The following is a 110,961-nucleotide window of genomic DNA, read 5'->3' as shown; positions in this document are numbered from 1 at the left end:
GCCTCGTGGTACAGCCGCTCGTCGATGGCCCGGCTGACCGCCGAGGGCAGCCAGGTCGGCAGCCTGCCGCTGACCATGCGGGTGAAGCTCTGCGGATTCGCGGCGAGCCACGCCTCCGCCTGCTCGACCAGCGTGTCGACGAGCCGGCGGTGGTGCCCGGCCTCGACGATCCCGCCGACGAGCTTCCCCAGCGGAGGCCCCCACTGCGGATCGAGCAGGTGGCGGCGGGCGAGCGCCTCGATCACGCCCTGCACATGGGAGTCGTCGAGCAGGGCGATCGCCGCGCGGACCGCGGCGGCGCTCTCGTCGCCCACGCGGTGCGCGTTGGCCGGCTCGGCGAGCCAGACGCCCGCACGCCGGGCGATGCCGAACGAGTCGAGCTTCTCGCGCACGATCGCGCCGCGGAGGAAGTTCTCCTCGACGAACTGCGCGAGGCTCGTGCCGATCTCGTCCTTCTTGGTCGCGATGATCGCCGTGTGCGGGATGGGCAGCCCGAGTGGCCGGCGGAACAGCGCGGTCACCGCGAACCAGTCGGCGAGGGCGCCGACCATGCCGCCCTCGCTCGCCGCCCGGACCCACTGGAGCCACGGGTAGCGGTCCTGCAGCGCGAACGAGACCGCGAAGACGATCGCCATCACGACCAGGAGGCCGGTGGCGATGCGCTTCATCCGGACGAGCGCGGCGCGCTTCGCGGCGTCGTCGCGCCCGGTCGAGGTGGTCACCGTCATGAGGCGGAGGGGAACCCCTCGTGCCGGATGCCCCAGGCCACGGTCCACTCCTCGCCCGGCTCCAGCCAGCGCAGGCCCTGACCCGAGTTGAGCGCCTCGGCGGGAGCGGTCATCGGCTCGACGGCGATCGCGGTCTTGACGTCGTCGCCCTCGGGGAAGATGCGGGTGATGAAGACCTGGATGTAGTTGTGCGAGGCGTCGGCCCAGAGCAGCACGCGGCGCCCGTCGGAGGCGCTGAGGCCGTGGACGCTCTCGCCGTCGACGACGGTGACGTCGGCCCATGCGTCGTCGAGCTCGAGATCGCCGATCCGGCGGCCCCGGCGCAGGTCCCACTCCGTGCCCTCGACCGGGCTCTGACCGGTGGGGTTCAGCCGCTCGTCGACCTCGATGTGCACGGCCGCGTCGACGGTGATCTCGAGCTCGTCGGTCGGGACGTCGCCGATGGCGAGGAAGGGGTGCGTGCCGATCGCGACCGGCGCCTCCTCGGCTCCGACGTTGACCACGCGGTGCACGACCTTCAGCCCGTCGGCCTGCAGCTCGTACCGCACGGTCGTCTCGAGGTGGAACGGCCAGCCGCGCTGGGGGACGACCGGAGCGGCGAGCTCGACGAACGAGGGCCCCTGGTCGACGAGGCGGTAGGAGGTGCTGGTCAGCAGCCCGTGGAGCGCGTTGTGGTACTTCGGCTCGGTGATGTCGAGCTGGAGGGTCCGCCCGGCGTGGTGCCACTTGCCGTCCCGCACGCGGTTCGGCCAGGGGACCAGCACGATGCCCGACCCGAAGGGCGGCACGGTGGTCTCGGGGTATCCGGCGGTGATCTCGACGCCGTCGACGGAGAGGTGGCGCAGCCCTGCTGCCACCTCCGTCACGACGGCGTGGAGCGTGCGGCCCTCGGCGGTGAGGTCGAGGGCGTACTGGCGCCCGGTCGCGGGGGCGGGAGTGAAGTCGGCCATGCGTGAATCCTACGGACCGATGCCGGTGACGGGTGCCGCCGCGAGATCAGCAGCGCGTGACGGCCAGGCCCGACTCCTCCAGCTCGGCGACGACGACCGCCTCGGCCGCGCCGCCGGTGAGCAGGAGGTCGAACTCGTCGGCGCCGGCCACGCGGCCGAGGTCGACGACCCCGAGCTTGCGGGAGTCGGCGACGACGACGCGACGGGCGGCGGCCTGCAGCATGCGGCGCTTGAGGGTCGCCTCCGGGAGGTTGACGTTGGTCACCCCGGCCCGCGGATGCACGCCCGTGCAGCCCACGAAGACGACGTCGGCGCGGATCCGCTCGAGCATCTCGGAGGCCAGCGGCTCGACGAGCGAGTGCTGGAGCGGGCGCAGCGTGCCTCCGGTGACGACGACGGTGAACCGCGGGATCGCCGGCTCGAGGGCGAGGGCGGTGGAGAGCCCGTTCGTGATGACGGTGATGTCGCGCAGCTCCTCGCGGGCGACGAGGGCGTGCGCGATCGCGAGCGGAGTCGTGCCGACGTCGAGGATCACGCTCTCGCCGGAGGAGACGGACGCGGCGGCCTCGCGCCCGATCGCCGCCTTCTCCTCCGCGGCGGCGGCCAGACCCTCCTCGAGCGAGCGCTCGCCCGGCTTGGCGGCCGACGGGATCGCTCCGCCGCGCACGCGCTGCACCGAGCCCTCCCCCGCCAGCTGATCGAGGTCGGAGCGGACGGTGACCACCGAGACTCCGAGGCGCTCGGCCAGGTCGGCGACCGAGACGAAGCCCGAGCGCTCGGCCAGCAGGCGCATCCGGAGGCGGCGCTCGACGGCGGAGCGTCCGTCGTGCTCGCCGTCTGCTCTCATGCGCCCATGGTGGTCCGGCGGGGGTGGCTTGTCAAAGCGAAACCGCGCTTTCCTTTTCGAAGAGCGGCCCCTAGTCTGAGTCCCGCCATGAACGAAGCGATCCCCCTCTCCGCCGGCGTCGTCAAGCGCCCGCACACCCTCGCCGACGGGCGAGAGCTCCTCTACTTCGACGACGCCGACACGACGCTGCCGCCCGAGCGCAGCGCCGACGCCCGCGACCTCGATCCGCGACCCGCGACCGCGCGCATGCGCCAGGACGTCCTCACCGGGGAGTGGGTGTCGATCGCCGCCTCGCGGCAGAACCGCGTCTTCCTCCCGCCGGCCGAGCTCGACCCGCTCGCACCGGCCTCGCCGACCAACCCGTCCGAGGTGCCGAGCCGCTACGACGTCGCGGTGTTCGAGAACCGCTCGCCGTCGTTCGGCCCGCTGCTCGAGGACGAGGACGCGCCAGCCTCCCTCGAGGATCTGCGCACCCTCGGCCTCGGCCGCACGCTGACCAGCGTCGGCCGCTGCGAGGTCGTCTGCTTCAGCCCGGAGCACGAGGGCTCGTTCTCGACGCTCTCGCCGTCGCGCGCCCGCACGGTCGTCGAGGCCTGGGCCGACCGCGTCGCCGCCCTCTCGGCCCTGCCCGGCGTGCAGCAGGTCTTCCCGTTCGAGAACCGCGGCGAGGCGATCGGAGTGACGCTCCACCACCCGCACGGCCAGATCTACTCCTACCCCTACGTCACGCCCCGAACGACGCGCCTCCTCGCGTCGCTCGACTCCTACGGACCGACGCTGTTCGCCGACGTCCTCGCGTTCGAGCAGGCCGGCGACCGCGTGCTGATCCGCGGCGAGCACTTCACCGCCTTCGTGCCGTTCGCCGCGCGCTGGCCCGTCGAGGTGCACCTCCTTCCGCACCGCCACGTCGCCGACATCAGCGAGACGACCCCGGAGGAGCGCGACGAGCTCGCGAAGGTCTACCAGCGCCTGCTCCGCGGCATCGACGCGCTCTACGACACCCCGACGCCGTACATCGCCGCCTGGCACCAGGCGCCCGTGCACGAGCGCCGCGACGAGGTGCGCCTGATGCTGCAGATCACCTCGCCGCGCCGCGCCGAGACGAAGCTGAAGTACCTCGCCGGCAGCGAGGCCGCGATGGGCGCCTGGATCGGCGACATCGCTCCCGAGACCAGCGCCGCCGCCCTGCGCGCCGCGATCGAGCGCGCCGACGCGGCGACGCTCGAGGCCGAGGTCGCGCAGCGCCCCGACGCCTCCCTCCCCGACACCCCCTCCGACACCGAGGAGACCCGATGACCTCCGCCTCCCCCTCGCTCGACGCCGTCGCCGAGCGCGCCGCTCGCGACTTCGAGCGCGAGTACGACCACGCCCCCGCGGGCGTGTGGGCAGGGCCCGGCCGCGTGAACCTGATCGGCGAGCACACCGACTACAACGACGGGTTCGTGTTCCCGTTCGCGATCGACCGCGCGACCGCGATGGCCGTCGCGCCGCGCGAGGACCGCGTCATCCGCATCGCCAGCGCCTTCTCTCCCGAGCACGTCGAGATCTCGCTCGACGATCTCGCTCCCGGTGCGATCGCGGGCTGGTCGGCCTACCCGCTCGGCGTCGTCTGGGCTCTCACCGAGTACGGCGTCGACCTCGGTGCCCGCACCGGGTTCGACGCGTTCGTCGACTCCGACGTCCCGGTCGGTGCGGGGCTGTCGAGCTCCGCTGCGCTGATGTGCGCCATGGCCGTCGCGCTGAACGAGCTCTGGGAGCTCGACCTCGACAAGGCGACGCTCGCGCGGGTCGGACGCCGAGCCGAGAACGTCGCCGTCGGCGCCCCGACCGGGATCATGGACGAGTCCGCCTCCCTCTTCGGGCAGCGCGACGCGGCCGTGTTCCTGGACTGCCGGAGCCTGGACACCGAGGTGATCCCGCTCGGTTTCGAGGAGGCCGGCCTCGTCCTCCTCGTCATCGACACGAAGGTCGAGCACGCGCACGCCACGGGCGGCTACGCCGAGCGGCGCGCCTCCTGCGAGCTGGGCGCCTCGACGCTCGGCGTGGAGTCGCTGCGCGAGCTGTCCGTCGATGACCTCCCGCGCGCCGAGGAGCTCCTCGACGACGTCACCTACCGCCGCGTGAAGCACGTGGTGACCGAGGACGCGCGTGTCCTCGCGACCGTGCGGACCCTTCGCGAGCAGGGTCCCCGCGCCATCGGCGAGCTCCTCGATGCGGGCCACGTCTCCCTCCGCGACGACTTCGAGATCTCGGTTCCCGAACTCGACACGGCCGTCGAGGCCTCGCGGGGTGCGGGAGCCATCGGCGCCCGCATGACGGGGGGCGGCTTCGGCGGCTCCGCGATCGCCCTCACGCCGGTCGAGAAGGAGGAGGAGGTCCGCGCCGCGGTCCTCGCCGCCTTCGCCGCGAAGGGCTTCCGGGCGCCGGAGCTGTTCCTGGTCACCGCCGCCGACGGCGCGGGCCGGGTGCGCTGAGCGCTGCACGACGAGGGAGCCGGCACCGGCCTCCGGACCACTGCGGTGGATCGGACGGCGCGGGTGCCGGCTCCCTCTGCGTCCGGTGGCCCTCAGGCGGGCGGGACGACCGCGCGCAGCACTCCCCCGGTGACCCTCACGAGCTCCGAGGCGCTGGTCGGGTACACCGTGTGCGCGTGTCCCGCCGCCGCCCACACCGTGCCGTACTCCGCGAGCGCCTCGTCGACCACGGTGCGCAGCGCGCGGGGATGACCGACCGGCGCAACGCCTCCGATGGTCTGGCCCGTGGCCGCTTTGACGACCGACGCGCTCGCCCGGCCGATCGTGCCGCCCAGCTCGCCGCCGAGCCACTCCTCCTCGACGCGGTGGCCGCCGCTCGTCAGCACGAGCAGCGGCTCCCCGTCGAGGAGGAACACCAGCGAGTTCGCGATCTGCCCCGGCTCGATGCCGAGCGCCGCTGCCGCGAGGGCCGCGGTCGACGCGGCCTCGTCGAGCCAGCGCACGGGCGGATGAACTCCGTGCACGGCGAGATCTGCCAGGACGCTGTCGACCGCGGGGTGACTCCGTTCGCTCATGCCGCGAGGCTAGCGACTACTCCGTCATCGTCGCGATGTCGATGACGAAGCGGTACCGCACGTCGGACGAGAGCACGCGCTCGTAGGCGGCGTTGATCTCGGAGGCCGGGATGACCTCGACCTCGCTCGCGATGCCCTTCTCGGCGCAGAAGTCGAGCATCTCCTGGGTCTCGCGGATGCCTCCGATGCCCGAGCCCGCGAAGGAGCGGCGGGCGCCGAAGAGCGTGAAGACGTGCAGCGGCAGGGCCTCGGCCGGGGCGCCGACGTTCACCATGGTGCCGTTCAGGCGCAGCATGCCGAGGTACGCGTCGAGGTCGAGCGGGGCGCTGACGGTGTTCAGGATGATGTCGAAGGTGTTCGCGAGGGTCGCGAACGTCTCCTCGTCCTTCGTCGCGTAGTAGTGGTCGGCGCCCAGGCGCAGGCCGTCGTCCTTCTTGCCGAGCGTCTGCGAGAGCACCGTGACCTCGGCGCCCATGGCGTGAGCGAACTGCACGGCCATGTGGCCCAGGCCGCCGAGTCCGACGACGGCGACCTTCTTGCCGGGGCCGGCGTTCCAGTGCGACAGGGGCGAGTAGGTGGTGATGCCGGCGCACAGCAGCGGCGCGGCGGCCTCGTAGGGGATCGACTCCGGCACGCGGAGCACGAAGTCCTCGACGACCACGACGTGGGTGGAGTAGCCGCCCTGGGTGATGGTGCCGTCGCGGTCGACGGCGGCGTAGGTGCCGACGTTGCCCTTCAGGCAGTACTGCTCCTCGCCCGCGAGGCAGTTCTCGCACTCGCGGCAGGAGTTGACCATGCAGCCCACGCCGACGCGGTCTCCGACGGAGTGCTTCGAGACCTCGGAGCCGACCTCGGCGACGACGCCGACGATCTCGTGGCCGACGGTCAGCGGGTAGGCGACCGGTCCCCACTCCCCGCGCACGGTGTGGATGTCGGAGTGGCAGATGCCGGAATAGGCGATCTCGATGAGCACGTCGTGCGGGCCGATGTCGCGGCGCTCGACGGTGGTCGGGATCAGCGGCTCGGTGGCGGACGGGGCGGCGTAGGCGGATACGGTGCGCATGGGTTCTCCTCGTGGGGCGGGCGCACTCGAAGACGGGTCCGACGGGGGTGGGGGACGCGAGTGCGCCCGGCAACGCTACCGGCGTCGTCTGGACGGGAACCGTAGGCTCGGGGCATGCGCGCTGCGATCGACCTCAACGCCGACCTCGGCGAGGGCTTCGGCGTGTGGGAGCTCGGAGACGACGACGCGATCCTGCGGGTGGTGTCGAGCGCGAGCATCGCGTGCGGATTCCACGCCGGCGATCCCTCGATCATGCTCGACCGCTGCCGGCTCGCGGCGGAACGGGGAGTCGCGGTCGGTGCGCATGTCTCGTACCGCGATCTGGCGGGCTTCGGACGGCGCGACCTGCCCGTCGGCCCGGACGAGCTCCACGCCGACGTCGTCTACCAGATCGGAGCACTGCAGGCCGTCGCGCGGGCGACCGGCACGCACGTCCGCTACGTCAAGCCGCACGGCGCCCTCTACAACCGCATCGTGCACGACGAGGTGCGGGCCGGAGCCGTCGCGGCCGCTGTGCACGACGCGGCACCGGGCCTGCCCGTCCTCGGGCTCGCCTCCTCCGCGATCGAGCGCGCTGCCGGGGACGCGGGCCTGCCCTTCGTCCGCGAGGCGTTCGTCGACCGCGGCTACCGCTCCGACGGCACCCTCGTGCCGCGCGGCGAGGAGGGGGCCGTCCTCATCGACGTGCCGCTCGTCGCCGCTCGTGCGGTGCGGATGGCGACAGAGGGGGCGGTCGTGGACCGCGACGGCGGGATCCTCCGCGTCGACGTCGACTCGCTGTGCGTGCACGGCGACTCCCCCGGCGCCCTCGCGATGGCGGTGGCCGTGCGGGACGCTCTCGCCCGGGCCGGGGTCGCCCTCGCGGCCGCGGTGCCGTGATCCCCGTGCGCCTGCTGCCCTCCGGGGATCGAGCGGTGCTCGTGGAGACGGGCGGTCTCGACGAGGCACTCGCGCTGGCGCTCGCCCTCGAGGCGGAGCGGCCGCAGGGCGTCGTCGATCTCGTTCCCGCGGCCCGGACCGTGCTGGTCGTCCTCGATCCCGACGTCCTCCCGGTGCCGGAGGCGGCCCTGTGGATCCGGGTCGTCTGCGCCTCGGCGGACACGGACGCCGCGGGCACGACGGGACGGCTGATCGTCGTGGACGTCGAGTACGACGGCGCGGACCTCGCAGACACCGCGACCGCACTCGGCTGGACGGTCGGCGAACTGGTGCGCCGCCACACGGAGACAGGGTGGCGGGCGGCCTTCGGCGGATTCGCCCCCGGTTTCGCGTACCTCGTCGCGCTCGGCGACTGGCCGGAGGTGCCGCGCCGGGCGGAGCCGCGGACCCGCGTGCCCGCGGGATCGGTGGCGCTGGCGGGCCCCTACTCCGGCATCTACCCCCGTTCCTCCCCCGGCGGCTGGCAGCTGATCGGGACGACCGCGGCGATGCTCTGGGACGTCGAGCGGACACCGCCGGCGCTCCTCGCGCCGGGCGACGAGGTGCGGTTCCGGGAGGTGCGGTGAGCCTCCGCGTCCTCGACCCCGGCCCCCTCGCGCTCGTGCAGGACGCGGGCCGCCCGGGATTCGCCGCGCTCGGCGTGGGCCGCTCGGGCGCGATGGACGCCGGAGCCCTCCGCCTCGGGAACCGACTGCTGGGCGGGGGCGCCGACGACGCGGGCCTGGAGCTGCTCGGCGCGGGCTTCGCCGTGAGCGCCGACGCGGACGCCTGGATCAGCCTGACCGGAGCCGACGGGGACGCGCGGATCGACGGGCGGAGCGTCGACCGGGTCCTCCCCGTGCTGCTGCCGGCCGGCGCCGTGCTGAGGCTGGGCCCGCTGCGCGCGGGGATCCGCCGCACGCTCGCCGTCCGGGGTGGGATCGACGTGCCACCCGTGCTCGGGTCGCGCTCCCGCGACACCCTCGCGGCCCTCGGGCCCGAGCCGCTGCGGGCGGGGGACGTGCTGGCGATCGGACGCGCCTCCGGCGGCGTCGCCGCCCTCGACTGGTGGCCCTTCCCGGCGCCGGGCCACGGAGCGACGCTCGCCGTGCACCCGGGACCGCGCCTGGAGCGGCTCCCGCCGGGCACCTGGAGGGCGCTCCTCGACACTCCCTGGCACCTCGGCGACGCCGACCGCGTCGGACTCCGGCTGACCGGAGCACCGCTGCCGACGGGGCGCGGCGGCGAACTGCCGAGCGAGGGGATGCTGCACGGCTCGGTGCAGCTGCCGCCGTCCGGGCTCCCGGTCGTCTTCGGACCGGACCACCCGGTGACCGGCGGCTACCCCGTGGTCGCCGTCGTCGATTCCGCGTCGCTCGACGCCCTCGCCCAGCTCGCCCCGGGGGATCCGGTGCGCTTCCGCGCGGTCAGCGGGCGGCGCGCTCCGCAGCCGTGACTACGTTGTGGATGAGCATGGCGCGGGTCATCGGGCCGACGCCGCCGGGAACTGGCGAGAGCCAGCCCGCGACCTCCGCCACTCCGGGAGCGACGTCACCGGTGAGCTTCGCGCGGCCGGTCTCCGGGTTCTCGACGCGGGTGATGCCCACGTCCAGCACGGCGGCGCCGGGCTTCACCCAGTCGGCGGCGATGAGCCCGGGGACGCCGACGGCGGCGACCACGATGTCGGCGCGGCGCACCTCCGCGGCGAGGTCGGTCGTGCGCGAGTGGGTCAGGGTGACGGTCGCGTCGAGGCCCTTGCGCGTCAGGAGCAGCCCGAGCGGCCGACCGACGGTGAGACCGCGCCCGACCACCACGACGTGCTTGCCCGAGAGCGGGATGTCGTGCCGTCGCAGCATCTCGACGACGCCGTTGGGCGTACAGGGCAGGGGGCTGTCGAGCTCGCCCTCGACACCGAGAACCAGGCGGCCGAGATTCGTCGGGTGCAGCCCGTCGGCGTCCTTGTCGGGGTCCATCAGCTCGAGCATCGCGTTCTCGTCGATGCCCTTCGGCAGCGGCAGCTGGATGATGTAGCCGGTCACCGCCGCGGACTCGTTCAGCTGGCGGATCGCGCTGCGGATGTCCTCGGCCGAGGCCGTCGCGGGCAGGTCGACCCGGATCGACTCGATGCCGACCTCGGCGCAGTCGCGGTGCTTGCCGGCGACGTAGGAGCGGGAGGCCGGGTCGTCGCCGACCAGCAGCGTGCCGAGCCCCGGCACGATCCCCTTCTCGCGCAGCGCGGCGACCCGCACCGCGATCTCGGCCTTGACCGCCGTCGCCGTGGCGACTCCGTCGAGTACCTGTGCCGTCATCGGATGACTCCTCGTGTTCGAGCGGCGCGCACCGGGTCGCCGGGGACGTGTCGTCCGGCGACCGCGGCACGCGGAGGGCCAGGGGCCCGGAGGGGATCCGCGGAGCCGGGCGGCTCCGCGGATCGGGGCTCAGAGCCCGGGGTAGAGCGGGAAGTCGTCCGTGAGGCGACCCACGCGGGCGCGCAGGGCCTGCAGGTCGGCGGACGGCTTGAGTGCCTCGGCGATCACGTCGGCGACCTCGCTGAACTCGTTCTCGCCGAAGCCGCGCGTGGCGAGCGCCGGCGTGCCGATGCGGAGCCCCGAGGTGACCATCGGAGGACGCGGGTCGAAGGGCACGGCGTTGCGGTTGACGGTGATGCCGACCTCGTGCAGCCGGTCCTCCGCCTGCTGGCCGTCGAGCGGGGAGTTGCGGAGGTCGGCGAGCACCAGGTGCACGTCGGTGCCTCCGGTGAGCACGTCGATGCCCTCGGCCTTCGCGTCGGGCGCGGTGAGGCGCTCGGCGAGGATCTGCGCGCCGCGGATCGTGCGGGCCTGGCGCTCGGCGAACTCCGCCTCGCCGGCGAGCTTGAAGGCCGTCGCCTTCGCCGCGATGACGTGCATCAGCGGGCCGCCCTGCTGGCCCGGGAACACGGCCGAGTTGAGCTTCTTGGCGTACTCCTGCCTGGCCAGGATGAGGCCGGAGCGGGGACCCGCCAGCGTCTTGTGCACGGTCGTGGTGACCACATCGGCGTGCGGGACGGGCGAGGGGTGCAGGCCCGCTGCGACGAGGCCGGCGAAGTGCGCCATGTCGACCCAGAGCTTCGCGCCGACCTCGTCGGCGATGGCGCGGAACGCCTCGAAGTCGAGGTGGCGCGGGTAGGCCGACCAGCCGGCGATCAGCACCTGCGGGCGGACCTCGAGGGCCTTCTCGCGCACGACGTCCATGTCGATGCGGAACGACTGCGGGTCGACGCCGTACGCGGTCGCGTTGTAGAGCTTGCCCGAGAAGTTGAGCTTCATGCCGTGCGTCAGATGACCGCCGTGGGCGAGCTCGAGCCCGAGGATCGTGTCGCCGGGCTGGATCAGCGCGGAGAGCGCTGCGGCGTTCGCGGTGGCACCGGAGTGGGGCTGCACGTTCGCGAACTCGGCGCCGAAGAGGGCCTCGGCGCGGTCGATCGCGAGCTGCTCGGCCACGTCGACGAACTCGCAGCCGCCGTAGTAGCGGCGGCCCGGGTAGCCCTCGGCGTACTTGTTGGTCAGGACCGAGCCCTGCGACTCCAGGATCGCGCGCGGCACGAAGTTCTCGCTCGCGATCATCTCGAGGTAGCCGCGCTGGCGGTCGAGCTCCTGCTGCAGGACGGCGGCGATCTCGGGATCGACGACCGAGACGGGCTGGTCGAACGATCCGGACGCACCGGTGGTCGCGGGACTCTGGGCGGTGGAAGAGGACACGGACGCTCCTTGACTGGGAAACGGAGGGTGCCCGCGCCGGTGCATCGAGGCGACTCGGCGCGTACGGGCGACCCGGACTACGGTATCCGTTCCAGCCCAGGCGTGCGGCGGGAAAAGTGTCCGGAGCGCGCCCCGGAGGAGGTGCCGCTCCCTGATGGTCACCCATCCGAACGCCAGTCGCGGCGCGGCCAGCTTAGCAACGCGCAGGCCGCGCTCCACTGCGCGACAGAACCCGACGATCACTCGGCTCGCTGGCAGGATCGTCGGGTCGACGAGCGGAGGAGGGTGCTGTGGCGAACGCGCACAGGGCGACTCCGGGCCCGCGGCTCGGGCGGTCCGACCGCTCCCACGCCGGCTCGGCGGGCGATGCCGAGCTGATCGACCGGGTGCGGGAGGGCGACGCGGCGGCCTCGGCCGAGCTGTGGCGACGGCACGCGCCCGCGGCTCGGTCCGTCGCACGGGCGTGGTCCACCCTCGACGCCGACGACCTCGTGTCGGAGGCGTTCCTCCGCACCCTCGACGCGCTCGCCCGCGGCGGCGGACCCGACGGCGCCTTCCGCCCCTACCTCTTCACCTCCGTCCGCAACGTCGCGTCCAGCTGGGGGCGGCGCGGAGCGCGGGAGCGGCCGCTCGAGGACGACGTGGCGACCCCCGAGGACGGCCCGGAGGAGCGCGCCCTCGCGGCGCTGGACCGCGATCTCGGCGTGCGCGCCTTCCGCGCACTGCCCGCCCGCTGGCGCGAGGTGCTCTGGTACACGGTGGTCGAGGGGATGAGCCCGGCCGAGGCCGCTCCCCTGCTGGGCCTGCGACCGAACGGAGTGGCCGCCCTCGGGCACCGCGCCCGGGAGGGCCTGCGCGGGGCGTGGATCCAGGAGCACGTGGCCGCGAGCGCGGCCGACGGCGAGTGCCGGTGGGTCCTCGAGCGAGCGGGCGCGCACACTCGCGGGCGGCTGCCGATCCGGGACCGGCGGCGGACGGACGCTCATCTCGCGACGTGCGAGTCCTGCCGCGCGGCCCTCGCCGAGGCGGCGGGAGCGGGCGCCCGGCTGGCGATGCTGCTGCTGCCTCTCGCGGCGGGGGTCGGCGGGGCGGTGGCGTACGGCGCGGCGGGCGGTGCTGCAGGGGCGTCGGCGGGTGCGGCGGCCGGGGCGTCGGCGGGCGGAGCGGGTGCGTCGGCGAGCGGAGCGGGTGCGTCGGTGGTCGGAGTGTCGGCCGGCGCGGGAGCGAGCGCGTCCCTCATCGCCGCAGTGGCCGTGACGGGGGTCGTCACCGCGGGTCTCGCTCTCGCCGCGCTCCTGCCGCCGGCGGGACCGCCCGCTGAGCAGCAGGTCGCGGTGGCACCCGTCGCCCCCGTCACCATCGAGGCGTCGGCGCCGACCGACCTCGCGGCGACGCCGGACACCGTCGCCTCGCCGACCCCGACCGCCACGGCCGGCGCGTCGCCGTCCACCGCCGTCGCGCTCGGTCCGCAGCCGGTCGCGGCACCCGCACCCGCCCCGCGCCCCGCGCCGGAGCCGAGCGCCGTGGTGCCGGAGCCCGGTCCGACCGCACCCGTGACGGCCGTCCCGTCCCCCGTCCCGACGACGACGGACTCGCCGCGGCCGACACCGACGGCCTCGCTCCCGGCGACCCCCGCACCGACCCCGTCGCGAACGCCGACACCGACCCCGACACGAACACCGACACCGACACCAACACCGACGACGCCGACCCCCGCTCCGACGAGTCCGACGCCGACCGCCGTCCCGACGGCCGCACCTCCGACTCTCGCCCTGACAGCGGACCCCTCCGGGAGGCTCCTCCCCGACGCGCACGGCACCGCCGCTCCGGGCGCGGTGGTGACCGTCGAGGACGCGGCCGGCGGCGCGGTCCGCGCCTCGACCCGCGCCGACGCCGACGGCACCTGGTCGATCGAGCCGCTGCCCCTCCCTCCGGGCGCCACGACGGTCGTCGCCGTCTCCGACGGGCGCAGCGCCCCGGTGACCGTCCGGCTGCAGGCTCCGCGACCGCTCGCTCCGGCCACGGCGAGCGCCGGCGACGGGGTCCCGCTCGTCGTGCTGTCGGCGACCGGACAGGTGGACGTGCTCGTCAACGGCGTGCTCCGGCGCAGTGTCTCTGCACGAGCCCCGGGATTCACGGTCTCACTCGACCTCGCCGCCGGCGAGCACCGCGTCGGCGTGAGGTACGCCTCCCCGGAGGGACGCTACGGCGCCGAGGCGACGACGCGGGTGCGGGTCCTCCAGGACGCGCCCGCCAGCAGTGCCACGGCCACCACGAGTCCCGCCGCGTAGACCACGGCGGTGCTCTCGAGGCCGAACGCCCCGTAGACGACCGAGCCGACCAGCGCTCCCGCTCCGATCCCGGCGTTGAACGACGCCGTGTAGACCGCCGTCGCGGTGTCGCGGATCAGCGGATCCGCCACCTGCAGCAGTCGCGTCTGCAGCAGCGAGGGCAGCACCCCGAACGCGACTCCCCATATCGCGAAGGCGGGCAGCGCGAGGAGGGGCTGCGCCGGCGCCAGGTTCAGCACGACGGACGAGACGAGGACGACGCTCAGCGCGAGCAGGAGGGCGGCGACCGGTCGGCGGGTGACCGCGCGCGTGCCGGCGATGACGAGTCCGACCGCTCCGGCGGCTCCGTAGACGAAGAGCAGCGGCGACACCGCCCCGGCGGGCGCCTCCATCCGCTCGGTCGCGAAGGGGACGAGGTAGGTGGTGAAGGCGTAGTGGCCGGTCATCGCGACGGCGACCGCGACACAGAGCACGGCGACCGCGCCGACGCCGCGGCCGGGCCGCAGCGCCTGGATCGAGCCCGTGGTGGTGGTCGGGACGGGGGTCTCGACGCTCGGGAGCACACGGAGGACCAGCAGGACCCCCACCGCCATCAGCCCGGCCACGATCAGGAACGACACCCGCCAACCGACGAGCTGCCCGAGCGCCGTGCCCAGCGGCACGCCGAGGACGAAGGCGAGCGTGCCGCCCGCGAAGGTGACCGCCACCGCCCGGCCGAGATCGCGCGGGCGGACGAGGCGGGCGGAGTAGGCGCCGACGACGGCCCAGAAGAGCCCGTGCCCCGCGCCGCCGACGATCCGGGCCGCGAGGAGGAGGGGGTAGCTGGGCGCGAGCGCCGTCGCGACCGTGCCCAGCGTGAGCACGACGAGGACCGCGAGCAGGAGGGTGCGCCGGGGCACGCGGCGGGTGAGCAGCGCCAGCGGAGTGCTCGAGAGCACCACGGTGAACGCGAAGACGGTGACGAGCAGACCCGCCTGCGCCGGGGAGACGCCGAACGACGCACCGAGCTCCGGCAGCAGCCCGGTGGGCATCATCTCGGCGGTGACGGAGAGGAAGATCACGCTCGAGAGGACGAGGAGCGGCGGCCAGGGGAAGCGGTCGCGGGCGGTGGGCGGCGCGGTGCGGACGGGAAGAACGGGTGAGGACATCGGAGTGCTCCGAGAGGCGAGTCCTGCCGCGGCGGCGGCTCCGCTCGAGGCGGTGGCGGCCCGAGGGCGGAGGATCGGCTGCGCGCCGTCGTGCGCGCCCGGGGCCGCGGGGAGTGCCGACGACCGCTGCCAGCCTACCCGCGGGCGTGGGGAGGGGTCCAGGACGGACGGCTCCCGGCCGTTATCCTGGGCGGATGCAGTCCGACCCCGCAGCGCCCGCCTCCGACCGGCCCGTGCCCACCGGCACCGAGTTCACCGGGGTCGGCGACGGAGGTCCCGGCAACCACTGGACCCTCACGTTCGCGTGCCCGGACCTGCCCGGCATCGTCCACGCCGTCTCGGGCGCGGTCGTGCACGCGCGCGGCAACATCACCGAGAGCCAGCAGTTCTCGAGCGCCGACACCGGCCGCTTCTTCATGCGCCTGCAGGTCGAGTCGCCGGTGACCCGCGAGGAGTTCGAACGGGCGCTCCAGCCCATCACCGAGCACTACGGGATGACCTGGCGGCTGGACGTCGTCGGGCGGCCCCTCCGGACCCTGGTGCTGGCCTCGACGGCGGCGCACTGCGTCAACGACCTGCTGTTCCGCCAGCGCGCCGGTCAGCTGGCCGTGGACGTGCCGCTGATCCTGTCGAACCACGGAGTGCTGCGCGATCTCGCGGAGTTCTACGGAGTGCCGTTCGAGTCGCGCCCGGTCGTGTCGCCGGAGTCGAAGCGGGAGTTCGAGGAGCGGGTCGTCGAGGTCGTCGAGCAGCACGACATCGAGCTCGTCGTGCTCGCGCGCTACATGCAGATCCTCTCCCCCGAGCTCTGCGCGCGCCTGGCCGGCCGCGCCATCAACATCCATCATTCGTTCCTGCCCGGCTTCAAGGGCGCGAACCCCTACAAGCAGGCGCACGCGCGCGGCGTGAAGCTGATCGGCGCGACCGCCCACTTCGTCACGAGCGACCTCGACGAGGGTCCGATCATCGAGCAGAACGTCGTGCGCGTCGACCACTCGCACTCCCCCGCGCAGCTCGTCGCGATCGGTCAGGACGAGGAGAGCCGCACCCTCACCCAGGCGGTCAAGTGGTTCGCGGAGGACCGCGTGCTGCTCGACGGGGCGCGCACGATCATCTTCAAGTAGCGGCGCCCGCGGCCCTCGATCGTCGACTGAGCGGCCACCTCGCGGCGAGGGCCAGGAGCGGCGCGGCGACGGCGAACGCGGCGATCTCGAGGTCGACGGCGGGAAGCGGCACGTCGGAGGCGACGAGCTCGACGAGCAGGGCGGAGTAGCTCGCCGCGATCCCGGCGCCGATCAGCACGAGAACGAGCCCGATCGCCGCGGCCGCGTCCCGCGCGGCACCGCGGACGCCCTTCGGCGGCAGCGCGCCCGACAGAGCCGGCGGGGCGAGCAGGGCCAGGACGCCGACGCCCGGGCCCATCCAGCCCGAGCGCTCGGCGGCGACGACGAGCACGACGAGCCCCGCCACGGAGGCGACCGCGAGCAGGCGGGCGGCTCCGGTGCGACCGGCGAGGGCCAGACCGGCGGCGACGGCGAGCGCCGAGGCGACGAGGACGGTGGGGTTCGAGAACGGACCGAGGTAGCCGGCGTACGCCGTGCTCGGGCTCCAGGTGACGGTGACCGCGTAGAGGAGTGCCAGCACCGCCGCGACGATCAGCGCCGTCGCGGTGGTACGGCGGCGGTCGTTCCTCCGCCAGGTGTGCTGGGCGATTCCGCCGATCACGAGTCCGATCGCCTCGCCGGTGTCCGGGCCGTCGCGGCCCGCGGCATCCGCGTCGTCGAGGAGCATCCCGAGGACGACCTCTTCGTGCTCGCGCCGCCAGTCCTCCGGATACCAGCGCAGGAGGCGTCGGTAACGGCGCTCTGCGCTCACGCGACGACCCCCTCCGGACGCTCGCGCAGCGCTGCGCTCCCCTGCTCGACCATGACCTGCAGTCGGGCGAGCTCGGTGGCGAGAGCCTTCCCACCCGCCTCGGTCAGCCGGAAGAACCGCCGCAGCCGTCCGTCCGACACCTCCTCGCCGTCGACCGCCACGAGGCCGTCTGCCGCGAGGCGCTCGAGGGCGGAGTAGAGCGTCGGCACCTTCAGCACCGCGTCTCCCGACGAGAGCTCGCGGGCCTCAGCCAGGATCGCGTAGCCGTGCCTCCTCCCCCGCGACAGCACGGTGAGGATCCAGAACGCCGTCGGCGGGAGCGGAGGTGTCATGATCACGAGAATACTCTCCGGTCGAGAGTATGGGAAGCCCGGGCGACGGCGGAGGCGTCACTCCCCCAGGGTGATGGCTCGGAGGGCCCGGACGTGCGAGTCGAACGCGGCGGCTCCGGGTCGGGTCAGCGACACCCACGTCACGCGCCGCGAGTCGCTCCGGGCGGAGGACGAACTCTTGAGACTGCTCGTGAAGCCGGCGTCGGCGAGGACCTTCAGATGCTTCGAGAGCGTCGCGTCGCTCACTCCGAGAGTGTCGCGCAGGACGCCGAAGTCGACTCCGTCGCCGGCCCGCAGCAGGCCGCAGATGCGCAGCCGGAGCGGCGCGTGGATGACCTCGTCGAACCGCGCGTCAGCGGACACGGCGCATCCGCTCGCGGGCCGAGGCGGTGAAGGCGGAGGTGGCGCCGACTCCGACCGCGAACGCCACCGCCGTCGGCAGGGCCACCCAGCCGTGCAGATCGAACGAGGCGAACCCGAGGGCGACGCTGTAGAGCGCGAGCACCAGGACGAGTGCCGCGCCGGTGAGCAGCCACGGCATCGCGCCGAGGTGTCCGAGCGCGACGCCGGTCGCGCGACGGTAGGCCCAGAGCAGCACGGCGCCGAGGGCGAGCGCGGGCAGGATCCCGCCGGGCAGGTCCTCGCCGGCGGCGGGGCGCACCACGAAGAGTGCGGCGACCAGGCCGAAGCCGACTGCGAGCCACCAGGGGGTGCGGACGCGGTCGGCCAGACGGGCACGGTCGGCGGACAGCTCGCGGAGGATGTCGTCGTTTTCCATAGTGGAAAGTCTTGCAGAGACTTTCCGAGCGGGCAAGAGACTCTCGGGCTCCGCCGGGGCGGGCCGGTTAGCATGGTCGGCGTGAATCCAGCGAGAGCGACCGCAGCGGACCGCGACCCCCGGATCGGCCCGAACGCCGTCGTGCGCTTCGTGCTCGAGCTGTTCGCGCTGATCACGTTCGGCCTCTGGGGCTTCAGCAGCTTCGACGTGCCGCTGAACGTCGTCGTCGGCATCGGCGCCCCCGTTCTCGCCGCTCTCGTCTGGGCCCTCTTCCTCTCGCCGCGCGCCGTCCTCGCGATCGACGTCTACGGCCGCTCCCTGATCGAGCTCCTCGTCTTCGGAGCCGCGGCGCTCGCCTGGCTCGATCTCGGGCAGCCGGTCGTCGCGATCGCGTTCGGCGTCGTCGCGATCGTCTCGGGCGTCATCGCCGGGCGCCGCTCGATCTCGTAGCAGCGCTACCGACGACGGACGATCTCCGGGCAGCGCCACCGACGACGAACGGCCGCCCCGCCGCTCCCGGAGGAGCGAGCAGGACGGCCGTCGTGTCGAGCGGGCGACTACTCCGCCGCGGTCTCCTCACGCAGCGCCACGGCGCGGCGCCGGACTCCGGTGATGACCGCTCCGGCGCCGATCAGCGCCAGCGCGGCGGCTCCGAGGAGCCCTCCCTGGAAGCCCGTCGAGGGCAGGTGACCCGGTCCGCCGGTGCCGGGCAGGCCCGGTCCGGAGGTCGGCGACGACGTCGGCGCGGGGCCGGCGGTCGGTCCGGCGGTCGGAGACGCGGTCGGCTCCGGTGCACCGGTCGGCGCGGGCGTCGCGGTCGGCTCCGCGGTCGGGGTCGCGGTCGGCTCGGCCGTGGGCGTCGCGGTCGGCTGCGGTCCGGGCGAGACGTCCTCAGTCACGTCGACGCTCACGAGCGTCGCGAGTCCCGAGTCCGCATAGGCGATGCGCCCGAGGTACTGCGCGGGGCCCGCCAGGTCCGACCATGAGACCGAGTACGACGTGGGCTCGCCGAGCACGGCGTCCACGGTCTCGGGCTCGGTCGTGAGCGAGCCGAGGCCGCCCTCCTCGGTGACGACGAAGCTGCGCAGGTCGAAGGCGACGGTGTCGTCGGATCCGACCGCGTAGATGTCGGCGGTCACCCGGTAGGTGCCTGCGTCCGGCGAGTCGAGGTCGACCCGCTCGTCGGCCGAGGCGGTGGCCGAGACGGCCTCGCCCACAGGCTCCCCGTCGGCGTCCAGCAGCTCGACGTACAGGTCCAGGTCGGACGTGTCGTCGATCGCGTCGAGGTCGAAGCGCGCGAAGGTCGCACCCTCGGGCACCTCGACGCTCGTCACGAACGTCTCCCCCGCGGGCAGGACGCCCGAGTGGCCGTCCTCGGCCGACTCGTCCTCGGCCAGCACTCCCCGGGCGAGCCCGCTCGGTGAGAGCGGCAGCGCGCCGTCGATGCCGGGCGTGATCGTGGCGGTCGTGGATCCGGTCGAACCGGAGCCGGAGACCTCGAAGGGCGCGTCGAGCAGCACCGGGCGCACGGCCACGGGGCTGCGCACCTCGTGCTCGGCGCTCGTCCAGGTGAGGTAGCCCGTCGCGAACTCGGCGAGCCCGGCGTCCTCGGTCGTGAAGGTGACCGTGTACTCGGCGCTCTCGCCCGCCGCCCCGAAAGTCAGGGTCTGGGGCGAGACGACGGCATCGATCCCGGGCACGTCGATCGAGGCGGTGTACACGCCGGGACCGGTCGCGGTGACCGTGCGCGTGACCGTCTGCGTGCCCGCGAGCGAGCCGATGGCGATCGAAGGCTGGTTCAGGTCGGACGGGTCGATGGCGTCGACCGCGAAGTCGGGGTCGAACACGTAGCCCGCGCCCTTGAGGAACGCGATCCAGTCGGTCGGGCCGCTCTCGTAGAGCAGTCCCGGGTCCAGGAAGGCGGTCGGGTCGACGTGTCCGGCGCCCTGCGCGAAGACGTCGGTGGAGGGGTTCCCCGCCTGGTCGACGCTGTCGTACGCGGTCGTCATCATGGCCGACTTCACGGCCGACGGGGAGGCGGTCGGAGAGACGCCGAGGATCAGCGCCGCGAGGCCCGCCACGTGCGGCGAGGACATCGAGGTCCCCGACTCGAACGCGAAGGCCGGGTCGTCGCCCTCCTCGTTGAAGGAGTCGGCGAGGATCGCGACTCCGGGAGCCGTGAGGTCGGGCTTGAGCACGTCGGTTCCGTCGGCCTCGGCCGGGCCGCGCGACGAGAAGCCGGCGACCTGCGGGACGGGGATCTCGGCGCCCGTGAGGTTGCCCTCGCTGAGCTCGACGGTCGCGCCGTCGGTGGAGGCGTACTCGGTGATCGCCTCGTAGGCCTGGGAGTCGATCTGGATGGTCGGGACCGAGTGGTCGTCGACGTGCAGCGCGTTGGGGGTCGGGTTCAGCAGCAGCATGCCGACGCCGCCGGCCCGCTCGACCTCGGCCGACTTGGAGACGCGCGCGGTGGTGCCCGCGGTGCAGGCCACGACGGCGCCCTTCACCTTGTCCGGGTCCAGCGTGCCGGGCGCGCAGATCTCGGGCATCTCGGTGCCCGAGCGCGCGACGTCGGCGCTGTTCACCAGCGGAGCCTCCAGGTCCTCGTGGACCGAGATGGAGCCGCCGACGAACGCCTGGCCGTCACCCAGGGTGGCGGTCGCCGTGTACGACGGGATCGAGGACGCGGCGACCGTGGTGTACCACGGCGAGGCGTGGTCGAGGGTCGAGGCGTCGGGGCCCGAGTTGCCCGCGGAGGCCGCCACGAAGACGCCCGCCGCCGCGGCGTTCAGGAACGCCTCGTCGTAGAGGGTCAGCGTGGAGGTCGCGGAGCCGCCGCCGATCGAGAAGTTGATCACGTCGACGCCGTCCGTCACGGCCGCCTCGATCGCACCGAGGATGCCGGGGCCGGAGCAGAAGTCGTCGTCGTCCGTGCCCTCGACGTCGCCGTTCCAGCAGACCTTGTAGGCCGCGACCTTCGCCGCCGGGGCGACACCCGAGATGGTGCCGTAGTCGTAGCCGTCGACGCTCGCCTCGACGTCGGCATTGCCGGCGGCGGTGCTCGCGGTGTGCGAGCCGTGCCCGTCGGCGTCGCGGGGCGAGAGGAACTCGGGGTTGTCGTCCGAGCCGACCTTCTCGGAGTCGCCGAGGAACCAGCGCGCGCCGATCAGCTTCTGGCTGCACTCGTCGCCGTCCCACTGCTGGGAGGAGTCGGAGCCGGTCTCGCACGCTCCGACGAACTCGCCGCCGTCGGACTTGCGGTAGGTGATGGTCTCGCCGTCCGTGTACGGCGCGGCTCCCGGCGACGTGGCCAGGGGCGGACCGTCGAACGAGGGGTTCTCGGGCGCGATGCCGGAGTCGATGACACCGACGACGATGCCCGCTCCCGCGGCGTCGACGCCGCCGACCGCGTTCCAGACGCCGCCCTCGCCCTCGAGGCCGAGGAAGTCGGTCGAGCGCTGCTGCCCGGTGTCGGGCACGGGAGTGCCGGCGCCCGGCTCCGCCGTGACCAGCGGAGCGGTCTGAGCGGCACCGCGGGCCCGGTCGAGGGTGAGGTCCTCGATCTCGCGCACCTGCGCGACGTCCTTGCGGTTCGCGAGCACGCTCGCCTGCGCGCCGGTGAGGGTGGCCGAGAAGCCGTTGAGGGCCACCGTGTAGTGGTAGCCGATCCGCGCGTCGACCGCGGCGGCGACGGCGTCCTGGCGCTTCTCCAGGTGCTCGGCGTAGTCCTCCACCGGAGCGGAGCGCGCCTGCAGCTGCGCGCCGGCGTCCGGTGCGGTGCGGGCGAAGCGGGCGTCGGTGCCCTCGTAGGTCGCGGCGGACGGCTCGACGAGGGTGACGACGTAGTCGCCGTCGTCGAAGCTCTGCAGCGACGAGAGGCCGCCGACGAGGGAGGCGCTCCCGATCACGGGGGCGGCGCTGGCGCCCGTGGCGGCGAAGGCGGCGGAGGCGGCGACACCGAGGACGGCGAGACCCGCGAGGATCCGCCTCTCCGCGCGTCGGACTCTCGGTGGGTGGAAGGGCTGGATCGGCAAACGAAGTCCTCTACTCGCAGTCGCTGGGAACCGGATCGGTTCCCGCATAGAAACGACCCTACGAACTCGATTGCCGGGCTCTGTTACGAACAGGTAACGAAGTACCTGAAAGGGTGACGCCTCCCGTTGGCACTCTCCGGGGTCGAGTGCTATATTCGAGGCAGTTGAGTCGAGTCGGCTCAACTTGAGACTCATCCGTTGCCAGACCGAATGGAGTGATTCCCATGGCCGTCACCTACGACCCCGTCCGCGAGCTCGACCGCTTCGCCTCCGCCCTCTTCGGCTCGGGCCAGGGCCCCCGCCGCATGCCGATCGACCTGTACCGCGACGGTGACCACTACGTGCTCACCGCCGACCTGCCGGGCATCGACCCCGGCTCCGTCGATGTGGACGTCGACGGGCAGCTGCTCACGATCCGCGCCCAGCGCACCGTCGCGAGCGGGGACGGAGTCACCTGGATCACCCGGGAGCGCCAGTCGGCCACCTTCGTGCGCCAGCTGAGCCTGGGCCAGGGCGTCGACACCGAGCGCATCTCGGCGTCGTACGACAACGGCGTGCTGTCGGTCACGATCCCCGTGTCCGAGAAGGCGCGCTCCCGCAAGATCGAGGTCGTCTCGACCTCGCACCCCGAGCAGGTGCAGCTGAGCGAGGCGCACTCGGAGTAGCTCGGACCCTCCGGCGGGGCGGCGCGCGCGAGCGGCCGCCCCGCCGTCGCGTGCGGCCACACCGCCGTACGCTGGCAGCATGCGCGCCACGACTCCCGACGCCGCCGTCGGACTCCTGCTCCCCCGCGACCTCCCCGCCTCGCAGGTCCTCCCCTACGCCCGCCGCGCCGAGGCCGCGGGCTTCGACGAGCTCTGGGTCGTCGAGGACCTCGGCTTCCGCGGCGGCATCGCCCAGGCCGCGGCCGTCCTCGCCGCGACCGAGCGGATCGTCGTGGGCATCGGCATCCTGCCCGCCGCCGCCCGCGCCGCCGCGTTCACCGCCATGGAGCTGGGCACGCTTGCCGAGCTGTTCCCCGGCCGCGTGCACGCCGGCATCGGTCACGGCATGCCGCACTGGATGCGCGGCCTGCGCATCTGGCCGGCCAGCCCCCTCACGCTCCTCGAGGAGCAGTTCGACGCCGTCCGCTCCCTGCTCTCGGGCGAGGAGACGACGCGCGACGGCCGCTACGTCGCGGTCGACTCGCTCCGCCTCGAGACCCCGCCGACGGTGCTCCCGCCGCTGCTCGCCGGCGTCCGCGGACCCCGCTCGCTCGAGCTGGCCGGCCGCATCGCCGACGGCGTCGTGCTCGCCGAGCCGGTGACTCCGGAGTACCTCGCCACCGCGCGCGGGCACCTCGGCACGGCCGGCCGCGTGGTCGCCTACAACGTGGCCGCGGTCGACGACGACGCCTCGGCGGCGCGCGACCTCGTCCGCCCCGGCCTCGAGTGGATCGGCGAGCCGGACTGGGCGCCGCACATCGACCCGCTGCCCTTCGCGGCCGAGTTCCGCGCCCTGCGCGAGCGGAGCGCCGATCGCGCCGCCTTCGTCCGCGACCTGCCCGACGAGTGGGTCGACCAGCTGGCGGTCGTCGGCACCCCCTCGGCTGCCCGTGCACGGATCGCGCAGCTCCACGACGCCGGCGCCGCGAGCGTCGTGCTCATGCCCTCGGGGCCGGACGCGATGGCGGCTCTGGATCGGCTCGCCCGCGTGCTCTGAGCACCTCCGGACCCCGGGAACGCGGTCGGCCCGCGGGATCCGAGGATCCTGCGGGCCGAAGCGTGCTCTGCGAGCCGGAGGCGGGCTACGCCGACATGCGCGCCTTGAGGTTCTCGTCGAGCGTCGCGAGGAACTCCTCCGTCGTCTGCCAGCCCTGGTCGGGGCCGACGAGCAGCGCGAGGTCCTTCGTCATCTTGCCGGACTCGACCGTCTTGATGACGACGTCCTCGAGCGCGAGCGAGAAGTCGATGAGCTCCTGGTTGCCGTCGAGCTTGCCGCGGTGCGCGAGGCCGCGCGTCCAGGCGTAGATCGAGGCGATCGGGTTCGTCGAGGTGGGCTTGCCCGCCTGGTGCTGGCGGTAGTGGCGCGTGACCGTGCCGTGCGCCGCCTCGGCCTCGACGACGGAGCCGTCGGGCGTCGAGAGGACCGAGGTCATGAGGCCGAGCGAGCCGAAGCCCTGCGCCACGGTGTCGGACTGCACGTCGCCGTCGTAGTTCTTGCAGGCCCAGACGTAGCCGCCTTCCCACTTCATGGCCGAGGCGACCATATCGTCGATGAGGCGGTGCTCGTAGGTCAGACCGGCGGCGTCGAAGCGCTCCTTGAACTCGGTCTGGAAGATCTCCTCGAAGATGTCCTTGAAGCGGCCGTCGTAGGCCTTCAGGATCGTGTTCTTCGTCGAGAGGTAGACCGGGTAGTTGCGGGTCAGCCCGTAGTTGAGCGACGAGCGCGCGAAGTCGCGGATCGACGCGTCCTGGTTGTACTGGACCTGCGCGATGCCGTCGTCGGGCGCCTTGTAGACCTCGAACTTCATCGGCTCGGAGCCGTCCTCGGGGGTGAACTCGACGGTGAGCGTGCCCTTCCCCTTGAAGACGAAGTCCGTGGCGCGGTACTGGTCGCCGAAGGCGTGGCGGCCGATGATGATCGGCTTGTTCCAGCCCGGCACGAGGCGCGGGATGTTCGAGATGATGATCGGCTCGCGGAAGATCACGCCGCCGAGGATGTTGCGGATCGTGCCGTTGGGCGACTTCCACATCTTCTTCAGGCCGAACTCCTCGACCCGCGCCTCGTCGGGCGTGATGGTCGCGCACTTGACGCCCACGCCGTGCTTCTGGATGGCGTGCGCCGCGTCGATCGTGACCTGGTCGTCGGTCGCGTCGCGGTGCTCCATGCCGAGGTCGTAGTACTCGAGGTTCACGTCGAGGTACGGGTGGATGAGGGTGTCCTTGATCTTCTGCCAGATGATCCGCGTCATCTCGTCGCCGTCGAGCTCGACGACGGTTCCCTCAACCTTGATCTTGGACATTGCTCTCCCATGGTCTCGTGAAGCGCCCCGCCTCTGCGCGGGACGGGCGGCTCTCGGCCGCGTCACACGGCCTCAGCCAGCTTACCCGAGGGGCCAACTGTCTCGACGTCGAGAGAGTTCCGGGGAGCGGCCGGGTCGCCGGACGACACCTCGTCCGCCCGGAGGATGCCGCCCGCCGACCGGCCCGCTAGATTGACCGCATGAGTGCACTGCGTCTGGAAGAGCTGTCGGCCTCGAACATCTCCGCCGTCAACGGCCTGAGCCTCAAACCCGGCCAGGAGCAGTTCGTTGCGCCCGTCTCCTACTCCGCCGCCGCGGCCGTGATCGATCCCGGAGCCGCCTGGCAGCGCGCGATCCTCGACGGCGACGAGCTCGTCGGATTCCTCCACGCGCACTTCGACGAGAACGCCGCGGAGGAGTTCCGCAGCTGCATCTGGCGCATCAACATCGACGCGGCGAAGCAGGGCCGCGGAGTCGGCACCTTCGCCGTCCGCGCCGCCGCCGACGAGGCGCGCAGCCGGGGCTTCGACACCCTCACCGTGATCTGGGAGTCCGGCGAGGACGGTCCCGACCAGTTCTTCCGCTGGGTCGGCTTCGAGGTCGTCGGCGAGACCCCGTACGGCGAGAACATCGGGGCTCTGAAGCTCTGACCCCTCGGGATCCTCGCGACGGATCGTCCGACCGGATCGACCCAGGAGCCGGAGGCGCACCCGACTTCGTCACGGCCGTGCTGGCCGTCGTCGACTCGATCCCTCGCGGGCACGTGATGGCCTACGGAGACGTCGCCGCGGTCCTCGGGACCCGTGCCGCCCGTGCGGTCGGCACCGTGATGGCCCGCTACGGCTCCGACACCGCGTGGTGGCGCGTCGTCCGCTCCGGCGGCGCCCCTCCGATCGGCTACGAGGACCGCGCCCGGGCGGAGTACGAGCGGGAGGGCACCCCGCTGGTCGAGACGCCGAGCGGCTACCGCGTCGACGTGCGGATCGCTCGCTGGAGCGGTCCGCCCGCCGACGCCTGGACCCATGAGCCCGCCGGCGCCTAGACCAGCGAGTCCCGCCAGGCGGCGTGCAGCACGGCGAACCGGCCCTCCCCGGCGATCAGGTCGGCCGGAGTCCCGTCCTCGACGATGCGCCCGTGCTCCATCACCAGCACCCGGTCGGCGATCGCGACCGTCGACAGCCGGTGCGCGATGATCACCGCGGTCCGATCGGCGAGCAGGGTCTGCAGACCCTGCTGCACGAGCCGCTCGCTCGGGATGTCGAGCGAGGACGTCGCCTCGTCGAGGATGAGCACCGCCGGGTCCGCGAGGAACGCGCGCGCGAACGAGATCAGCTGGCGCTGCCCGGCCGAGACGCGCCCGCCGCGCTTGTTGACGTCGGTGTCGTAGCCGTCCGGCAGCGACACGATGAACTCGTGCGCCCCGACCGCCTTCGCAGCGCCCACGATCTCGTCGTAGGTGGCCGAGGGCCGGCCGATCGCGATGTTGTCGGAGACGGACCCCGAGAAGAGGTACGCCTCCTGTGTCACCATCACGATCGCGCGGCGGAGGTCCTTCGGATGCAGCTGCCGCAGATCGACGCCGTCGAGGGTCACCACTCCGTCGGTCGGGTCGTAGAAGCGCGAGAGCAGCTTCGCCAGGGTCGACTTGCCCGCGCCGGTCGATCCGACCAGGGCGATCGTCTGCCCGGCGGGGATGTCGAGGTCGAAGCGCGGCAGGATCTCGCGATCGGCCGTGTACGCGAAGCGGACGCCCTCGAACCCGATGCGCCCCCGCGCCTCGTAGAGGTCGACCGGGCGCGCGGGATCCGGCACGCTCGGCTCCTCCGCCAGCACGCCCGAGATCTTCTCGAGGGCCGCGGCGGCCGACTGGTAGGAGTTGTAGAACATCGCCATCTCCTCCATCGGATCGAAGAACCGGCGCGTGTAGAGCAGGACCGCGAGCAGGGCCCCGATCTCGAGTCCGCCGTCGAGCACGCGGATGCCGCCCAGCAGCAGGACGACCGCGACCGTGACGTTGCCGATCAGCACGAGGCCGGGATCGAAGGTCCCGAAGAGGGCGAACACGCGCTTGTAGGTGACGCGGTAGCGCTCGACGAGCTCGCCGAACACCGACTCGTTGCGCGGCTCGGTGCGGAAGGCCTGCACGGCGCGGATGCCGGTCATCGTCTCGACGAACTGCACGATCAGCCGCGACGACGCGACGCGGGTGCCGCGGAACAGCGCCTGCGACCGCTTCTGGAACCAGCGGGTCAGGATCGCCAGCGGGACGAGTGCGCAGGCGAGCACGAGACCGCTCGGCGGGTCGAGCGAGACGAGCGCGATCGCCACGAAGCCCATGTAGAGCGCGCCCTGGACGAGCTGGTTGATGCCCGAGTCGAGCAGCTCGCGGATCGAGTCGAGGTCGCTCGTCTGCCGCGAGATGATGCGGCCCGAGGTGTAGTTCTCGTGGAACTCGAGGCTGAGCCTCTGCGTGTGCAGGAACACGCGCTTGCGGAGGTCCAGGAGGATCGCCTGGCTCACCCGCGCCGACAGCACCGTGTACCAGGCGACCAGGAGGGCGCCGGTGAGGCCGGTGAGGATGTACGCGCCGACGGCGAGCAGCAGCGGAGTCGCATCGCCGTCGAGCACCGCGGGCAGTCCGTTGTCGATGCCGGCTGCGATCAGCGCCGGTCCGGCGACCTGCGCCGCGGCGGAGACCACGACCACCACCGCCGTCAGGATCAGTCGCACCCGCAGCGGCCGCAGCAGCGACCCGAGGAGTCGCAGGGAGCGGCGGCGCATCGCCGCGGACTCCGCGCGCGTGAGGTCGTCGCGCTCCTCGAGGGAGCCGAGCGTGCTCATGAGGTGCTCTCCTGATCGATCGGGGCGGGCCGGGAGCCGACGCGCTCGGCGCCGGGGGCCCTGGACTGCTCGTCCTCCTCGAGGCTCGAGACGACGAAGCGGTAGTGGGGGCTCGTCGCCAGCAGCTCGCTGTGGGTGCCGACGGCGGTGACGCGCCCCTCCTCGAGGAGCGCGACGCGGTCGGCGAGCGCGACCGTGGACGGACGGTGGGCGACGATCAGGGCGGTCGTGTCGCCGAGGACGCGGCGCAGGCCCGCCTCGACCCGGGCCTCGGTGTCGACGTCGAGCGCCGACAGCGGGTCGTCGAGCACCAGCACCGACGGCCGCGCGGCGATCGCCCGGGCGAGGGCCAGCCTCTGCCGCTGCCCGCCCGAGAGGCTCATCCCCTCCTCGCCGACCGTGGTGTCGAGGCCGTCGGGGAGGGAGTGCACGAAGTCGGCCTGGGCGATCTCGAGCGCCTCGAGCAGCTCCTCCTCGCTCGCCTCGGGACGCCCGAGGAGCACGTTCTCGCGGACGGACGTCGAGAAGAGCGTGGCGTCCTCGAAGGCCATGCCCACCTGCGAGCGGAGCTCCTCGCGGCGCAAGCGGCGCACGTCCACTCCGTCGATCTCGATCGAGCCGGCGGTCACGTCGTAGAGGCGGGGAAGGAGCGCGGTCAGCGTCGTCTTGCCCGACCCCGTCACTCCGACCAGGGCCATCGTCTCGCCCGGCTCGACCTCGAGGTCGACGCCGTCGAGCAGGTCGGCGGTGCTGGCGGGTGCGTCCTGGTAGCGGAAGTGGACGTCGCGGAACACGACCCGGCCGCGCGGCCGGGCGATCGTCTCGGGCGCCTCCGGGTCGGTGATCGTGTTGCGGCTGTCCATCACCTCGAAGTAGCGGTCGACGGCGGTGCGCGTGTCGAAGGTCATCGACAGGAGGAACCCGATCGACTCCACCGGCCAGCGCAGCACCGTGGCGGTGGCGAAGAAGGCGAACAGCTCGCCGACGCTCAGCTGACCGTCGGCGGCGAGGAACACTCCGCCGAGCAGGCACAGCGCGAACGCCACATCGGGCACGAGCAGGAGGATCAGCCAGATCCCCGCGATGGCCTTGGCCTTGGCGATCTCGGTGCCGCGCAGCAGCTCCGCCTGATCGGCGAAGCCCTCGAGGGCGTGCTTGCCGCGGCCGAACGCCTTCAGCACGCGGATGCCGTGCACCGACTGCTCGACGGTGGTCGCCAGATCGCCGGCCTGGTCCTGGCTGCGACGGGCGATGCTCGAGTAGCGCTTCTCGAAGAGGAAGCCGTAGATCCAGACGGGGATCGAGCAGACGATGAAGAGGACGCCGAGGATCGGGTTCCAGTACACGAGCACGCCGAAGCCGACGAGGATCGTCAGGGCGTTCACGACCAGCAGCACGAAGCCGAAGGCGATCCAGCGGCGGATGAGGCTGAGGTCGCTCACGGCACGGGACAGCAGCTGCCCGCTCTGCCAGCGGTCGTGGAACGAGACGGGCAGGTCCTGCAGGCGCTGGTAGAGCGCGGTGCGCATCCGGGCCTCGACCCGCGTGCTCGGGGTCAGCACCATCCGGCGGCGCAGGGCGATCGCGACCGCCTCGAGCACGCCGAGTCCGAGGACCAGCAGCACGGGTCCGATCAGCGGACCGAGATCACCGGAACTCGCTCCCTCGGTGAGCGGCCCGTCGACGAGTCGCTGGAGGACGATCGGGATCGCCAGCGAGACGAGGCTGGCCACCAGGGCGACCACGATGCCGAGGCTCAGGCGCGGCAGGGTGTCGCCGACGAACGGCAGCAGGCGCAGCAGCACTGTCAGCGTGCGGGGGCGCTGGACTGTCGGGGACGACGGTACGGACGGGGACGACGGTGCGGACGGGGAGGAGGGTGCGGACACAGGAGTGCTTTCGCGGCGAGGAGCGGAGGGCGCTGTCGGGCGCCGGAGAGGACGAGTGCCGCGGAGTCCGGCTCCGGGCAGCCTTGCAGGCTATACCCGGTCTCGCGGAGGTGTCCACCCGGGCCGGGGGACGCTGTCGCGGGATGGCGTCCTCGGCGGGTCGGCCCGCTTCCCGCACCGGGCCACCGCTCCCCGCCGTGTCAGCGCACGCGCACCGACAGGCAGGTCACGCAGCCCTCCAGCTTCTCGAACTCCGAGATGTCGACCGCGACGACGGTGTAGCCGAGCCCGCGGAGGAGCTCGGCGCTGCGGGGCGCCGAGGCCGCCATCAGCAGGGTGTCGTCGTCGAGCACGACGACGTGCGCGCCGGGCTCCTCCGGCATCGGCAGGAAGGAGGGGAAGAGCCGCGGCTCGTCGACGACGGGCTCCCAGCCGATGACCGTGCCGTCCGGCAGAGCCGTGACCGCGCTCTTGAGGTGCAGCGCTTTCGTGAGCGGCACCGCGACCACCGTCCATCCCAGCGGGCGGAGGATCGAGCGCAGCGCCGCGACTCCCTCGGCGTTCGTCCGCCCGCCGCGGCCCACGTACACGGTCCGGCCGATCTTCAGCACGTCCCCGCCGTCGAGGGTGGCGGGGGCCTCCAGGCGGTGCACGGTGAGGTCGAGGGCCCGCGCCGCCTCCTCGGCACCGGCGCTCTCGCCCCGGCGCGACTCGGCACCCGAGCGGGCGAGGACGGCGTGCGAGCCGAACACGACCACCGCGTCCTCGACGAAGACGGAGTCGGGGTGCTCCGGCGCGAACGCGGCCTGGACGATCTCCCACCCCGCGTCCTCGAGGGCGTCGACGTACTCCTCGTACTGCGCCTCGGCGGCCACCTGGTCGACCGGGACGCGCTCGAGGTGGGTGAGCTCTCCGTCGCCGAGGTTCGGGGTCGGCAGGCGGATGATCGCGATGCGGCGCGCGGGCGCCTCCCGCTCCTCGCGGGCGGGCGCCAGCGACAGGGCGATCCGGCGGCCGAGCGTGGCGGCCGCGACGGTGAACGCCACCAGGAAGAGGAGGTTCAGACCGCCCAGCGTCGCCAGGATCGACATCCAGACGGTCCCGTCGATCGGAGTCCCGCTCGCGGACGCCTGCACGAGCGTGCCGGAGAGAGCGCCGACCACTCCCGCGAGCAGTCCCGCGATCGCCGCGGTCCACCGCCGCGCGAGCAGTCCGGCGACCGCCAGGACCGCCAGCACCACGAAGGCCAGGACGGTCGAGAGCAGGAAGTAGGCGTTCACCTGCGGCAGCGACGAGGGCTGCAGCTGGTTGCCGACGAAGAACGCGAGCAGGTTCGCGCTGTGCGCCGCGATCGCCGTTGCCGCCGCCGCGGCGATCGCCGGCAGCACCCTCCGTCCGAGCGTGGGGGCGGTCACGGAGTCGGGCGTCGAGTCGGTAGGCACCCGCCGACCCTACGCGCTCTCCTCCGCCCCTCCCCGTCCGCCCCCTCGACACCTCTCAGGCGCGCCGCCGCGACTGCCGCACGAAGCACCGTCCTGCCCGAGCCTCACGACTGGGCGCGCGCCGGGCCCCCGCCCCCGCCCGAGCACCGCTTCACGACCAGTCACCCCCGCGTCCGCCGCCGACTGGACGCGAAACGCTCTCCACCCACCGACCTGCGCCCGGATCGCGACCACTCACTGCTCGACAGCGCCGTCCGCCGACGCAGCACTCGACACCCTCGAAGCCGAGGCGTTCAGGAACCCGGCGCCCTCGTGTCGAGGCACACGTCAGCTCGACGCCCGCAGGGCGAGAACACGACAACTCGACGCCCGCAGGGCGAGAACACGGAAACTCGACGCCCGCAGGGCGAGGCACACCCCGACTCCCGGCAGGCTCCGAGTCCTAGATGGGTCGATGCCCGAAGGGCGAGCCCGCTCAGCGGGAATCGCGTGCCAAGCGATTCCCACGGCGGGCGACGCTCCCCGCTCCCTGGAACGCACCCCGTCGCGAAGCCGACCGCGCCACGCCGCGCGAGGAGCGGCGTGGAGAAAAGCACCCACTGAGCGCGAAGCGCTCAGTGAAAGAAGTGCCGCTCCCCCGTCGTGTACATCGTGATCCCCGCGCGCTTCGCAGCGTCGATGACCTCGGCGTCGCGGACCGATCCGCCGGGCTGGACGACGGCCTTCACTCCGGCGGCGAGGAGGACCTCGAGGCCGTCGGCGAAGGGGAAGAAGGCGTCGGAGGCGGCGACGGAGCCGGGGGCGCGGTCGCCGGCGCGGGTGACGGCGAGGTGGCAGGAGTCGACGCGGTTGACCTGGCCCATGCCGACGCCGACGGAGGCGCCGCCCTTGGCGAGGAGGATCGCGTTGGACTTCACGGCGCGGCAGGCCTTCCAGGCGAACTCGAGGTCGAGGAGCGTGTCGGCGTCGGCGGGCTCGCCGGCGACGAGCTCCCAGCCGGAGCTGACCTCGCCGGGTCCGCCGGTGAAGCGGTCGGGCTCCTGGATGAGGACGCCGCCCGAGATCTGCTTGAACTCGGTCTCGACGGGGGCGTAGAAGGAGGGGAGCTGCAGCAGCCGCAGGTTCTTCTTGGTCTTGAGCACCTCGAGCGCTTCGGGCTCGAAGGCGGGGGCGACCAGCACCTCGGTGAAGATCTCCTTGACCGTCTCGGCCATCGCGAGGGTGACGGGGCGGTTTGCGGCGATGACGCCTCCGAAGGCCGACACCGGGTCGCACTCGTGGGCCCGGCGGTGCGCGGAGGCGATGGGGTCGATGGCCTTCGTGCTCGCGATCGCGATGCCGCAGGGGTTCGCGTGCTTGATGATCGCGACGGCGGGGAGCACGAAGTCGTAGGCCGCGCGGACGGCCGCGTCGGCGTCGACGAAGTTGTTGTACGACATCTCCTTGCCGTGCAGCTGCTCGGCCTGGGCGATGCCGGTGCCGTCGGGCGACACGTAGAGCGCGGCCTTCTGGTGCGAGTTCTCGCCGTAGCGGAGGACCTGCTTCAGGGTGCCGCGGATCTCGACGGCGCCGCCGAACTCCGATCCGTCGCCCTCCCGCCCGGCGAACCAGGCGGCGACGGCGGAGTCGTACGAGGCGGTGTGAGCGAAGGCGCGGGCCGCGAGGGTGCGGCGGGCGGCGAGGGTGGTGCCGCCGTCGGCCAGGGCGGCGACGACTCCGGAGTAGTCGGCCGGGTCGACGACGATCGCCACGTTCGCGTGGTTCTTCGCTGACGCGCGGACGAGCGCCGGCCCGCCGATGTCGATGTTCTCGACGACGGTCGCGGGGTCCGCTCCGCCGGCGACCGTCTCGCGGAACGGGTACAGGTTGACGACGACGAGCTCGAACGCGGCGATGTCGAGCTGCTCGAGCTGCTCGCGGTGCGAGGCGAGACGGAGGTCGGCGAGGATGCCGGCGTGCACGGCGGGGTGCAGCGTCTTCACGCGGCCGTCGAGCGACTCCGGGAAGCCGGTGACGGAGGAGACGTCGGTCACCTCGTGGCCCGCGTCGCGGATCGTCGCGGCCGTCGATCCGGTCGAGACGAGCTCGACACCGGAGGCGGCGAGCGCCGCCGCGAGCTCGAGGAGCCCGGTCTTGTCGCTGACCGAGATCAGCGCTCGGCGGACGGGGACGACGTCGCGGTCGTCGTAGCTGCTGGGGTCGTGGGCGGTGATGCTCATGCTCGGGCGAGCTCCTCGAGATCGACGGTTCCGTGGGCGATGTCGAGCACCGTCTGCACCAGCAGGCGACGCTCGATGGTCTTGATGCGCTCGTGCAGAGCGTGCTCGCTCTCGCCGGGGAGCACGGCGAGGCTCTCCTGGGCGATCACGGGGCCGGTGTCGACTCCGGTGTCGATCACGTGCACGGTGACCCCGGTCTCGGTCGCGCCGGCCGCGAGCGCGTCGCGCACGGCGTGGGCACCGGGGAACAGCGGGAGCAGGGCGGGGTGGGTGTTGATCATCCGCGGGCTGAGGGCGTCGACGACGACGGGAGGCAGGATCCGCATGAATCCCGCGCAGACCACGAGGTCGGGCTCCCACTCGCGGATGCTCGCGAGCAGCTCCTCGCCCCACGCGTCGCGGGAGGCGAAGGCGTGCGGGGTGACGGTGAAGGAGGGGACGTCGAACGCCTCCGCGTGCCGCAGCCCCTCGGCGTCGGTGTCGCTGCCGACGGCGACCACGCGCGCCGGGAAGCGGTCGTCCCGGGTCGCCTCCAGGAGGGCGCGGAGGTTGGAACCGCCGCCGGAGATCAGTACGACGAGCTTCAGCACTGCGCAAGTCTAGGGGGAGGCCTCCGCCCGGGACCACCGCGCTCAGTCGCGCGCGGGCCTGCCCGCGGCGAGGCCGAGCCCGGCGGCGAGGGCCAGTTCCAGTGCGGCGATCGCGCCGACGACGAGCGGATCCGGCCCCACGACCGCGAGCCGCCCCGGTCCGGCGGAGCCCGCCGCCGCCCAGGCGAGCAGCCCGAGGACGACGCCCCCGACCACCCCGGTGCCGGCCGCCGCGACCGCGCCCCAGCGCAGCAGGGAGCGGCCGTCGAGCGCCTCGATCAGCGGGCGGCGGACGCGCCATCCCGCGAGGAACCCGGCGAGGATCGGGACGAGGAGTCCGAGGAACCCGAACGGCAGGTCGCCCTGCGGCAGGGCTCCGAGGAACGGGATCGACGGTACGGGCCCGAGCAGGGTCCCGGCCGGTCCGACCGACGAGCCCGCGCCGAGTGCGAAGCCCGGCCCGATCAGCCAGCTCGCCGCCCAGATCACGAGGTCGGGCACGAAGGCCAGCTGCCCGAGCGTCAGCACGAGCCCGCCGAGCGCCTCCGAGCCCAGACCCTCGTAGAGCGCGACGACCGAGGTGTATCCGACGACGAGGAGCACGGCGACGAGCACCGCGGCAGCGCCGACGACGCCGGCCGCCGCCAGCGCTCCGGCTCGCAGCGATGTGAGCACGAGCGGCAGCGCGGGCTCCGGCAGCCGGGCCGCCGCGTCCGAGACCAGCTCGCCGAGGCGGTCCCTCTCGCCGCTGCGGGCGGAGTGGAGGACCGCTCCGATCGCGACGCCGAGACCGAACACGAGCGGCGGCAGGACGGCACCCTGCACGGGGGCGATCGTCGCCGACTCCGTGGCGGACCCGAGTGTCACCAGGAACGCGATGGCGAAGTAGGTCGCGATCGCCGCGGTGAACCCGATGAAGCGGAACGGCGACTCCTGCGCCCGTCGACCGGTGCGGGCGCCGAGGAGGATCGCGAGCAGCGCGAAGGCGAGGGGCGCGATCGTGACGGTGAAGGCGTCCGTGCCGCCGGGCAGCCCCAGAGCGAGCGCCGAGTCGGGGGCGAGGCTCGCCCGCAGGTCGGCACCGTGGCCCATCAGCCAGGCGTCGGCCGCGAGGCGCCAGAACACGGCCCAGTCGACGGCCGTGTCGTACTGCACCGCCCAGAGGACGGTGAGCGGGACGAGCGTGATCGCGATGCCCAGGAGAGCCGAGAGCGCGGCGTCGAAGGCGGCGAGGAGGGCGACGGTGATCCGGTTCATAGGCGCGACGAGCCTACCGGCGGGTCCGCGTCCGGTCGCGGCGCGGCGCGCGGCCTCCCGCCCTCCTGCCGCGCGCGCCGCCACGCCCTACTGTCGACTCGTGACGAGGACACCGGCGGAGCGGACCGAGCGCGGCCTGGACAGGCTCGTGAACTTCAGCGACGCCGTCACGGCGATCGCGATCACGTTCCTGGTGCTGCCGCTCGTCGACGTCGTCGAGGAGGGCGGGTACGACGACCTCGGCCCCCTGCTGGCGGACCACTCCGGCACGCTGGCGGCGTTCGTCGTGACCTTCGCGGTCATCGGACGCCTGTGGCTGGTGCAGCACGCCGTCTTCGAGGAGGTGCGCGCCTACTCCCCCGCGCTCGTCGCGGTGAACTTCGTCTGGCTCGCGGCGATCGTCCTCCTTCCGTTCGCGGCGAACCTGCTCTCGACCGTGTTCACCGACGATCCGTCCGTCTTCGCCCTCTACATCGGAGTGGTCATCGCGGCGAGCGCCGCCACCCTCGGCATGCGGCTGCTTCTGCGCCGGGACCCCGCGCTCGGTGCCGGAGCCCCGCAGCCGCTGTCCCGCCCGCTGATCGTCCTCGGGCTGCTCGGCGTCGCGCTCGTCCTCGCGGTGGCAGTGCCCGCGGTGAACATGCTCTGGCTGCTGCTGCTCCTGCTCCTGGAGCCGCTGGACCGATGGGCGAGGCGCAGGCGTCCTCGGGCCTCTGCCCGTCCCGTCCGCACCCCTCGGGGACTGGACCGCCTCGTCAACTTCTCGGACGCGACCGTCGCCATCGCCATCACCCTCCTGGTGCTGCCGCTCGTGCAGCTCGCTCCGGAGATCGCCGAGAGCGGAGGGGGCGTGGCGGCGCTCCTCGACGACCACCTCGACCAGGTGCTCGCGTTCGCCCTGTCGTTCGTCCTGATCGCCGTGTTCTGGATCCCCCACCACCGCGTCTTCGAGCGTGCCGACGACTACGACGGCCCGCTGGCCTGGCTCGATCTGCTCTGGCTCGCCGCCGTGGCGTTCTTCCCCTTCGCCACGGGCGTGATCGCGCTGCTCCCCGACTCCCGCGGGACGATCGGCCTCTACGTCGGGACCATGGTCGTGATGAGCGGCGCGCTCGTGCTGATCGAGAGGCACCTGGAGCGACGCCCGGAGCTGCTGCGGGAGGGCGTCGCCGGAGCGCCCCTGCGCCGGGCGCTCGTGCCGTTCGGTCTGCTGGTGCTCGCGTTCGCGCTCGCGATGGCGGCGCCCTCGCTCTGGTGGCTGCTGGTCCTGCTGCTGCAGCGGCCGGTGCAGGTCCTGCTCGAGCGGAGGCGTCCCGCCGGCTAGCGCTCGGGTGCCCAGCCCAGCTCGGGTGCGATCCGCTCGGCCACCGTCCGCAGGATCCGGCGGTGCGACTCCACCCCTCCCACCGCGGGGAGCGTCAGCGTCAGCGAGTCCGCCTCCGCGAGGGCCGGATCGGCGGCGAGCGACGCGACGATCTCCTCCGGCGAGCCGAGGTGCAGCGGGCTGAAGCGCATGGGAGCCGCGATGATCGAGCGGTCGGCCGTGCGCGGCGTGCCGTCGTCGTTCATCCGCGCGAGGTAGCCGTCGATGAAGGCGCGGTGGGCCCGCTCGTCGGCGGCGTCCAGGAGGGGCAGCACGATGCGGCCGGCGGTGACGCGCGAGGTCCGCTCGGGATGCGCGGCGCGGAACGCCTCGCGGTAGGCGCGGATCTGCACCGCCTGCTGCTCGGCGAACGGCAGACCGGTCTCCTCCGTGTTGAGGGTGGAGACCTGCAGGTGCATGCCCTGCTCGCCGGCGCGCACCGCGGAGGAGACGGTGCCGGCGCCGTACCAGATCCGGTCCGCGAGTCCCGGGGCGTGCGGATGCTGAATGAGCGGATCGCCGACCGGCACCGACATCAGCGCCGACTCCGCGATCCCGAGAACCTCGCCCGAGAGGGCCTCGCGCAGCCGGCGGATCCGCTCCTGAGCCTCGGCACGGAACTCGCCCTCGCCCTGCCCGAAGACCCCGTCGAAAACCGACGCGAGGTGCGCGAATCCGCTGCTCACCCCCAGATCGAGGCGGCCGCCCGACAGCAGGTCGACGGTCGCCGCGTCCTCGGCGAGGCGGATCGGCGCCTCGTAGCGCGCGCCGATGACGGCGGTGCCCAGGCGGAGGCGCCGCGTGCGCTGCGAGGCGGCCGCGAAGAAGGTCATCGGCGAGGCCAGGAAGCGCTCGAAGTGGCGCACCCGCACCCAGCCGGTGCCGTAGCCGAGCTCCTCGGCGAGCTCGAAGAGGGCGAGCCCGTCCTCCAGGCTGCGCGCGGCGTCGCCCGGCTGCTCGGGCCCCTCCGGATACGGGACGAAGGTGAGGAAGTCGAGGCCGAGTCTGCGGGTCACACCGCGACGGTACCCCGGAACGCGCGAACGGGCGGGATCGCTGCCGGAGCAGCGGATCCCGCCCGTTCGGACGCGCCAGTGGCTACAGCGACGCGTAGACCTCGCGCAGCAGCGCGGCGGTCTCGGACGGCGTCTTGCCGACCTTCACGCCCGCGGCCTCGAGGGCCTCCTTCTTGGCCTGCGCGGTGCCCGCGGAGCCCGAGACGATGGCGCCGGCGTGGCCCATCGTCTTGCCCTCGGGAGCCGTGAAGCCCGCCACGTAGCCGACGACCGGCTTGGTGACGTTCGCCTTGATGAAGTCGGCCGCGCGCTCCTCGGCGTCGCCGCCGATCTCGCCGATCATGACGATCGCCTTGGTCTCGGGGTCGGCCTCGAACGCGGCGAGCGCATCGATGTGCGTCGTGCCGATGATCGGGTCGCCGCCGATGCCGATGGCGGTCGAGAAGCCGAGGTCGCGCAGCTCGTACATCATCTGGTAGGTCAGGGTGCCCGACTTCGAGACGAGGCCGATGGGGCCCTTGCCCGTGATCGTCGCGGGGGTGATGCCCACGAGCGACTCGCCCGGCGTGATGATGCCGGGGCAGTTCGGGCCGATGATGCGGGTCTTGTTCCCCTTCTCCTGCGCGTACGCCCAGAACTCGGCCGAGTCCTGCACCGGGATGCCCTCGGTGATGACGACGAGGAGGCCGATCTCGGCGTCGATCGCCTCGATGACGGCGTCCTTCGAGAAGGCGGGCGGGACGAACGCGATGGAGACGTCGGCACCGGTGGCCTCGATGGCCTCCTTGACGGTGCCGAAGACGGGCAGCTCGACGTCGCCGTGGGTGACGGTCGTGCCGGCCTTGCGCGCGTTCACGCCGCCGACGATGTTGGTCCCGGCCTTGAGCATCAGCGCGGTGTGCTTGGTGCCCTCGCCGCCGGTGATGCCCTGGACGATGACCTTGGAGTCCTTGGTGAGGAAGATCGACATGCTTGTTCTCTGATTCCTTGAGTCGTCGGGTCCGTTACGCGGCGGCGAGTTCGGCGGCCTTGTCGGCGCCCTCGTCCATGGTCGCGGCGAGCGTGATGAGCGGGTTGGCGGCGGCCTGCAGGATCGCGCGGCCCTCCTCCACCTTGTTGCCGTCCAGGCGGACGACGAGCGGCTTGGTCGCGGTATCGCCGAGAATCTCGAGCGCCTGCAGGATGCCGTTGGCGACGGCGTCGCACGCGGTGATGCCGCCGAAGACGTTGACGAAGACGCTCTTGACCTGCTCGTCGCCGAGGATCACGTCGAGGCCGTTCGCCATGACCTGGGCGGACGCTCCGCCTCCGATGTCGAGGAAGTTGGCGGGCTTCACGCCGCCGTGGCGCTCGCCCGCGTAGGCGACCACGTCGAGGGTCGACATGACCAGGCCCGCGCCGTTGCCGATGATGCCGACCTCGCCGTCGAGCTTCACGTAGTTGAGGTCGTTCTCCTTGGCCTTCGCCTCGAGCGGGTCGGCGGCGTCCTTGTCCTCGAGCGCAGCGTGCTCGGGGTGGCGGAAGCCGGCGTTCTCGTCGAGCGAGACCTTGCCGTCGAGTGCGACGATGTCGCCCTCCTCGGTGAGGACGAGCGGGTTCACCTCGACGAGGGTCGCGTCCTCGCCGGTGTAGACGTCGTAGAGCTTCACGAGGACCGGGGCGACCTTGCCGATCAGCTCCTCGGGGAACTTCGCCGCGCGGGCGATCTCCTCGGCCTTGGCGAGGTCGATGCCCTGGCCGGCGACGACCTCGACGCGCGCGAGCGCCTCGGGACGCTCGACGGCGAGCTGCTCGATCTCCATGCCGCCCTCGTACGAGGTGAGCGAGAGGTAGGAGCGGTTGGCGCGGTCCAGCAGCACCGAGAAGTAGAACTCCTGGGCGATGCGGGCGCCACCGGCGACCATGACGCGCTTGACGACGTGGCCCTTGATGTCGAGGCCGAGGATCGACTTCGCGGCCTCCTCGGCGTCGTCGGCGGTCTTGGCGACCTTGACTCCGCCGGCCTTGCCGCGTCCGCCGATCTTCACCTGCGCCTTGACGACGGTCACGCCGCCGAGCTTCTCGGCCGCGGCGCGCACCTCCTCGGGCGTATCGGCGACGATGCCGGGGAGCACGGGGACGCCGTACTTCTCGAACAGATCACGGGCCTGGTATTCGAAGAGATCCACGCTGCATTCCCATTCCGCGCCGAGCGCGCTTGCGTTTCGAGTCCGATGCGGCCCGTCTGCGCCGGAGTCTCGGCACAGTCCTGGGCCGCGACAACTCTACTCCGCACGCCCTGAGCGCTTCCCGCGCCGCGTAGCGTGGTCGCATGCCCCTGCTCCGTCGCCGCTCCCGAGCGCAGCGCGACGTGTTCCGCGAGGGCGTCTTCCTGATCGCCGGCGCCCGCGCGATCCTGCTGCAGATCGCGCATCCCGCTGTCGGCGCGGGCGTGGCCCAGCACTCCGACTTCGTCCACCGGGCGCTGGGACGCCTGCACGGCACCCTCTCCTACCTCTACGCGCTGCACTACGGCTCCCCGGACGACGTCCGCGCGGTGCGCCGCCGGGTGAACCGCGCGCACGGCCCGGTCCGCGGCCCCGGGTACAGCGCCTTCGATCCGGAGCTGCAGCGCTGGGTCGCGGCGACCCTCACGCAGTCGATGCTGCAGCTGTACGAGGGCGCGTTCGGGCCGATGACCCGGGAGCAGGCGGACGATCTCGTCGACCGCTCGCGGGTGGTCGGCACCTCGCTGCAGATGGCGGACGCGGCCTGGCCGGCCGACCGGGCGGCGTTCGACGCCTACTGGGACGAGCAGGTGGAGCGCCTGCGCGTCACGCCGGATGCGCGCCGCGTCGCGCACGACCTCCTCGGTGGAGCGATCGCCGCGTGGTACCTCCGCCCGCTCGGCCCGTACCTGCGGCTGATCACCGCGGGGCTCCTCCCGCCGGCGCTGCGGGAAGCGTTCGGCTTCCGCTGGAGCGAGCGGCAGCAGCGGCGCTTCGACCGGGCGCTCGGCATGACCTTCGCCGTCTACCGTCGGCTCCCGGCGGTCGTGCGGACGTCGCCGAGTCGCTTCTACCTGGCGCAGGTGCGCCGCGAGTCCTCTCTCTAGAACCCTGCCGTGATGCTCCAGCCCGCATAGGCGGCGAGCTCGAGACCCAGTGCCTGCGCGGCGGCCCGCGCCTCCTCGACGCCCCGCTCGTCGCGCACGTCGACGGCGATCGGCACGCTGTCGCCGAAGCCCGCGACCGAGACCCGGGCGCTCGTCGGCCCGCTGTAGAGGGGGACGTGCGCATCCGCGGTGCGCGCTCCGATCACCCGCGACCCGGTCGCCTCCGCGATGACCGCGAGGGCGAACGGAGCCGTCGCGATCGCATCCGTGTACAGGGTCGCCTCGCCTCGCATGCCACGACCCTACGGCGCCCCTCGGATCCGGCTCCAGCACTCCCGCCGAGGCCTGCGGTGGAGGAGAATGCGGCTCGGAGCAGCACTCGATGAGGAGGCGCAGCATGGACGCGGTCGTGGTCGGAGTCAGCGGATCGGATCGGAGCACGGACGCCCTGCGCTGGGCGCTCGACTACGCGCGGGGCCATCGGCTGCCCGCGGAGCTCGTGGGCGTCGTCGAGCCGGCGCGCGGCCGGATCGCCGAGGCGGCCGCCGAGCAGCGCCGCGCGGCGGGTGCGGTGCTGGAGGAGGCGCGGGCCCTCGCCGAGCGGGAGTACGCCGGGGTCCCCGTACGGGTGAGGCTGCTCGACGGCGATCCCGTGCACGTGCTCGCCGACGCCGCGCCCGCCGGCGCCCTGCTGGTGCTGGGCGCGCATCCGCTCTCCCGGCGCGGACTCTCGGTGGCCGCGCCGGTCGCCGTCCGGGTCGCCGCCGCATCGCGGTCGGCGGTGGCGCTCATCCCCGGACCCGCCTCGACGGGGCGCAGCGGAGTCGCGGTCGGCGTCGACGGATCCGAGGTCTCGCTTGAGGCGATCAGGCTCGCGGCGAAGGAGGCCGACCGGCTCGGCGAGCCCCTGCTCGCCCTCCACGCCTGGCAGCTGCCCGGAGCGTGGGCCGACTCGGTGCCGGTCGAGCGCCGCGTCATCGACGCGATCGAGGAGGACGAGGACCTCGTGCTCGCGGAGTCCCTCGTCGGCCTCGGCGAGAGCTGCCCCGACCTCGAGATCCGGCACCTGCTCGTGCGCGGCAACCCCGTCGAGAAGCTGAGCGAGGTCGCCGCGGAGGCGCGGCTGCTGGTCGTCGGCAGCCACGGACGCGGCGCGTTCCTGCGGCTGCTGCTCGGCTCCGTCAGTCACAGCCTCGCGCTGACCGTGCCGGGTCCCCTCGTGATCCTCCGCCACCGCGCACTGACGCGCTGAGCATCCGGTGGGATCCCTTGAACGGGGCACGCGCCGGTCCTACGGTGAACCACCCGGCATCCGCCGCGGCTGTCGACGACGACGGGAGCACCCATGAGCATCGCCGAACCACGACCTGCGGAGGCTCCCGCGGCCCCGCCCGCCCCGACCGGCTTCGGCACCCTCTCGGTCGCCGCGATCCTCGCGGAGGCGGCGCGACGGACGCCGACCACGATCGCGATCCGCGTGGGTCCGCTCGCCGTCGACTACGCCACGCTCTGGGACCAGACCCGGGCCTACGCCGGAGCCCTGCGCGCCCACGGGATCGGTCCCGGCGATCGCGTCGCGCTGCTCGTGCCGAACGTGCCCGATTTTCCGCGAGGCTACTTCGCCGTCCTCGCGCTCGGGGCGGTGGTCGTGCCGGTGCACGCCCTCCTCAAGCACGACGAGATCGCGTACGTGCTCCGCGACTCCGGCGCCTCCGCGCTGATCTGCGCTGCACCGCTCCTGCCCGAGGGGGCGGCCGGGGCCGCTCTCGTCGACGTCCCCGTGCTCAGCGTGATGGTGCCGGACGGCACCGGGTGGCCGTTCCCTCGTCTCGAGGACCTCGCCGCCGAGGCCGCTCCGATCGACGGATACGTCCCGCGCGAGCCCTCCGACACCGCGACGATCCTCTACACGAGCGGCACGACGGGCCGTCCGAAGGGAGCGGAGGGGACGCACTTCGCGATCGTGTCGCAGTCGGACGTGCTGCTGATGAACACCTTCGACCTGCACCGCGGGGACGTCGTCCTCGGCGCGCTGCCCCTGTTCCACACCTTCGGGCAGGTCTGCGCGATGAACACGGCCTTCCGCACGGCGGCGACGGTGGTGCTGGTGCCGAAGTTCGACGGCGACGCCGCTCTCGAGGCGATGATCGCGCACGAGTGCACGGTGTTCGAGGGCGTTCCGACCATGTACGTGGCGCTGCTCGACGCCGCGACCAGACGGCCGGATCGCCCGCCGCTGCGCTACGCGGTCTCCGGAGGAGCATCGCTGCCGCTCGCGATCATCGAGCGGTTCCGCGAGGTGTTCGGGGTCGAGATCTACGAGGGCTACGGGCTCACCGAGACCTCCCCCGTCGCCACCTTCAACCACGTGGGGGTCCCGCCGCGCGCCGGCACCGTCGGCACTCCGATCTGGGGCGTCGAGGTCGAGGTCGCCCGACCCGAGGTGACCGATCGGATCGAGCTGCTCCCCCGCGGCGAGCTCGGCGAGATCGTCGTGCGCGGCCACAACCTGATGAAGGGCTACCTCGGCAACGCGGCGGCGAGCGCCGAGGCCGTCGTCGACGGCTGGTTCCGCACCGGCGATCTCGGCACGAAGGACGACGAGGACTACGTGCGGATCCTGGACCGCACGAAGGACATGATCATCCGCAACGGCTACAACGTGTACCCGCGCGAGGTGGAGGAGGTGCTGATCGGCCACCCCTCCGTCGCCAATGCGGCGGTCTTCGGAGTCGCGGACGAGATGCACGGGCAGGAGATCGTCGCCGCCGTGGTCCTCGCCCCGTCGGCCGAGGTCGGCGCCGACGAGCTGATCGCCTTCGCGAACGAGCACCTCGCCGCCTTCAAGTTCCCCCGCCGCATCGAGTTCGTCGACGCCCTGCCGCTGGGCCCGAGCGGGAAGGTGCTCAAGCGCGAACTGGTCGCCCGCTACTCCTGACCGTCCCTCCGAGATACCACTCCGGTACGCGCCTCGCGGCGTGTCTCGTACCGGAGTGGCATCTCGTGGCGGCGAGCCGTCAGCCGAGCAGCGACCAGACCACGGAGGCGAGCACCGCGCCGGTCGCCGCGCCCGCCGCGACCTGCGCCGGAGTGTGCGCGCCGAGCCGCACGCGCGACCAGCCGGTCCAGAGCAGGACGGGCACCGATACGAGCAGCGACCACGGTCCGTAGGCGATCAGCACCACGACGGCGCAGGTCGCGACGACCGCGGCGTGGCCGGACAGCTTCCACGCGAGGTTGACCACTCCGACCGCCACGACGACCGCGACGGTGACGAGGCCGAAGGTCGTCACCGCGGCGGGAGCCCCGAGTGCCGCGAGCAGCACGAGGCCGACCACGATCGACACGAGCGCCAGGGCGATCGGCAGAGCGCGCTCGCGTCGCTCCGGGACGTGGTGGTCGCCCGTGATCCGCCCGGCGCGCAGCAGCAGCCGGATCGCGAGGTACGGCAGGACGCCGACGAACAGCGCCGCGAGTGCGCCCCATCCCACTCCCACGAGGGGCGGATCCGCGACCCGCGCCCCGACCGCGATCGGCACGACGACCGCGAGCACCGCCGGCGAGAACGCCTCGGTCGCGAACCGCGCCGCGGCGTCGCTCCGAGACCGGCGTCCGACCCGCGGCCTCACGACGCCGCGCGCCTCACAGCTTCTCGATCGGAGCGACCTTGATCAGCAGCTTCTTCGCGCCGACCTGGTCGAACAGCACGTGCGCGACGCGCTTGGTGCCCTCGCCGGTGACCGCGTTCACGCGGCCCTCGCCGAAGTCGGTGTGCCGGATGCGGTCGCCCGCGATCAGCTCGAGGTCGCCGTTGTCGCGGACCATGCCCGTGATGCGGTTGGGGAACTCGGCCTTGGCCTTCGGCGCCGCGGCGAGCGCCTCGCGGAACTCGGAGTTCGAGCGGGAGCGGCCGAAGCCGGGGCGCTGCGCGTTCAGGGCCCGCGGCTGGGTGCCTCCGCGCGACGTCGCCGCGCCGGGCGACTGCCGCCACTCGATCAGCTCCCCGGGGATCTCCTGGAGGAAGCGGCTCGGCATCGCGACCGACGTCTCGCCGTACTGCGCGCGCGTCATCGCCAGCGAGAGGTAGAGCCGCTTGCGCGCGCGGGTGATGCCGACGTAGAACAGCCGCCGCTCCTCGGCCGGACCGCCGGGCTCGTTCGCCGAGATGCGGTGCGGGAGGAGGTCCTCCTCGATCCCGGTGAGGAACACGGCGTCGTACTCGAGGCCCTTCGCGGTGTGCAGCGTCATCAGCGAGACGGTGCCCGAGTCGTCCTCGAGGTCGTCCGCCGCGGCGACGAGCGACACCTCGGTGAGGAAGTCGACCAGGCCGCCGTCGGGGTTGTTGCGCGCGAACTCCTTGGTCACGGCGATGAGCTCGTCGACGTTCTCGGCGCGCGCCTCGTCCTGCGGATCGCGGCTCGCCCGCAGCATGTCGAGGTAGCCGCTGCGCGTCAGGAGCGCCGTGAGCACCTCGTGCACCTTCGCCTCGCCCTCGGGGCGGCCGGGGTCGAGCATCATGGCGCACTCGTCGAGCAGCGTCGCCAGATCGACGATCGCCTTCGTGACCTTCGGACCCATGCCGAGCGACCCGGCGTTGCGCATCGATTCGCGGAGGGTCACTCCGTTGGTGTCGGCGAACGACTGCAGCTGCGCCTCCGTCGCCGGGCCGATGCCGCGCTTGGGGGTGTTCATGATCCGCCGCAGCGCCAGCACGTCGGCGGGGTTGGCGACGGTGATGAGGTAGGCGAGCGCGTCCTTGATCTCGGCGCGCTCGTAGAACTTGGTGCCGCCCAGGATCCGGTAGGGCAGGGCCGAGCGGATGAAGATCTCCTCCAGCGCACGGGTCTGAGCGTTGGTGCGGTAGAACACGGCGATCTCGTCGTACCCCGTGCCGGCCGCGTGCAGCCGGGCGATCTCGTCGACGACGAACTGGGCCTCATCGTGTCCGGAGTAGCCCGTGTAGCCGATGATCTTCTCGCCGTCGCCGCTGGAGGACCAGAGGTTCTTCGCGCGGCGGTCGAAGTTGTTCGAGATCACGGCGTTGGCGGCCGAGAGGATGTTCTGGGTCGAGCGGTAGTTCTGCTCGAGCAGGATCACCCGGCAGCCGGGGAAGTCGCGCTCGAACTCGACGATGTTGCGGATGTCGGCGCCGCGGAACGCGTAGATCGACTGGTCGGAGTCGCCGACGACCGTGAGGGAGGCGCCGGGGATCGACCCGTCGGCCGTGACCGGGCCGCGGTACGGACGGTCGAACTGCGCCGCGTCGATCGTCGCCCGCGGCACCGGGCGGGTCAGCTCGTGGATCAGCGAGTACTGCGCGTGGTTGGTGTCCTGGTACTCGTCGACCAGCACGTGGCGGAAACGCCGCTGGTACTTGGCCGCGACGTGCGGGAAGGCCCGGAAGAGGTAGACCGTCTGCGCGATGAGGTCGTCGAAGTCGAACGCGTTCGCGCTCTCGAGCGCCCGCGAGTAGGCGCGGAAGACCTGGAGGAACATCTCCTCGTTGGGGTCGCTCATGTTCGCGGTGCGCGCGTAGGAGTCGACATCGGCGAGCTCGTTCTTGAGCTTCGAGATCTTCGACGAGGCGCTGGCGACCGTGATGCCGAGCGAGTCGGCCTCGAGGTCCTTCACGATCCGCTTGAGCAGTGCGCGCTGATCGCCGGAGTCGTAGATGGTGAACGACTTCGTCATGCCGAAGTTCTCGGCCTCGCGCCGCAGGATCCGCACGCACGCGGAGTGGAAGGTCGAGATCCACATCCCCTCGGCGCTCTGCCCGACGAGCTTCTCGACGCGCTCGCGCATCTCGGCCGCCGCCTTGTTGGTGAACGTGATCGCGAGGATCTGGCTCGGCCAGGCCTCGCCGTTGCCGAGGAGGCTCGCGATGCGACGGGTCAGCACGCTGGTCTTGCCGGAGCCCGCGCCCGCGACGATCAGCAGCGCGTCGCCGCGGTACTCGACAGCCTCGCGCTGCTGCGGATTGAGTCCCGCGACGAGCTGCTCGTGCGCCGGATCGCTGAAGGAGGCGCCGTCGCGGCCGGGTGCGGCGAGGACGACCGGGGTGGCTCGGGAATCGCTCGGATCGAAGAGGAAGCTCATGTCCCTCCGAGTGTAGATCGACCCTCCGACACCCGGGGCCGGGTCAGACCGCCCGGGGGCGGGCCGTCGACGCCGTCAGCGAACCACCCACGTCCAGCCCGCGCCAGGCGAGCGAGAAGCCCACGAGGGCGATCGTCGAGGTCGACACCGCGAGCAGCTGCTGCAGCGCGAACGCGGTGAGGTCCTTCGTGTCGTCGGGGTAGTACTGGATGCCCTGCACGGCGAGTCCGGCGAGGACCACCACCACGACCGCCGAGCAGACAAGCAGCAGCCGGTTCACCCCGCGGCGCGTGCTGCGGCGCGGAGCCCGGCCGAGCTGCGCCCGCGTCGAGAGCCAGGCGCAGGCGAGCGAGGCGGAGGCGAGCGCCACGAGGTCGGCACCCAGCACGTCGCTCGCGCGGTGCCAGGACGCCGCCATGGTGAGGTTGCCGACCAGGATCACGACCGCGCCTCCCAGCAGCAGCACGACCGTGCGCCCGCGCGCCGGCAGCACCATCGCCAACGCGAAGACGACCGAGACCGCGGCCGCCGTGTGCCCACTCGGGAAGCTCCCGCCGGTGTACCAGGCGTCCGTCTCGACGAGGAGCGGCCGCTCGAGGACGATGTTCTTCAGCAGCTGGGTGAGCCCGGCGGTCAGCACGATCGAGCCGACGGAGGCGATCGCCAGGGCGGGGCGCCGGCGGATCAGCGCGATCGACGCGGCCAGGAGTGCTCCGGCGATCATCGACACCGGAGTGACGTCGGCCAGCGCGCCGGCGGCCGCGCCGGTCGCCCGTCCGAAGACGAGGTCCGCCCCGCGGAGCCCGGAGTTCTCGGCCGCCTGGCCCTGCGGCGTGAGCACGGCGATCCAGTAGACGAGCGCGACCCCGAGGGCGGCGAGCACGGCGGAGGTGAGCCAGCGGCGGGTGATGCGGGCGCGGGTGGACACGGGGCTCCTCCTCTCGACACGGGGCGATCGGCGGGGGTCGACCACCGGGCTCCGATGATGGCAGTCGACGCTCCCCGTTCCCTCCATCCTCGCCGCGAGGCTCCGGATCAGGCTCCGGCGGCCACGATCTCGAGCGCCAGGTCGGGGTGGTCGGCGAAGACGCCGTCCAGGCCCGTCGCCAGGATCATCCGGAACTCGTCCTGCCATGCGCCGAACGCGGCCGGGTCCTTGCCGCGCCGGTGCGCCTTCTCGAGGAACCGGTTCTCCGGCCGGAGGGTCCAGCAGTAGACCTCGAGGCCGACGGCGTGCGCGTGGGCGACCAGGTCGTTCGGCCCGACCGCGCGCCCGGCCGAGTCGCGCGCGAAGAGCATCCGCTTGTCGACGCTCACCCCGTCGACGGTGCCGGAGAGACCCCGCAGGCCCGCCGGGGTGACGAAGTCGGCGTAGGGGGTCGCGTGCGCACCGTGCGCGGCCACGAGGTCGGGAGCGGTGCCGGCGGCCTCGATCAGGTACACCCGCTTCGCGCCGACGCCCCGGACGGCGAGACGCTCGAGCACCGTCTTCTCGAAGCTCTCGATAGTCAGGCGCGGATCCCGCGGCCCCCAGCCGGCGGCGGCGAGCTCCTGCTCCAGCAGCACGTCCAGCGGCAGGCCGATCGAGTCGAAGTAGTCGGCGTGCTTGATCTCGGCGACGAGGCCGGGAGGCGCGCCGGCCGCGTCCTCGCCCGCCCGGTCGAGCAGAGCGAGCAGGTCCGAGAAGCGCAGGAGCGGGAACTGGCCGTCGAAGGTGGCGCTGGACGGACGGACGGCGGGCACCCGCTCCCGCGCCCGCAGCTCGGAGAGCTCGGCCCAGGTGAAGTCCTCGGTGAACCAGCCGGTGACGTCCTTCCCCTCGAGGCGCTTCGTGGTGCGCCGGTCGGCGAACTCCGGACGGCGCTCGATGTCGGTGGTGCCCGAGATCTCGTTCTCGTGGCGCAGGACGAGCACTCCGTCCCGGGTGGCGACCAGGTCCGGCTCCACGGCGTCGGCTCCCAGGGCGATAGCGAGGTCGTAGGCGGAGCGGGTGTGCTCGGGGCGGTACCCGCTCGCCCCTCGGTGGCCGATGACGAGCGGTCGGAGTCGGTCGGACATGCCGCGATCCTACGGGCGAGGACTCGGTCTCCTCGTGGGGAATAGCCAGACTCTGAGAGCTGTTCTCAGATACTGTGGAACACATCGTCGGAGTCCTCTCGGAGGACCCGGCGGCACCACAGCATCCCGACCACACCGCGACTCAGCTCCGTTGATCCACCGGACACCAGCGCACCTGAGAGAAGAGGAACCATGGCAAGCAGCAATCCGGCCTTCGGGCGTCCGGAGTTCAGCAACCGCGGCTACGCCGGCCGCGTGCAGGACCTCCCCGACGTCTCGTCCGACACGCTCGACCAGATGTACAACCGTCCGGCCGCGAGCTCGCTCGAGACCGACCGGATGACCGTCGAGGACACCCTCGCGAAGACGGCGCTCGCGTTCGTCGTGCTCCTGGCGGGCGCGGCCGTGGGCTGGTTCGTGCCGGGGCTCATCCTCCCCGCCGTCCTCATCGCGCTGGTCCTGGGCATCGTCAACGCCTTCAAGAAGGTGCCGAGCCCCGCTCTGATCCTCGGCTACGCCCTCACCCAGGGTGTCGCGGTCGGCGGGATCTCACGCTTCTTCGAGACCGCCTACGAAGGAGCGGTCGTCCAGGCCCTCCTCGCGACCGTCATCGTGATCGGCGTCACCCTGGCGCTGTTCATGAACGGCAAGATCCGCACCTCGCCGAAGCTGAACAAGATCTTCTTCATCGGCATGATCAGCTACGCGGTCTTCTCGCTCGTGAACCTGGGCCTCGGCCTCTTCGGCGTCGGCGGCGGCTTCGGTCTGCGCACCGGCTTCATCGGCATCGTGATCGGCCTGATCGCCATCGCCCTGGCGACCTACTCGCTCGTGATGGACTTCGAGTTCATCCAGCAGGGCGTGCGCAACCGCGCCCCGCGCATCTACGGCTGGACGGGCGCCTACGGCGTCCTCGTCACCGTCGTCTGGATGTACCTCGAGATCCTGCGACTCGTCGCGATCTTCCGCGAGTAGTCACTGCACCACGTCCGCGCGGGCGCTCGACCTCCGGGTCGGGCGCCCGTCGTCGTTCCGGCGCCGTGCCAGGCGCGCCTGGCACCATGGAGTCGTGACCGCCTCCTCCCCCGCCCGGATCGTCGGCCTCGACGTCGCCCGGGGGCTCGCCGTCCTCGGCATGTTCGCGGCGCACCTCGCCCCCACCGGCCGCGAGATGCCCTGGGACGGGCGCAGCTCCGTCCTGTTCGCCGTCCTCGCGGGCGTCTCGATCGGACTCATGACGGGCGGCGCGGGGAGGTCGACGCGACCCTGGCTCGACACGGCGTCGATCCTGCTGCGCGGTCTCTACCTCCTCGCGATCGGCGTCGCCCTCACCTTCCTCGGGACGCCGATCGCGGTGATCCTGTCGCACTACGGGCTGATGTTCTTCGTCGCCGCGCTGCTGCTGTTCCTCCCGAGAGCGGTCCTGGCCGTGCTCGTCGCGGTCTTCGCGGTCGCCGGGCCGATCGTCGTCGACGAGCTCGTGCTCCGGAGCACACCGTGGCTGGCGCTCCTCCCGCCCGATGAGGCGCTGATCGCGCGGCAGCCCCTCACCTGGCTCACGCAGTACTACCCGGTGCCGTCCTGGCTCGCCTACGTGGTCCTCGGCCTCCTCGTCGCCCGCTGCGACGTCCGCTCGGCGACCACGCAGCGCTGGCTCGTGATCGGCGGTGCCGCGTCGGCCCTGATCGGCTACGGCGGAGGACTGATGCTCGGTGGACCCGAGACGGTGGAGGCCCACGCGAGCACCACGGCCGAGCTGCTCGGCGCCGGCGGAGTCGCCGCGATCGCGATCGGCTTCCTGACCGCGCTGGGGCAGCGCTCGGGCACCTTCCGCCGTCTCGCGGCTCCGCTCGAGGCCGTCGGAGCGATGCCCCTGACGATCTACTCGCTGCAGATCGTCCTCCTCGCCCTCTACCTCATCCCCTTCGAGCCGTTCGACTTCGACGCGTGGCGCGGCTGGGACATCCTGCTGTACTTCGCCCTCGGCTCGATCGCCTTCGCGATGCTCTGGCGCCAGTACATCGGCCAGGGTCCGCTCGAGTGGCTCCTGGCGCGGGCCTCGCTGCGCCCGACCAGCCGGTCCCGTGTCCGGGCGCTGGGCTAGGGTGGCCCGATGATCACCCGACGCGAGGCCGCCCAGCGTCTCGACATCCCCGTCGAGATGGCGGCCCGCCACGGCCTCGCCGCCCGCCTCTCGGAGGAGGAGTTCGCGGCCCTGGAGCAGGAGCCGCCGCCGTGGCTGGTCCAGTCCCGTGAGAACCGCACGGGCAAGCGCCCGGTCTGGGTGACCCTCGACTGCACCGTCTGCGGTCGCTCCGAGGCCGCCCGCCCCAAGAAGTGGTGGCCCGACTTCACCTTCCTCGTCTGCGAGGATCACTCCCCCGACGAGTGGCCGCACCACCCCGACGGTCACCGCCGCGACGAGTACGACGGCATCGGCACCCGCTTCGTCGGCGTCGTCGACAGCCCCGCCTGACCCCGCCCGGAAACGCCGAACGGGCCCCCTGAGGAGCCCGTCCGGTCACAGCGACGCGTGAGGCGTCACTCCCATTCGATGGTTCCCGGCGGCTTCGACGTGACGTCGAGCACGACGCGGTTGACTCCGGCGACCTCGTTGGTGATGCGGTTCGAGATGCGCGCCAGCAGGTCGTACGGCAGGCGCGTCCAGTCGGCGGTCATCGCATCCTCGGAGGAGACGGGGCGCAGGACGATCGGGTGGCCGTAGGTGCGGCCGTCGCCCTGGACGCCGACCGAGCGGACGTCGGCGAGCAGCACGACCGGGCACTGCCAGATCTCGGAGTCGAGGCCGGCGGCGGTCAGCTCGGCGCGGACGATGGCGTCGGCCTCCTGGAGCAGGTCGAGCCGCTCCTGGGTGACCTCGCCGACGATGCGGATGCCGAGGCCGGGGCCGGGGAACGGCTGACGGCCGACGATGACCTCGGGCAGGCCGAGCTCGCGGCCGATGGCGCGGACCTCGTCCTTGAAGAGGGTGCGCAGCGGCTCGACCAGCGTGAACTGGAGGTCCTCCGGCAGTCCGCCGACGTTGTGGTGCGACTTGATGTTCGCGGTGCCCGTACCGCCGCCCGACTCGACCACGTCGGGGTAGAGCGTGCCCTGCACGAGGAAGTCGATCGACGCACCCTCGCCCTGCGCCTCGAGGACGAGCGCCTCGGCGGCCGCCTCGAAGGTGCGGATGAACTCGCGCCCGATGATCTTGCGCTTCTGCTCCGGGTCGCTGACGCCGGCGAGCGCGTCGAGGAACTGCTCGCGCGCGTCGACCGTCACCAGGCGGACGCCCGTCGCGGCGACGTAGTCCTCCTCGACCTGGCGGCGCTCGTCCTTGCGCAGGAGTCCGTGGTCGACGAAGACGCAGGTCAGCTGATCGCCCACCGCGCGGTGCACGATCGCCGCGGCGACGGCCGAGTCCACGCCTCCGGAGAGGCCGCAGATGACGCGGCCCGAGCCGACCTGCTCGCGGATGAGGGCGACCTGGTCCTCGATGACGTTCGAGGAGTTCCAGTCGTTCGGGATCCCGGCCGCGCGGTGCAGGAAGTTCTCGATGACGGCCTGGCCGTGGGTCGAGTGCTTCACCTCGGGGTGCCACTGCACGCCGTAGAGGCGGCGCGCGTCGCTCCCGAAGGCGGCGACGGGGGTGGAGGTGGTCGAGGCGAGGACGTCGAAGCCCTCGGGCGCCTTCGCGACCGAGTCGCCGTGGCTCATCCAGACCGTCTGGTCGGCCGGCTGCTCGCCGAGGAGCACGCCGCCGTCGGTCGAGATCGCGGCGTCGGTCGCTCCGTACTCGCGGAGCCCGGTGTTCGCGACCTCTCCGCCGAGCGCCTTGGCCATCACCTGGAAGCCGTAGCAGATGCCCAGCACCGGCACTCCGAGATCGAAGATCGCGGGGTCGAGCTGCGGGGCGCCCTCCTCGTACACGCTGGACGGGCCGCCCGAGAGGATGATGCCGACCGGTGACTTCGCGGCGATCTCGGCCGCGGTGACGTTCGACGGCACGATCTCGGAGTAGACGTTCGCCTCGCGGACGCGGCGCGCGATCAGCTGCGCGTACTGCGCGCCGAAGTCGACGACGAGCACCGGCTGGGAGGCCAGCTGCGGGGTCGGAGGGGCGCTGGGCTGCTCGCTAATGGGGGGCCTCCACGGAGTCGGTCGGGGCTTTCGGATCGACGCCGGCGGTGCGGCGCGCGAGGTACTGCTCGACCTCGCGCGCGATGCGCCCCTCGACGAAGAAGGAGAGGGTGGGGATCACGCCGCCGAGCGCGATGAGCACGAAGCGGCTGAAGGGCCAGCGCATCAGGCTCCACAGGCGGAAGTCGGCGAAGAGGTAGACGACGTAGAACCAGCCGTGCGCGATCAGGATGCCGGTCGAGAGGTTCGCTCCCGTGCCGCTGGACTCGTACTCACCGCCCGGGACCTCGTACATCGGCGCGAGGTTGAGCACGCCCTGCTGCCCGAAGGCGAAGAGCTCGAGGTGGAACACGTACTTCAGCAGCATCTCGGCGCACAGCAGCAGGAGCATCACGCCCGTGATGATCGAGGTCACCTGGTAGAAGCGCAGAGCGCTCCGGATCGCAGGGAACTGCGCGGGCTTGGGCTCGAGGGGCATGGGGTCCAGTTTACGGTGCGGCGGAGGGGGCGGGGGCGCGGGCCGACTGCTCCGCGTCGAGCGCCTCCTCGACCTCGCGCTCCCAGGCGTCGCGGACGAGGCGGTACCAGAGGTAGAGCGCGAAGCCGGCGAAGACGACCCACTCGATCGCGTAGAACACGTTGAGCCAGTTCAGCGAGAGGTCCTGCTGGCGGGCGGGCGAGTCGATGGCCTCGAGGCCTTCGAGCGGCTCGTCCACGACGATGTAGCCCTGGTAGACGTCGGCCGGAGGGTCGGGCCAGCGGTTGATCAGCGCGGGGATCGAGAGCGCGGTGAGGGTCTGCGGATCCACATCCTCCTCCGGCGCCTCGGCCGCCTCGTTGGCGACCAGCCGGCCCGTGTAGGACGCCGGAGGCACGTCCTCGCCGGAGTTCAGGCGCTCGGCGACCGCGCGCGCCTCGCCCTCGTCGGCCGTCCAGCCGTAGGCGACGACGAGGTCGGCGGTGCTCGTGCGGGTCCGGGCGAAGACCCACCAGCCGGGCTCGCCGGCGTTCAGGCGCCCGCCGATCACCTCGGCGCCGCCGGGGACGAGCGCCGACGCGGCCTCGACCCGCTGGCCGTCGGCCGTCGCCGTGACGGGGGCGGAGGGAGCGGCTGCGGCGTCGAGCGGGACGATCGTCTCCGACGCGCCTCCGTCGGGCTCGGCGGCGTCGATCGCGCGACCGACCTGCCACTGGCCGAGGGCGGCGAAGAGACCGGCGATCACGAGGGCGAGCACCAGCGCGCCGATCCAGCGCGGGCGCCGGGCGAACTGCCAGACGGTGCTCTGCGTCATGCGCTCCTCGTTCGTGCGGGGTCACGGCAGCCCAGCGGGGCCGCCGGTGGACCCGACGAGCCTAACCGGTGAGCGTGGGAGCTCCCCGGGATCAGTAGTCGGGCTCGACGGGTCGGCGCGGGCGCCGGTCCTCCGCGCCGTCCGACTGCTGCATCGCCTGATCGATCAGCGCCTGGCGCATCGGGTCGGGGAACTCGTCGTCGAGCTCGTCGTGCTCGGGCTCCCGCCGGGGCGGGGCGTCGACGGACTCGGGGTCGGTCCGCGCGGGTTCCGTCCGCGTCGGCCCGGTCCGGGTCGCCTCCGGAGTATCGGCCATCGCCGCCTCGACCAGCGCGAACTCCTCCTCCTCGAGCGCACCGCGCTTCGCCGGCGCTCGGGACGGCCGGCGGCGCCGCTCCGACAGGAACTGCCCGATGCTCTCGGACCGCGACGCCAGGATCGGACCGACGATCGCCATGATCAGCACGTACAGACCCGCGAACGGCTGGATCCGGTCGTCGAGCCCGGCCGACAGCGAGAGGGTCGCGAGGATCAGCGCGAACTCGCCGCGGTTGTGCAGGATGAACGCCGCATTCAGTCCCGCCCGCGGCCCGAGCTTGTTGAGCCAGGCCACGAACTGGCCCGCTCCGAGGTTGAGGACGATGGTCATGACGGCCGCCGCGAGGACGGGGAGGACCACCTCCGGGAACGCGCTCGGGTCCAGGCCCAGGCCGAAGTTCACGAAGAAGAAGGCCCCGAACACGTCGCGGAGCGGGATGGCGATGTGCTCGACCCGGGCGCGGTAGCGGGTGGCGCCGATCACGAGGCCGATGAGGAACGCGCCGATCGCGTCCGTCACTCCGAGGACCTCGCCGATGCCGCCGAACAGCAGCGCCAGACCGAAGAACAGGATCGTGAAGAGCTCGTCGTCGCGGGTGCGGAACAGGCGGGACACCACGCGGCCGCCCCAGCGAGCGATCGAGAACATGACGACCAGGAACGCGAACGCGATGAGCAGCTTCAGGATCACGGGCCACGGCTCGGTCTCGCCCGAGAGCACCACCGAGACGATGGCCAGGTAGATCGCGATGAAGATGTCCTCGACCACGGTGACCCCGAGGATCATCGGAGTCTCGGGGTTGGCCAGGCGCTTCAGCTCGATCAGGAGCTTGGTCACGATCGCGCTCGAGCTCGTCGCCGTGATGCCGGCGACGATGAGCGCCTCCTGGCTCCCCCAGCCCAGCAGGAAGCCGAAGCCCAGGCCCACGGCCATGTTCACGCCGATGTAGCTGCCGCCCGACAGGATCAGGCGCCCGGCGTTGCCGAAGAACTCGTCCTGATCGAACTCCAGGCCCAGGTTGAACAGCAGCAGGATCAGGCCGAAGACGGCCGTCAGCTCGATGTAGGTGGACTCGAAATCGAGGGGGAACCAGTGGAAGTTCGGGCTCGCGAGGAGCCCCACGACCATGTAGATGGGGATCGCCGGGAGGCCGATCGTCCGGCCGAGACGGCCGAGCACGTAGGCGACGACGAACAGGATCCCGAGGACGATGAGGTCTTCACCGTGGTGCATCCTCAGGCTCCGGGCGCGTCGGCCGTCTTGTGGAACGCTCCCGTGCGGAAGAAGGCGAACGCCTTGGCGACCTTCTCGGGGCTGCCGGCGACCACCAGGGTGTCGCCCGGGAAGACGCGGAAGTCGGGTGCGGGCGCCGGGTTCGCGGCGTCCCCGCGCACGACGGCGACGACCGTCAGTCCGACGATGCCACGGTCGGCGGGCTTGCCGAGCTGCTGCCCGGCGATGTGGTCGTCGTAGTCGACGGTGAACCAGTCGATCGAGAGGCCGGGGATCTGATCCAGCGCGGTGAGCGACTCGGTGATCTGCGTGCCGCCGAGCAGCTCGGCGAGGGTGTGCGCCTCGTCGTCGCTCAGGCGGAGGGAGACCTTCGCGCCGTCCTGGTCGCCCTCGGCGAACGTGATGAGGTCGCTGTGGCCGGAGCGGTGCGCGATGACGCCGACCTTGCCGCCGTCGGCGGTGAGGAACGTGTGCAGCACTCCGACACCGGGCAGCTTGACCCTGCGGACCTCGACCATGCGTGCTCCATCCGCGCCCTGCGGCGCTCCTGACTCGGGATGCCTCCAGTTTAGGCGCGCCCGCTCCCCTCCCTCCCTCCGTTCGCCCCCGGGGAAACGCCGGACGCCGTCTGGCCGCTGAGGGAACCCCGGACCGTCGAGGGAGCCAGCTCTTCCGGGCCCCCTCGACGGTCCGGGGTTCCCTCACTGTCCACAGGGGCCGGCCGGGTTTCCACAGGGTGGTGCAGAAGGGGACCACGGGGTGATGCAGTGGGCCAGGGTGGGCGGATGAGTGCGGTGGAGCTACTCCGGGACGGAGCGTGCGGACGGTCGGACGAGTTCGTCCGGCTGCGCAGGGGCGTCTACGTGCGAGCGGAAGCCTGGACTCGGGCCTCGGTCGACGAGAGGCAGCGGGCGCGCATCGACGCGATCGCGGCGACGTGGTCGTCGCCCTTCTTCCTCCGCGAGTCGGCCGCCGCGATCTGGGGGCTCCCCCTGGTCGAGCCGCTCACCACGACCGTCCACGTCGAGGGAGCCACAGATGTCGGCAGCCGCACTCGGAACGGCGTGGCGGAGCACCGCAGCGCGCGCTTCCCGACGCTCGCGATGGTCGACGGCCTCGCCGTCTCGGACCTCGCCCAGACCGTGTTCGACCTCGCTCGGTTCTCGTCCTTCCGTCGCGCCGTCGTCGCCGCCGACCACGCCCTGCGTCTGGTCGACGACGACGGCCGTCCCCTTCTCCGGCGCGAGGAGCTGCTCGAGCGGCACGCCGACCTGCCGCCCGGCTCGCGCGGCCGGACGGCGAGCGCCGCCGTCATCGCGTTCGCGGACCCCGCCTCGGAGACACCGCTCGAGTCGATCAGCCGCGTGGCGATGCACGTGGGCGGGCTGCCGGCGCCGGTGCTGCAGCATCCGATCCACGACCTCGGAGGGCGGGCCGGAGTGGTGGACTTCTTCTTCGAGGACGCGGCTGTGGTCGGTGAAGCGGACGGCGATCACAAGTACGCCGACCCGGCGTTCCTCCTCGGCCGCACGCCCGAGGAGGTGCTCCTCGCCGAGAAGCGTCGGGAGGATCGCCTCCGGTCGTGCGTGCGCGGCTTCGCCCGCTGGTCCTGGCGCGACGCCTACGACACCCGGCCCCTGCTCGTCCGCCTGGCCCGTGCCGGTGTCAGGCGTATCGAGGGAACCCCGGACCGTCGAGGGAACCAGCCGGTGCGGGCTCCCTCGACCGTCCGGGGTTCCCTCGCGCGACGGGCCGAGGGTCAGCTGGGCTGGTAGGGGGCGACGACGACCTCGACGCGCTGGAACTCCTTGAGGTCCGAGTAGCCGGTGGTCGCCATGGAGCGGCGGAGCGCGCCGATGAGGTTCGCGGTGCCGTCGGCGCCGGTCGCGGGGCCGTAGAGGACCTGCTCGAGGGTGCCGACCGTGCCGACCTGCACGCGGCGGCCGCGCGGCAGCTGCGGGTGGTGCGCCTCCTGGCCCCAGTGCCAGCCGCCGCCCGGGGCGTCGGTCGCGCGGGCGAGCGCGGAGCCGAGCATGACGGCGTCGGCGCCGACCGCCGCGGCCTTCACGATGTCGCCGGAGGTGCCGAGTCCGCCGTCCGCGATCACGTGCACGTAGCGTCCGCCCGACTCGTCGAGGTAGTCGCGGCGAGCGCCGGCCACATCGGCCACGGCGGTCGCCATGGGCGCCTGGATGCCGAGGGTCGCGCGCGTCGTCGACGCCGCTCCCCCGCCGAAGCCGACGAGCACGCCCGCGGCCCCGGTGCGCATGAGGTGCAGCGCCGCGGTGTAGGTGGAGGCGCCTCCCACGATGACGGGGACGTCGAGCTCGTAGATGAACTTCTTGAGGTTCAGCGGCTCGGTGCCGCGCGAGACGTGCTCGGCCGAGACGGTGGTGCCGCGGATGACGAACAGGTCGACGCCCGCATCGACGACGGTCTGGTACAGCTCGGCGGTGCGCTGCGGCGAGAGCGCTCCGGCGACCGTGACGCCCGCGGCGCGGATCTCGGCCAGGCGCGCGGTCACCAGCTCGGGCTTGATCGGCTCGGAGTAGATCTCCTGCATGCGCTCGGTCGCCCGCTCGGCGGGCAGCTCGCGAATCTCGGCGAGGAGCGGCTCCGGGTCCTCGTAACGGGTCCACAGACCCTCGAGGTCGAGCACTCCGAGCGCGCCGAGACGTCCGAGCGTGATCGCCGTCGCCGGCGACACCACCGAGTCCATCGGAGCCGCGAGGATCGGCGTCCTGAACCGGTACGCGTCGATCGTCCAGTCGACCGAGACCACCTCGGGATCGCGGGTGCGGCGGCTGGGCACGACCGCGATGTCGTCGAAGGCGTACGCGCGGCGAGCGCGCTTGGCGCGGCCGATCTCGATCTCAGTCACCGTGCCACTTTAGCCGGGCGCGCTCCTCCCCGACGGCGCCGACGTCAGCGCCCGAGCGCGAGGCGGGTCGAGGTCTGAGCGGCGCCGGCCTCGCTCTTCAGGCGGCGGAGGAGCCGGTCGAGAGCGGCGGTGTCGGCGAAGCGGACCCGGAGCAGGTAGTCGAACGGACCCGTCACGTGGACGGCGTCGTGGACCGCCGCCACCGTCGCGGTCCAGGCGAGGAAGGCCTCCGAGTCCGCGTCGGCCGCGAGCCGGACGTCGATGAACGCCTCCAGCCCCGTCCCCAAGTCCGGCGCGTCGGCCGAGAGCAGGACGCGGTAGCCGAGGATCACCCCCGCCGCTTCGAGTCGGCGCACGCGAGCGGCGACGGCGTTCGTGCTCAGCCCCACCTCGCGGCCGATCGAGGCGAACGACGCCCGCGCATTCGTCTGCAGTGCACCGATGATCGTCTCGTCGAGGGCGTCCATGCCGCCCAGTGTGCCGTGCGACGGCACGATCGGCGACCGCGGTCGCGGCGGGCTCCGATGCTCTCCCCATGGACCTCCTCACCGCCGCCCTGACGGGCGCGCTCGTCGGGCTCGGCCTGGCCGTGCCTCTCGGCGCGATCGGCGTGCTCCTCGTGACGGAGGGAGCCGAGCGCGGCGTCCGCGCCGCGCTCCCCGCCGCCGCGGCCGTCGCCACCGTCGATCTCGCCTACTGCCTCGTGGCGCTCACCGTCGGCGCGGCGCTCGCCCCCGCCCTGACCGTCCTGAGCCCCTGGCCCTCGATCGCCGGCGGCCTCCTCCTGATCACCCTCGGCGCCCGCGGACTCCTCCTGCACCTGCACCGCTCTCCCCGAGTCGCCACCGCGCCCCTCGGCCCGCGCCGCTTCGCCCTCTTCGCCGCCCTGACCGCCGTCAACCCGGCGACCCTGCTCTACTTCCTCGCCACGATCACCGGCCACCCCGCACTCGTGACCACCTCAACCCCCACGACCGCCGCCTTCGCCCTCTCGGCCGCCACCGCCTCCTTCGCCTGGAACACGGCCCTCACCGCGATCGGCGCCCTCCTGCGCCGTACCGCCGGCCCTCTCCTCCGCACGGCCCTCCCCCTCGTCGGCCACTCCCTCATCGCCGCCTTCGGCACCGCCCTGATCCTGCAAGCCCCCCTCACCCCCTGAGTCCGCAGCCGCGGCGGGCCCCGCCCGCCCGCGCTGCCCCACCTCCCCCGGCGCAGCCGCGGCGGGCACAGCCCGCTCGCGCTGCCACTCCTCCCGGCGCAGCCGCGGCGGCGCCCCGCGCCGCTCGCGCTGCGCCGCGCGTTCCGCCTCACGCAGAACCGCCGCCGACTCCCGGGACGGGGTCGGCGGCGGATCGGGATGGCGGCCCCTCCGGTGTGGTGGGCGTATGGGCCGCAGGCCCATCGGGCAGAGGGGTCGCCATCGCGATCCGACGCCGACCCACCCCACCAGCAGCACTCAGCGCCGGTAGTTCGGCGCCTCCACCACCATCTGAACATCGTGCGGATGCGATTCCTTCAGCCCCGCCGCCGTGATCCGCACGAACTTCCCGCGTTCCTTGAGCTCGGTGATGGTGCGCGCGCCGACGTAGAACATCGACTGCCGGAGTCCGCCGGCGAGCTGGTAGGCCACGTTCGCGAGGGGGCCGCGGTAGGGCACCTGGCCCTCGATGCCCTCGGCGATGAGCTTGTCGTCGGTGGGGACGTCGGACTGGAAGTAGCGGTCCTTGGAGTAGGAGGTGCGCTCCCCGCGGGTCTGCAGCGCTCCGAGCGACCCCATGCCGCGGTAGGTCTTGAACTGCTTGCCGTTCTGGAAGACGAGGTCGCCGGGGCTCTCCTCGCAGCCGGCGAGCAGCGAGCCGAGCATGACGGTGTCGGCGCCGGCGACGAGGGCCTTGGCGATGTCGCCCGAGTACTGCAGGCCGCCGTCGGCGATCACGGGCACGCCGGATCCGCGGGCGGCGAGGGAGGCCTCGTAGACGGCGGTGACCTGGGGCACGCCGACGCCGGCGACGACGCGGGTGGTGCAGATGGAGCCGGGGCCGACTCCGACCTTGATGGCGTCGGCGCCCGCGTCGACGAGCGCCTGGGCGCCGGAGCGGGTGGCGACGTTGCCGCCGATGACGTCGACTCCGGCGAAGGCCGAGTCGGACTTGAGGCGGCGGATGATGTCGAGGACTCCGGCGGAGTCGCCGTTGGCGGTGTCGACGACGATGACGTCGACTCCGGCCTCGAGGAGCGCGGTCGCGCGCTGCCAGGCGTCGCCGAAGAAGCCGATCGCGGCGCCGACGCGCAGGCGCCCCTCGCCGTCCTTGGTGGCGTTGGGGTACTGCTCGGACTTGTCGAAGTCCTTGACGGTGATGAGCCCGGCGAGCTTGCCCTGCTCGTCGACCAGCGGCAGCTTCTCGATCTTGTGCTGGGCGAAGAGCGCGATGACCTCGCTGTCGGGGATGCCGACGCGGCCGGTGATGAGGCCGGAGCTGGTCATGACGTCGCGGACGAGGGTCGAGGCCTTCTCGAACGGCGAGACGAACCGCATGTCGCGGTTGGTGATGATGCCGACGAGGACCCCGGTGGAGTCGACGACGGGGAGGCCGCTGATCCGGTACTGCCCGCACAGCTCGTCGACCTGCGCGACGGTGGCGTCGGGGGTCGTGGTGACGGGGTTGGAGACCATGCCCGACTCGCTGCGCTTGACGCGGTCGACCTGGTCGGCCTGGTCGGCGATGGAGAGGTTGCGGTGCAGGACGCCCAGGCCGCCCTGGCGGGCCATGGCGATCGCCATCCGCGCCTCGGTCACCGTGTCCATGGCGGCCGAGAGGAGCGGCGTCGCGACGGTGATGCGCTTGGTGAGCCGGGAGGTCGTGTCGGCCTCGCTCGGGATGACGTCGGTGTGCCCCGGCAGGAGCATGACGTCGTCGTAGGTGAGTCCGAGGAATCCGAAGGGATCCGGCTGGTCCATCAATGCCCCTAACAGGTCGACAGCGGGTGCCCGGCGTGAGGTGGGGCATCCGGTCCGGGAGCCCCCGGATACTCGATCTTAAGCGTCGGAGGCGCTCCTCTATTCCTGCCCCTCGGGGCCCTGTCGCCCGTCCGGGAGGCGCCGCCGCCGACTCTGTCACCCGTTCGAGTCCGCTGGAGCGCTCTCCGCCCCGCATAATGTGGTCACGCGGATGTGCCGCCGGTGAAACACCGCCGACACATGCGGAACGTATGGTCAACCAACGTTGTTTGACGACGGCTGTTCGGGCGTGCCCGGAGTCAGTTTCCGTCTGTGCACCCTGACGAGAGGTAAACGTCTTGCTCACAGCTCCCCGGTCGACGCGCCACAAGCGCTCGACGACCCCGCACCCGACGGACAGGGAGGCGCCCCGTGGCGACAGCTAGCCCCTCCCGCGCACGGCCGTCGCGCACAGGCCCCCGGTTCGGCGCACTCCGCCGCCGACTCCTGGCCGTCGGCCTGCTCGCCGCGACCCTGACCGGTCTCGCGGCAGCGGCTCCCGCCGCGACGGCCGCGACCACCGCCGACCAGTCGATCATCGCCTGGGTCCGCGTCCAGGGCACCAACGAGAACCTCGCCGGCGTCTCGATCGCGATCGAGGGCGACTCCTCCGCGACGCTCACCACCGGCGCGGACGGCCGCGCGGTCTTCCCGCTCGACGAGCCCGGCACCTTCACCATCACCGTCGACGAGGCCACCCTCCCCGCCGACAAGGGCTACCCCGCCGCGGGTCAGAACCCGAAGGAGGTGACGATCGTCGGCTCGCAGAACCAGATCGTGAACTTCATCGTCTCGACGGCGAACCCGATCGGCACCGGAGCGACGGCCCCCGTCCCCACGGACTCCGCGGGTCCGACCTCCCCGGCGACCGAGGGCACGACCGGCAACACGGCGACGAACCCCGACGGCACCTCGAGCACGACGACCCCGCCGGTCTCGGCCGACACCTTCTGGATCACCTTCTGGCCCAAGGTCGTCACCGGTCTGATCTTCGGCCTCCTGATCGCCCTGGCGGCGATCGGAGCCTCACTGATCTACGGCGTCACCGGACTGAACAACTTCGCGCACGGCGAGCTCGTCACGTTCGGCGCGCTGACGGCGTACCTCTTCTCCGGGGTCTTCGGCCTCCCGGCGCTGGTGGCGATCCCGATCGCGGTGATCCTGGGCGGGGCGTTCGGCTACGTGCAGGACGGACTGCTCTGGAAGCCGCTGCGGAAGAAGGGCATTCAGCTCATCCCGCTGATGATCGTCACGATCGGCCTCTCGCTGGCCCTGCGCTACGTCTACGTCTTCTTCTTCGGAGCCGACCGCCTCTCCCTCCCCAACAGCACCGCGCCGTTCTTCACGGTCGAGGCGCTCGGGATCAGCCTGAAGTTCACCGACATCGTCGGCGCCGTCGTCGGCATCATCTGCATCGTCGGAGTCGCCCTCGTTCTGACGAAGACCAAGATCGGCAAGGCGATGCGCGCGGTGTCCGACAACCGGGCCCTCGCCTCCGCCTCCGGCATCAACGTCGAGCGCGTCATCCGCGTGGTCTGGGTGCTCTCGGGCGCGCTGGCGGCTCTCGCCGGCGTCTACATCGGCTACTACCAGTCGCTGCGCTGGGACACCGGAGCGTCGATCCTGCTGCTGATCTTCGCGGCGATCACGCTGGGAGGCCTCGGCTCCGCCTACGGCGCGCTGGTCGGCTCGCTCATCATCGGACTCATGATGAACATCTCGACCGTGTGGATCCCGGAGAACCTCAAGTACGTGGCTCCGCTCATCCTCATGATCATCATCCTCCTGGTCAGGCCGCAGGGAATCCTGGGCCGCAAGGAACGGATCGGCTAGGACACCATGAACCTCAACTTCATCTGGCTGGCGATCGGGCAGATCGTCGATCCCACCGTCGCGGCGTACGCCCTCGCGACGGTCGGCCTGGTCATCCACTTCGGATTCACCGGCCTCCTCAACTTCGGACAGGCCGGCTTCATGGCGGTGGGCGGGTACGCCTTCGCCATCACGTCGGTCAAGTTCGAGTGGCCCGTCTGGGGCTCGTTCCTCGCGACCATCGTCGCGGCGACCGTCTTCGCCCTGATCCTGGGCATCCCGACACTGCGACTGCGCGCCGACTACCTGTCGATCGTGACGATCGCCGCGGCCGAGATCATCCGGCTCTCGGTCAAGACGCCCGAGTTCTCGGCGATCACCGGAGGCTCGGAGGGCATCAACGGCGCCGCCCGCGCCTTCAACGACCTCAACCCGCTCCCGGAGGGGCGCTGGGGCATCGGGATCCTGACCTACAACCAGGACCAGTGGTGGGTGCGCATCGTGGGCTGGGGCCTCGTGGGCCTGGCCTGCCTCCTCGTCTTCCTCCTGATGCGCAGCCCCTGGGGCCGTGTCATCAAGGGCATCCGCGAGGACGAGGACGCCGTGCGCTCGCTCGGCAAGAACGTCTTCTCGTACAAGATCCAGGCGCTGGTCCTCGGCGGCGTGCTGGGCGGCCTGGCCGGAGCGCTGTTCATCCTGCCCCGCTCGCTGCAGCCCGACAACTACGGCACCCAGCTGACGTTCTTCCTCTACACGATCATGCTGCTGGGCGGCGCCGCAACGGTGTTCGGGCCCGTGGCCGGGTCGATCATCTTCTGGGTCGTCCTCGGTCTCACCGACGGACTGCTCACCCTGGGGATCGACACCGGTGTCCTCAGCAACGACATCATCCGCCTCACGACGGTGCAGACCGGACCCATCCGGTTCATCGTGGTGGGGGTCGCGCTCATGCTCCTGGTGATCTTCCGACCACAGGGGATCTTCGGCAAGAAGAAGGATCTGCACTTTGCCTAAAACGCCGGTCTCGGACATCACCGAGGACACCATCGTCCCCGGGGTCAAGAAGAAGGACCCCATCCTGGTCGCCGACAGCGTCAGCCGGCGCTTCGGCGGCCTGACCGCGGTCGACGTCGCGCACGTCGAGATCCCCCGCGGATCCATCACCGCCCTGATCGGCCCCAACGGAGCCGGCAAGACCACGTTCTTCAACCTGCTGACGGGCTTCGACAAGCCGAACACCGGGCGCTGGAACTTCAAGGGCAAGAACCTCGCGAACGTCCCCGCGTACCGGGTGTCGCGGATGGGCATGGTGCGCACCTTCCAGCTCACCAAGGCCCTCGGCGGCATGACGGTGCTCGAGAACATGCTCCTCGGGGCCAAGGGGCAGAAGGGCGAGAACATCTTCACGTCGCTCATCCGGCCGCTGTGGTCGAAGGAGGAGGACACGATCGAGGCGCGCGCGATCAGCCTGCTCGAGAAGTTCAAGCTGGACACCAAGAAGGACGACTACGCGTCGAGCCTCTCGGGCGGTCAGAAGAAGCTCCTCGAGATGGCGCGGGCGCTCATGTCCGAGCCCGAGCTGGTCATGCTCGACGAGCCGATGGCGGGCGTGAACCCGGCGCTGACCCAGTCGCTCCTGGGGCACATCGTGAACCTGAAGGACGAGGGCATGACCGTCCTCTTCGTCGAGCACGACATGCACATGGTCAACACGATCGCCGACTGGGTGATCGTGATGGCCGAGGGCAAGGTCGTCGCGGAGGGTCCGCCCTCCACCGTGATGAACGATCCGGCCGTCATCGACGCCTACCTCGGCGCCCACCACGACACCGACCTCGGCACCGTCGAGGGCCAGCTCGTGATCGCGGAGGAGATGGAGTCGGACCTCGTCCGCGAGGACGTCGAGAAGCAGGCGGAGGAGGCCGGTCTCGTACCGCCCACCCTTCCCGCCGCAGCCCCGGCCACCGGCTCCGCCACCACCGCGCACGCCGCGGACGTCGCGGACGTCGCTCCGACGAGCGTCGCGCCCACCACGGACGCGCCCGCCGTCGACTTCGGAAAGGACGACAAGTGACCGGCAACACCCTCGAGACGCACGACCTCCACGCGGGGTACGTGCCGGGAGTCAACATCCTCAACGGCTCGAACGTCTACGTGAAGAAGGGCGAGCTGGTCGGCATCATCGGCCCCAACGGCGCGGGCAAGTCGACGCTCCTGAAGGCGATGTTCGGGCTGGTGAACATCCGCCAGGGCACGGTGCTGCTCAACGGCGAGGACATCACCGGCATGAAGGCCGACAAGCTCGTCTCGAAGGGCGTCGGCTTCGTGCCGCAGAACAACAACGTCTTCCCGTCGCTCACCATCGAGGAGAACCTCGAGATGGGCATGTACCAGAAGCCGAAGATGTACCGACAGCGCCTCGAGTTCGTCACGGAGCTGTTCCCGGAGCTGTCCAAGCGCCTGAAGCAACGCTCGGGATCGCTCTCGGGCGGTGAGCGCCAGATGGTGGCGATGTCGCGGGCTCTGATGATGGACCCGTCGATGCTGCTCCTGGACGAGCCGAGCGCAGGGCTGTCGCCGATGCGCCAGGACGAGACGTTCGTGAACGTCCAGAGGATCAACCGCGCGGGCGTCTCGATCATGATCGTCGAGCAGAACGCGCGCCGGGCGCTGCAGATCTGCGACCGCGGCTACGTGCTCGATCAGGGCCGCGACGCCTACGAGGGCGCGGGACGCGAGCTCATGAACGACCCCAAGGTGATCGAGCTCTACCTGGGCACGCTCGCGACGACCAACGAGGTCACCACGAGCACGCCGACCGTCGGAGGCTGACGCCTCCGCCCAGCCGAGGGCCCGTCGTCCGCCGCGAGGTGGCGGCGGGCCCTCGTCGCCCCCCTGTGAGGAGGCACCGGATGAGACGCACCGCCGCGGCCGTGACGACCGCGCTGCTCGCGACGCTGCTCACGGGATGCGAACCCGCTCCCACCTCCGCACTGCCCGACGGCGTCTCGGTGAGCATCCGCCAGAACCGGGACGACTACGGCCCGAGACGGCTCGAGGTGCTCGTGGCCAACGACGGCGACGAGGCGCTGGAGGTCTGGGAGGCGCGACTGGACTCCCCCGCCTTCGTCGATCCCGCCTGGACGCCGCGGCCCACCCGCGTGCGGGCCGGCACGACCACGGCTCTGCGCCTCCAGCTGCCCGAGCCGGACTGCGCCGGCGACGACTCCGAGGGCCGCATCCGGCTCGCCTGGACGACCGCGGACGCCTCGGGGACCGCCGTCGTCGAGCCCGAGGACCCGTTCGGCACCCTCGCCCGGGTGCACGACGAGGACTGCCTCGCCCAGCGGCTCGCCGAGGTGGTGACGATCGAGGCCGCCGACGAGGTGACCGTCACGCAGGAACCCGGCGGGCCCGTCGCGCACCTCGCCCTGACGCTGACTCCGACGGGGGCCCCCGGCACGGTGCGGATCCCGGAGGTGCGCGGCACGATCCTGCTCCGTCCCGCTTCCGGTGACGTGTGGCCGGTGGACGCGCGACTCGACGCCGACTCGGACCCGCTCGTGCTGGATCTCGCGATCGTGCCCGTGAACTGCAGCACCCACACCGTCGCCGAGGACAAGCGCGGCACCTTCTTCCCGGTCGTCGTCGCTCTGGAGGGCGGCGCCGAGGGCGTCGTGCCGATCGGCGTGAGCGACGACGTGCGCGGCGAGCTGTACGAGTTCATCGCCTCGGACTTCTGTGACTGGAGCTGATCGTCGCCGCACCGTCGATCCGCGACAGACGAGGATCTCTCCGCCGCGGCACCCCTCATCGGAGGGCCAGATCGGCAGGGCCGGTGCCGTAATTTTGGGGACACGAGACGTCACCCCGGCGGGGCGCACCGAGCACGTTCCTCCTGATGGGAGGCACCTTCCGGTCGCAGCCCGACGGACGACACCGCCCGGGCGGTGGCCCCCGCCGCTCGACCCCGTTCGAAGGAGCCGCGCATGAAGAGCTACACCCCCGCCCCCGTCGCCCTCGGCGCCGTCTTCGGCACCGGAGCGATCGGCGACTACGAGCGCTGGTCGGTCGTCGGCGTGTACGCCCAGGTCGTCATCGCCGAGACCCGCGGCGGCAAGCGGAGCAGCTACAGCCGCTCGTTCGTGACGTACCGCCTCGCCCAGGAGGCCGAGCTGCTGCGCGCCTCCTAGAGCTTCCCGCACGGCCCTCGAGCGCGCGTCCCCGTCAGGCGGACGCGCGCTCGATCAGTTCGGTGGGCAGGATGATCGCGGCGGGCTTCTCCCCCGCGATGCTCTGCAGCAGCAGCCGGACCATCTCGGCGCTGATGCGGCCGAACGGCTGGCGCATCGTGGTCAGCGCGGGCTCGGTCGACACCGCGACGCTCGAGTCGTCGAAGCCGCCCACGGCGACGTCCTCCGGCACCCGCCTGCCGGAGCGCAGCAGCGCGTCGATCGCTCCGGCCGCCATCCGGTCGTTCGCCGCGAAGACGGCGTCGACGTCGGGGCGGTCGCGGAGGAGCTCCGTCATCGCGCGGTCGCCGCTCGCCCGGCTGTAGTCGCCGTAGCGGACGAGGCCCTCGTCGTACTCCTCGCCCAGCTCGCGGCGGTAGCCGGCCAGGCGCACGAGGCCGCCCGGCATGTCGGGCGGGCCGGCGATCGTGGCGACGCGCGTGCGCCCTCGGGAGCGGAGGTACGCGACCATCTCGCGCGCGCCCTCCTCGTCGTCCGCGGCGACGTAGCCCATCCGCTTCTCGTAGCCCAGCGGGATGCCGCACGCGATCGCCGGGACCGCGAGGTCCTGGATCTCGCGCAGCAGCCCCTGGCCGCCGTGCGCCGAGACGAGCAGCACGCCGTCGACGTGCCCCGCGCCGAGGTAGGCGAGAGCCCGCTTCTGCTCGGACACGTTGCCCGCCATGATCAGCACGAGCGAGACGTCGCGGTCGGCGAGCGCCGCGGCGGTGCCGGTCAGCAGCGTCGAGAAGTTCGGGTCCTCGAACAGCAGCTGGTGCTCCTCGGTCAGGAGGAACGCCACCGAGTTCGTGCGGTTCGTCGCGAGGCTGCGGGCGTGGGGGTTCACCCGGTAGCCGGTCTTCTTGATCGCCGTCTCGACGGCGGTCTTCGCATCCGGACTGACCCACTTGCCGCCGTTGAGGACGCGCGAGACGGTGCCGCGGGAGACTCCCGCCTCCAGCGCGACGTGCTCGATCGTCGGTCTCTGGCGGCCGGAGGCGGTGGTCACCCGGCCAGCTTAGGGCTCGGGCCGTCCGCCGCCCGCGGCTCGCCGGAGATCACGCCTTCACCGCGCCGGCGGCGAGATCGACCTTCCAGAACCGCTGCAGGACCAGGAAGATCGCGATCAGCGGGATGACCGAGAGCAGGGCTCCTGTGATCACCAGCGTGTACAGCGAGGGCGCCGACGCACCCTGGTTCAGCAGGCCGTTCAGACCCACGGTGAGGGGGAACAGCTCGTCGTTGCCGAGCATGATGTACGGCAGCATGAAGTTGTTCCAGATCGCGACGAACTGGAAGAGGAAGATCGTCACCAGTCCCGGGAGCAGCATCGGCGTCGCGATGCGGGTGAAGATGTACATCTCCCTCGCGCCCTCGGTCCGGGCCGCCTCGATCACGTCGGTCGGCACGGCCGCCGCGGCGTAGATCCGGGCCAGGTAGATGCCGTAGGGGCTGATGATCTGCGGGAGCAGCACTCCCCAGAAGGTGTTGGTCAGGCCCACGTTGGCGAGCAGGAAGTACTGCGGGATGGCGAGGATCACGCCCGGGACGAGCACGCCCATCAGCAGGACGTTGAAGACGACCTTCTTGCCCGGGAACTCGAACTTCGCGAGCACGTAGCCCGAGAGCGCCGAGATCCAGGTCGAGGCGATCGCGCCGAGCCCCGCGTAGAGCGCGGTGTTCAGCATCCAGCGCCAGAAGAGCCCGTCACGGTACGAGGTCAGCGCGACGATGTTGTCGACGAGGTGCGTGCTGGGGGCGAGGGTGAACGTCGAGAACAGCTCGCCGCCGTCCTTCGTGGACGCCATCAGCACCCAGAAGACGGGGAAGAGGCAGTAGACCGCGCCGACCAGGAGGATCCCGGTCGAGAGGATGCTCGGCCGCTCGCGACGGGCGAGGGGCGAGTGGGACGGGCGCCGCGAGGGAGCGGCGGTGCCGAGGCGGGGGGCGAGAGCGGTCATGGATCAGTCCTCCTGTCCGAAGGCTCGCTTCTGCACGACCCGGAGGAAGAGGAAGGAGACGATGAAGGTGGCCAGGGCGATCACGACGGAGGTCGCCGCAGCGGAGTAGATGTCGTCGCGGGTGAACGCGTCGCGGTAGACGAGCATGAGCGGGGACCAGCTCGTCGAGAGGCTGTTGGTCAACGGGCGCAGGGTGGTCGGCTCGGCGAACACCTGGAGCGTCGCGACCATCGAGAACAGCGCGGTCATCACCAGGGCCGGCGCGAGGATCGGGATCTTGATGCGCAGGGCGATCTGCACCTCGCTCGCGCCGTCGATCCTGGCCGCCTCGTAGATGTCCGACGGCACCGCCTTCAGGGAGGTGTAGATGACGATCATGTTGAAGCCGACGCCGCCCCAGAGCGCGATGTTCGCGATGCCGAAAATGACGGCGCCGGAGGAGAGCAGACTCGGGGCGTCCCACCCGAGCCGCTCGAACACGTAGTAGAAGGGGCTGACCGCGGGCAGGTAGAGGAAGCCCCAGAGCAGCGAGCTGATCACGGCGGGCACCGCGTAGGGCAGGAAGATCGAGATCCGCGAGAAGCCGACCGCGCGGGTGCGCTGCGAGTCGAGCAGCAGCGCGAACAGCAGCGCGAGGCCGAGCATGCACGGGATGAGGATGAGGCCGTAGAGCAGGACCCGGCCGACGCTCGCGCCGAACTCGGGGTCGGACAGGGCCGAGACGTAGTTCTCGACGCCGGCGAAGACCTGCGTCTGCGCTCCCGAGCCCAGGCCCAGGCCGGTCACCTGGCGCTTCTGGAAGCTGAGGAAGAGCGTGTAGACGATGGGCGCCGCCATGAAGGCGACGAAGAGCACGATGCCGGGGGCGAGCATCGCGTAGGGGATGCCGACCCGCGAGCGCCAGCCGGAGCGGCCGGAGCGGCGGGCGGCGGGGCGGCTCGAGCGGTTCGACGAGACGGAGCCGTCCGGTGCTCGGGTGATCGTGGGAGCGGTCATCGCTGGTCCTCGTCCTGCTTGCTGGGGGTCTGCGCGTGCAGGAGGGATGCCGCTGCACGGGAGGGGACAGTGCGGAGGCGGGGCCGGGGGACCCCGCCTCCGTCACCGTCAGTTCACGGAGAAGCCGCTGGAGACCAGGTCGTCCGTGGTGATCGACTGCATCTCGGCGACCGCGTCGACGAAGGCCTGGCGGGTCCTCGCGTCAGCGGCCTTGGCGAACTCGTCGTTGTAGGCGCTGAACGCGACGTTCACGTTCGGGCCGTAGGTGAAGCTGGACACCGAGCCCGCCGCCTCCGACGCGATGTCGTAGAAGTCGGCCTGCTGGCTGAAGAACTCGGGAGAGGTAGTCAGCGCGTCGGCGGCGGCCTCGGTCGCGGCCGGGTAGACGCCCGAGATGTCGGCCAGAGCGGCGACGGCCTCCGGGTCGCTGTTCAGCCAGGTGGCGAACTCGACGGCCGCCTCGACGTGGTCGGACTGGGTGGTGACGGCCGTGCTCGAGCCGCCCCAGTTGCCGTTCGAGGGTGCGGAGGCGTCCCACTGCGGGAGCGTCGCCGCGGTCCAGAGACCGGCGGTGTCGGGGGCGTTGCCGCCGAGGACGCCGGGCGCCCAGACCGAGCTGATCCAGCCGACCTGCGAGCCGTCGTTGAGTCCGGCGTTCCACTCGGGCGTGTACATCGGCTTGTTGTCGATGGCGCCCTCCTCGACCAGTCCGCCCCAGTACTCGGCGACCTGCTCGGTCGGACCGGCGTCGATGTCGACGCCCCAGCTCTGGTCGTCGATGGACCACCAGGAGGCTCCGGCCTGCTGCGCGAGGCCGGTGAACCAGCCCGCGTCGTTGGCCGAGAAGGTGCCGAGGTACTTCGTCGGGTCGGCCGCGTGGACGGCGCGCGCCACCTCGGCGTACTCGTCCCAGGTGGTCGGGACGGCGAGGCCGAGGCTGTCGAGGATGTCGGTGCGGTAGTAGGCCATCATCGGGCCCGAGTCCTGCGGGATCGCGTAGACCGCGTCGCCGCCGAGGGTGACCGAGTTCCAGACGCCCTCGGAGTACTCGCCGGCCAGGTCGTCCGAGACGGAGCCGGAGATGTCGGCGAGCGCGTCGGAGGAGACCAGGGTCGGGATCTTCTGGTACTCGGCCTGGATCAGATCGGGAGCGCCGCTGCCGGCCTTGATCGCCGTGAGCAGCTTGGTGATGGCGGGGTCGCCGCCGTCCTGCTTGTTCACGGTGACCTGGATGTCCGGGTTCTGCTCGTTCCAGATGTCGACGACCTGCTCGAGGTTCGGCGCCCAGGCCCAGTAGTTGAGGTTCACGGTGCCGGACTCGCCGGCGTCTCCGGATGCGGTGCAGCCGGTGAGAGTCAGGGCGGCGGCGGCCGCGGTCGCGATGGCGGCCCTGCGGAGTGATGTGCGCATTCGTCCTCCTTGTCGAAGTGCTGTGTGGTGGTGGTGCACGGGCGCTCCGACGAGGGGTGGACGACGGTGTACCTGTGAGCGGTTACAGTTACACACACGGGACCGAGGGCTGTCAACTCGACGGAATGCGCGGATCCAGGCGGCTCTCGGGCCGGCACTGCTTCCGGCCGCGCTGATTTCCCGTGCTAGAACTGGGAGCGCACACAGTTCGAAGGAGATCTCCGCATGACCACCGACCTCAGCTCCCCCGTCGCCGACGCGGTCGCGGAGACCCCGCGCACCGCCGCCCTCGGCCGCCCCGGCCGGGCGCTGCTCAGCGGCCGCTCCGAGATCCGCTACGGCGGCGACTACAACCCCGAGCAGTGGCCGCGCGAGGTGTGGGACGAGGACATCGCCCTCATGCGCAGCGCCGGGGTGAACCTCGTCAGCATCGGCATCTTCTCGTGGGCGCTGCTCGAGCCGCGCGAGGGCGAGTACGACTTCTCGTTCCTCGACGAGCTGATCGCCCTGCTGCACGACGCGGGCATCGACGTCGACCTCGCCACTCCGACCGCGGCTCCCCCCGCCTGGTTCTGGAAGAAGTACCCGGAGGCGCGCCCCGTCACCCGCGAGGGCGTCACCCTCGGCTGGGGATCGCGCGGCATGGTGAGCCCGAGCTCACCCGAGTACCGCGCCGCCTGCGTCGCCCTGACGGAACGGCTCGCCGAGCGCTACGGCTCCCACCCCGCCGTCGTCCTCTGGCACGTCCACAACGAGTACGGCGCTCCGATCAGCGACGACTACTCCGACCACAGCGTCCGCGCGTTCCGTGCCTGGCTGCAGCGCCGCTACTCCTCCCTCGACGCGCTCAACAGCGCCTGGGGCACGCTCTTCTGGGGCCAGGTCTACGGCGAGTGGGACGAGATCGACGCACCGCGCGTCTCGGCGAGCGTGGTGAACCAGACGCAGCGCCTCGACTTCGCGCGCTTCACCTCGGACGCCCTGCTCGAGTGCTTCCGCGCCGAGCGCGACGCGATCAAGCGCTTCGCCCCCGATACGCCGGTGACCACCAACTTCATGGCGACCAACTGCCCGTCGGTCGACCTGTGGAAGTGGCGGGACGAGGTCGACCTCGTCGCCAACGACCACTACCTCGTGGCCGAGCGCTCCGACAACCACGTCCTCCTCGCCCTCGACGCCGACCTCACCCGGTCCCTGGCCGGCGGTGCCCCGTGGATCCTGATGGAGCACTCCACCTCGGCCGTCAACTGGCAGCCGCGCAACATCGCCAAGCGCCCCGGCGAGCTGGCCCGCAACAGCATGAGCCACCTCGCCCGCGGCGCCGACGCGATCCTCTACTTCCAGTTCCGCGCCTCGCGCTACGGAGCCGAGAAGTTCCACTCGGCGATGCTGCCGCACGTCGGCGTCGGCAGCAGGATCTGGAAGGAGGTCGTGGCCCTGGGCGACGAGCTCGCCGGACTCGCCGAGGTGCTCGGCTCCCGGGTGCACGCCCGCGCCGCGATCCTCTGGGACTGGGAGTCGTTCTGGGCCCAGGACCTCGAGTGGCGCCCGTCCGTCGAGCTCGAGCACCGCGAGCGCGTCATCGCGTACTACACCGAGCTCTGGCGCCGCGGGGTGAGCGTCGACTTCGCGCATCCGCACGCCGACCTCTCCTCCTACGACATCGTGCTCGCCCCCGCGCTCTACCTGGTCGACGCGACGTCGAAGGCGAACGTCGAGGACTACGTGCGACGGGGCGGCACCTTCCTGGCCTCCTACTTCTCGGGCGTGGTCGACGAGAACGACGCGGTGCACGCCGGTGGCGCCCCCGGCGCCTTCCGCGAGGTCCTCGGAGTGGCGGTGCCCGAGTTCCTGCCGCTGCACGCCGACGAGACCGTCGCGCTGAGCACCGGCGCCTCGGCGTCCGGCTGGGCCGAGGAGCTCGTGCTCGAGGGCGCGGATGCGGTGGCGGAGTACGTCGGCGGACCGGCCGCGGGCGGACCGGCCCTCACGCGCCACGGCTACGGAGAGGGCCGCTCCTGGTACGTCTCCACGCGCCTCTCCGGCGACGACCTCGGCTCGGTCGTCGAGGACGCCCTGCGCGACGCCAGCATCGAGGCCGACCTCTCCCCCGAGGGCCTCGAGACCGTGACCCGCGAGGGCGACGAGGCCGACTTCGCGTTCTTCCTGAACCACTCCGCCGACGACGTGGCCGTCGACGCGACGGGTGTGGAGCTGCTGACGGGAGCGGAGACGTCGGGGACTTTGACGGTGCCGGCGGGTGCGGTGCGGGTCGTGCGCCGAGCCCGCTGAGGCGCGACGATCACGAGGGCGCCCCTCGGACCTCGGTCCGGAGGGCGCCCTCGTGTCGTCCGGGGTGCGATCCGCCGTCCCCGCACCGACCTGAGGCGCACGCACCACCCGCGGGCATCCGCACCGTCCGCACTGTCTGCAGGTATCCGCACGATCTGCAGGCATCCGCACCGTCCGCAGGCCTGCGGACCATCTGCAGGTATCCGCACCGTCTGCAGGTATCCGCACCATCTGCAGGCACTGCGGGCCGGAAACAGCTTTCCGCCGCATCGACGAGGCACGCACGACGAGGATCCCCTGCAGATCGCACAAGCACCCCTCCGACCGTCGGATCGGAGGCGGTCCCGCCGCCCCTCTCCGCGCACGCAGAAGGGGCCCGGTCCGAAGACCGAGCCCCTTCCGGTGTCACGACCGAGGTCGCGTCACGGGGTGGTCGTTACTCGAGCGAGCCGTCGACGGTCTCCTCGAACGAGGTGACGTTGCCTTCCGAGTACTTGTAGATCGACACGGAGGCCTCGCTCGGGTCGCCGTTCTCGTCGAATGAGATCGGGCCGGAGAGACCGTTGTAGTCGATGTCCTCGTCGTCGGCGAGCAGAGCCGCGCAGTCGGCGAACGTGGTGCACTCCGTGCCGTCCTTCGAGACCGACTCGAGGTTGTCGCGGAGGGTCGCGCCGTCCGTCGCTCCACCCTGCAGCGCCGCGAGGGCGAGCAGGACGGTGGCGTCGTAGGACTCGGGAGCGTAGCTGAACACCGTCAGCGGGTCGTTGCCCTGCTCCTCGACGAGGGCCTGGAGGTTCGACTGGAAGTCCTCCGACGCCTGCACGCCCGGGTTGGTGAACTGGGCGCCGGCGATGTCGACGTTGGTGTCCGACTCGCCGATGACGCCGTAGTTGCCGTCCGTGCCGTAGAGCTTCGAGAAGTCGAATCCCTTGGCCGCGAGCTGCTCCGCGATCGTCTTGATCTCATCGAACGAGATCACGACGAGCGCGTCGGGGTTCGGGGCCAGCACCGTGGTCAGCGCCGAGTTGAAGTCCGTCGAGGCGGGCTCGAAGATCTCCTCCGCGGCGACGGTCGCTCCGCCGGCCTCGAGGGTCTCCTTGATGTTCTTCTCGAGACCGGTGCCGTACGCGTCGTTCATGTACAGGATCGAGACGTTGGTCTTGCCGTCGCCCAGGATCTTGTTGCCGAGGATGCGTCCCTGGAGCACGTCCGAGGGAGCGGTGCGGAAGTAGTATCCGTCGTCCTCGTAGGTCGTGAAGTCGGGCGAGGTGTTGGCCGGCGAGATCTGCACGACGCCCGCCTGGGTCACCTGGTCGATGAAGGTCTTCGACACACCGGACGACGCGGCGCCGATGATGGCGGAGACGCCGTCGGCGATCAGCGAGGTGGCGGACTGCGTCGCGATGTCGGTCGACGTGTCGCCCGAGTCCTTCGGCTCCGCCTCGATCGTGATGCCCGCGGCGGCCTCGTTGATGTCGGCGACCGCGAGGTCGACACCGGCGAACTCGGGCGGGCCGAGGACGGCCAGCGTTCCCGTCTGCGGCAGGATCGCGCCGATCTTGAGGGAGAGGTCACCGGATGCGCCGCTGTCCGTGCCCGCGTCGGTCTCGCCGCCACCGGCGCAGCCGGCGAGGACGAGTGCGCTGGCGCCCAGGATGGCGACACCGCCGAGGGTTGCCCGGAGGGACCGTGCGCGAGCCGAACCGGCCTTCGCGTAAACGCCCATGTTGCTCCTTGAGAGTGATTGTCGTCAGAGCGGTGCCGGAGGCAACCGCTCGGCAAACGTAACCTTCGAGGGGGCCGTGAACAATACGGGGGTGTTACGAACGGATTTCGCGACCGGATCGTTACTTCCGGCAGCAGCAACCGCTCTCAGCGACGCGATCCGCACTTCACGCCAGGATACGGCGCCTTCTGCGCTCGGCCGCGACGAGGTCGACTGAGAAGATCACCAGCGCGGTCCACACCAGCGCGAAGCCGAGCCAGCGTTCGGGCGGCATCGCCTCGTGGAGCACGAACGCGCCGACGAGGAACTGCAGGAACGGCGTCAGGTACTGGATGAAGCCGACGATCGAGAGCGGCAGCCGACGGGCGGCTCCCGCGAACAGCAGCAGCGGGACGGCCGTGACGATGCCGGCGGACGCCAGGATCAGCGCGTGCCCCGTGCCCTCCGTCCCGAAGGTCAGACCGACCAGCGAGCCCACCACGGCGAGCTGCACGATCGCGAGCGGAGTGAGCCAGAGCGTCTCCAGCGTCAGTCCCGACACGGCGTCGATCCGTCCGCCCACCCGGCTCTTCACGAGTCCGTAGAACCCGAACGAGAAGGCCAGCGCGAGCGAGACCCACGGGAACGAGCCGTAGCCGACGGCGATGACGAGCACCGCGACCGCGCTGATCGCCATCGCGATCCACTGGGCCGGTCGGAGCCGCTCCCGCAGCACGAGCACGCCCAGCAGCACCGTGACGAGCGGGTTCATGAAGTAGCCCAGCGCAGCCTCGATGACGTGCCCGGTGGTCGTCGCGATGACGTAGACCTGCCAGTTCACGTAGATCAGGGCGCCGGCGAGAGCCATCGCCCCCAGCAGCCGCGGCTCGCGGAAGAGGCCGAGGAAGCCCGCCCAGCTGCGCGTCACGGTGAGCAGGATCAGGCAGAAGACGAGCGAGAACATCACCCGGAACGCGACGATCTCGAACGGCGAGGCCGGTGCCATCGCGATGAAGTAGAGCGGCATCGCGCCCCACAGGAGGTAGGCGCCGAAGCCGAACCACAGTCCGGTCGAGGACATCGCACCGCCGCGCGCCCGCGACTCGGCGAGGGCCTCGACGCCCTCGCCCTCTGCGGCCGCGGTACCGGTCAGGTCGGGCTCGGAAGGGGTGCGGGAGGCGGACACCCGTCCGATGCTACGCACGCGGGCAGCCGCTGATCGGCACGGAACGGTCATCGGACGGCCGGATCAGGCCACCCGTCGCCAGGAGGACCGGCCCGGGACGACGAAGGGCCCGGCGACCTGGGTCGCCGGGCCCTTCTCGGGACGCGTCCTAGCGGACGACGACCGCGAGGACGTCGCGAGCGGAGAGGACCAGCAGGTCCTCGCCCGAGAACTTGACCTCGGTTCCGCCGTACTTGGAGTAGATGACCTTGTCACCCACGGCCACGTCGAGGGGGACGCGGTTGCCGTTGTCGTCGATGCGGCCGGGGCCCACGGCGACGACTTCACCCTCCTGCGGCTTCTCCTTGGCGGTGTCGGGGATGACGAGACCGGAAGCGGTCACCTGCTCCGCCTCGACCTGCTTGATGACGATGCGATCTTCGAGCGGCTTGATGGACACCGACACGGTTGACCTCTTTCTTGACGACGATGTGGCGGAGCGCGGTTCTGGCACACACGCTCCGAGAGTGCTAGATCCACTGTAGAGGCTGTGCTGGCACTCGTGCAATCAGAGTGCCAAGCGGAGCGTCGCGGAACGACGTCGGAGCGGCGCGGACGCCGTGGCCTACCATGGCCGGATGCATCGCGACGAGCTGGTCGAGCTCCTCTCCCCGGAGGGGCTCCGGCTCCTCGACTCCCTCGACGGATACCGCTCGGACGACCTCGTGCGGGCCGTCGCCCGGCTCCGGTCCGCGGGTCACTCCCCCGCGCTGGTCGCCGCCGTGCTCACCCAGTCGCGACTGCGCGAAAAGGCGCAGGGCAAGTTCGGCGAGTTCGCCCGCTCGATGCTCTTCACCGACGCCGGCCTCGAGCAGGCCACGCGGCTCCGTGTCGCCGCACTGCACGCGGGCCGCTTCGCGGCAGCGGGCACCAGGAGGGTCGCGGACCTGGGCAGCGGGATCGGCGGCGACGCACTCGCTCTCGCCGCGATCGACCTCGAGGTGACCGCCGTCGACGCCGACGAGATCACCGCGACGCTCGCGAGCTTCAACCTCGCCCCGTTCCCCTCCGCTCGCGCCGTGCACGCCGATGCGGAGTCCTTCGACCTCGACGGCTACGACGCCGTCTACCTGGATCCGGCTCGGCGCACCGCCGGTCACCGCGAGACGCGGCGCCTAGACGATCCCGACGACTACTCCCCGTCGCTCGACTTCGCTTTCGGCCTGGCCGCGCGCCTGCCCGTGGGCGTCAAGGTCGGCCCGGGCTTCGACCGCGAGCGGATCCCGGCCGACGCCGAGGCGCAGTGGGTGTCCGTCGAGGGCGACCTGGTCGAGACCGGACTCTGGTTCGGGTCGCTCGCCCGGCCCGGTGTCCGCCGATCCGCTCTGCTGCTCGGTGCGCAAGGCGCCGCCGAGCTGACCGCCGACTCGGACGCCGACGACGAGGAGGTCGGCGAGCTCGGCGCCTACGTGCACGAGCCGGACGGGTCCGCCATCCGGGCGCGATTGCTCGGTGAGCTGGCGCGCTCGAGCGGTTCGCGGATGCTCTCGCCCGGCATCGCCTACCTCACGGGAGACGAACCGTCCGCCTCGCCGTTCCTGCGCAGCTTCCGCGTCCTCGCCGAACTCCCCCTCGACGAGCGGACGCTCGCGAAGGAGCTGCGCGGACGCGGCATCGGCGTGCTCGAGATCAAGAAGCGCGGGGTCGACGTCGACCCCGCGCGGTTCCGCAAGAAGCTGGGACTGTCCGGCCGGGGCAGCGCCGTGCTGATCCTGACGCGGGTGCAGGGGCGCCACCGCGCCCTGCTGGCCGAGCGGGTGGCGCAGGCGGGCGTTTAGTAGTCGGCCGACTGGATCGCCACCACGAAGATGACGACGGTGATCGCGAGGTAGATCAGCGAGATCACGATCCCCGCGAAGCCCGTGATGATCGCGGTCAGGGAGAACCCGCGCGCTCCGGGCTCGCGACGACGCCCGAGGAACCCGAGGACGACGGCCGGTGCGGACAGGAGGAATCCGAAGCCCCAGGCGAAGATCGTGATCACGAGGCCGGCGATGCCGAGGATCATGCCCGTCAGGCTGAGGGTCCTCGGCGGGGCCGGTGCGGGCGGTGCGGAGGCGTACGCCGGCGCGGTGCTCGGAGGCGTCGGCGTCCCGTAGGACGGGGCGTCCGTGCGCGGAGCTCCGTAGCCGGGCGCCGAGGGCGGAGCTTGGTACCCGGACGCGGGCGTCGCGGGCGGAGCAGGCGGCGCTGGAGGCACGGGCGGAGCCGGCGGCACGGGCGGGACGGGGGCGGGACCCGGACGCTCCTCGGAGCCGGGCGCGGTGCTGTCGCTCATGCGGCCGAGTCTAGCCAGCGGCCGGTCTCAGCTCGGGAGGTACCCGTCGGTCCGCAGGTCCCCCACGAAGGCGGTGTACGCCAGGAAGCCCAGGACCGCCAGGACGACGACGAGGTAGCCGAGCACGAAGCCGGCGATCGCGAAGCCTCCGCCGCGGCGGCCGGACCGGCGGGCCCGGAACAGCCCCACGTGACCGAGGACGATCGCGGCCGGCGCGAGCCCGAGGATCCCGCAGAGGAGGGCGGCGACCGCGAGACCCTCGAGAGGCGGGCGGAGCGCTGGAGCGTTGGGCGAGTACTCATCCGGGTGCGCGGGACCCGTCGGCGGCGGGTAGGCCGCCGACGGGTCGACCGCGTCGGGAGCGGGAGGCGGGGGCACCGGCGTCCCGGCGGACCGATCGATCGCCGATTCGTCGTTCACGCGCTCTCCCCTCGCACAGGCTGGCTCCAGCCTACGGTCCCCGGCGGGACCGGTCGGCTCAGTACCCCGTGGAGGGGACGGTGGCCAGGGCGGCGAAGAACAGGACGCCGACGATCGTGTAGACGATGATCGCGACGAACCCGATGACGATCGCGGCGATCGCGAGGCCGCGGCCCTTCTCCCCCGTGCGCTTGATCTGCGACAGGGCGATGAAGCCCAGCACGATGCCCACGACGGAGACGAAGAACGAGGCGATGAAGCCGATGATCGCCAGGATGTTGTAGCGGTCGGTGGTGGGCGTGTACGGAGTCGTCATGGGATCCCCCTTGATCGGAACAGGAGACGCCAGCGTGGCAGCCGACGCTGCACACTGTCAAAAGGCTGAGCGACGCTTGTGTCGCCCCGAGACGTCGGCTAGCGGACCTGGATCTCGGTCACCGGGAGCGTGGAGTCCGCGCTGAAGTCGAGGCTCGACGGCGGGTGCCCCGCCTCGATGAGCTGAGCGGCGAGCGCCGCGATCATCGCGCCGTTGTCGGTGCAGAGCGAGAGCGCCGGGATCCGCAGCGCGATCCCCGCGGCCGCGCACCGCTCCTCCGCGAGCGCCCGCACCCGTGCATTGGCGACCACTCCGCCGCCCAGCAGCAGTCTCGGCACCCCGCGGTCGCGGCACGCCGCCACCGCCTTCGTGAGCAGCACATCGGCCACGGCCTCGCGGAAGCTCGCGGCCACGTCCGCGACCGGCACCTCCTCGCCGGCGTCCTGGCGCTTCTCCACCCACCGCGCCACGGCGGTCTTCAGCCCCGAGAACGAGAAGTCGTAGCGGTGCCGCTCGAGGTCCTTCGGCAGGCTCAATCCGCGCGGGAACCGGATCGCGCGGGGATCGCCGTCGGCCGCCACCCTGTCGATCTGCGGACCGCCGGGATAGGGCAGCCCGAGGACGCGCGCGACCTTGTCGAACGCCTCCCCGGCCGCGTCGTCGATGGTCTCGCCGAGCATCTCGACGTCCGAGACCAGGTCGCGCACGTGCAGGAGCGACGTGTGCCCGCCCGAGACGAGCAGCGCGATCGTGGGCACCTCGACCGGGCTCCCCTCGCTCCCGTCGGCCCGGAGCACGTCGGCGCCCACGTGGCCGACGAGGTGGTTCACCGCGTAGAGGGGCTTCCCGAGCGAGACGGCGAGGGCCTTGGCCGCGCCGACGCCGACCATCAGGGCGCCCGAGAGCCCGGGGCCGCTCGTGACGGCGATCGCGTCGAGCTCCTCGAGCGCGACTCCGGCGTCGGCGAGCGCCGTGCGCAGCGCCGGCTCGAGCGCCTCGAGGTGCGCGCGGGCCGCGACCTCCGGCACCACGCCTCCGTAGCGCGCGTGCTCGTCCATCGACGAGGCGATGGTGTTGGCGAGGAGATTCGTGCCGCGGACGACGCCGATGCCGGTCTCGTCGCAGCTGGTCTCGATCCCGAGGACGAGCGGTCCGTCGCTCATGCGGTCTCCTCCGACGCCCGCGGAAGTGGCGCGCGCATGACGATCGCGTCCACCCCGTCGGGCTGGTAGTAGGCGGGACGGACTCCGATCTCCTCGAAGCCCTCCGAACGGTAGAGGGTCTGCGCGCCGGGGTTGTCGGCGCGCACTTCGAGGAACACCTCGCGGGCCCCGCGCCGGGCGGCCTCCTCGAGAAGTTCCCGCAGGAGGCGCCGGCCGGTGCCGCGGCGGCGCGCGGAGGCGAGCACGGCGATCGTCTGCACGTCGGCCTCGTGCGCGCCGCGAGGGCAGAGCAGCCCCGCGTAGCCGAGCACGACGCCGTCCTCCTCCGCCACGAGGTAGCGGGTGTGCACGCTCCGGATCTCCTCCGCCATCATCCGGCTCGACCAGGCGTCGCTCGTGAACTCCGACTCCTCGATCGCCATGATCGCGTCGAGATCGGCGGGGGTCGCCTCGCGGAGGACGCTCACGCGGTCACCCGCTTGGGGCCGGCCGAGAGCGTCACGTCGGGCGAACGGAGGTAGAGCGGCTCGTCGGCGGGCAGGGAGCGGCCGGCGGCGCGGGCGAGTGCGGCGACGACTCCCAGCGCTGCTGCCGAGACGATGGACGCCTCGAGCCTCGGAAGCTCGGGGAACGGCAGAGCGTCGGGCTTGTCGAGGCCGGGGCCGCTCCGACGGACGGGCAGACCCTGTCCGTCGAGTCCGTCGTAGGCGCTCCAGTAGAGCTCGCGCCGACGCGCGTCGGTGACCACCAGGAACCCGGCGTCGCGGCCGTCGAGCAGCGCGGCCAGTGCGACGGCGTCGTGGGACACGACGGGGAGCGTCGGGATCCCGCGGCCGAAGGCGAAGGCGCGGGCCGCGGCGATGCCGACGCGCAGCCCGGTGAAGGGCCCCGGGCCCATCCCCACGGCGACGGCGTCGATGCCGACGGGAGCGACCCCCGCCTCCTCCAGCGCCTCGGCGATCAGGCGGCCGACGACCTCGGCGTGCCGCATGGTGTCGGTCTCGACGCGGTCCGAGCGGACTCCGCCCGCGTCGTCGACGACGGCGACGGAGGTTCCGGAGGAGGTGTCGATCGCGAGCAGCACCCTGACAGGCTACCCGCGCGCGGCGGGCGCGCTCAGGCCCAGCGGGTGCCGCGGAAGCGGACCGTCCGCGGCTCGATCGGCTCCTCGCCCTCCGCCGCGTCGGATCCGGCGGTCGGCCGCTCGATCACGATGTCGAGCCAGGAGTCGGCGACTCCGTCGAGCAGCCCCGCGCCCCACTCCACCACCACGACCGAGCGCTCGAGGTCGAGATCGAGGTCGTCCAGCTCGACAGCCGAGCCGACCCGGTAGGCGTCGACGTGCACGAGCGGGGGGCCGTCGTGCAGCGGAGGATGGGTGCGCGCGATCACGAACGTCGGGCTGGTCACGGGGCCGCGCACGTCGAGCCCCTCCCCCAATCCCCGGGTGAACGTCGTCTTGCCCGCGCCGAGAGGGCCGGTGAGGACGAGCAGGTCCCCGGCCTGCAGGGTCCGGCCGAGCTCGCGACCGAGCTGCTCCATCGCCTCGGGATCGACGACCTCCACGGTCAGATCGGCGAACCGGGCGCGCTCAGCCACGATCGCCGCCCAGCACCCGCCGCTGCACCCGCGGTCCGATCCGCGTCACGAGCTCGTAGTTGATCGTGCCGCACCAGCGCGCCCACTCGTCGACCGACGGGACGCCCGTCGTCGGGTCGCCCCAGAGGGTCACGGCGTCGCCGACCTCGATCGGGGCGTCGCCCACCTCGACGACGAACTGGTCCATCGCGACGCGGCCCGCGATGCGATGGCGTCTCCCCCGGATCGCCACCTCGGCGACTCCGGAGGCGCTGCGCGGGATGCCGTCGGCGTAGCCGAACGGGACGAGCGCGAGGCCGGTCTCCCCGTCGGCCCGGTAGGTGTAGTCGTAGCTGACCCCCGTGCCCCGGTCGACGCGGCGCACCCCCGCGACCCGTCCGTGCAGCGTCATCGCGGGGACGAGGCCGAGCTCGAGCGACGTCTCGTCGTCGAACGGCGAGAGTCCGTAGACGCCGATGCCGGCGCGCACCATGTCGCGGCGCGCCTCCGGGATCCTCAGCGCACCGGCGGTTGCCGCCAGATGCACGATCGGGGCGGGGACGCCGCTCGCCCGCAGGAGCTCCTCCCCCCGGGACAGGAGCGCGAGCTGCGCGAGGTCCTCGGCGCGCGAGGTGTTCGAGAGGTGCGAGAGCACGCCCGTCAGGTGCACGGTGCCGCGCTCCACGTGGCGCACGAGCGTCTCGACGAGCAGCGGCCACTCCTGCTCGGGAGCGCCGTTGCGGCTGAGCCCCGTGTCGAGCTTGAGCTGCACGGCCGCCCGGCCGCCGCGGTCCTCGGCGGCCTGGGCCACGGCCTCCAGCTGGGTGAGCGACGACACCGCCACGTCGATCCCGTGCTCGATCGCCGCGTCGAAGTCCTCGCCGGGGTCGTGCAGCCAGCAGAGCAGCGGAGCGAGGACGCCGGCCTCGCGCAGCGCCACGGCCTCCTGGAGGTCGGCGGTGCCGAGGGCGTCGGCTCCACCCGCGAGCGCGGCCTGGGCCGCTGTCACGGCGCCGTGCCCGTAGCCGTTCGCCTTGACGACGGCCATGAGGCGGCGGGCGCCGGTCAGCTCGCGGAGCCGGGAGACGTTCCTCCGGATCGCGTCGGTGTCGATCAGCGCTTCGCGGAAGGACAGTGGAGCGGTCACGACTCGGCCACCACGAACGCCGTCGCGATGCCCGCGTCGTGGCTCATCGACAGGTGCACCCGCGTGATGCCGCGCGCATCGGCGGCGGCCCGGGCCGCTCCGTGCAGGGCGAAGGAGGGGTTCCCGTGCTCGTCGCGCTCCACGACCATGTCGTGCCAGCGCGCACCCGCCGAGTCGCCGAGGGCCTTGATGAACGCCTCCTTCGCCGCGAACCGCCCGGCGAGGGAGGCGATCGGCAGGTCGCGTTCGCTGGCGGCGAACAGGCGGTCGCGCAACCGCGGGGTGCGGTCGATCGCCCGGCCGAACCGGGCGAGGTCCACGACGTCCACGCCGATCCCCACGATCACGGCAGGGTCACTCGACCGTGACCGACTTGGCGAGATTGCGCGGCTGGTCGACGTCCAGGCCCTTCGCGGTCGCGAGCTCCATCGCGAACATCTGCAGCGGAGTGACGGCGAGCAGCGGCTCGAACAGCGGGTCGGCGAGCGGGATCGGCACGACCTCGTCGGCGATCTGGATCGCCGCGGTGTCGCCCTGCTCGGCGATCGCGATGACGCGGGCGCCGCGCGCCTTGATCTCCTGGATGTTCGAGATCACCTTGCGCTGCAGCTCGTACGACTCGCTCGGGCTCGGCACGATCACGAAGACGACCTGGCCCGGCTCGATGAGCGCGATCGGCCCGTGCTTGAGCTCCCCGGCCGCGAAGCCCTCGGCGTGGATGTAGGCCAGCTCCTTGAGCTTGAGCGCACCCTCGAGCGCGACCGGGTAGCCGACGTGGCGGCCCAGGAACAGCACCGCGCGGGTGTCGGCCATCCAGCCGGCGAGCTGGACGATGGCGTCCGAGGCGTCGAGCACCTTCGAGAGCTTCTCGGGGATCGCCGCCAGCTCGGCGGCCTGCGACGCGACGACCTCGGCGGAGGAGGCTCCGCGCAGCGTCGCGAGGTGCAGACCGAAGAGGTAGAGGGCCGCGATCTGCGCGACGAAGGCCTTGGTCGACGCGACCGCCACCTCCGGGCCGGCGTGCGTGTAGAGGACCGCGTCGGACTCGCGCGGGATCGTCGCGCCCTGGGTGTTGCAGACCGAGAGCGTCTTCGCGCCCTTCTCGCGGGCGTACTTGACCGCCATGAGCGTATCCATGGTCTCGCCCGACTGGCTGATCGAGACGACGAGCGTGCGGGGCGTGAGCACCGGGTCGCGGTAGCGGAACTCGTGGCTGAGCTCGACCTCGACGGGCACGCGGGCCCACTTCTCTATCGCGTACTTGGCGACCATGCCCGAGTACGCGGCGGTGCCGCAGCCGATGATCGTGATCCGGTCGATCTCCGTCAGGACAGGGTCCAGGCCCTCGAGCTCGGGGAGGGTGATCGTGCCGTCGGCGATCCGGCCGCGCAGGGTGTTCGCGACGGCCTCGGGTCCCTCGGTGATCTCCTTCGCCATGAAGCTCGACCAGCCGCCCTTCTCGGAGGCGGAGGCGTCCCAGGCGATCTCGAACGGCTCGGTCTCGACCGGCTGCCCGAAGAAGTCGGTGACCGTGACGAGGTCCGGGGTGATCGTGACGATCTGGTCCTGCCCGATCGCGACGGCGCGGCGGGTGAACTCGACGAACGCCGCGACGTCGGAGCCGAGGAAGTTCTCGCCGTCGCCCAGGCCGATCACCAGCGGGGAGTTGCGCCGCGCGCCGACGACGACGCCCGGCTGGTCCTGGTGCAGGGCGAGCAGCGTGAAGGCGCCCTCGAGCCGCGCCACGATCGCCTGGAACGCGAGCACGAGGTCGCCGGTCCGGCGGTACTCGCGGGCGATGAGGTGAGCGGCCACCTCGGTGTCGGTCTCGCTCTCGAAGACGACGCCCTCGGCGGCGAGCTCCTCCTTCAGCGGCTGGAAGTTCTCGATGATGCCGTTGTGGATGACGGCCAGCTTGCCGTCGTCGGCGAGGTGCGGGTGGGCGTTGCGGTCGGTCGGCCCACCGTGGGTCGCCCACCGGGTGTGCCCGATGCCGGTCGTGCCCTGCGCCAGCGGGTGCGCTTCGAGGTCGTCGACCAGGACGCTGAGCTTGCCCGAGCGCTTGCGGCTGTCGATCACGCCATCGGCGTCGATCACGGCCACGCCCGCGGAGTCGTACCCGCGGTACTCCAGTCGCTTCAGGCCCCCGAGCAGCACGGCCAGGCTGTCACGCGCGCCGACGTATCCCACGATTCCACACATGCGCTCGATCCTAACGGCGCGGGAGGGGCGGATCGCGGCGGCCGGGCCGCAGGGTCGCCGGCCGCTAGGATCGGTGATTGTGCCGTCGTCAGCTCGCGAACCCGGGCGAGAGGCGCAGCCCTCCCCGTTCGTCGAGATCGTCCGCTCCGACTGGGCCGAGCTCGCCCGGTCGACGGAGCTCCCGCTGACCGAGACCGAGGTCGTGCAGCTGCGCGGACTCGGCGACCGGTTAAGCCTCACCGAGGTCGCCGAGGTGTACCTCCCCCTCTCGCGGCTCCTCGCCCTCTACGCGGCGGGAGCCCGCCACCTGCACCGGGCGACCAGCACCTTCCTCGGCGAGCGCGCTCAGCCCACGCCCTTCGTCATCGGAGTCGCCGGCTCCGTCGCCGTCGGCAAGTCCACGATCGCGAGACTGCTGCGCGAGCTCCTCGCCCGCTGGGAGGACACTCCCCGGGTCGAGCTGGTGACCACCGACGGGTTCCTCCTGCCCAACAGCGAGCTCGAGCGGCGCGGGCTGATGAGCCGCAAGGGGTTCCCGGAGTCGTACGACCGCCGCGCGCTGCTCCGCTTCGTCTCGGAGGTGAAGGGCGGGGCCGCAGAGGTGCGCGCGCCCTTCTACTCGCACCTCTCGTACGACATCGTCCCCGATGCCGAGATCGTGGTGCGCCGACCCGACGTGCTGATCGTCGAGGGCCTGAACGTGCTGCAGCCTCCGGTCCCGGGCCACGGCCTCGCGGTCAGCGACCTGTTCGACTTCACCGTCTACGTCGACGCGCGCACGGGCGACATCGCCCGCTGGTACGAGGAGCGCTTCCTCGCTCTGCAGCAGGGCGCGTTCGCGAACCCGAACTCGTACTTCCACCGCTACGCGTCGCTCACGCCCGACGAGGCCCGTGAGCGGGCACGGAGCATCTGGACCGCGATCAACGAGCCGAACCTCGTGCAGAACGTGCGTCCGACCCGCAGCCGCGCGAGTCTGGTGCTGCGCAAGCAGTCCGACCACGCCGTGTCGTCGGTGCTGCTCCGCAAGATCTGACGCAGGGTGGACACGGTCTTCCTGGAGTCCGTGGGTCTCGATACGCCCCTCCGGGGCTACTCGACCAGCAGATGATGGCGGGCCTCCTCCGAGGAGGTCTTCCACTGCTTGCTGATCGAGTAGCCCGCGCAGCGGGCGTATCGAGATCCACCAGCGCCGGAGCGCCGACCCCTAGGTGCGCAGCTGCTCCAGCACGACGTCGGCCAGAGACTGCGCGAGACGATCCGCCGTCTCCTGCGTCTTCGCCTCGACCATCACGCGCACCATCGGCTCGGTGCCCGAGGGGCGGAGCAGGACGCGGCCGTCGGTGCCGAGCTCGGCCGAGGCGTCGGCGACGGCCGCCGCGATGACCTCGTCGGCGTGCACGCCCTCGCGGTCGACACCGCGGACGTTGACGAGGGTCTGCGGGAACACGCTCATGACCGCGGCCAGATCGGCGATGCTCCTGCCGGTCCGGGCCATCTCGGCGGCGAGCTGGAGCGCGGTGAGCACGCCGTCGCCGGTGGTGGCGAAGCGGCTCATGATGACGTGGCCGGACTGCTCGCCGCCGAGCGAGTAGCCGCCGTCGTTCATCGCCTCGAGGACGTAGCGGTCGCCGACGGCGGTCTCGATGACGCGGATGCCCGCGTCGGCCATCGCGAGCTTCAGACCGAGGTTGCTCATCACGGTCGCGACGAGCACGTTGTCGCGCAGCACGCCGCGGCGGGCCATCGATGTGGCGAGGATCGCCATGATCTGGTCGCCGTCGATCGTCCGGCCGGTGGCGTCCACCGCGAGGCAGCGGTCCGCGTCGCCGTCGTGGGCGATGCCGAGATCCGCTCCGGCCGCGACGACCGCCTCGGCGACGTGCTCGAGGTGGGTCGAGCCGACGCCGTCGTTGATGTTGAGGCCGTCGGGGTCGTTGCCGATGACGGTGACCGTGGCGCCCGCGTCCGTGAAGACCTCGGGCGAGATGCCGGCGGCCGCGCCGTGGGCGCAGTCGATGACCACGTGGAGCCCGTCGAGGCGGGTGCTGCCGAGCGAGCCGAGGAGGTGGACCACGTAGCGGTCCTCCGCGTCGGAGAAGCGGCGGATGCGGCCGACGTCGGCACCGGTCGGGGTCAGCGGCGGAACGCCGAGAGCCGCCTCGATGCGGTTCTCGAGCTCGTCGGGGAGCTTGCGCCCGCCCGCGGCGAAGAACTTGATGCCGTTGTCGGCGGCGGGGTTGTGCGAGGCCGAGATCATCACGCCGAAGTCCGCCTGCTCGTCCGCGATCAGGTACGCGGTGGCAGGGGTCGGGATGACGCCGGCGTCGAGGACGTCGACTCCCGCACTGGCGAGTCCGGCGGCGACAGCGGCGCCGATGAACTGACCGGAGATTCTGGGGTCGCGGGCGAGTACCGCGAGGGGGCGTCGACCCTCCGCACGGGCGGCCGCACCGAGTACACGGGCGGCCGCCTGGGCGAGGCCGAGAGCCAGGTCGGCCGTGACCTCGCGATTGGCGAGGCCACGGACGCCGTCGGTTCCGAACAGGCGCGTCATAGTGCGCAGTCCACTTCTCGAGCTACTGATCGAGCGGCCCGTCGGGCCGCACCGACTAGCGCTTCGAGAACTGCGACGCCTTGCGGGCCTTCTTGAGACCGGCCTTCTTGCGCTCGATGACGCGAGCGTCGCGGGTCAGGAAGCCCGCCTTCTTGAGGATCGCGCGGTTGTTCTCGCGGTCGATCTCGTTGAGCGCACGCGCGATGGCGAGGCGCAGCGCGCCGGCCTGGCCGGAGGGGCCGCCGCCGGTGATCTTCGCGACGACGTCGTACGAGCCGACGAGGTCGAGCACCTTGAAGGGGTCGGTGATCAGCTGCTGGTGCAGCTTGTTGGGGAAGTACTCCGCGAACTCGCGGGCGTTCACGGTCAGGCTGCCGGAGCCCGGGACCAGGCGCACGCGGGCGATGGCCTGCTTGCGTCGGCCCACGGCTGCGCCGGAGACGTTGAGGACGGCGCGGGGCGTCGAGGACGCCTCGGTGGCCGCGCTTTCGGTGGAGTAGCTCTCGGGAGCCACGTCGATCTGGTCTGCGATCTTCGCCACGGTGTAGGTGATCCTTTGTCTTCGAAGTCTGAGGTGTCGGGGAGGGCCGGAGCCTACTGGGCGACCTGGGTGAAGGCGTACGCCTTGGGCTGCTGCGCCGCGTGGGGGTGCTCGGTGCCCGTGTAGACCTTCAGCTTGCGCAGCTGCGCACGACCGAGGGAGTTCTTGGGGAGCATTCCGCGGATGGCCTTCTCGACGGCGCGGATCGGGTTCTTCTCGAGGAGCTCGGCGTACGTGGTGGCCGAGAGGCCGCCCGGGTAGCCGGAGTGGCGGTACGCCTTCTTCTGGAGGAGCTTCTGACCGGTGAGGGCGACCTTCTCGGCGTTGACGATGATGACGAAGTCGCCCATGTCCATGTGCGGCGCGAAGGTGGCCTTGTGCTTGCCGCGCAGGAGCGCCGCGGCGTGGGTGGCGAGACGGCCGAGCACGACGTCGGACGCGTCGATGACGATCCAGTCGTGCTGGACGTCAGCCGGCTTCGGAGAAAAAGTGCGAGTCACGTGAGTGCTGCTTTCTGGTCGGAGTGAGGTGTTCGTGAATCCCGCTCCGTGGCCGTTCGCCCCGCGAGGGGGCGAACCGATCCGGTGGAGGGCTCAACTTCGGGCGCTCGGCACACGGCCGAAAACACCAAAGGTCAACATTACAGCAAGGACGCCGTCAGCGGTAGCGCGGAGGCCGCAGCCACTCATCGCAGCCACGCGTCGGAGTCACTCCTCGGCGTCGAGCGCCGCGATCACGTCCTCCGCCAGCGTCTCGAGCGCCGCCTGATCCCCCACCGAGGATCGGAGCGACAGCAGCCGGTCCCCGGACAGCACCGTGAGCGTCGACGCCGGATCGAGCGCGGCGTCCGCCGGCCGGAAGAACGCGGCCTCTCCGAGATCGCTGGCGAGCGCACCGGGCGTCGCGGCCTGCCGCGTCGACACCTCTGCGAGCGTCGCTTCCGTCGCGGTCTGCAGCAGCAGGGCCGAGGGGTTCCCCGCCATGGTCCAGGCGCAGCCGGCGGGCTGCTCTCCGGGTGTCGCGAATCCGCTCGGCAGCTCGAGCACGGACTCGATCGTCTCGACCGGCAGGACCGCCTCGCAGTCGAGGGTCTCGATCGTCGGGGACGGCACGACGGGCTCGGCGGTCTGCTGCGGCGCGACGGAGGCGCCCGGCTCCTGCGTCGCGATCGTCGGCTGCGACGACTCCGGGATGTCGACCGCACCGCCGGAGCAGCCCGCCAGAGCGAGCACCAGTGCGGCAGCGGGCAGCGCGAGACGCGGGGAGCGGATCATGACGGGTCCTCCGGCACGGGCTCGACGACCGGCAGGGTCCGGCGCATGCGCGTCAGGACGGCGCGCTCGGCGAGCGAGGAGTCCTCAGGATAGTCGACCTCGCGCAGGACGAGCCCCCGCGCCGGCATCACGGCGAAGGCGTTGGTGCGGGCGACGGCGTCGCGCAGCGGCTCGACGTCGCCCTCGGCGAGGCGTCCGTTCCCCACCGCGACGCACGCGCCCACGAGCGCGCGCACCATGCTGTGGCAGAAGGCGTCGGCCCTCAGGTGCGCGTGCAGCACTCCGTCGCGATCGCGCTCCCAGTCGAAGTCGAGCAGCGTGCGGATCGTCGTGGCGCCGACCCGCGCTCGGCAGAACGACGCGTAGTCGTGCAGCCCCAGGAGGGACTGCGCCGCACGGTTCATCGCGGCCTCGTCCACCGACTCCGTGATCCAGGTCGTGTACGCGCGCTCGAGCGGGTGGCGGAGGGAGGAGGCGTCGGCCAGGCGGTACTCGTAGCGCCGCCAGCGCGCCGAGAAGCGCGCGTCGAAGCCGTCGGGCGCTCGCGAGACGCGGTGCACGCTGAGGTCGGAGTACTGACCCAGGATCCCCCGGAGCCGCCGTTCCAGCACCGCCTCCTGCGGCAGGACGCCCTCCCCCGCGCGCCGCCCGCCGCTCAAGCGGGTCCACTGCTCCTCGGTGAGGTCCGCGTGCGCGACTTGGGCGCTCGCGTGCACCCCGACGTCCGTCCGACCCGCGACGGTGACGGTGGTGCGCTCGGGAGTCCGGAGCACCTTCGACAGCGCGTCCTCGAGCACCCCCTGCACCGTGCGGAGTCCGGGCTGGAGGGCCCAGCCCGAGAAGTGGGAGCCGTCGTAGGCCAGGTCGAGGCGGACGCGGTGAAGCACCCGACGAGTCTAGGTGCCGTGCCCCGATGAGGTCGGACGGCCCTCAGACCACCAGGCGGACGTCCACCGAGGCGAACACGGTCTGGGCCCACTGCACCACGACGGCGGAGTCGCCGACGTAGGAGACGATGCGCAGCTCATACCCGCCGGCGAGGACAGCGAGCTCGGACGGCTCGGTCCCGCCCTCGGGCGCAGTGCGTCGGTACGCCGCCTCCCCCAGAGGTACGGACACGGCTCCGACCGCCTCCCCCGCTCCGCGGAACGTCTCGAGGAGCCGGGCCGGCGTGAGCGTGACGACGACCGCCTCGGGGTTGCCCGCGATGGCGTAGGAGCAGCTCGAGCCGTCGTCCGCGAGGCCCGCTGCGCCGCTCGGCAGGCCGAGGTCCTGCTCGAGCCTCGACCCGGGCAGCACGACCGCGCAGTCCAGAGCAGGGCCGGCGGACGACGGCGTCGAATCCCGGGTGGCGATCGGAGTCGGAGTGAGCGTCGCTCCCGCTCCCGCCGTCGCGGGGACGTCGACGACCGGCTGCGAGGAGCATCCGGCGAGTCCGAGGACGCAGGCCAGGACGACCGGTGGCCAGAGGCGCGAGCGCACGGATCTCCTTCCGGACCTCCACCGGAGCGGCGGCGGCCGCGCCCTGTGGCGCGGTAGCGCCGAACCGGCGCGATCACGCCATCGTATGCGACGTTCCGCGCCACCAGCGGAGACGACGAGAGCCCCCCGTCCCGGAGGACGGAGGGCTCTCGCGGATCGCGCGGGACTACTTGGTCTCGCTGGTCTCCTCGACCGGGGCGTCCTCGACGGGAGCGTCCTGGGCGGTCGCGGCCTCCTCGGCCGGAGCGTCCTGGACGTCGGTCTCCTCGACGGGCGCGTCCTCGACGGGAGCCGCCACGGGCGCCGTCGCGGTGCGGGTCTTCTTCGCCTTCGGGGTCACGGGCTCGAGGACGAGCTCGATGACCGCCATGGGGGCGTTGTCGCCCTTGCGCGGGCCGATCTTCGTGATGCGGGTGTAGCCGCCCTCGCGCTCGGCGACGAGCGGAGCGATCTCGGTGAAGAGCTCGTGGACGACGGACTTGTCGCCGATCGTCGCGAGGACGCGACGACGGGCGTGCAGGTCGCCGCGCTTGGCGAACGTCACGAGACGCTCGGCGAGCGGACGCAGGCGCTTGGCCTTGGTCTCCGTCGTCTTGATGCTCTTGTGCGTGAACAGGGCCGCGGCCAGGTTCGCGAGGAGCAGACGCTCGTGTGCGGGACCGCCTCCGAGGCGGGGGCCCTTGGTGGGCTTGGGCATGGGTTTACTCCAGTACTAAAGGGGTGTCAGCAGGTCGGTCGCGAAGAGCCGCAGGCTCCGGAAGCGGAGACCTAGATGCTCTCGTCGTCGTAGCTGTAGAAGTGGGCGCCGTCGAACCCGGGGACCGAGTCCTTGAGCGACAGGCCGAGCTCCGTCAGCTTCTCCTTGACCTCATCCACCGACTTCTGACCGAAGTTGCGGATGTTCATGAGCTGCGTCTCCGAGAGGGCGACGAGCTCATTGACGTTGTTGATGCCCTCGCGCTTCAGGCAGTTGTAGCTGCGCACCGAGAGGTCGAGGTCCTCGATGGGCATCGACAGCTCGGTCGAGAGGACGGCGTCGACCGGCGCGGGGCCGATCTCGATGCCCTCGGCCGCGTTGTTCAGCTCGCGGGCGAGTCCGAACAGCTCGGTCAGCGTGCGACCGGCGGAGGCGATCGCGTCGCGCGGCGTGATGGCCGGCTTGCTCTCGACGTCCACGACCAGGCGGTCGAAGTCGGTGCGCTCGCCGGCACGGGTGGCCTCGACGCGGTAGGTGACCTTGAGCACGGGCGAGTAGATCGAGTCGACCGGGATCTGGCCGGCCTCGGAGAACTCGCTGCGGTTCTGGGTCGCCGAGACGTAGCCGCGGCCGCGCTCGATCGTGAGCTCCAGCTCGAACTTCGCCTTGTCGTTCAGCGTGGCGATGACGAGCTCCGGGTTGTGGATCTCGACACCGGCCGGAGCCGAGATGTCGGCGGCGGTGACCTGGCCGGCGCCCTGCTTGCGCAGGTAGGCGGTGATCGGCTCGTCGTGCTCCGAGGAGACGACCAGGCCCTTGATGTTCAGGATGATCTCGGTGACGTCCTCGCGGACGCCCGGGACCGTCGTGAACTCGTGCAGGACTCCGTCGATCCGGATGCTGGTGACAGCGGCGCCCGGGATGGAGGACAGCAGGGTGCGACGCAGCGAGTTGCCGAGCGTGTAGCCGAAGCCGGGCTCGAGGGGCTCGATGACGAAGCGGGAACGGAACTCCGAGATGTTCTCCTCGGTGAGCGTCGGACGCTGTGCGATAAGCACTGTTGATTCCTTTCGATCACGTGTCCGCTATATGACACGTGCGTTTGCGAGGTATGAAGTTGTGAAAGAAATGCGCGATCCGCCGGTCGACCGGCCCCCGCCGCGGAGGACGGGGCCGGCCGACCGGCGGCTGCGAGTGCTGGTGCTAGACGCGACGGCGCTTGGGCGGGCGGCACCCGTTGTGCGCCTGGGGCGTGACGTCGTTGATCGAGCCGACCTCGAGGCCTGCGGCCTGGAGGGAGCGGATCGCCGTCTCGCGACCCGAGCCCGGGCCCTTCACGAAGACGTCGACCTTCTTCATGCCGTGCTCCTGAGCCTGGCGCGCGGCCGACTCGGCGGCGAGCTGAGCGGCGAACGGCGTCGACTTGCGCGAGCCCTTGAAGCCGACTCCACCGGACGAGGCCCAGCTGATGACGGCCCCGGAGGGGTCGGTGATCGAGACGATCGTGTTGTTGAACGTCGACTTGATGTGGGCCTGGCCCACGGCGATGTTCTTCTTCTCCTTGCGGCGCGGCTTACGAGCGGCCGACTTGGGGGTAGCCAATGTGTATCTCCTCTAGGTCCGTGTCGCCCGCGTTACTTGCGGCCGGCCTTCTTCTTGCCGGCGACGGTGCGCTTCGGGCCCTTGCGGGTGCGCGCGTTCGTCTTGGTGCGCTGTCCACGGACCGGGAGGCCGCGACGGTGGCGGAGGCCCTCGTACGAGCCGATCTCGACCTTGCGGCGGATGTCGGCGGCGACCTCGCGGCGGAGGTCTCCCTCCACCTTGTAGTTGCCCTCGATGTGGTCGCGGAGGGCGACGAGCTGGTCGTCGCTGAGGTCCTTGACGCGGATGTTGCCGTCGATCCCGGTGTCGCTGAGGGTCGCGAGCGCCCGAGTGCGGCCGACACCGTAGATGTAGGTCAGTGCGACCTCCACGCGCTTCTCGCGCGGGATGTCTACTCCTGCCAGACGTGCCATTGTGGCTTCTCCTGTTGAGTGAGTGGAGGTGTGATGCAACGTCGGTGCCCCGGCCTCCACCGGGGGTGTCCTCGCCGTTCATCCGCCGCCGGAGCGGGGATGCAGCGCGATTGGTGACGTTGCGGTTCTGTGGTTCTGTCGTGGGGCGGCGGACCGCCCCGGCGCTCCCTGCCGGGAGCAGCGGTCGGGACTAGCCCTGGCGCTGCTTGTGGCGGGGGTTGCTGCTGCAGATGACCATCACGTTGCCGTGGCGGCGGATGATCTTGCAGTGGTCGCAGATGCGCTTGACGCTGGGGTTGACCTTCATGGTTCTGTTCCTTGATTTCGCTGGCGTCGTGCTCCCGGCGGATGCCGGGGCCGTTCCTTACAGGACACGCACGTCGCGAACGGAGCGGGGCGAACGCCTACTTGTAGCGGTAGACGATCCGGCCGCGGGTCAGGTCGTAAGGGCTCAGCTCCACGATCACGCGGTCCTCGGGGAGGATCCGGATGTAGTGCTGACGCATCTTGCCCGAGATGTGGGCGAGAACTTTGTGTCCGTTGGTCAGCTCCACGCGGAACATCGCGTTGGGGAGCGCCTCGACAACCGCACCTTCGATTTCGATGACACCGTCTTTTTTGGCCATAGCCTCACTGTCGTTCGGAAGTAGTGTGTGTACTGGTCGTGCGAATGTTTCCGCGACGAACCTCCCCCGGGCGAGTGCCCGGGATGCGGTGTGCGGGCGTGCCGGAGCACGCGCAAAACACCAAGGGTCGATGCTACGCGATTCCGGCCTCCTCCGCCACCTCGGGCGTGTCGCGGCCTCCCTCCTCCGGACGCCCACCGGTACGCGCCTCAGCCGGACTCCGCCGGCCCGCCGCCTAGGCTGACTGCAGTCGAGCGGAGGGAGCGCGGATGGCGCGCAATCGGGAGTCGTCGGAGCACGAGCGGCGACGCTGGTACTCGCATCCCCTGGTGACGGTGCTGGGCGCGATCGTCGTCATCGCGCTGGTCCAGACCTTCTTCGTGAAGGTGTACACCGTGCCGACCGGCTCGATGGAGCGCACCCTGCAGGGCGGGGGCTTCTGGGGCGACCGGATCCTGGTGGACCGCACGGCGGCACTGCAGGGCGATCCGACGACCGGCCGCATCGTCGTCTTCTCGCGCGACGAGGAGTGGGGTGCCACCGACACCGTCGGGAGCCCGCTCTCCGAGGCGGTGAAGTACTTCGGCGACGTGACCAGCATCGGCCCGTCGCACGAGGAGTTCCTCGTGAAGCGCGTGATCGCCACCGGTGGGCAGACCGTGTCCTGCTGCGACGCCGAGGGGCGCGTGCTGGTCGACGGGGAACCGCTCGACGAGGACTACGTGTTCGAGGACTTCCCGTTCGGGGACGGCGCGACCTGCACGACCGAGATCCGGTCGACGCGGTGCTTCGACGAGTACACGGTGCCCGAGGGGACGCTCTTCGTCCTGGGCGACCACCGGTCGAACTCGAACGACTCCCTGGGGCTGTGCCGCGGCGCACTCGGGCCGATCGACTCGTGCGTGAAGACGGTGCCCGTGGAGCGGGTCGTCGGGCGCGTGTTCGCGGTCGCGTGGCCGCTCACCCGCTGGCGCCTCTTCTGACCCTCGGGCCCGAACGGACGAGATCCCCCGCCGTGGCAGGGGATCTCGTCGCGGGTGCGGCACTCGCGGAGTCCCGGCGGAAGCACGCTAGGCGCGCACGACCTCGACCAGCTGCGGGAACAGCGGGTGCTCGGGAGCGAGCCCGGTCACGTCGGCGACGAACTCCTCCGGCGACAGCGACGCGAGCTTCTCGCGCAGCTCGACGCTCTGCGGATCCTCCGGCACGTCGAAGCGCAGTGCGGCTCCGACGGCGGTGAGCAGTCCCGACGGGACGAGCCCGCGCTCGGCGAGCTCGGCGGCCGGGCCGATGAAGCGCTCGTGCCTCGAGAGCTTGCGCAGCGGCTGGCGGCCGACCCGGTCGACGGTGTCGGTCAGGTACGGGTTGCCGAAGCGCTTGAGCGTCTTCTCGAGGTAGGCCTGCTGCTCCTCGTCGCTGAAGCCGTGCTTCGCGACGATGAGCCTCTTCGTGTCCTCCAGCGCCGCCTTCACCGCGTCGTGCACCGCCGGGATCGCGAGCGCGTCCGAGAGCTTGTGCGCTCCGGCGGCGAAGCCGACGTAGGCCGCCGTCGCGTGCCCGGTGTTGACGGTGAAGAGCTTGCGCTCGATGAAGGGCTCGAGGTCGTCGACGTACGTCGCGCCCGGGAGCTCCGGCTCGCCGCCCTCGAAGGGCGTGCGGTCGATGACCCACTCGAAGAAGCTCTCGACGGTGACGTCCAGGCCCTGCCCCGGCTCCTGGTTCGGCACGATGCGGTCGACGGCCGTATCGGCGAAGACCGCGCGGGAGCGCAGCGTCTCCCACTCGTCCGCGCCGAGGTTCGCGGCGACCTCGGTCTGCAGCAGACGGGTCGCGTTGATCGCGTTCTCGCAGGCCATCACGCTCAGCCGCGGTGCCGACTCCGCTCGGGCGGCCAGGCCCTTGGCGATCACCGGAGCGACGAAGCGCAGGATGTTCGGGCCGACCGCCGTGGTGACGACATCGGCCGTCGCGATCTCGCGCACGAGCGCCTCCTCGTCGGAGGCCGAGTTGATCGCGCGGAAGCGGTCGACCACGTGCGTGACCGACTCCTCCCCCACCTCGTGCACCTCGTAGCTGTCCGCGGCGGCGAGCTGGTCGATCAGAGCGGCGTTGACGTCGGCGAAGACGATCTCGTAGCCGGCCCCGTGCAGGATCAGCCCGACGAAGCCGCGGCCGATGTTGCCGGCGCCGAAGTGGACGGCCTTGGGCATCAGGAGTTGACCTCCCCGAGGAGCCCGTAGAGCGCCTGCGCGTCGGGGGCGTCGAGGAGCTTCTGCACCTCGTCCTCCTCCGAGAAGATGATGGCGATCTTGGAGAGGATCTCGAGGTGCTCGTTGTTCACTCCGGCGATGCCGACGACGAAGCGCACCTCGTTGCCGTCCCAGTCGATCGGCTGGCCGTAGCGGACGAACGACAGCGCGGAGGAGCGGATCTCGTCCTTCGCGTCGTTGGTGCCGTGCGGGATCGCGAGCAGGTTGCCCATGTAGGTGGAGACGGTCGCCTCGCGGGCGAGCATGGCCTCGTGGTAGGCGGGCGTCACCGCGCCGACTCCCACGAGCATGTCGGCGGCCTCCTTGATGGCGGCCTCCTTCGTGGTGGCGGTGCCGGAGGCGTTGATCTGTCCGATGGTGAGCACTTCGCTCATGGCTTCAGTCCTTCCGATGGTGGGAACAGGCGAGGGAGCCCGCGGGGGCGAGCGGAGCGTGTCCGCCTCGTCGCACCCTACGGGCTCCCTCGTCGTGCTTACTGGATGGCCGCTCGGGCTACTGGCCGTGCTGCTCGCGGACCAGGGAGACGACCTCGTCGTACTTCGGGCTGTTCATGAAGTTGTCGACGGAGACGTGGATCGCGCCGGGCGTGCGCTGGCGGGCGCGCTCGGTCAGCTCGGCCTGGGTGATGACCAGGTCGACGTCGTCCTCGAGGGCCGCGATCGCCTTGTTGGTGACCGTGACGTCCTCGAAGCCCGCCTTCTTCATCTTGTTGCGCAGGACGGAGGCGCCCATGGCGGACGATCCCATCCCGGCATCGCAGGCGAACACGATGTTGCGGACCTGGGTCGCGGTGGCCGTGGCTCCCGCGACCGAGGCGCCGCTGGAGTCCTGCGGGGTGTTGGCTCCGCCGGCGTTGATGAGCGAGCCGACGGCGCTGTCCTTGCCCTTGTTGGCCTGGTTCGCGGCGACGGCGGCGGCGAGCTTGTCGTCGCCCTCCTGCGCTGCGGCGAGGTCGCTCTTGCGGCCGGCCCGGATGATCACCGAGGCGACGGCGAACGAGACGGCGGCCGCGAGGATGACCGACAGGATCACGCCGATGAAGCTGTCGTTCGCGGTCTGCAGGAGCACCGCGATGATCGAGCCGGGCGACGCCGGGGCGCGAAGGCCCGAGTTGAAGGCGACGTTGGTGGCGACACCGGTCGCGCCGCCGAGGATGACGGCGGCGAGGAGGGCCGGCTTCATCAGCACGTACGGGAAGTAGATCTCGTGGATGCCGCCGATGAAGTGGATGACCGCGGCGCCGGGAGCGGAGGCGCGGGCGGCGCCGACTCCGAAGATCGCGAAGGCGAGGAGCACGCCCAGGCCGGGGCCGGGGTTCGCCTCGAGGAGGAAGAGGAAGGACTTGCCGGTCTCCTCCGCCTGCTGCACGCCGAGCGGGGTGAGCACGCCGTGGTTGATCGCGTTGTTGAGGAACAGGATCTTGGCGGGCTCGATGAAGAGGCTCGTCAGCGGGAGCAGGCCCGCGCCGACCAGCCACTCGACTCCGGCGCCGAGGATCGCCGAGAGGCCCTCGACGAGCGGAGCGACACCGGCGAACGCGACGAGCGCCAGCAGGAGGCCGAGGATCCCGGCCGAGAAGTTGTTGACGAGCATCTCGAAGCCGGGCTTGATCTTGCCGTCCCAGATCGCGTCGACCTTCTTCATGAGCCATGCCGAGAGCGGGCCCATGATCATGGCGCCGATGAACATCGGGATGCCGGCGCCGACGATGACGCCCATGGTCGCGATCGTGCCGACCACGCCGCCGCGCGCGCCGTAGACCATGCGGCCACCGGTGTTCGCGATGAGCAGCGGGAGGAGGTACGTGATCATCGGGCCGACGAGGCCGGTGTTCACGACGTCGGGGTCGCTGCTCCAGCCGCCGAACTGCTGGACCCAGGTGGCGTCGACACCGAGCAGCGGCAGCCACCCGGTCTCGATGAAGAGCGCCGTGATGAAGCCCCAGGCGATGAAGGCCGCGATGTTCGGCATGACCATCCCCGAGAGGAAGGTGCCGAAACGCTGGACGTGGACGCGCGCTCCACCGCGCGTCGACGTCGCTGACGTCGTTGTCATGTGGTGTTCTCCGATTCTTGGTGCGGGGTCCCGGTCGTTCCTGAGGCGGCCGGGTCCCTGCGGGCGGGTCGTGATGAGGGGGTGGTGCGAGGGGAAGGTGGTGCGTGGCGGGCGGCCCGGAGGCCGGGGATCAGGAGGCGGCGATCGCCTCGGTGACGGCGGACCGCGCCGCGGCGGCGCTGTCCGTCGCGAGGGCGAGTTCCGCGAACCGCTTCGCGTCCTCGAGGGTGTGCTCGGCCAGCTCGGCCCGCACGTCGGCGAGGGCCGACGGCGACATCGAGAGGGTCGTCGCGCCGAGGCCCACGAGGACCACGGCGAGCAGGGGGTCGGCGGCGGCCTCGCCGCAGATGCCGACGGGCTTGCCCAGTGCGGCTCCCGCGCGCCCGACCTCGCCGACGAGGCGGAGGACGGCCGGGTGCCACGGATCCTGGTAGGCCGAGACGGTGCCCAGCATCCGGTCGGCGGCCAGCGTGTACTGGGTGAGGTCGTTCGTCCCGATGGAGGCGAAGTCCGCGACTCCGAGGATCCGATCGGCGAGCAGGGCGGAGGAGGGGACCTCCACCATCACGCCCGCGGTGCGGATGCCGAGCTCCCGCGCCATCGAGGTGAAGTAGCGCGTCTCGTCGACGGTCGCGACCATCGGCGCCATGACCCAGAGGTCGGCGTCCGTCGCGGCGTCGGCCTGCGCGAGGGCGGTGAGCTGGTCGCGGAGGATCTGCTCGCTGGCACGGAGCGCGCGCAGTCCGCGGAGTCCCAGGGCGGGGTTCTCCTCGTGGTCGTCGTTGAGGAAGCTCAGCGGCTTGTCGGCGCCGGCGTCCAGCGCGCGGACGACGACCTTCTTGCCGGGGAACGCGGCGAGGAGGCGGGTGTACTGCTCGGCCTGGTCGGCGACGGTCGGCGCCTCCTTCGCGTCGAGGAAGAGGAACTCGGTGCGGAACAGGCCCACGCCCTCCGCGCCGAGCTCGACCGCTCCCTGCGCGCCGTCGGCCGAGCCGAGGTTGGCGAGCAGCGGCACGGCGTGGCCGTCGGCCAGCGCGCCGGGGACGACGGGAGCGGCGAGACGCTCGGCGCGCTCCGTGATCGCGGCCTTCGCCTCGGTGATCTCAGCGTCCGAGGGGTTCACCGTGACGACGCCGGTCGTCGCGTCGAGGATCACGAGCTGTCCGTCGCGGAGATCGAGTGCGCCGGTGGTGCCCACGATGGCGGTGATCGACTTCTCGCGGGCGAGGATCGCGGTGTGCGACGTGGGGCCTCCGTCGCTCGTGACGAGTCCGAGGACCTTGTCGAGATCCAGCAGAGCGGTGTCGGCCGGCGCGAGGTCGCGGGCGACGAGCACGAAGGGCTCGTCCGACTCGGGCACGCCGGGGGCGGCCACTCCGCGCAGGTGCGCCACGACGCGCTGCGAGACGTCGTCGAGGTCGGTCGCGCGCTCGGCCATGTAGCCGCCCATCGCGACGAGCAGATCGCGGAAGCCCGCGAACGCCTCGTGCACTGCGCGCTCCGCGGTCTTGCCGTTGGCGATGCGCGCCTTCACGTCGTCGGCGAGCGACGGGTCCTCCGCCATCAGCGCCTGCGCGTCCAGCACGTCCTTGGCCGACCCGCCGGCGCGCTCACCGCGGTGGCGGATGGTCGCAGCGGTCGCGGACAGCGACGACACGGCGCGCTCCTCCTCCTGCACCGGCGTGCGAGTGCTCGCGACGTCCTCCGGCTCGGGCAGCGGCTCGGGCATGCGCAGGACCGGCCCGAGGGCGAGCCCGCGGCCGACTCCGGTGCCCTGGAGCTTCGCGGAGGCGTAGGCGGTGTGGGGAGTGGACAGCGTCATGAGTGCTCGGTTCCTGTCGTGCTCTCGTCGGTGAGAGAGCGGGGGTGATCGAGTGGGGTGCTGGCGGGGATCTAGGCGTCGTGGTCCGTGGTCAGGAACTCCGCCAGCTCGTCGAGGACGGCCTGCTCGTTGTCGCCCTCGACCGTGAGGGTCAGGTCGTCGCCGTGCTCGATGCCGAGGGAGATGATCCCGAGGATCGACGCGGCGTTGACCGCGGTCGCGTCGCCCTTCTTGACGAGGACCTTCTGCCCCGACTTCGCCGCGGCCTGGCTGAAGAGCGAGGCGGGGCGGGCGTGGAGGCCCTTCGACGATGCGACCTGAACAGTGCGCTCGACCATGAACGTTTCTCCTTGGGATCTGCAGCGGTGGCTGCGTCAGTGGTGGCCGGCGTCGGGCTCGGTGCCCGGTGCCGGTCGGACGGAGGGATCCCCGTCCGCCCCCGCCCCGACCGCGCGAGCGGCGAAGAGGATCGGGAGGGTGTCGAGCACGGTGTCGGCACCGTGCACTCCGAAGACGTCGTGCGGGAGGAGGGCGGCCGCGGCTCCGACTCGCTCCGCACGCCGGCGGAGTCCATCGAACTGCGACTCGAGGTGCGGACCCACCAGGAGGACGTCGGCCTCCGGGAGGGAGTCCGCGAGACCGGTGAGGGTCTCCGACCGGAACGAGGCGTCCATGCCGCGCTCCTTCGCGCCCGCTCGCAAGCGGTGCGCCAGGAACGTGCTCGACGCTCCCGCACCGCAGACGATCAGGATCTTCCGCACGTGATCCGCCTCCTCGCGCCCGTGTCGTACTTCAGTGAATCATCCCCGTCCGGGGGCGGAGGGCTCCAGCAGAGAATCTTCCGCGGGGCCGGAAGAGCGCTTCCATGGCGTCGGCGCGGGGATTTCCCGGGCCGCCCCGCAGATGGTTGACTGCGAGGACCGACGACTCGCCGACTTCGCGACGAGCGGGCCCGCGGCGGGGCGGGAGCGCTCTCCGAGATCCCCCTTCGCGCCTGGAGCCCCCTGGATGCCTGACAACCGCGAACGCCTGCTGGAGTACCTCTCCCGCGCGGACGGCTGGGTGACGGCGCACGAGCTCGCCGACCGGCTGGGAGTGACGACCCGCAGCGTCCGCAGCTACGTCACCGCCGTCAAGACGCAGGCCGCGCCGCTCGAGCCGGTCGAGTCCTCCGCGAACGGCTACCGCCTCGCCCGCGACGTCTACGCCGCGTTCCTGGAGGCGCAGCGCAGCCGGGACACGGAGCCCGACACCCCCCGCGACCGGCTCTACGCCGTGGTCCGGCGGCTCGTCGACTCCGACGACGGGCTCGACCTGTTCGCCCTCGCCGACGACCTCTCGGTCAGCGAGTCGACGGTCGAGGCGGACCTCCGCCGGGTGAAGACGCTGGCCGACGAGGCCGGGCTCGCCCTCGCCCGCAGCGGTTCCTCCGTCCGACTGGAGGGCAGCGAGGAGGCCCGGCGCCGCCTCATCTCGCGGATGTTCCGCGACGAGAGCGCCCAGGGCGTCTTCACCCTCGACGACGTCCAGCGCGAGTTCGCCTCCCCCGGCCTCGGCGCGTTCAAGACCGAGCTGCTCGCGGCGCTCGAGGAGCGCGGCTACTACATCAACGACTACGGCGTGAACAGCGTGCTGCTGCACATCGCGATCGCGGTCGACCGGGTCTCCCGCGGCATCGGGGACGCCTCCGGTTCCCGCCCCTCCCCCGGTCGGCACGGAGAGCTGGCGGCACTCCTCGCCGACCTCGTCGAGCGCCACTTCGCCACGCGGCTGACCGACGCGGAGCTCGCGCAGCTCGCGATCCTGATGACCACCCGCGTGGCGACGCCCGGCCAGAACGAGCCGGTGGCCGCCGTCGTCGAGAACTACGTCGACCCCGAGGACCTCGCGGTCGTCCGCGCGCTCGTCGCCGACGTCAACCGCGAGTACCTCGTCGACCTCGACGACGAGGGCTTCATCGTGCGCCTGGCCCTGCACGTGCGGAACCTGATCGCCCGCGCGTCCGAGGGCGGGTACTCCCGCAACCCGCTGACCCGCTCGATCAAGACCAGCTTCCCGATGACGTACGAGATCGCCGTCTTCCTCGCCTCGGGGCTGCAGCGCCGCCGCGGGATCCTCGTGAACGAGGACGAGATCGCCTACATCGCTCTGCACGTCGGCTCGTTCCTCGAGCGGGTGTCTCGGCGCGAGGAACGGCTGTCCTGCGTCATCGTCTGCCCCAATTACTACGACCTCGCGCACATGCTGCGGCTCCGGGTCGAGCGCTCCCTCGGCACCGAGGTGGAGGTGCGATCCCTGATCACCCGGAGCGACGTCGACTGGGACCGACTGACCGCCGATCTCGTGATCACGACGATCGACGAGCGCCCCTACGCCGACGACGTCGTCGTGGTGCAGCCGTTCCTCACCGATCACGATGTGGAGGCGGTGCGCCGCGCGATCGCGGGCGTCCGGCGTCATCGCCGTCGGGCGCAGATCAAGGACGAGCTGCTGCAGTTCTTCGACGAGTCGCTCTTCTTCCGCAATCTCCACGCGCGCGACGAGTCGGCGATGATCCGCCTCCTGGGCGAGCGGATGACCGAGCAGGGCATCATCGACGACGCCTACGTCGAGGGCGCGATCGAGCGCGAGCGGATGAGCTCCACGGCTTTCACCGACAACCTCGCCGTGCCGCACGCCATGGCGATGAGCGCGCGGCGCACCTCGATCGCCATCGTCGTCAACGACGTGCCCATGCAGTGGGGCGAGCAGCGGGTGAACGTCATCGCCATGATCGCGTTCGCGTCGGCCGGCCGCAGCACCTTCCAGTCGGTCTTCGACCAGTTCGTCGAGGTCTTCTCGGAGCGGGCGGAGGTGCAGCGGCTCATCCGCCGCTCCACCGACTTCGGCGCGTTCATCGAGGAACTGGTGAGGGTGTTCGACAGCTAGCTGTCGAACACCCTCACCAGGTCCTCCAAGGCGGCAGCCGGGCGGTCCAGTGGACCGCCCTCGCCGCGGAAGACCGCGCTCCGTGACAGCGACCCTCAATGGGTCGCACCGGCATCCTCAGAAAGCCGCGGGCGAGGCGAGGCCCTGTACGCCGTTGCGCGGCCACTCGGCCACCGGCTCGTGCCCTGCTCGCGCCGACCTCAGGCGATCGGCGTGGGCACGATCCCGTACGGAGCGAGCCCGGCGGCTCCCCCGTCGGCGAGGGTCGTCACCCAGATCCCGTCGCGGTGCACCGCCACCGAGTGCTCCCAGTGCGCCGCCATGCTGCCGTCGACGGTCGCCACGGTCCACTCGTCCTCGAGGACCGAGGTCTCGGCGCTGCCCGCCGTGACCATCGGCTCGATCGCGACGACGAGTCCGGGCTTCACCTCGGGCCCGCGCTGGCGCACCCGGTAGTTGAAGACGGGCGGAGCCTCGTGCATCGTGCGGCCGATCCCGTGGCCGATGTAGTCGGTGAGGATCCCGTAGACGCGTCCCGACTTCTCGGCCTCGTCCTCGATGTACTCCTCGATCGCTGCACCGACCTCGTTCAGGTGCCGTGCGGAGGAGAGGGCCGCGATGCCCCGCCAGAGGGAACCCTCGGTGACCCGGGAGAGCTCCTCCCGCGCCGCGACCTCGTCGGGACGCGACGCGTCGGGCAGTACCAGCGTCATCGCCGAGTCGCCGTTCCAGCCGTCGATCTCGGCGCCGCTGTCGATCGAGACGATGTCGCCGGGAGCCAGCACGCGGCCGCCGGGGATGCCGTGCACGACCTCCTCGTTCACCGAGGCGCAGACCGTGTGCCGGTAGCCCGGCACGAGCTTGAAGTTCGAGTGCCCGCCGAGCGCGACGATCGCCGCCTCGGCGACGGCGTCGAGCTCGAGAGTCGTGATCCCGGGACGGATCGCGGCCCGCACGGCGTCGAGGGAGGCGGCGGTCGCGAGCCCGGGAGCGATCATCGATCGCAGCTGGGCGGGCGTCTTGTACAGGGAGGAGCGGAATCCCACGGCGTCAGGCGGCCGACGGGTCGTCGACCAGACGACCCACGCGGTGGCCTTCGAGCGCGACGACGATGCGGTCGGTGACCTCCTCGACCGGCCCGAGGCCGTCGACGATCACGACGAGTCCGCGGCCGGCGTAGACATCGATCAGCGGCGCCGTCTGCTCCTCGTAGAGCGCGAGACGGCGACGGATGACGTCCTCCGTGTCGTCGCTGCGCCCCTGCTCGTGCGAGCGCTTGAGGAGACGCGAGACGACCTCGTCGGGGTCTGCCGTGAGCTGCACGACGGCGTCGAGGCTGTTGCCGTCGGCGGCGAGGATGCGGTCGAGCTCGTCGACCTGCTCCGTGGTGCGCGGGTAGCCGTCGAGCAGGAAACCGGTCGAGACGTCGGCCTCCTGGAGGCGGTCGTGGACGATCGCGTTCGTCAGCTCATCGGGGACGTAGCGCCCCGCGTCGAGGAACGCCTTCGCCTGGAGGCCCAGCTCGGTCTCGTTCGCCACGTTCATCCGGAAGATGTCGCCGGTCGAGATGGCCGGCACGCTCAGGATCTCGGAGAGCCGCGACGCCTGGGTCCCCTTGCCGGCGCCGGGAGGGCCGATCAGCAGGAGACGGAAGCCCACCACCGGGGTCGAGGTCATCGGAGGAGCCCTTCGTAGTGGCGCTGCTGCAGCTGCGAGTCGATCTGCTTCACGGTCTCCAGCCCGACTCCGACGATGATCAGGATCGACGTGCCGCCGAACGGGAAGTTCTGGTTCGCGCCGACGAGCGCCAGGGCGACGAGCGGCACGAGCGCGATCAGACCGAGGTAGATCGAGCCGGGCAGCGTCACGCGGGTGAGCACGTAGTTGAGGTACTCGGCCGTGGGGCGTCCGGCGCGGATGCCGGGGATGAACCCGCCGTAGCGCTTCATGTTGTCGGCGACCTCGTCCGGGTTGAACGTGATGGCGACGTAGAAGTAGGTGAAGCCGACGATCAGGAGGAAGTAGAGCGCCATGTAGAGCGGGTGATCGCCCTGCGTGAGGTAGTTGGTGATCCAGGTCACCCACGCGGGTGCCTCCTGGCCCGCTGCGGGCTGGTTGAACTGAGCGATCAGCGCGGGCAGGTACAGCAGCGACGACGCGAAGATGACGGGCACGACGCCGGCCATGTTCACCTTGATCGGGATGTAGGTGTTGTTGCCGCCGTAGGTGCGACGACCGACCATCCGCTTGGCGTACTGCACCGGGACGCGGCGCTGCGACTGCTCGACGAAGACGACGGCGACGACGAGGAGCAGGCCCACGCCGAGGACGAGGAGGAAGGTCTCGAAGCCGCGCGACTGCGCGATCGACCAGAGCGAGGTCGGGAACTGGGCGGCGATCGACGTGAAGATCAGCAGCGACATTCCGTTGCCGATGCCGCGCTCGGTGATGAGCTCGCCCATCCACATGATGATGCCGGTGCCGGCGGTCATGGTGATGACCATGAGGAGGATCGAGTACCAGGCGTCGGTCGTGATCAGCTGCGAGCACTCGGGGACGCCGGAGGATCCGAACAGCGCGCCGGAGCGGGCGACGGTGATCAGCGTGGTCGACTGCAGGACACCGAGCGCGATCGTCAGGTAGCGCGTGTACTGCGTCAGCCGGCCCTGGCCGGACTGGCCCTCCTTGTAGAGGGTCTCGAAGTGAGGGATGACCACGCGCAGCAGCTGCACGATGATCGACGCCGTGATGTACGGCATGATGCCGAGCGCGAAGATCGACAGCTGGAGCAGGGCTCCACCGCTGAAGAGGTTCACGAGCTCGTAGAGACCGGAGGTCCCCTGGTTGCCGGCGAGACAGGCCTGCACGGCGCTGAAGCTGACGAACGGAGCAGGGATGAAGGATCCCAGCCGGAAGATCGCCACGATCGCGAGAGTGAAGCCGATCTTGCGGCGGAGGTCGGGGGTGCGGAAGATCCGCGCGATTGCGCCAAACACTACCTAAGGTCTCCTGCTCAGTTCTTGGTGCGGGATACAGGTCGAGCTTGCCACGCGCTCCCCGGAGGGAGTCGGCGTGACAAGCTCGACCGACAAGCTGCTGGTGCTACTTGATGGATCCGCCCGCAGCGACGATCTTCTGCTCAGCGGAGCTGGAGACCTTGTCGACCGCGACGTTCAGCTTAACCGCAATGTCCCCGTCGCCGAGAACCTTGACCTTCTCGTTCTTGCGAACGGCACCCTTCGCGACGAGGTCGCTGATGGTGACGTCACCGCCCTGAGGGTAGAGGTCGGCGAGAGCCGACAGGTTCACGACCTGGTACTCGACGCGGAACGGGTTCTTGAACCCACGCAGCTTCGGGGTGCGCATGTGCAGCGGCATCTGCCCACCCTCGAAGCCGATGCGCACCGTGTAGCGGGCCTTGGTGCCCTTGGTGCCGCGACCGGCGGTCTTGCCCTTCGAGCCCTCACCGCGACCGACGCGGGTCTTGGCCTTCTTGGCTCCCGTGGCGGGACGCAGGTGGTGGACCTTGAGCACGTGCTCCTTGGTCGCCGGAGCGTCGGCCGCGGCCGCGCCCTTCGTGGAGGTCTTCGCGGGAGTCGTGGACTCCGTCGCGACGGCCTGGTTCTTGTCAGCCATTAGTCAATCTCCTCGACCTTCACCAGGTGGGCGACGGTCTTCACGTATCCGCGGTTCTGAGAGTTGTCCTCGCGGACGACGCTCTGACCGATCTTCCTGAGACCGAGCGAGCGCAGCGTGTCGCGCTGGTACTGCTTCTCGCTGATCTTCGACTTGATCTGGGTCACCTTGAGCTGGGCCATCACTTGCCTGCCTTCGCGCTGGACGCGGCGGCGAGGGCATCGGCCTCGGCACGGACGAGACGGGCCGGAGCGACCTGGTCGAAGTCGAGACCACGACGGGCGGCAACGGCGCGCGGCTCCTCGAGCTGCTGAAGAGCCTCGACGGTCGCGTGGACGATGTTGATGGTGTTCGACGAGCCGAGCGACTTGCTCAGGACGTCGTGGATGCCGGCGCACTCGAGCACGGCGCGGACGGGACCACCGGCGATGACACCGGTACCGGCGGCGGCGGGGCGCAGGAGCACCACACCGGCCGCGGCCTCACCCTGGACGGGGTGGGGGATGGTCGAGCCGACGCGCGGGACGCGGAAGAAGTTCTTCTTCGCCTCCTCGACGCCCTTGGAGATGGCGGTCGGGACCTCGCGGGCCTTGCCGTAGCCGACACCGACCAGTCCGTTGCCGTCGCCGACGACGACGAGAGCGGTGAAGCTGAAGCGACGACCGCCCTTGACGACCTTCGACACGCGGTTGATGGTCACGACGCGCTCGAGGAACTGGCTCTTCTCGGCGTCACGGCCACCGCGGTCGCGGCCACCCTGGTTGCGGTCACGGCCGCCGCGGCGGGGCTCGCGAGCCTCCTGCTGCGGCTGCGTGGACGCAGCGGTCTCGACGGGGGCCTCCGACACGGCGGCGACCTCGGGTTCCTTGTTCTCTGCGGCGCTCACAGGTTGAGCCCTGCCTCTCGTGCTCCATCGGCGATCGCGGCGACGCGACCGGCGTACTTGTTGCCTCCGCGGTCGAAGACGACCGCCTCGACACCGGCGTTCTTGGCGCGCTCGGCGACGAGCTCGCCGACCTTGCGGGCCTTGGCGGTCTTGTCACCGTCGAACACGCGCAGGTCGGCCTCGAGCGTGGACGCCGACGCGAGGGTACGACCCTGCGCGTCGTCGACGATCTGCACGAAGACGTGGCGGGCCGAGCGGTTGACGACGAGGCGGGGGCGCTCGGCGGATCCGACGACCTTCTTGCGCAGGCGGTCGTGACGACGACCGCGAGCGGCGGACTTGCTCTTTCCTCTGGTTCCGAGACCCATGATTACTTACCGCTCTTTCCGGCCTTGCGGCGAACGACCTCGCCGGCGTAGCGCACGCCCTTGCCCTTGTAGGGCTCGGGCTTGCGGATCTTACGAATGTTGGCGGCCACCTCACCGACGGCCTGCTTCGAGATGCCGTGCACGGTGAGCTTGTTGTTGCCCTCGACCGTGAACGAGATGCCCGCAGGCGGGGTGACGACGACCGGGTGCGAGAAGCCGAGCGCGAACTCGATGTCCGAGCCCTTGGCGACGACGCGGTATCCGGTTCCGACGACCTCGAGGCCCTTGGAGTAGCCCTGCGTGACACCGATGATGTCGTTCGCGATGAGCGTCCGGGTGAGGCCGTGGAGCGAGCGCGACTCGCGCTCGTCATCGGGACGCGAGACCAGCACCTGGCTGTTCTCGACGGAGACCTGAATGGGGCTGGCGACCGGGACGGTCAGCTCGCCCTTGGGGCCCTTGACGGTCACGACGGATCCGGCGACGGAGACGTCGACGCCCGCCGGGATCTCGATGGGGAGTCTTCCAATACGCGACATGAGGGGTTACCACACGTAGGCGAGGACTTCCCCACCCACGCCCTTCTTCTCGGCCTGGCGGTCGGTCAGCAGACCGCTCGAGGTGGACAGGATGGCGACGCCGAGGCCGCCGAGGACGGTCGGGATCTCGGTGGACTTCGCGTAGACGCGCAGTCCCGGCTTCGAGACGCGCTTGATGCCGGCGATCGAGCGCTCGCGGTTCGGGCCGTACTTGAGGGAGATGGAGAGCGTCGTGCCGACGCGCGCCTCCTCGACCTTCCAGTCGGCGATGTAGCCCTCGAGCTTGAGGATCTCGGCGATGTGCGCCTTGAGCTTCGAGCCCGGGAGGGTGATGGAGTCGTGGTGCGCGGAGTTCGCGTTACGGATTCTGGTCAGCAGATCTGCGACCGGATCAGTCATGGTCATGGCTGATGGTGCCTTTCTCGCCTGGTTTCGGCACCCTTTACAAGAGTGACGACCTGTGGTGTGGGACGGCGCCGACGACGTCGACGCCCATGCGGCCGCGCGAACGCAGGCCAACGAGCCATGCTACATGGCGCGGGGCCGGCGGTCGAGGGCTGATTCTCGCCGCGACTCGCTGCGGAGTGCGGCACCTCGCTGCACGCGGACGTGCAACGAGGTCGGAGGGCGGTTCTCACCACCCTCCGACCTCGGAGGTTCTGACTACGCGTTGTCCGCCGACTTGAACGGGAACCCGAGCTGCTTGAGCAGCGCGCGACCCTCGTCGTCGGTCTTCGCGGTGGTCACGACGGTCACGTCGAAGCCGCGGACGCGGTCGATGCGGTCCTGGTCGATCTCGTGGAAGATCGACTGCTCCGTGATGCCGAAGGTGTAGTTGCCGTTGCCGTCGAACTGGCGGTCCGACAGACCGCGGAAGTCGCGGATGCGCGGCAGCGCCACCGTGACCAGGCGGTCCAGGAACTCCCAGGCGCGGTCGCCGCGGAGCGTGACGTGAGCACCGATGGCCTGGCCCTCGCGCAGCTTGAACTGGGCGATGGACTTGCGGGCCTTCGTGACCTGGGGCTTCTGGCCGGTGATGG

General features: G+C 71.6%; 113 protein-coding genes and 1 riboswitch (2 of these 114 running past the window's edge). Of the genes, 32 read left to right on the top strand and 81 right to left on the bottom strand.

Annotation, left to right across the window (positions count from 1 at the left end):
- The 3 genes in view from C1I63_RS09960 to C1I63_RS09950 are tightly spaced (at most 46 nt apart) and all read right to left on the bottom strand, a layout consistent with a single transcriptional unit that may run on beyond the window.
- Positions 1-728, bottom strand: partial view of a DUF445 domain-containing protein gene (locus C1I63_RS09960; RefSeq protein ID WP_107574670.1) — the 5' portion only. It extends 541 nt beyond the left edge of the window; 728 of the gene's 1,269 nt are visible here — the first part of the coding sequence; it begins with the start codon at positions 726-728; the stop codon falls past the left edge of the window.
- Positions 725-1,678, bottom strand: coding sequence for an aldose 1-epimerase family protein (locus tag C1I63_RS09955; protein WP_055787595.1), 954 nt, complete (start codon positions 1,676-1,678; stop codon positions 725-727). Before C1I63_RS09955 ends, C1I63_RS09960 begins: the two co-directional genes overlap by 4 nt.
- Before the next feature lie 46 nt (positions 1,679-1,724).
- On the bottom strand, positions 1,725-2,525 hold the full coding sequence (locus tag C1I63_RS09950) for a DeoR/GlpR family DNA-binding transcription regulator (protein WP_107574669.1): 801 nt from the start codon (positions 2,523-2,525) through the stop codon (positions 1,725-1,727).
- Positions 2,526-2,612: 87 nt separating this feature from the next.
- On the opposite strand from C1I63_RS09950, the gene galT reads away from it, so the two are divergent.
- Both galT and galK read left to right on the top strand, forming a co-directional pair.
- Positions 2,613-3,821 (top strand): galactose-1-phosphate uridylyltransferase, encoded by a 1,209-nt coding sequence (gene galT, locus C1I63_RS09945; RefSeq protein WP_107574668.1) that lies wholly within the window; start codon positions 2,613-2,615, stop codon positions 3,819-3,821.
- Positions 3,818-4,999, top strand: a complete 1,182-nt coding sequence (gene galK, locus C1I63_RS09940) for a galactokinase (protein WP_055787587.1) — start codon at positions 3,818-3,820, stop codon at positions 4,997-4,999. Before galT ends, galK begins: the two co-directional genes overlap by 4 nt.
- A 92-nt stretch (positions 5,000-5,091) precedes the next feature.
- Here galK and C1I63_RS09935 read toward each other — a convergent pair whose 3' ends face one another.
- Positions 5,092-5,574: a YbaK/EbsC family protein gene (locus C1I63_RS09935; RefSeq protein ID WP_107574667.1), complete on the bottom strand. Its 483-nt coding sequence runs from the start codon at positions 5,572-5,574 to the stop codon at positions 5,092-5,094.
- 16 nt (positions 5,575-5,590) lie between these two features.
- Positions 5,591-6,637, bottom strand: coding sequence for an NAD(P)-dependent alcohol dehydrogenase (locus C1I63_RS09930; protein ID WP_107574666.1), 1,047 nt, complete (start codon positions 6,635-6,637; stop codon positions 5,591-5,593).
- Between the two features lie 114 nt (positions 6,638-6,751).
- On the opposite strand from C1I63_RS09930, the gene C1I63_RS09925 reads away from it, so the two are divergent.
- From C1I63_RS09925 to C1I63_RS20330, 3 genes are read left to right on the top strand one after another with little or no spacing between them, the layout of a single operon-like run.
- Entirely contained in the window at positions 6,752-7,516 is a 765-nt protein-coding gene (locus tag C1I63_RS09925) for a LamB/YcsF family protein (RefSeq protein WP_107574665.1), read from the top strand.
- Positions 7,513-8,142, top strand: a complete 630-nt coding sequence (locus C1I63_RS20335; protein WP_425326975.1) for a 5-oxoprolinase subunit B family protein — start codon at positions 7,513-7,515, stop codon at positions 8,140-8,142. Before C1I63_RS09925 ends, C1I63_RS20335 begins: the two co-directional genes overlap by 4 nt.
- Positions 8,139-9,011, top strand: a complete 873-nt coding sequence (locus C1I63_RS20330; RefSeq protein WP_107574664.1) for a 5-oxoprolinase subunit C family protein — start codon at positions 8,139-8,141, stop codon at positions 9,009-9,011. Before C1I63_RS20335 ends, C1I63_RS20330 begins: the two co-directional genes overlap by 4 nt.
- Here the strand turns inward: C1I63_RS20330 and C1I63_RS09910 are convergent.
- Both C1I63_RS09910 and glyA read right to left on the bottom strand, forming a co-directional pair.
- A complete protein-coding gene (locus C1I63_RS09910; RefSeq protein ID WP_055787573.1) occupies positions 8,983-9,864 on the bottom strand; it encodes a bifunctional methylenetetrahydrofolate dehydrogenase/methenyltetrahydrofolate cyclohydrolase in 882 nt (293 codons plus the stop codon). The two genes, C1I63_RS20330 and C1I63_RS09910, sit on opposite strands and share 29 nt — an antisense overlap.
- A 129-nt stretch (positions 9,865-9,993) precedes the next feature.
- Positions 9,994-11,295 (bottom strand): serine hydroxymethyltransferase, encoded by a 1,302-nt coding sequence (gene glyA, locus C1I63_RS09905; RefSeq protein WP_280523117.1) that lies wholly within the window; start codon positions 11,293-11,295, stop codon positions 9,994-9,996.
- An 87-nt stretch (positions 11,296-11,382) separates the two neighbouring features.
- Positions 11,383-11,486: riboswitch (ZMP/ZTP riboswitch) on the bottom strand.
- A gap of 99 nt (positions 11,487-11,585) precedes the next feature.
- Between glyA and C1I63_RS09900 the strand changes: the two genes are divergently transcribed.
- Positions 11,586-13,586: a sigma-70 family RNA polymerase sigma factor gene (locus tag C1I63_RS09900; protein ID WP_107574662.1), complete on the top strand. Its 2,001-nt coding sequence runs from the start codon at positions 11,586-11,588 to the stop codon at positions 13,584-13,586.
- Here the strand turns inward: C1I63_RS09900 and C1I63_RS09895 are convergent.
- Positions 13,499-14,734, bottom strand: a complete 1,236-nt coding sequence (locus C1I63_RS09895; RefSeq protein ID WP_107574661.1) for an MFS transporter — start codon at positions 14,732-14,734, stop codon at positions 13,499-13,501. The genes C1I63_RS09900 and C1I63_RS09895 overlap by 88 nt on opposite strands.
- 194 nt (positions 14,735-14,928) lie before the next feature.
- On the opposite strand from C1I63_RS09895, the gene purU reads away from it, so the two are divergent.
- The gene (gene purU, locus C1I63_RS09890) at positions 14,929-15,858 is read left to right on the top strand and encodes a formyltetrahydrofolate deformylase (RefSeq protein ID WP_082480998.1); all 930 of its coding nucleotides are present in this window, start codon (positions 14,929-14,931) and stop codon (positions 15,856-15,858) included.
- Here the strand turns inward: purU and C1I63_RS09885 are convergent.
- From C1I63_RS09885 to C1I63_RS20130, 4 genes are read right to left on the bottom strand one after another with little or no spacing between them, the layout of a single operon-like run.
- A complete protein-coding gene (locus C1I63_RS09885) occupies positions 15,851-16,609 on the bottom strand; it encodes a hypothetical protein (protein ID WP_107574660.1) in 759 nt (252 codons plus the stop codon). The two genes, purU and C1I63_RS09885, sit on opposite strands and share 8 nt — an antisense overlap.
- Positions 16,606-16,941 carry a PadR family transcriptional regulator gene (locus C1I63_RS09880; RefSeq protein ID WP_107575813.1) on the bottom strand — a complete coding sequence of 112 codons (336 nt, stop codon included), beginning with the start codon at positions 16,939-16,941 and terminating at the stop codon, positions 16,606-16,608. Before C1I63_RS09880 ends, C1I63_RS09885 begins: the two co-directional genes overlap by 4 nt.
- 57 nt (positions 16,942-16,998) lie before the next feature.
- The gene (locus tag C1I63_RS20135; RefSeq protein WP_055787560.1) at positions 16,999-17,304 is read right to left on the bottom strand and encodes a transcriptional regulator; all 306 of its coding nucleotides are present in this window, start codon (positions 17,302-17,304) and stop codon (positions 16,999-17,001) included.
- Positions 17,294-17,719, bottom strand: coding sequence for a hypothetical protein (locus C1I63_RS20130; protein ID WP_107574659.1), 426 nt, complete (start codon positions 17,717-17,719; stop codon positions 17,294-17,296). Before C1I63_RS20130 ends, C1I63_RS20135 begins: the two co-directional genes overlap by 11 nt.
- An 81-nt stretch (positions 17,720-17,800) precedes the next feature.
- Here C1I63_RS20130 and C1I63_RS09865 point away from each other — a divergent pair, with 81 nt between their 5' ends.
- Entirely contained in the window at positions 17,801-18,169 is a 369-nt protein-coding gene (locus C1I63_RS09865; protein WP_244907019.1) for a YrdB family protein, read from the top strand.
- Positions 18,170-18,276: 107 nt separating this feature from the next.
- Here C1I63_RS09865 and C1I63_RS09860 read toward each other — a convergent pair whose 3' ends face one another.
- Complete coding sequence (locus tag C1I63_RS09860; RefSeq protein WP_146168429.1) at positions 18,277-21,753, bottom strand: S8 family serine peptidase; 3,477 nt, start codon at positions 21,751-21,753, stop codon at positions 18,277-18,279.
- A gap of 224 nt (positions 21,754-21,977) precedes the next feature.
- Here C1I63_RS09860 and C1I63_RS09855 point away from each other — a divergent pair, with 224 nt between their 5' ends.
- Together C1I63_RS09855 and C1I63_RS09850 are read left to right on the top strand one after the other, a co-directional pair.
- Positions 21,978-22,418, top strand: coding sequence for an Hsp20/alpha crystallin family protein (locus C1I63_RS09855; RefSeq protein WP_056866559.1), 441 nt, complete (start codon positions 21,978-21,980; stop codon positions 22,416-22,418).
- Positions 22,419-22,497: 79 nt separating this feature from the next.
- Positions 22,498-23,454: an LLM class flavin-dependent oxidoreductase gene (locus C1I63_RS09850; protein WP_107574656.1), complete on the top strand. Its 957-nt coding sequence runs from the start codon at positions 22,498-22,500 to the stop codon at positions 23,452-23,454.
- An 85-nt stretch (positions 23,455-23,539) separates the two neighbouring features.
- Here the strand turns inward: C1I63_RS09850 and C1I63_RS09845 are convergent, their stop codons facing one another.
- A complete protein-coding gene (locus C1I63_RS09845; RefSeq protein WP_055787536.1) occupies positions 23,540-24,757 on the bottom strand; it encodes an NADP-dependent isocitrate dehydrogenase in 1,218 nt (405 codons plus the stop codon).
- A gap of 200 nt (positions 24,758-24,957) precedes the next feature.
- Between C1I63_RS09845 and C1I63_RS09840 the strand changes: the two genes are divergently transcribed.
- The gene (locus tag C1I63_RS09840) at positions 24,958-25,407 is read left to right on the top strand and encodes a GNAT family N-acetyltransferase (RefSeq protein ID WP_055787533.1); all 450 of its coding nucleotides are present in this window, start codon (positions 24,958-24,960) and stop codon (positions 25,405-25,407) included.
- 77 nt (positions 25,408-25,484) lie between these two features.
- Positions 25,485-25,799 carry an MGMT family protein gene (locus C1I63_RS09835; protein ID WP_244907018.1) on the top strand — a complete coding sequence of 105 codons (315 nt, stop codon included), beginning with the start codon at positions 25,485-25,487 and terminating at the stop codon, positions 25,797-25,799.
- Here C1I63_RS09835 and C1I63_RS09830 read toward each other — a convergent pair.
- The 6 genes from C1I63_RS09830 to C1I63_RS09805 all read right to left on the bottom strand — a co-directional run bounded on the left by C1I63_RS09830 (position 25,796) and on the right by C1I63_RS09805 (position 34,995).
- Positions 25,796-27,598 (bottom strand): ABC transporter ATP-binding protein, encoded by a 1,803-nt coding sequence (locus tag C1I63_RS09830; RefSeq protein WP_107574654.1) that lies wholly within the window; start codon positions 27,596-27,598, stop codon positions 25,796-25,798. The two genes, C1I63_RS09835 and C1I63_RS09830, sit on opposite strands and share 4 nt — an antisense overlap.
- Complete coding sequence (locus C1I63_RS09825; protein ID WP_244907189.1) at positions 27,595-29,409, bottom strand: ABC transporter ATP-binding protein; 1,815 nt, start codon at positions 29,407-29,409, stop codon at positions 27,595-27,597. The genes C1I63_RS09830 and C1I63_RS09825 overlap by 4 nt, the downstream gene beginning before the upstream one ends.
- Positions 29,410-29,687: 278 nt before the next feature.
- Positions 29,688-30,929, bottom strand: a complete 1,242-nt coding sequence (gene ddaH, locus C1I63_RS20285) for a dimethylargininase (protein WP_280523116.1) — start codon at positions 30,927-30,929, stop codon at positions 29,688-29,690.
- A gap of 614 nt (positions 30,930-31,543) precedes the next feature.
- On the bottom strand, positions 31,544-33,148 hold the full coding sequence (gene purH / locus C1I63_RS09815; protein WP_107574652.1) for a bifunctional phosphoribosylaminoimidazolecarboxamide formyltransferase/IMP cyclohydrolase: 1,605 nt from the start codon (positions 33,146-33,148) through the stop codon (positions 31,544-31,546).
- Positions 33,145-33,738 carry a phosphoribosylglycinamide formyltransferase gene (purN, locus tag C1I63_RS09810; RefSeq protein ID WP_055787518.1) on the bottom strand — a complete coding sequence of 198 codons (594 nt, stop codon included), beginning with the start codon at positions 33,736-33,738 and terminating at the stop codon, positions 33,145-33,147. Before purN ends, purH begins: the two co-directional genes overlap by 4 nt.
- Before the next feature lie 42 nt (positions 33,739-33,780).
- Positions 33,781-34,995 carry a cell division protein PerM gene (locus tag C1I63_RS09805; RefSeq protein WP_107574651.1) on the bottom strand — a complete coding sequence of 405 codons (1,215 nt, stop codon included), beginning with the start codon at positions 34,993-34,995 and terminating at the stop codon, positions 33,781-33,783.
- A 100-nt stretch (positions 34,996-35,095) separates the two neighbouring features.
- Between C1I63_RS09805 and C1I63_RS09800 the strand changes: the two genes are divergently transcribed.
- Positions 35,096-36,319, top strand: coding sequence for a TMEM175 family protein (locus tag C1I63_RS09800; RefSeq protein WP_211315606.1), 1,224 nt, complete (start codon positions 35,096-35,098; stop codon positions 36,317-36,319).
- On the opposite strand, the gene C1I63_RS09795 is transcribed toward C1I63_RS09800, so the two are convergent.
- The 3 genes from C1I63_RS09795 to sucC form a co-directional block, all read right to left on the bottom strand.
- On the bottom strand, positions 36,316-37,374 hold the full coding sequence (locus C1I63_RS09795) for an LLM class flavin-dependent oxidoreductase (protein WP_170116363.1): 1,059 nt from the start codon (positions 37,372-37,374) through the stop codon (positions 36,316-36,318). The genes C1I63_RS09800 and C1I63_RS09795 overlap by 4 nt on opposite strands.
- Positions 37,375-37,456: 82 nt before the next feature.
- Positions 37,457-38,344, bottom strand: a complete 888-nt coding sequence (gene sucD / locus C1I63_RS09790) for a succinate--CoA ligase subunit alpha (RefSeq protein WP_055787509.1) — start codon at positions 38,342-38,344, stop codon at positions 37,457-37,459.
- Between the two features lie 34 nt (positions 38,345-38,378).
- Positions 38,379-39,542, bottom strand: a complete 1,164-nt coding sequence (gene sucC / locus C1I63_RS09785; protein ID WP_055787504.1) for an ADP-forming succinate--CoA ligase subunit beta — start codon at positions 39,540-39,542, stop codon at positions 38,379-38,381.
- Positions 39,543-39,685: 143 nt separating this feature from the next.
- Here sucC and C1I63_RS09780 point away from each other — a divergent pair, with 143 nt between their 5' ends.
- Positions 39,686-40,468, top strand: coding sequence for an oxygenase MpaB family protein (locus C1I63_RS09780; RefSeq protein ID WP_107574648.1), 783 nt, complete (start codon positions 39,686-39,688; stop codon positions 40,466-40,468).
- Here the strand turns inward: C1I63_RS09780 and C1I63_RS19755 are convergent.
- Positions 40,465-40,761 carry a Rossmann-fold NAD(P)-binding domain-containing protein gene (locus C1I63_RS19755; protein ID WP_055787498.1) on the bottom strand — a complete coding sequence of 99 codons (297 nt, stop codon included), beginning with the start codon at positions 40,759-40,761 and terminating at the stop codon, positions 40,465-40,467. The genes C1I63_RS09780 and C1I63_RS19755 overlap by 4 nt on opposite strands.
- A gap of 104 nt (positions 40,762-40,865) precedes the next feature.
- Here C1I63_RS19755 and C1I63_RS09770 point away from each other — a divergent pair, with 104 nt between their 5' ends.
- Both C1I63_RS09770 and C1I63_RS09765 read left to right on the top strand, forming a co-directional pair.
- Complete coding sequence (locus tag C1I63_RS09770) at positions 40,866-41,720, top strand: universal stress protein (RefSeq protein ID WP_170116362.1); 855 nt, start codon at positions 40,866-40,868, stop codon at positions 41,718-41,720.
- Positions 41,721-41,813: 93 nt separating this feature from the next.
- Complete coding sequence (locus C1I63_RS09765) at positions 41,814-43,406, top strand: long-chain-fatty-acid--CoA ligase (protein ID WP_107574646.1); 1,593 nt, start codon at positions 41,814-41,816, stop codon at positions 43,404-43,406.
- Positions 43,407-43,485: 79 nt separating this feature from the next.
- Here C1I63_RS09765 and C1I63_RS19750 read toward each other — a convergent pair whose 3' ends face one another.
- The 4 genes from C1I63_RS19750 to C1I63_RS09745 form a co-directional block, all read right to left on the bottom strand.
- Entirely contained in the window at positions 43,486-44,097 is a 612-nt protein-coding gene (locus C1I63_RS19750; protein WP_107574645.1) for a phosphatase PAP2 family protein, read from the bottom strand.
- Positions 44,098-44,110: 13 nt separating this feature from the next.
- The gene (locus C1I63_RS09755; RefSeq protein ID WP_055787487.1) at positions 44,111-46,564 is read right to left on the bottom strand and encodes an ATP-dependent helicase; all 2,454 of its coding nucleotides are present in this window, start codon (positions 46,562-46,564) and stop codon (positions 44,111-44,113) included.
- A 43-nt stretch (positions 46,565-46,607) separates the two neighbouring features.
- The gene (locus C1I63_RS09750) at positions 46,608-47,492 is read right to left on the bottom strand and encodes a phosphatase PAP2 family protein (RefSeq protein WP_107574644.1); all 885 of its coding nucleotides are present in this window, start codon (positions 47,490-47,492) and stop codon (positions 46,608-46,610) included.
- A gap of 107 nt (positions 47,493-47,599) precedes the next feature.
- Positions 47,600-48,622 carry a glycerophosphodiester phosphodiesterase family protein gene (locus C1I63_RS09745; protein ID WP_055787481.1) on the bottom strand — a complete coding sequence of 341 codons (1,023 nt, stop codon included), beginning with the start codon at positions 48,620-48,622 and terminating at the stop codon, positions 47,600-47,602.
- A gap of 192 nt (positions 48,623-48,814) precedes the next feature.
- Here C1I63_RS09745 and C1I63_RS09740 point away from each other — a divergent pair, with 192 nt between their 5' ends.
- From C1I63_RS09740 to C1I63_RS09730, 3 genes are all read left to right on the top strand, one after another.
- On the top strand, positions 48,815-49,597 hold the full coding sequence (locus C1I63_RS09740; protein ID WP_107574643.1) for a Bax inhibitor-1/YccA family protein: 783 nt from the start codon (positions 48,815-48,817) through the stop codon (positions 49,595-49,597).
- Positions 49,598-49,691: 94 nt separating this feature from the next.
- Positions 49,692-50,726, top strand: coding sequence for a DUF418 domain-containing protein (locus C1I63_RS09735; RefSeq protein WP_107574642.1), 1,035 nt, complete (start codon positions 49,692-49,694; stop codon positions 50,724-50,726).
- Positions 50,727-50,735: 9 nt separating this feature from the next.
- Entirely contained in the window at positions 50,736-51,098 is a 363-nt protein-coding gene (locus C1I63_RS09730) for a hypothetical protein (RefSeq protein WP_107574641.1), read from the top strand.
- Between the two features lie 65 nt (positions 51,099-51,163).
- On the opposite strand, the gene guaA is transcribed toward C1I63_RS09730, so the two are convergent.
- The 5 genes from guaA to C1I63_RS09705 form a co-directional block, all read right to left on the bottom strand.
- Positions 51,164-52,765 (bottom strand): glutamine-hydrolyzing GMP synthase, encoded by a 1,602-nt coding sequence (guaA, locus tag C1I63_RS09725; protein ID WP_443721668.1) that lies wholly within the window; start codon positions 52,763-52,765, stop codon positions 51,164-51,166.
- On the bottom strand, positions 52,761-53,243 hold the full coding sequence (locus C1I63_RS09720; protein WP_107574639.1) for a DUF3817 domain-containing protein: 483 nt from the start codon (positions 53,241-53,243) through the stop codon (positions 52,761-52,763). The genes guaA and C1I63_RS09720 overlap by 5 nt, the downstream gene beginning before the upstream one ends.
- Positions 53,244-53,253: 10 nt before the next feature.
- Complete coding sequence (locus C1I63_RS09715; RefSeq protein WP_107574638.1) at positions 53,254-54,057, bottom strand: SURF1 family cytochrome oxidase biogenesis protein; 804 nt, start codon at positions 54,055-54,057, stop codon at positions 53,254-53,256.
- A 91-nt stretch (positions 54,058-54,148) separates the two neighbouring features.
- Entirely contained in the window at positions 54,149-55,609 is a 1,461-nt protein-coding gene (locus C1I63_RS09710) for a cation:proton antiporter (protein ID WP_107574637.1), read from the bottom strand.
- Between the two features lie 2 nt (positions 55,610-55,611).
- Entirely contained in the window at positions 55,612-56,127 is a 516-nt protein-coding gene (locus tag C1I63_RS09705; RefSeq protein ID WP_055787452.1) for a cation:proton antiporter regulatory subunit, read from the bottom strand.
- 345 nt (positions 56,128-56,472) lie between these two features.
- On the opposite strand from C1I63_RS09705, the gene C1I63_RS09700 reads away from it, so the two are divergent.
- The gene (locus C1I63_RS09700; protein ID WP_146168427.1) at positions 56,473-57,384 is read left to right on the top strand and encodes a hypothetical protein; all 912 of its coding nucleotides are present in this window, start codon (positions 56,473-56,475) and stop codon (positions 57,382-57,384) included.
- On the opposite strand, the gene C1I63_RS09695 is transcribed toward C1I63_RS09700, so the two are convergent.
- Both C1I63_RS09695 and C1I63_RS09690 read right to left on the bottom strand, forming a co-directional pair.
- A complete protein-coding gene (locus tag C1I63_RS09695) occupies positions 57,369-58,490 on the bottom strand; it encodes a GuaB3 family IMP dehydrogenase-related protein (RefSeq protein WP_107574635.1) in 1,122 nt (373 codons plus the stop codon). The two genes, C1I63_RS09700 and C1I63_RS09695, sit on opposite strands and share 16 nt — an antisense overlap.
- 44 nt (positions 58,491-58,534) lie before the next feature.
- Positions 58,535-58,957, bottom strand: coding sequence for an Lrp/AsnC family transcriptional regulator (locus C1I63_RS09690; protein ID WP_107574634.1), 423 nt, complete (start codon positions 58,955-58,957; stop codon positions 58,535-58,537).
- A gap of 68 nt (positions 58,958-59,025) precedes the next feature.
- On the opposite strand from C1I63_RS09690, the gene C1I63_RS09685 reads away from it, so the two are divergent.
- Entirely contained in the window at positions 59,026-59,649 is a 624-nt protein-coding gene (locus tag C1I63_RS09685) for a LysE family transporter (RefSeq protein WP_107574633.1), read from the top strand.
- A gap of 297 nt (positions 59,650-59,946) precedes the next feature.
- Here the strand turns inward: C1I63_RS09685 and guaB are convergent, their stop codons facing one another.
- Entirely contained in the window at positions 59,947-61,449 is a 1,503-nt protein-coding gene (gene guaB / locus C1I63_RS09680) for an IMP dehydrogenase (protein WP_107574632.1), read from the bottom strand.
- Positions 61,450-61,860: 411 nt separating this feature from the next.
- Here guaB and C1I63_RS09675 point away from each other — a divergent pair, with 411 nt between their 5' ends.
- The 6 genes from C1I63_RS09675 (at position 61,861) to C1I63_RS09650 (ending at position 67,493) form a co-directional block, all read left to right on the top strand.
- On the top strand, positions 61,861-63,321 hold the full coding sequence (locus C1I63_RS09675; RefSeq protein ID WP_244907017.1) for an ABC transporter permease subunit: 1,461 nt from the start codon (positions 61,861-61,863) through the stop codon (positions 63,319-63,321).
- A 6-nt stretch (positions 63,322-63,327) separates the two neighbouring features.
- Complete coding sequence (locus tag C1I63_RS09670) at positions 63,328-64,314, top strand: branched-chain amino acid ABC transporter permease (protein ID WP_055787440.1); 987 nt, start codon at positions 63,328-63,330, stop codon at positions 64,312-64,314.
- Positions 64,298-65,374 carry an ABC transporter ATP-binding protein gene (locus C1I63_RS09665; RefSeq protein WP_425326990.1) on the top strand — a complete coding sequence of 359 codons (1,077 nt, stop codon included), beginning with the start codon at positions 64,298-64,300 and terminating at the stop codon, positions 65,372-65,374. The genes C1I63_RS09670 and C1I63_RS09665 overlap by 17 nt, the downstream gene beginning before the upstream one ends.
- Positions 65,371-66,132, top strand: a complete 762-nt coding sequence (locus C1I63_RS09660; RefSeq protein ID WP_055787436.1) for an ABC transporter ATP-binding protein — start codon at positions 65,371-65,373, stop codon at positions 66,130-66,132. The genes C1I63_RS09665 and C1I63_RS09660 overlap by 4 nt, the downstream gene beginning before the upstream one ends.
- Before the next feature lie 80 nt (positions 66,133-66,212).
- Complete coding sequence (locus tag C1I63_RS09655; RefSeq protein ID WP_107574630.1) at positions 66,213-67,055, top strand: hypothetical protein; 843 nt, start codon at positions 66,213-66,215, stop codon at positions 67,053-67,055.
- A 234-nt stretch (positions 67,056-67,289) separates the two neighbouring features.
- Positions 67,290-67,493: a hypothetical protein gene (locus C1I63_RS09650; RefSeq protein ID WP_055787429.1), complete on the top strand. Its 204-nt coding sequence runs from the start codon at positions 67,290-67,292 to the stop codon at positions 67,491-67,493.
- A 34-nt stretch (positions 67,494-67,527) separates the two neighbouring features.
- On the opposite strand, the gene C1I63_RS09645 is transcribed toward C1I63_RS09650, so the two are convergent.
- The 4 genes from C1I63_RS09645 to C1I63_RS09630 all read right to left on the bottom strand — a co-directional run bounded on the left by C1I63_RS09645 (position 67,528) and on the right by C1I63_RS09630 (position 71,899).
- Positions 67,528-68,541 carry a LacI family DNA-binding transcriptional regulator gene (locus C1I63_RS09645; RefSeq protein ID WP_107574629.1) on the bottom strand — a complete coding sequence of 338 codons (1,014 nt, stop codon included), beginning with the start codon at positions 68,539-68,541 and terminating at the stop codon, positions 67,528-67,530.
- A gap of 49 nt (positions 68,542-68,590) precedes the next feature.
- A complete protein-coding gene (locus tag C1I63_RS09640) occupies positions 68,591-69,493 on the bottom strand; it encodes a carbohydrate ABC transporter permease (protein ID WP_107574628.1) in 903 nt (300 codons plus the stop codon).
- Positions 69,494-69,496: 3 nt separating this feature from the next.
- Positions 69,497-70,489 (bottom strand): carbohydrate ABC transporter permease, encoded by a 993-nt coding sequence (locus tag C1I63_RS09635; protein ID WP_056866526.1) that lies wholly within the window; start codon positions 70,487-70,489, stop codon positions 69,497-69,499.
- A gap of 108 nt (positions 70,490-70,597) precedes the next feature.
- On the bottom strand, positions 70,598-71,899 hold the full coding sequence (locus C1I63_RS09630; RefSeq protein WP_055787417.1) for an ABC transporter substrate-binding protein: 1,302 nt from the start codon (positions 71,897-71,899) through the stop codon (positions 70,598-70,600).
- A 225-nt stretch (positions 71,900-72,124) separates the two neighbouring features.
- Between C1I63_RS09630 and C1I63_RS09625 the strand changes: the two genes are divergently transcribed.
- A complete protein-coding gene (locus tag C1I63_RS09625; protein ID WP_107574627.1) occupies positions 72,125-74,191 on the top strand; it encodes a beta-galactosidase in 2,067 nt (688 codons plus the stop codon).
- Between the two features lie 436 nt (positions 74,192-74,627).
- Here the strand turns inward: C1I63_RS09625 and C1I63_RS09620 are convergent, their stop codons facing one another.
- From C1I63_RS09620 to groES, 3 genes are all read right to left on the bottom strand, one after another.
- Positions 74,628-75,917, bottom strand: a complete 1,290-nt coding sequence (locus C1I63_RS09620; RefSeq protein WP_107574626.1) for an ABC transporter substrate-binding protein — start codon at positions 75,915-75,917, stop codon at positions 74,628-74,630.
- A 166-nt stretch (positions 75,918-76,083) separates the two neighbouring features.
- On the bottom strand, positions 76,084-76,977 hold the full coding sequence (gene rarD / locus C1I63_RS09615; RefSeq protein WP_055788964.1) for an EamA family transporter RarD: 894 nt from the start codon (positions 76,975-76,977) through the stop codon (positions 76,084-76,086).
- Between the two features lie 253 nt (positions 76,978-77,230).
- Positions 77,231-77,527, bottom strand: coding sequence for a co-chaperone GroES (gene groES / locus C1I63_RS09610; RefSeq protein ID WP_055787236.1), 297 nt, complete (start codon positions 77,525-77,527; stop codon positions 77,231-77,233).
- A 172-nt stretch (positions 77,528-77,699) separates the two neighbouring features.
- Between groES and C1I63_RS09605 the strand changes: the two genes are divergently transcribed.
- Positions 77,700-78,899, top strand: coding sequence for a class I SAM-dependent methyltransferase (locus C1I63_RS09605; protein WP_107574625.1), 1,200 nt, complete (start codon positions 77,700-77,702; stop codon positions 78,897-78,899).
- Here C1I63_RS09605 and C1I63_RS19450 read toward each other — a convergent pair.
- The 10 genes from C1I63_RS19450 to glmS form a co-directional block, all read right to left on the bottom strand.
- A complete protein-coding gene (locus C1I63_RS19450) occupies positions 78,896-79,399 on the bottom strand; it encodes a DUF4190 domain-containing protein (RefSeq protein WP_146168426.1) in 504 nt (167 codons plus the stop codon). The genes C1I63_RS09605 and C1I63_RS19450 overlap by 4 nt on opposite strands.
- Positions 79,400-79,426: 27 nt before the next feature.
- Positions 79,427-79,819, bottom strand: coding sequence for a DUF4190 domain-containing protein (locus C1I63_RS09595; RefSeq protein WP_055787227.1), 393 nt, complete (start codon positions 79,817-79,819; stop codon positions 79,427-79,429).
- A 58-nt stretch (positions 79,820-79,877) separates the two neighbouring features.
- A complete protein-coding gene (locus tag C1I63_RS09590; protein ID WP_055787225.1) occupies positions 79,878-80,135 on the bottom strand; it encodes a DUF4190 domain-containing protein in 258 nt (85 codons plus the stop codon).
- A 98-nt stretch (positions 80,136-80,233) separates the two neighbouring features.
- The gene (tsaD, locus tag C1I63_RS09585) at positions 80,234-81,298 is read right to left on the bottom strand and encodes a tRNA (adenosine(37)-N6)-threonylcarbamoyltransferase complex transferase subunit TsaD (RefSeq protein ID WP_107574622.1); all 1,065 of its coding nucleotides are present in this window, start codon (positions 81,296-81,298) and stop codon (positions 80,234-80,236) included.
- A complete protein-coding gene (gene rimI / locus C1I63_RS09580; RefSeq protein ID WP_243591103.1) occupies positions 81,295-81,765 on the bottom strand; it encodes a ribosomal protein S18-alanine N-acetyltransferase in 471 nt (156 codons plus the stop codon). The genes tsaD and rimI overlap by 4 nt, the downstream gene beginning before the upstream one ends.
- Complete coding sequence (tsaB, locus tag C1I63_RS09575; protein ID WP_107574621.1) at positions 81,762-82,382, bottom strand: tRNA (adenosine(37)-N6)-threonylcarbamoyltransferase complex dimerization subunit type 1 TsaB; 621 nt, start codon at positions 82,380-82,382, stop codon at positions 81,762-81,764. The genes rimI and tsaB overlap by 4 nt, the downstream gene beginning before the upstream one ends.
- A gap of 32 nt (positions 82,383-82,414) precedes the next feature.
- Positions 82,415-82,840, bottom strand: a complete 426-nt coding sequence (tsaE, locus tag C1I63_RS09570) for a tRNA (adenosine(37)-N6)-threonylcarbamoyltransferase complex ATPase subunit type 1 TsaE (protein ID WP_107575809.1) — start codon at positions 82,838-82,840, stop codon at positions 82,415-82,417.
- Positions 82,841-82,889: 49 nt separating this feature from the next.
- On the bottom strand, positions 82,890-84,023 hold the full coding sequence (gene alr, locus C1I63_RS09565) for an alanine racemase (protein WP_107574620.1): 1,134 nt from the start codon (positions 84,021-84,023) through the stop codon (positions 82,890-82,892).
- Positions 84,020-84,370 (bottom strand): holo-ACP synthase, encoded by a 351-nt coding sequence (locus C1I63_RS09560; protein WP_107574619.1) that lies wholly within the window; start codon positions 84,368-84,370, stop codon positions 84,020-84,022. The genes alr and C1I63_RS09560 overlap by 4 nt, the downstream gene beginning before the upstream one ends.
- A 7-nt stretch (positions 84,371-84,377) precedes the next feature.
- Positions 84,378-86,225 carry a glutamine--fructose-6-phosphate transaminase (isomerizing) gene (gene glmS, locus C1I63_RS09555; protein WP_055787202.1) on the bottom strand — a complete coding sequence of 616 codons (1,848 nt, stop codon included), beginning with the start codon at positions 86,223-86,225 and terminating at the stop codon, positions 84,378-84,380.
- 79 nt (positions 86,226-86,304) lie between these two features.
- Here glmS and coaA point away from each other — a divergent pair, with 79 nt between their 5' ends.
- Complete coding sequence (gene coaA, locus C1I63_RS09550; protein ID WP_055787198.1) at positions 86,305-87,261, top strand: type I pantothenate kinase; 957 nt, start codon at positions 86,305-86,307, stop codon at positions 87,259-87,261.
- 171 nt (positions 87,262-87,432) lie between these two features.
- Here coaA and glmM read toward each other — a convergent pair whose 3' ends face one another.
- The 12 genes from glmM to infA all read right to left on the bottom strand — a co-directional run bounded on the left by glmM (position 87,433) and on the right by infA (position 95,417).
- On the bottom strand, positions 87,433-88,782 hold the full coding sequence (glmM, locus tag C1I63_RS09545) for a phosphoglucosamine mutase (protein ID WP_055787195.1): 1,350 nt from the start codon (positions 88,780-88,782) through the stop codon (positions 87,433-87,435).
- Positions 88,783-88,837: 55 nt separating this feature from the next.
- Positions 88,838-89,323 carry a 30S ribosomal protein S9 gene (rpsI, locus tag C1I63_RS09540; protein WP_055787192.1) on the bottom strand — a complete coding sequence of 162 codons (486 nt, stop codon included), beginning with the start codon at positions 89,321-89,323 and terminating at the stop codon, positions 88,838-88,840.
- Positions 89,324-89,376: 53 nt separating this feature from the next.
- Entirely contained in the window at positions 89,377-89,823 is a 447-nt protein-coding gene (gene rplM / locus C1I63_RS09535) for a 50S ribosomal protein L13 (protein ID WP_055787189.1), read from the bottom strand.
- Positions 89,824-90,030: 207 nt separating this feature from the next.
- Positions 90,031-90,597, bottom strand: a complete 567-nt coding sequence (locus tag C1I63_RS09530) for a hypothetical protein (RefSeq protein ID WP_107574617.1) — start codon at positions 90,595-90,597, stop codon at positions 90,031-90,033.
- Positions 90,594-91,484: a tRNA pseudouridine synthase A gene (locus tag C1I63_RS09525; protein ID WP_107574616.1), complete on the bottom strand. Its 891-nt coding sequence runs from the start codon at positions 91,482-91,484 to the stop codon at positions 90,594-90,596. Before C1I63_RS09525 ends, C1I63_RS09530 begins: the two co-directional genes overlap by 4 nt.
- 43 nt (positions 91,485-91,527) lie before the next feature.
- Positions 91,528-92,079 carry a hypothetical protein gene (locus C1I63_RS09520; RefSeq protein WP_107574615.1) on the bottom strand — a complete coding sequence of 184 codons (552 nt, stop codon included), beginning with the start codon at positions 92,077-92,079 and terminating at the stop codon, positions 91,528-91,530.
- Positions 92,080-92,245: 166 nt separating this feature from the next.
- Positions 92,246-92,776 carry a 50S ribosomal protein L17 gene (gene rplQ, locus C1I63_RS09515; protein ID WP_107574614.1) on the bottom strand — a complete coding sequence of 177 codons (531 nt, stop codon included), beginning with the start codon at positions 92,774-92,776 and terminating at the stop codon, positions 92,246-92,248.
- 71 nt (positions 92,777-92,847) lie between these two features.
- Positions 92,848-93,834, bottom strand: a complete 987-nt coding sequence (locus tag C1I63_RS09510; protein ID WP_055787173.1) for a DNA-directed RNA polymerase subunit alpha — start codon at positions 93,832-93,834, stop codon at positions 92,848-92,850.
- Positions 93,835-93,979: 145 nt separating this feature from the next.
- Positions 93,980-94,378, bottom strand: a complete 399-nt coding sequence (gene rpsK / locus C1I63_RS09505) for a 30S ribosomal protein S11 (protein ID WP_055787170.1) — start codon at positions 94,376-94,378, stop codon at positions 93,980-93,982.
- Positions 94,379-94,410: 32 nt separating this feature from the next.
- The gene (gene rpsM, locus C1I63_RS09500) at positions 94,411-94,791 is read right to left on the bottom strand and encodes a 30S ribosomal protein S13 (RefSeq protein ID WP_055787167.1); all 381 of its coding nucleotides are present in this window, start codon (positions 94,789-94,791) and stop codon (positions 94,411-94,413) included.
- A 190-nt stretch (positions 94,792-94,981) separates the two neighbouring features.
- Positions 94,982-95,098 carry a 50S ribosomal protein L36 gene (gene rpmJ / locus C1I63_RS09495; protein ID WP_055787164.1) on the bottom strand — a complete coding sequence of 39 codons (117 nt, stop codon included), beginning with the start codon at positions 95,096-95,098 and terminating at the stop codon, positions 94,982-94,984.
- A 97-nt stretch (positions 95,099-95,195) separates the two neighbouring features.
- Positions 95,196-95,417 carry a translation initiation factor IF-1 gene (gene infA, locus C1I63_RS09490; protein WP_022883252.1) on the bottom strand — a complete coding sequence of 74 codons (222 nt, stop codon included), beginning with the start codon at positions 95,415-95,417 and terminating at the stop codon, positions 95,196-95,198.
- Between the two features lie 269 nt (positions 95,418-95,686).
- On the opposite strand from infA, the gene lepB reads away from it, so the two are divergent.
- On the top strand, positions 95,687-96,400 hold the full coding sequence (lepB, locus tag C1I63_RS09485) for a signal peptidase I (protein ID WP_107574613.1): 714 nt from the start codon (positions 95,687-95,689) through the stop codon (positions 96,398-96,400).
- 87 nt (positions 96,401-96,487) lie between these two features.
- On the opposite strand, the gene C1I63_RS09480 is transcribed toward lepB, so the two are convergent.
- The 6 genes from C1I63_RS09480 to C1I63_RS09455 all read right to left on the bottom strand — a co-directional run bounded on the left by C1I63_RS09480 (position 96,488) and on the right by C1I63_RS09455 (position 102,325).
- On the bottom strand, positions 96,488-97,627 hold the full coding sequence (locus tag C1I63_RS09480) for a mannitol-1-phosphate 5-dehydrogenase (RefSeq protein WP_107574612.1): 1,140 nt from the start codon (positions 97,625-97,627) through the stop codon (positions 96,488-96,490).
- Positions 97,627-98,061: a PTS mannitol transporter subunit IIA gene (locus C1I63_RS09475; protein WP_055787145.1), complete on the bottom strand. Its 435-nt coding sequence runs from the start codon at positions 98,059-98,061 to the stop codon at positions 97,627-97,629. Before C1I63_RS09475 ends, C1I63_RS09480 begins: the two co-directional genes overlap by 1 nt.
- A 118-nt stretch (positions 98,062-98,179) precedes the next feature.
- Entirely contained in the window at positions 98,180-99,742 is a 1,563-nt protein-coding gene (locus C1I63_RS09470; protein WP_055787142.1) for a PTS mannitol transporter subunit IIBC, read from the bottom strand.
- A gap of 130 nt (positions 99,743-99,872) precedes the next feature.
- Positions 99,873-101,564, bottom strand: a complete 1,692-nt coding sequence (ptsP, locus tag C1I63_RS09465; protein WP_107574611.1) for a phosphoenolpyruvate--protein phosphotransferase — start codon at positions 101,562-101,564, stop codon at positions 99,873-99,875.
- A 71-nt stretch (positions 101,565-101,635) separates the two neighbouring features.
- Positions 101,636-101,902, bottom strand: coding sequence for an HPr family phosphocarrier protein (locus C1I63_RS09460; RefSeq protein WP_107574610.1), 267 nt, complete (start codon positions 101,900-101,902; stop codon positions 101,636-101,638).
- A 36-nt stretch (positions 101,903-101,938) separates the two neighbouring features.
- The gene (locus C1I63_RS09455; protein WP_107574609.1) at positions 101,939-102,325 is read right to left on the bottom strand and encodes a PTS sugar transporter subunit IIB; all 387 of its coding nucleotides are present in this window, start codon (positions 102,323-102,325) and stop codon (positions 101,939-101,941) included.
- A 247-nt stretch (positions 102,326-102,572) separates the two neighbouring features.
- Between C1I63_RS09455 and C1I63_RS09450 the strand changes: the two genes are divergently transcribed.
- Entirely contained in the window at positions 102,573-104,492 is a 1,920-nt protein-coding gene (locus tag C1I63_RS09450; RefSeq protein WP_055787131.1) for a BglG family transcription antiterminator, read from the top strand.
- A 200-nt stretch (positions 104,493-104,692) separates the two neighbouring features.
- On the opposite strand, the gene map is transcribed toward C1I63_RS09450, so the two are convergent.
- From map to rplE, 10 genes are all read right to left on the bottom strand, one after another.
- A complete protein-coding gene (map, locus tag C1I63_RS09445; RefSeq protein WP_082480981.1) occupies positions 104,693-105,538 on the bottom strand; it encodes a type I methionyl aminopeptidase in 846 nt (281 codons plus the stop codon).
- 4 nt (positions 105,539-105,542) lie between these two features.
- Entirely contained in the window at positions 105,543-106,169 is a 627-nt protein-coding gene (locus C1I63_RS09440) for an adenylate kinase (protein WP_055787128.1), read from the bottom strand.
- Positions 106,166-107,488: a preprotein translocase subunit SecY gene (gene secY / locus C1I63_RS09435; protein WP_055787123.1), complete on the bottom strand. Its 1,323-nt coding sequence runs from the start codon at positions 107,486-107,488 to the stop codon at positions 106,166-106,168. The genes C1I63_RS09440 and secY overlap by 4 nt, the downstream gene beginning before the upstream one ends.
- A 106-nt stretch (positions 107,489-107,594) precedes the next feature.
- The gene (gene rplO, locus C1I63_RS09430) at positions 107,595-108,128 is read right to left on the bottom strand and encodes a 50S ribosomal protein L15 (protein WP_082480980.1); all 534 of its coding nucleotides are present in this window, start codon (positions 108,126-108,128) and stop codon (positions 107,595-107,597) included.
- On the bottom strand, positions 108,128-108,310 hold the full coding sequence (gene rpmD / locus C1I63_RS09425) for a 50S ribosomal protein L30 (protein ID WP_077221985.1): 183 nt from the start codon (positions 108,308-108,310) through the stop codon (positions 108,128-108,130). Before rpmD ends, rplO begins: the two co-directional genes overlap by 1 nt.
- The gene (rpsE, locus tag C1I63_RS09420) at positions 108,310-109,014 is read right to left on the bottom strand and encodes a 30S ribosomal protein S5 (RefSeq protein ID WP_055787117.1); all 705 of its coding nucleotides are present in this window, start codon (positions 109,012-109,014) and stop codon (positions 108,310-108,312) included. Before rpsE ends, rpmD begins: the two co-directional genes overlap by 1 nt.
- Positions 109,011-109,382 (bottom strand): 50S ribosomal protein L18, encoded by a 372-nt coding sequence (rplR, locus tag C1I63_RS09415; RefSeq protein ID WP_055787114.1) that lies wholly within the window; start codon positions 109,380-109,382, stop codon positions 109,011-109,013. The genes rpsE and rplR overlap by 4 nt, the downstream gene beginning before the upstream one ends.
- Before the next feature lie 2 nt (positions 109,383-109,384).
- Positions 109,385-109,921: a 50S ribosomal protein L6 gene (gene rplF / locus C1I63_RS09410; RefSeq protein WP_055787111.1), complete on the bottom strand. Its 537-nt coding sequence runs from the start codon at positions 109,919-109,921 to the stop codon at positions 109,385-109,387.
- 6 nt (positions 109,922-109,927) lie between these two features.
- The gene (rpsH, locus tag C1I63_RS09405) at positions 109,928-110,326 is read right to left on the bottom strand and encodes a 30S ribosomal protein S8 (RefSeq protein ID WP_055787108.1); all 399 of its coding nucleotides are present in this window, start codon (positions 110,324-110,326) and stop codon (positions 109,928-109,930) included.
- Positions 110,327-110,584: 258 nt separating this feature from the next.
- Positions 110,585-110,961 carry the 3' portion of a 50S ribosomal protein L5 gene (gene rplE / locus C1I63_RS09400; protein ID WP_055787105.1) on the bottom strand. It continues 208 nt past the right edge of the window, so 377 of the gene's 585 nt are visible here — the last part of the coding sequence; its start codon lies off the right edge, out of view; the stop codon is at positions 110,585-110,587.

The organism is Rathayibacter caricis DSM 15933 (genome assembly GCF_003044275.1).
GTDB classification, from domain to species: Bacteria; Actinomycetota; Actinomycetes; order Actinomycetales; family Microbacteriaceae; genus Rathayibacter; species Rathayibacter caricis.
This window is presented reverse-complemented; position numbering and strand designations above follow the sequence as displayed.

Bases quoted from the DNA above. Each gene is read 5' to 3' on its own strand.
- C1I63_RS09955 (WP_055787595.1), bottom strand. From the start codon at position 1,678: ATGGCCGACTTCACTCCCGCCCCCGCGACCGGGCGCCAGTACGCCCTC.
- C1I63_RS09950 (WP_107574669.1), bottom strand. From the start codon at position 2,525: ATGAGAGCAGACGGCGAGCACGACGGACGCTCCGCCGTCGAGCGCCGC.
- galT (WP_107574668.1), top strand. From the start codon at position 2,613: ATGAACGAAGCGATCCCCCTCTCCGCCGGCGTCGTCAAGCGCCCGCAC.
- galK (WP_055787587.1), top strand. From the start codon at position 3,818: ATGACCTCCGCCTCCCCCTCGCTCGACGCCGTCGCCGAGCGCGCCGCT.
- C1I63_RS09935 (WP_107574667.1), bottom strand. From the start codon at position 5,574: ATGAGCGAACGGAGTCACCCCGCGGTCGACAGCGTCCTGGCAGATCTC.
- C1I63_RS09930 (WP_107574666.1), bottom strand. From the start codon at position 6,637: ATGCGCACCGTATCCGCCTACGCCGCCCCGTCCGCCACCGAGCCGCTG.
- C1I63_RS09925 (WP_107574665.1), top strand. From the start codon at position 6,752: ATGCGCGCTGCGATCGACCTCAACGCCGACCTCGGCGAGGGCTTCGGC.
- C1I63_RS09910 (WP_055787573.1), bottom strand. From the start codon at position 9,864: ATGACGGCACAGGTACTCGACGGAGTCGCCACGGCGACGGCGGTCAAG.
- C1I63_RS09895 (WP_107574661.1), bottom strand. From the start codon at position 14,734: ATGTCCTCACCCGTTCTTCCCGTCCGCACCGCGCCGCCCACCGCCCGC.
- purU (WP_082480998.1), top strand. From the start codon at position 14,929: ATGCAGTCCGACCCCGCAGCGCCCGCCTCCGACCGGCCCGTGCCCACC.
- C1I63_RS09880 (WP_107575813.1), bottom strand. From the start codon at position 16,941: ATGACACCTCCGCTCCCGCCGACGGCGTTCTGGATCCTCACCGTGCTG.
- C1I63_RS20130 (WP_107574659.1), bottom strand. From the start codon at position 17,719: ATGGAAAACGACGACATCCTCCGCGAGCTGTCCGCCGACCGTGCCCGT.
- C1I63_RS09855 (WP_056866559.1), top strand. From the start codon at position 21,978: ATGGCCGTCACCTACGACCCCGTCCGCGAGCTCGACCGCTTCGCCTCC.
- C1I63_RS09850 (WP_107574656.1), top strand. From the start codon at position 22,498: ATGCGCGCCACGACTCCCGACGCCGCCGTCGGACTCCTGCTCCCCCGC.
- C1I63_RS09845 (WP_055787536.1), bottom strand. From the start codon at position 24,757: ATGTCCAAGATCAAGGTTGAGGGAACCGTCGTCGAGCTCGACGGCGAC.
- C1I63_RS09840 (WP_055787533.1), top strand. From the start codon at position 24,958: ATGAGTGCACTGCGTCTGGAAGAGCTGTCGGCCTCGAACATCTCCGCC.
- C1I63_RS09830 (WP_107574654.1), bottom strand. From the start codon at position 27,598: ATGAGCACGCTCGGCTCCCTCGAGGAGCGCGACGACCTCACGCGCGCG.
- purH (WP_107574652.1), bottom strand. From the start codon at position 33,148: ATGAGCATCACCGCCCACGACCCCAGCAGCTACGACGACCGCGACGTC.
- C1I63_RS09805 (WP_107574651.1), bottom strand. From the start codon at position 34,995: ATGAACCGGATCACCGTCGCCCTCCTCGCCGCCTTCGACGCCGCGCTC.
- sucD (WP_055787509.1), bottom strand. From the start codon at position 38,344: ATGTCGATCTTCCTCACCAAGGACTCCAAGGTCATCGTCCAGGGCATC.
- C1I63_RS09780 (WP_107574648.1), top strand. From the start codon at position 39,686: ATGCCCCTGCTCCGTCGCCGCTCCCGAGCGCAGCGCGACGTGTTCCGC.
- C1I63_RS19755 (WP_055787498.1), bottom strand. From the start codon at position 40,761: ATGCGAGGCGAGGCGACCCTGTACACGGATGCGATCGCGACGGCTCCG.
- C1I63_RS09770 (WP_170116362.1), top strand. From the start codon at position 40,866: ATGGACGCGGTCGTGGTCGGAGTCAGCGGATCGGATCGGAGCACGGAC.
- C1I63_RS09765 (WP_107574646.1), top strand. From the start codon at position 41,814: ATGAGCATCGCCGAACCACGACCTGCGGAGGCTCCCGCGGCCCCGCCC.
- C1I63_RS09755 (WP_055787487.1), bottom strand. From the start codon at position 46,564: ATGAGCTTCCTCTTCGATCCGAGCGATTCCCGAGCCACCCCGGTCGTC.
- C1I63_RS09745 (WP_055787481.1), bottom strand. From the start codon at position 48,622: ATGTCCGACCGACTCCGACCGCTCGTCATCGGCCACCGAGGGGCGAGC.
- C1I63_RS09740 (WP_107574643.1), top strand. From the start codon at position 48,815: ATGGCAAGCAGCAATCCGGCCTTCGGGCGTCCGGAGTTCAGCAACCGC.
- C1I63_RS09730 (WP_107574641.1), top strand. From the start codon at position 50,736: ATGATCACCCGACGCGAGGCCGCCCAGCGTCTCGACATCCCCGTCGAG.
- C1I63_RS09720 (WP_107574639.1), bottom strand. From the start codon at position 53,243: ATGCCCCTCGAGCCCAAGCCCGCGCAGTTCCCTGCGATCCGGAGCGCT.
- C1I63_RS09715 (WP_107574638.1), bottom strand. From the start codon at position 54,057: ATGACGCAGAGCACCGTCTGGCAGTTCGCCCGGCGCCCGCGCTGGATC.
- C1I63_RS09710 (WP_107574637.1), bottom strand. From the start codon at position 55,609: ATGCACCACGGTGAAGACCTCATCGTCCTCGGGATCCTGTTCGTCGTC.
- C1I63_RS09705 (WP_055787452.1), bottom strand. From the start codon at position 56,127: ATGGTCGAGGTCCGCAGGGTCAAGCTGCCCGGTGTCGGAGTGCTGCAC.
- C1I63_RS09690 (WP_107574634.1), bottom strand. From the start codon at position 58,957: ATGGACGCCCTCGACGAGACGATCATCGGTGCACTGCAGACGAATGCG.
- C1I63_RS09685 (WP_107574633.1), top strand. From the start codon at position 59,026: ATGGACCTCCTCACCGCCGCCCTGACGGGCGCGCTCGTCGGGCTCGGC.
- guaB (WP_107574632.1), bottom strand. From the start codon at position 61,449: ATGGACCAGCCGGATCCCTTCGGATTCCTCGGACTCACCTACGACGAC.
- C1I63_RS09670 (WP_055787440.1), top strand. From the start codon at position 63,328: ATGAACCTCAACTTCATCTGGCTGGCGATCGGGCAGATCGTCGATCCC.
- C1I63_RS09655 (WP_107574630.1), top strand. From the start codon at position 66,213: ATGAGACGCACCGCCGCGGCCGTGACGACCGCGCTGCTCGCGACGCTG.
- C1I63_RS09650 (WP_055787429.1), top strand. From the start codon at position 67,290: ATGAAGAGCTACACCCCCGCCCCCGTCGCCCTCGGCGCCGTCTTCGGC.
- C1I63_RS09640 (WP_107574628.1), bottom strand. From the start codon at position 69,493: ATGACCGCTCTCGCCCCCCGCCTCGGCACCGCCGCTCCCTCGCGGCGC.
- C1I63_RS09635 (WP_056866526.1), bottom strand. From the start codon at position 70,489: ATGACCGCTCCCACGATCACCCGAGCACCGGACGGCTCCGTCTCGTCG.
- C1I63_RS09630 (WP_055787417.1), bottom strand. From the start codon at position 71,899: ATGCGCACATCACTCCGCAGGGCCGCCATCGCGACCGCGGCCGCCGCC.
- C1I63_RS09625 (WP_107574627.1), top strand. From the start codon at position 72,125: ATGACCACCGACCTCAGCTCCCCCGTCGCCGACGCGGTCGCGGAGACC.
- C1I63_RS09620 (WP_107574626.1), bottom strand. From the start codon at position 75,917: ATGGGCGTTTACGCGAAGGCCGGTTCGGCTCGCGCACGGTCCCTCCGG.
- rarD (WP_055788964.1), bottom strand. From the start codon at position 76,977: ATGTCCTCGACCGGACTGTGGTTCGGCTTCGGCGCCTACCTCCTGTGG.
- C1I63_RS09605 (WP_107574625.1), top strand. From the start codon at position 77,700: ATGCATCGCGACGAGCTGGTCGAGCTCCTCTCCCCGGAGGGGCTCCGG.
- C1I63_RS19450 (WP_146168426.1), bottom strand. From the start codon at position 79,399: ATGAGCGACAGCACCGCGCCCGGCTCCGAGGAGCGTCCGGGTCCCGCC.
- C1I63_RS09590 (WP_055787225.1), bottom strand. From the start codon at position 80,135: ATGACGACTCCGTACACGCCCACCACCGACCGCTACAACATCCTGGCG.
- tsaD (WP_107574622.1), bottom strand. From the start codon at position 81,298: ATGAGCGACGGACCGCTCGTCCTCGGGATCGAGACCAGCTGCGACGAG.
- tsaE (WP_107575809.1), bottom strand. From the start codon at position 82,840: ATGGAGCAGCTCGGTCGCGAGCTCGGCCGGACCCTGCAGGCCGGGGAC.
- glmS (WP_055787202.1), bottom strand. From the start codon at position 86,225: ATGTGTGGAATCGTGGGATACGTCGGCGCGCGTGACAGCCTGGCCGTG.
- glmM (WP_055787195.1), bottom strand. From the start codon at position 88,782: ATGACGCGCCTGTTCGGAACCGACGGCGTCCGTGGCCTCGCCAATCGC.
- C1I63_RS09530 (WP_107574617.1), bottom strand. From the start codon at position 90,597: ATGATCCGCTCCCCGCGTCTCGCGCTGCCCGCTGCCGCACTGGTGCTC.
- rplQ (WP_107574614.1), bottom strand. From the start codon at position 92,776: ATGCCCAAGCCCACCAAGGGCCCCCGCCTCGGAGGCGGTCCCGCACAC.
- rpsM (WP_055787167.1), bottom strand. From the start codon at position 94,791: ATGGCACGTCTGGCAGGAGTAGACATCCCGCGCGAGAAGCGCGTGGAG.
- rpmJ (WP_055787164.1), bottom strand. From the start codon at position 95,098: ATGAAGGTCAACCCCAGCGTCAAGCGCATCTGCGACCACTGCAAGATC.
- infA (WP_022883252.1), bottom strand. From the start codon at position 95,417: ATGGCCAAAAAAGACGGTGTCATCGAAATCGAAGGTGCGGTTGTCGAG.
- lepB (WP_107574613.1), top strand. From the start codon at position 95,687: ATGGCGCGCAATCGGGAGTCGTCGGAGCACGAGCGGCGACGCTGGTAC.
- C1I63_RS09480 (WP_107574612.1), bottom strand. From the start codon at position 97,627: ATGCCCAAGGCCGTCCACTTCGGCGCCGGCAACATCGGCCGCGGCTTC.
- C1I63_RS09475 (WP_055787145.1), bottom strand. From the start codon at position 98,061: ATGAGCGAAGTGCTCACCATCGGACAGATCAACGCCTCCGGCACCGCC.
- C1I63_RS09470 (WP_055787142.1), bottom strand. From the start codon at position 99,742: ATGACAACGACGTCAGCGACGTCGACGCGCGGTGGAGCGCGCGTCCAC.
- ptsP (WP_107574611.1), bottom strand. From the start codon at position 101,564: ATGACGCTGTCCACTCCCCACACCGCCTACGCCTCCGCGAAGCTCCAG.
- C1I63_RS09460 (WP_107574610.1), bottom strand. From the start codon at position 101,902: ATGGTCGAGCGCACTGTTCAGGTCGCATCGTCGAAGGGCCTCCACGCC.
- C1I63_RS09450 (WP_055787131.1), top strand. From the start codon at position 102,573: ATGCCTGACAACCGCGAACGCCTGCTGGAGTACCTCTCCCGCGCGGAC.
- C1I63_RS09440 (WP_055787128.1), bottom strand. From the start codon at position 106,169: ATGACCTCGACCCCGGTGGTGGGCTTCCGTCTCCTGCTGATCGGCCCT.
- rplO (WP_082480980.1), bottom strand. From the start codon at position 108,128: ATGGCTGACAAGAACCAGGCCGTCGCGACGGAGTCCACGACTCCCGCG.
- rpmD (WP_077221985.1), bottom strand. From the start codon at position 108,310: ATGGCCCAGCTCAAGGTGACCCAGATCAAGTCGAAGATCAGCGAGAAG.
- rplR (WP_055787114.1), bottom strand. From the start codon at position 109,382: ATGGGTCTCGGAACCAGAGGAAAGAGCAAGTCCGCCGCTCGCGGTCGT.
- rplF (WP_055787111.1), bottom strand. From the start codon at position 109,921: ATGTCGCGTATTGGAAGACTCCCCATCGAGATCCCGGCGGGCGTCGAC.
- rpsH (WP_055787108.1), bottom strand. From the start codon at position 110,326: ATGACCATGACTGATCCGGTCGCAGATCTGCTGACCAGAATCCGTAAC.